The 111,113-nt window shown below is 65.7% G+C and carries 118 protein-coding genes, 3 tRNA genes, 1 other RNA gene and 1 pseudogene (1 of these 123 running past the window's edge); 67 read left to right on the top strand and 56 right to left on the bottom strand.

Features of this window, described 5'->3' with window-relative positions:
* The 5 genes in view from ACIA48_RS26525 to era are tightly spaced (at most 24 nt apart) and all read left to right on the top strand, a layout consistent with a single transcriptional unit that may run on beyond the window.
* Positions 1 to 206 carry the 3' end of a PhoH family protein gene (locus tag ACIA48_RS26525; protein ID WP_396738703.1) on the top strand. The gene continues 829 nt to the left of window position 1, outside the view, so 206 of the gene's 1,035 nt are visible here — the last part of the coding sequence; the start codon falls outside the window, past its left edge; the stop codon is at positions 204 to 206.
* 12 nt (positions 207 to 218) lie between these two features.
* On the top strand, positions 219 to 755 hold the full coding sequence (gene ybeY / locus ACIA48_RS26520) for an rRNA maturation RNase YbeY (RefSeq protein ID WP_396738702.1): 537 nt from the start codon (positions 219 to 221) through the stop codon (positions 753 to 755).
* Positions 752 to 2,041, top strand: a complete 1,290-nt coding sequence (locus ACIA48_RS26515) for a hemolysin family protein (RefSeq protein ID WP_396738700.1) — start codon at positions 752 to 754, stop codon at positions 2,039 to 2,041. Before ybeY ends, ACIA48_RS26515 begins: the two co-directional genes overlap by 4 nt.
* Positions 2,034 to 2,351 carry a cytidine deaminase gene (locus ACIA48_RS26510; protein ID WP_396738698.1) on the top strand — a complete coding sequence of 106 codons (318 nt, stop codon included), beginning with the start codon at positions 2,034 to 2,036 and terminating at the stop codon, positions 2,349 to 2,351. Before ACIA48_RS26515 ends, ACIA48_RS26510 begins: the two co-directional genes overlap by 8 nt.
* A 24-nt stretch (positions 2,352 to 2,375) precedes the next feature.
* Positions 2,376 to 3,278 (top strand): GTPase Era, encoded by a 903-nt coding sequence (era, locus tag ACIA48_RS26505; protein ID WP_396738696.1) that lies wholly within the window; start codon positions 2,376 to 2,378, stop codon positions 3,276 to 3,278.
* Between the two features lie 33 nt (positions 3,279 to 3,311).
* Here era and ACIA48_RS26500 read toward each other — a convergent pair whose 3' ends face one another.
* The 3 genes from ACIA48_RS26500 to ACIA48_RS26490 all read right to left on the bottom strand — a co-directional run bounded on the left by ACIA48_RS26500 (position 3,312) and on the right by ACIA48_RS26490 (position 5,812).
* Positions 3,312 to 3,641 (bottom strand): MmpS family transport accessory protein, encoded by a 330-nt coding sequence (locus ACIA48_RS26500; RefSeq protein ID WP_396738695.1) that lies wholly within the window; start codon positions 3,639 to 3,641, stop codon positions 3,312 to 3,314.
* Positions 3,642 to 3,761: 120 nt separating this feature from the next.
* A complete protein-coding gene (locus tag ACIA48_RS26495) occupies positions 3,762 to 4,310 on the bottom strand; it encodes a CAP domain-containing protein (protein ID WP_396738693.1) in 549 nt (182 codons plus the stop codon).
* A gap of 11 nt (positions 4,311 to 4,321) precedes the next feature.
* A complete protein-coding gene (locus tag ACIA48_RS26490) occupies positions 4,322 to 5,812 on the bottom strand; it encodes an amidase (protein WP_396738691.1) in 1,491 nt (496 codons plus the stop codon).
* A gap of 63 nt (positions 5,813 to 5,875) precedes the next feature.
* Here ACIA48_RS26490 and recO point away from each other — a divergent pair, with 63 nt between their 5' ends.
* The 3 genes from recO to ACIA48_RS26475 are packed head-to-tail and all read left to right on the top strand — an operon-like array spanning position 5,876 to position 8,005.
* Positions 5,876 to 6,727 (top strand): DNA repair protein RecO, encoded by an 852-nt coding sequence (gene recO, locus ACIA48_RS26485; protein ID WP_396738690.1) that lies wholly within the window; start codon positions 5,876 to 5,878, stop codon positions 6,725 to 6,727.
* Positions 6,666 to 7,559, top strand: a complete 894-nt coding sequence (locus ACIA48_RS26480) for a decaprenyl diphosphate synthase (RefSeq protein ID WP_396738688.1) — start codon at positions 6,666 to 6,668, stop codon at positions 7,557 to 7,559. The genes recO and ACIA48_RS26480 overlap by 62 nt, the downstream gene beginning before the upstream one ends.
* Before the next feature lie 23 nt (positions 7,560 to 7,582).
* Entirely contained in the window at positions 7,583 to 8,005 is a 423-nt protein-coding gene (locus ACIA48_RS26475; RefSeq protein ID WP_396738686.1) for a hypothetical protein, read from the top strand.
* Here the strand turns inward: ACIA48_RS26475 and ACIA48_RS26470 are convergent.
* Positions 7,997 to 8,401, bottom strand: a complete 405-nt coding sequence (locus ACIA48_RS26470) for a Fur family transcriptional regulator (protein ID WP_396738684.1) — start codon at positions 8,399 to 8,401, stop codon at positions 7,997 to 7,999. The genes ACIA48_RS26475 and ACIA48_RS26470 overlap by 9 nt on opposite strands.
* Positions 8,398 to 8,766 (bottom strand): ArsR/SmtB family transcription factor, encoded by a 369-nt coding sequence (locus ACIA48_RS26465; RefSeq protein WP_396738682.1) that lies wholly within the window; start codon positions 8,764 to 8,766, stop codon positions 8,398 to 8,400. The genes ACIA48_RS26470 and ACIA48_RS26465 overlap by 4 nt, the downstream gene beginning before the upstream one ends.
* Before the next feature lie 16 nt (positions 8,767 to 8,782).
* Between ACIA48_RS26465 and ACIA48_RS26460 the strand changes: the two genes are divergently transcribed.
* Both ACIA48_RS26460 and ACIA48_RS26455 read left to right on the top strand, forming a co-directional pair.
* Positions 8,783 to 10,219: a glycine--tRNA ligase gene (locus tag ACIA48_RS26460; RefSeq protein WP_396738680.1), complete on the top strand. Its 1,437-nt coding sequence runs from the start codon at positions 8,783 to 8,785 to the stop codon at positions 10,217 to 10,219.
* Between the two features lie 157 nt (positions 10,220 to 10,376).
* On the top strand, positions 10,377 to 11,264 hold the full coding sequence (locus tag ACIA48_RS26455; RefSeq protein ID WP_396738678.1) for a hypothetical protein: 888 nt from the start codon (positions 10,377 to 10,379) through the stop codon (positions 11,262 to 11,264).
* A gap of 70 nt (positions 11,265 to 11,334) precedes the next feature.
* Here ACIA48_RS26455 and ACIA48_RS26450 read toward each other — a convergent pair whose 3' ends face one another.
* Entirely contained in the window at positions 11,335 to 13,344 is a 2,010-nt protein-coding gene (locus ACIA48_RS26450) for a TPM domain-containing protein (RefSeq protein ID WP_396738676.1), read from the bottom strand.
* On the opposite strand from ACIA48_RS26450, the gene ACIA48_RS26445 reads away from it, so the two are divergent.
* From ACIA48_RS26445 to ACIA48_RS26435, 3 genes are all read left to right on the top strand, one after another.
* On the top strand, positions 13,343 to 14,647 hold the full coding sequence (locus ACIA48_RS26445; RefSeq protein ID WP_396738674.1) for a deoxyguanosinetriphosphate triphosphohydrolase: 1,305 nt from the start codon (positions 13,343 to 13,345) through the stop codon (positions 14,645 to 14,647). The two genes, ACIA48_RS26450 and ACIA48_RS26445, sit on opposite strands and share 2 nt — an antisense overlap.
* A gap of 4 nt (positions 14,648 to 14,651) precedes the next feature.
* Complete coding sequence (gene dnaG / locus ACIA48_RS26440) at positions 14,652 to 16,550, top strand: DNA primase (protein WP_396738673.1); 1,899 nt, start codon at positions 14,652 to 14,654, stop codon at positions 16,548 to 16,550.
* A gap of 66 nt (positions 16,551 to 16,616) precedes the next feature.
* Positions 16,617 to 16,928 carry a hypothetical protein gene (locus ACIA48_RS26435; RefSeq protein WP_396738671.1) on the top strand — a complete coding sequence of 104 codons (312 nt, stop codon included), beginning with the start codon at positions 16,617 to 16,619 and terminating at the stop codon, positions 16,926 to 16,928.
* Between the two features lie 3 nt (positions 16,929 to 16,931).
* On the opposite strand, the gene ACIA48_RS26430 is transcribed toward ACIA48_RS26435, so the two are convergent.
* Positions 16,932 to 17,186, bottom strand: a complete 255-nt coding sequence (locus ACIA48_RS26430) for a hypothetical protein (RefSeq protein ID WP_396738669.1) — start codon at positions 17,184 to 17,186, stop codon at positions 16,932 to 16,934.
* Between the two features lie 150 nt (positions 17,187 to 17,336).
* On the opposite strand from ACIA48_RS26430, the gene ACIA48_RS26425 reads away from it, so the two are divergent.
* Together ACIA48_RS26425 and ACIA48_RS26420 are read left to right on the top strand one after the other, a co-directional pair.
* Positions 17,337 to 17,409: transfer RNA gene (locus ACIA48_RS26425), tRNA-Asn, on the top strand.
* A 68-nt stretch (positions 17,410 to 17,477) separates the two neighbouring features.
* On the top strand, positions 17,478 to 17,651 hold the full coding sequence (locus ACIA48_RS26420) for a thiazole synthase (protein WP_396738667.1): 174 nt from the start codon (positions 17,478 to 17,480) through the stop codon (positions 17,649 to 17,651).
* A 73-nt stretch (positions 17,652 to 17,724) separates the two neighbouring features.
* Here ACIA48_RS26420 and ACIA48_RS26415 read toward each other — a convergent pair whose 3' ends face one another.
* Positions 17,725 to 18,567, bottom strand: a complete 843-nt coding sequence (locus ACIA48_RS26415; RefSeq protein ID WP_396738666.1) for a hypothetical protein — start codon at positions 18,565 to 18,567, stop codon at positions 17,725 to 17,727.
* Between the two features lie 128 nt (positions 18,568 to 18,695).
* Entirely contained in the window at positions 18,696 to 20,618 is a 1,923-nt protein-coding gene (locus ACIA48_RS26410; protein ID WP_396738664.1) for an acyl-CoA dehydrogenase, read from the bottom strand.
* Between the two features lie 101 nt (positions 20,619 to 20,719).
* On the opposite strand from ACIA48_RS26410, the gene ACIA48_RS26405 reads away from it, so the two are divergent.
* Positions 20,720 to 21,454 carry a VIT1/CCC1 transporter family protein gene (locus ACIA48_RS26405; protein ID WP_396738662.1) on the top strand — a complete coding sequence of 245 codons (735 nt, stop codon included), beginning with the start codon at positions 20,720 to 20,722 and terminating at the stop codon, positions 21,452 to 21,454.
* A complete protein-coding gene (locus ACIA48_RS26400; RefSeq protein ID WP_396738660.1) occupies positions 21,454 to 22,557 on the top strand; it encodes an esterase-like activity of phytase family protein in 1,104 nt (367 codons plus the stop codon). The genes ACIA48_RS26405 and ACIA48_RS26400 overlap by 1 nt, the downstream gene beginning before the upstream one ends.
* Here ACIA48_RS26400 and ACIA48_RS26395 read toward each other — a convergent pair.
* Together ACIA48_RS26395 and ACIA48_RS26390 are read right to left on the bottom strand one after the other, a co-directional pair.
* Complete coding sequence (locus ACIA48_RS26395; RefSeq protein ID WP_396738658.1) at positions 22,554 to 23,759, bottom strand: MFS transporter; 1,206 nt, start codon at positions 23,757 to 23,759, stop codon at positions 22,554 to 22,556. The genes ACIA48_RS26400 and ACIA48_RS26395 overlap by 4 nt on opposite strands.
* Before the next feature lie 29 nt (positions 23,760 to 23,788).
* Positions 23,789 to 24,226 (bottom strand): MarR family winged helix-turn-helix transcriptional regulator, encoded by a 438-nt coding sequence (locus tag ACIA48_RS26390; protein WP_396738656.1) that lies wholly within the window; start codon positions 24,224 to 24,226, stop codon positions 23,789 to 23,791.
* 109 nt (positions 24,227 to 24,335) lie between these two features.
* On the opposite strand from ACIA48_RS26390, the gene ACIA48_RS26385 reads away from it, so the two are divergent.
* From ACIA48_RS26385 to ACIA48_RS26360, 6 genes are all read left to right on the top strand, one after another.
* Positions 24,336 to 26,384 (top strand): ATP-binding cassette domain-containing protein, encoded by a 2,049-nt coding sequence (locus ACIA48_RS26385; RefSeq protein WP_396738654.1) that lies wholly within the window; start codon positions 24,336 to 24,338, stop codon positions 26,382 to 26,384.
* Entirely contained in the window at positions 26,381 to 27,229 is an 849-nt protein-coding gene (locus ACIA48_RS26380; RefSeq protein ID WP_396738652.1) for a CbiQ family ECF transporter T component, read from the top strand. The genes ACIA48_RS26385 and ACIA48_RS26380 overlap by 4 nt, the downstream gene beginning before the upstream one ends.
* A gap of 74 nt (positions 27,230 to 27,303) precedes the next feature.
* Positions 27,304 to 28,821, top strand: coding sequence for a TldD/PmbA family protein (locus ACIA48_RS26375; RefSeq protein ID WP_396738650.1), 1,518 nt, complete (start codon positions 27,304 to 27,306; stop codon positions 28,819 to 28,821).
* Between the two features lie 3 nt (positions 28,822 to 28,824).
* On the top strand, positions 28,825 to 30,201 hold the full coding sequence (locus ACIA48_RS26370; protein ID WP_396738648.1) for a metallopeptidase TldD-related protein: 1,377 nt from the start codon (positions 28,825 to 28,827) through the stop codon (positions 30,199 to 30,201).
* 7 nt (positions 30,202 to 30,208) lie between these two features.
* Complete coding sequence (locus ACIA48_RS26365; RefSeq protein WP_396738646.1) at positions 30,209 to 31,057, top strand: carboxymuconolactone decarboxylase family protein; 849 nt, start codon at positions 30,209 to 30,211, stop codon at positions 31,055 to 31,057.
* A gap of 30 nt (positions 31,058 to 31,087) precedes the next feature.
* Positions 31,088 to 31,161 (top strand) — tRNA-Ile (locus tag ACIA48_RS26360).
* A gap of 259 nt (positions 31,162 to 31,420) precedes the next feature.
* On the opposite strand, the gene ACIA48_RS26355 is transcribed toward ACIA48_RS26360, so the two are convergent.
* Positions 31,421 to 32,458, bottom strand: coding sequence for a hypothetical protein (locus ACIA48_RS26355; protein ID WP_396738644.1), 1,038 nt, complete (start codon positions 32,456 to 32,458; stop codon positions 31,421 to 31,423).
* Between the two features lie 596 nt (positions 32,459 to 33,054).
* Between ACIA48_RS26355 and ACIA48_RS26350 the strand changes: the two genes are divergently transcribed.
* Positions 33,055 to 33,675: an antibiotic biosynthesis monooxygenase family protein gene (locus ACIA48_RS26350; protein WP_396738642.1), complete on the top strand. Its 621-nt coding sequence runs from the start codon at positions 33,055 to 33,057 to the stop codon at positions 33,673 to 33,675.
* Between the two features lie 81 nt (positions 33,676 to 33,756).
* Here ACIA48_RS26350 and ACIA48_RS26345 read toward each other — a convergent pair whose 3' ends face one another.
* The 4 genes from ACIA48_RS26345 to ACIA48_RS26330 form a co-directional block, all read right to left on the bottom strand.
* Positions 33,757 to 34,134 (bottom strand): nuclear transport factor 2 family protein, encoded by a 378-nt coding sequence (locus tag ACIA48_RS26345; RefSeq protein WP_396738640.1) that lies wholly within the window; start codon positions 34,132 to 34,134, stop codon positions 33,757 to 33,759.
* A gap of 128 nt (positions 34,135 to 34,262) precedes the next feature.
* Positions 34,263 to 34,598 (bottom strand): DUF732 domain-containing protein, encoded by a 336-nt coding sequence (locus tag ACIA48_RS26340; protein WP_396738638.1) that lies wholly within the window; start codon positions 34,596 to 34,598, stop codon positions 34,263 to 34,265.
* Between the two features lie 137 nt (positions 34,599 to 34,735).
* Positions 34,736 to 35,380 (bottom strand): class I SAM-dependent methyltransferase, encoded by a 645-nt coding sequence (locus ACIA48_RS26335; RefSeq protein WP_396738637.1) that lies wholly within the window; start codon positions 35,378 to 35,380, stop codon positions 34,736 to 34,738.
* 27 nt (positions 35,381 to 35,407) lie between these two features.
* Positions 35,408 to 36,640 (bottom strand): MFS transporter, encoded by a 1,233-nt coding sequence (locus ACIA48_RS26330; RefSeq protein WP_396738636.1) that lies wholly within the window; start codon positions 36,638 to 36,640, stop codon positions 35,408 to 35,410.
* A gap of 160 nt (positions 36,641 to 36,800) precedes the next feature.
* Between ACIA48_RS26330 and ACIA48_RS26325 the strand changes: the two genes are divergently transcribed.
* From ACIA48_RS26325 to ACIA48_RS26315, 3 genes are read left to right on the top strand one after another with little or no spacing between them, the layout of a single operon-like run.
* Positions 36,801 to 38,186: a class I tRNA ligase family protein gene (locus tag ACIA48_RS26325; RefSeq protein WP_396738635.1), complete on the top strand. Its 1,386-nt coding sequence runs from the start codon at positions 36,801 to 36,803 to the stop codon at positions 38,184 to 38,186.
* Between the two features lie 42 nt (positions 38,187 to 38,228).
* Entirely contained in the window at positions 38,229 to 39,377 is a 1,149-nt protein-coding gene (locus tag ACIA48_RS26320) for a hypothetical protein (RefSeq protein WP_396738633.1), read from the top strand.
* A 32-nt stretch (positions 39,378 to 39,409) separates the two neighbouring features.
* The gene (locus tag ACIA48_RS26315; protein ID WP_396738631.1) at positions 39,410 to 40,102 is read left to right on the top strand and encodes an HAD family hydrolase; all 693 of its coding nucleotides are present in this window, start codon (positions 39,410 to 39,412) and stop codon (positions 40,100 to 40,102) included.
* Here the strand turns inward: ACIA48_RS26315 and ACIA48_RS26310 are convergent, their stop codons facing one another.
* Positions 40,103 to 41,008, bottom strand: a complete 906-nt coding sequence (locus tag ACIA48_RS26310) for a transglycosylase SLT domain-containing protein (RefSeq protein ID WP_396739499.1) — start codon at positions 41,006 to 41,008, stop codon at positions 40,103 to 40,105.
* Positions 41,009 to 41,113: 105 nt separating this feature from the next.
* Here ACIA48_RS26310 and ACIA48_RS26305 point away from each other — a divergent pair, with 105 nt between their 5' ends.
* Both ACIA48_RS26305 and ACIA48_RS26300 read left to right on the top strand, forming a co-directional pair.
* Entirely contained in the window at positions 41,114 to 41,425 is a 312-nt protein-coding gene (locus tag ACIA48_RS26305) for a hypothetical protein (protein WP_396738629.1), read from the top strand.
* Entirely contained in the window at positions 41,422 to 41,997 is a 576-nt protein-coding gene (locus ACIA48_RS26300; protein WP_396738627.1) for a carboxymuconolactone decarboxylase family protein, read from the top strand. Before ACIA48_RS26305 ends, ACIA48_RS26300 begins: the two co-directional genes overlap by 4 nt.
* A gap of 11 nt (positions 41,998 to 42,008) precedes the next feature.
* Here ACIA48_RS26300 and ACIA48_RS26295 read toward each other — a convergent pair whose 3' ends face one another.
* Positions 42,009 to 42,164, bottom strand: coding sequence for a hypothetical protein (locus tag ACIA48_RS26295; protein ID WP_014212640.1), 156 nt, complete (start codon positions 42,162 to 42,164; stop codon positions 42,009 to 42,011).
* Positions 42,165 to 42,304: 140 nt separating this feature from the next.
* Here ACIA48_RS26295 and ACIA48_RS26290 point away from each other — a divergent pair, with 140 nt between their 5' ends.
* Positions 42,305 to 43,585: an acyl-CoA dehydrogenase family protein gene (locus tag ACIA48_RS26290; RefSeq protein WP_396738625.1), complete on the top strand. Its 1,281-nt coding sequence runs from the start codon at positions 42,305 to 42,307 to the stop codon at positions 43,583 to 43,585.
* Between the two features lie 3 nt (positions 43,586 to 43,588).
* Here ACIA48_RS26290 and ACIA48_RS26285 read toward each other — a convergent pair whose 3' ends face one another.
* Both ACIA48_RS26285 and ACIA48_RS26280 read right to left on the bottom strand, forming a co-directional pair.
* Positions 43,589 to 44,329, bottom strand: a complete 741-nt coding sequence (locus tag ACIA48_RS26285; RefSeq protein WP_396738623.1) for a hypothetical protein — start codon at positions 44,327 to 44,329, stop codon at positions 43,589 to 43,591.
* A gap of 113 nt (positions 44,330 to 44,442) precedes the next feature.
* Positions 44,443 to 44,832, bottom strand: coding sequence for a nuclear transport factor 2 family protein (locus ACIA48_RS26280; protein WP_396738621.1), 390 nt, complete (start codon positions 44,830 to 44,832; stop codon positions 44,443 to 44,445).
* A 22-nt stretch (positions 44,833 to 44,854) separates the two neighbouring features.
* On the opposite strand from ACIA48_RS26280, the gene ACIA48_RS26275 reads away from it, so the two are divergent.
* Positions 44,855 to 45,046, top strand: coding sequence for a hypothetical protein (locus ACIA48_RS26275; RefSeq protein WP_396738619.1), 192 nt, complete (start codon positions 44,855 to 44,857; stop codon positions 45,044 to 45,046).
* 117 nt (positions 45,047 to 45,163) lie between these two features.
* Complete coding sequence (locus tag ACIA48_RS26270; protein WP_396738617.1) at positions 45,164 to 46,810, top strand: hypothetical protein; 1,647 nt, start codon at positions 45,164 to 45,166, stop codon at positions 46,808 to 46,810.
* A gap of 57 nt (positions 46,811 to 46,867) precedes the next feature.
* On the opposite strand, the gene ACIA48_RS26265 is transcribed toward ACIA48_RS26270, so the two are convergent.
* Positions 46,868 to 47,608 (bottom strand): SDR family NAD(P)-dependent oxidoreductase, encoded by a 741-nt coding sequence (locus tag ACIA48_RS26265; RefSeq protein WP_396738615.1) that lies wholly within the window; start codon positions 47,606 to 47,608, stop codon positions 46,868 to 46,870.
* Positions 47,609 to 47,745: 137 nt separating this feature from the next.
* On the opposite strand from ACIA48_RS26265, the gene ACIA48_RS26260 reads away from it, so the two are divergent.
* Positions 47,746 to 48,942: an MFS transporter gene (locus ACIA48_RS26260; protein WP_396738614.1), complete on the top strand. Its 1,197-nt coding sequence runs from the start codon at positions 47,746 to 47,748 to the stop codon at positions 48,940 to 48,942.
* On the opposite strand, the gene ACIA48_RS26255 is transcribed toward ACIA48_RS26260, so the two are convergent.
* Genes ACIA48_RS26255 through ACIA48_RS26240 form a run of 4 tightly spaced genes read right to left on the bottom strand, consistent with a single transcriptional unit; the run spans position 48,914 to position 53,908 of the window.
* Positions 48,914 to 50,545 carry a dipeptide ABC transporter ATP-binding protein gene (locus ACIA48_RS26255; protein ID WP_396738612.1) on the bottom strand — a complete coding sequence of 544 codons (1,632 nt, stop codon included), beginning with the start codon at positions 50,543 to 50,545 and terminating at the stop codon, positions 48,914 to 48,916. The two genes, ACIA48_RS26260 and ACIA48_RS26255, sit on opposite strands and share 29 nt — an antisense overlap.
* Positions 50,542 to 51,420, bottom strand: coding sequence for an ABC transporter permease (locus ACIA48_RS26250; protein ID WP_396738610.1), 879 nt, complete (start codon positions 51,418 to 51,420; stop codon positions 50,542 to 50,544). Before ACIA48_RS26250 ends, ACIA48_RS26255 begins: the two co-directional genes overlap by 4 nt.
* Complete coding sequence (locus ACIA48_RS26245; RefSeq protein ID WP_396738608.1) at positions 51,417 to 52,385, bottom strand: ABC transporter permease; 969 nt, start codon at positions 52,383 to 52,385, stop codon at positions 51,417 to 51,419. Before ACIA48_RS26245 ends, ACIA48_RS26250 begins: the two co-directional genes overlap by 4 nt.
* The gene (locus ACIA48_RS26240; RefSeq protein ID WP_396738607.1) at positions 52,382 to 53,908 is read right to left on the bottom strand and encodes an ABC transporter substrate-binding protein; all 1,527 of its coding nucleotides are present in this window, start codon (positions 53,906 to 53,908) and stop codon (positions 52,382 to 52,384) included. Before ACIA48_RS26240 ends, ACIA48_RS26245 begins: the two co-directional genes overlap by 4 nt.
* 135 nt (positions 53,909 to 54,043) lie before the next feature.
* On the opposite strand from ACIA48_RS26240, the gene ACIA48_RS26235 reads away from it, so the two are divergent.
* Together ACIA48_RS26235 and ACIA48_RS26230 are read left to right on the top strand one after the other, a co-directional pair.
* The gene (locus ACIA48_RS26235; RefSeq protein WP_396738606.1) at positions 54,044 to 54,583 is read left to right on the top strand and encodes a hypothetical protein; all 540 of its coding nucleotides are present in this window, start codon (positions 54,044 to 54,046) and stop codon (positions 54,581 to 54,583) included.
* 73 nt (positions 54,584 to 54,656) lie between these two features.
* Entirely contained in the window at positions 54,657 to 55,718 is a 1,062-nt protein-coding gene (locus ACIA48_RS26230) for a DUF4185 domain-containing protein (RefSeq protein ID WP_396739497.1), read from the top strand.
* Positions 55,719 to 55,720: 2 nt separating this feature from the next.
* Here the strand turns inward: ACIA48_RS26230 and ACIA48_RS26225 are convergent, their stop codons facing one another.
* Positions 55,721 to 56,476 carry a 3-oxoacyl-ACP reductase family protein gene (locus ACIA48_RS26225; RefSeq protein ID WP_396738605.1) on the bottom strand — a complete coding sequence of 252 codons (756 nt, stop codon included), beginning with the start codon at positions 56,474 to 56,476 and terminating at the stop codon, positions 55,721 to 55,723.
* Between the two features lie 164 nt (positions 56,477 to 56,640).
* Here ACIA48_RS26225 and ACIA48_RS26220 point away from each other — a divergent pair, with 164 nt between their 5' ends.
* From ACIA48_RS26220 to ACIA48_RS26210, 3 genes are all read left to right on the top strand, one after another.
* Positions 56,641 to 57,669: a dihydrodipicolinate reductase gene (locus ACIA48_RS26220; protein ID WP_396739495.1), complete on the top strand. Its 1,029-nt coding sequence runs from the start codon at positions 56,641 to 56,643 to the stop codon at positions 57,667 to 57,669.
* A 66-nt stretch (positions 57,670 to 57,735) separates the two neighbouring features.
* Positions 57,736 to 59,487: an Hsp70 family protein gene (locus ACIA48_RS26215; RefSeq protein WP_396738604.1), complete on the top strand. Its 1,752-nt coding sequence runs from the start codon at positions 57,736 to 57,738 to the stop codon at positions 59,485 to 59,487.
* 28 nt (positions 59,488 to 59,515) lie between these two features.
* Positions 59,516 to 61,258: an acyl-CoA dehydrogenase family protein gene (locus ACIA48_RS26210; RefSeq protein ID WP_396738602.1), complete on the top strand. Its 1,743-nt coding sequence runs from the start codon at positions 59,516 to 59,518 to the stop codon at positions 61,256 to 61,258.
* Here ACIA48_RS26210 and ACIA48_RS26205 read toward each other — a convergent pair.
* The gene (locus ACIA48_RS26205) at positions 61,240 to 61,554 is read right to left on the bottom strand and encodes a hypothetical protein (RefSeq protein ID WP_396738600.1); all 315 of its coding nucleotides are present in this window, start codon (positions 61,552 to 61,554) and stop codon (positions 61,240 to 61,242) included. The two genes, ACIA48_RS26210 and ACIA48_RS26205, sit on opposite strands and share 19 nt — an antisense overlap.
* Positions 61,551 to 62,180: a DJ-1/PfpI family protein gene (locus tag ACIA48_RS26200; protein WP_396738598.1), complete on the bottom strand. Its 630-nt coding sequence runs from the start codon at positions 62,178 to 62,180 to the stop codon at positions 61,551 to 61,553. Before ACIA48_RS26200 ends, ACIA48_RS26205 begins: the two co-directional genes overlap by 4 nt.
* Positions 62,181 to 62,271: 91 nt before the next feature.
* Here ACIA48_RS26200 and ACIA48_RS26195 point away from each other — a divergent pair, with 91 nt between their 5' ends.
* The gene (locus ACIA48_RS26195; RefSeq protein WP_396738596.1) at positions 62,272 to 63,234 is read left to right on the top strand and encodes a GlxA family transcriptional regulator; all 963 of its coding nucleotides are present in this window, start codon (positions 62,272 to 62,274) and stop codon (positions 63,232 to 63,234) included.
* A 3-nt stretch (positions 63,235 to 63,237) separates the two neighbouring features.
* Here ACIA48_RS26195 and ACIA48_RS26190 read toward each other — a convergent pair whose 3' ends face one another.
* Positions 63,238 to 64,323 carry an SAM-dependent methyltransferase gene (locus ACIA48_RS26190; protein WP_396738594.1) on the bottom strand — a complete coding sequence of 362 codons (1,086 nt, stop codon included), beginning with the start codon at positions 64,321 to 64,323 and terminating at the stop codon, positions 63,238 to 63,240.
* Positions 64,324 to 64,377: 54 nt separating this feature from the next.
* Positions 64,378 to 65,325 carry an SDR family oxidoreductase gene (locus ACIA48_RS26185; protein ID WP_396738593.1) on the bottom strand — a complete coding sequence of 316 codons (948 nt, stop codon included), beginning with the start codon at positions 65,323 to 65,325 and terminating at the stop codon, positions 64,378 to 64,380.
* A 92-nt stretch (positions 65,326 to 65,417) separates the two neighbouring features.
* Between ACIA48_RS26185 and ACIA48_RS26180 the strand changes: the two genes are divergently transcribed.
* Both ACIA48_RS26180 and ACIA48_RS26175 read left to right on the top strand, forming a co-directional pair.
* The gene (locus tag ACIA48_RS26180) at positions 65,418 to 66,089 is read left to right on the top strand and encodes a TetR/AcrR family transcriptional regulator (protein ID WP_396738591.1); all 672 of its coding nucleotides are present in this window, start codon (positions 65,418 to 65,420) and stop codon (positions 66,087 to 66,089) included.
* Between the two features lie 36 nt (positions 66,090 to 66,125).
* Positions 66,126 to 66,860: an SHOCT domain-containing protein gene (locus tag ACIA48_RS26175; protein ID WP_396738589.1), complete on the top strand. Its 735-nt coding sequence runs from the start codon at positions 66,126 to 66,128 to the stop codon at positions 66,858 to 66,860.
* Between the two features lie 3 nt (positions 66,861 to 66,863).
* On the opposite strand, the gene ACIA48_RS26170 is transcribed toward ACIA48_RS26175, so the two are convergent.
* Both ACIA48_RS26170 and ACIA48_RS26165 read right to left on the bottom strand, forming a co-directional pair.
* A complete protein-coding gene (locus tag ACIA48_RS26170) occupies positions 66,864 to 67,490 on the bottom strand; it encodes an MBL fold metallo-hydrolase (RefSeq protein WP_396738587.1) in 627 nt (208 codons plus the stop codon).
* Positions 67,487 to 68,572, bottom strand: a complete 1,086-nt coding sequence (locus ACIA48_RS26165) for an S-(hydroxymethyl)mycothiol dehydrogenase (protein WP_396738586.1) — start codon at positions 68,570 to 68,572, stop codon at positions 67,487 to 67,489. Before ACIA48_RS26165 ends, ACIA48_RS26170 begins: the two co-directional genes overlap by 4 nt.
* 145 nt (positions 68,573 to 68,717) lie before the next feature.
* Here ACIA48_RS26165 and ACIA48_RS26160 point away from each other — a divergent pair, with 145 nt between their 5' ends.
* From ACIA48_RS26160 to ACIA48_RS26140, 5 genes are all read left to right on the top strand, one after another.
* Positions 68,718 to 69,797, top strand: coding sequence for a class I SAM-dependent methyltransferase (locus ACIA48_RS26160; protein WP_396738584.1), 1,080 nt, complete (start codon positions 68,718 to 68,720; stop codon positions 69,795 to 69,797).
* Positions 69,794 to 70,735 (top strand): homocysteine S-methyltransferase family protein, encoded by a 942-nt coding sequence (locus ACIA48_RS26155; RefSeq protein ID WP_396738582.1) that lies wholly within the window; start codon positions 69,794 to 69,796, stop codon positions 70,733 to 70,735. Before ACIA48_RS26160 ends, ACIA48_RS26155 begins: the two co-directional genes overlap by 4 nt.
* 10 nt (positions 70,736 to 70,745) lie before the next feature.
* Positions 70,746 to 71,570 carry a serine hydrolase domain-containing protein gene (locus ACIA48_RS26150; protein ID WP_396738580.1) on the top strand — a complete coding sequence of 275 codons (825 nt, stop codon included), beginning with the start codon at positions 70,746 to 70,748 and terminating at the stop codon, positions 71,568 to 71,570.
* A gap of 116 nt (positions 71,571 to 71,686) precedes the next feature.
* Positions 71,687 to 72,199, top strand: coding sequence for a DUF3145 domain-containing protein (locus tag ACIA48_RS26145; protein WP_396738578.1), 513 nt, complete (start codon positions 71,687 to 71,689; stop codon positions 72,197 to 72,199).
* A 128-nt stretch (positions 72,200 to 72,327) separates the two neighbouring features.
* A complete protein-coding gene (locus ACIA48_RS26140) occupies positions 72,328 to 72,624 on the top strand; it encodes a DUF732 domain-containing protein (protein ID WP_396738576.1) in 297 nt (98 codons plus the stop codon).
* Between the two features lie 3 nt (positions 72,625 to 72,627).
* Here the strand turns inward: ACIA48_RS26140 and ACIA48_RS26135 are convergent, their stop codons facing one another.
* Positions 72,628 to 73,530: a diacylglycerol kinase gene (locus ACIA48_RS26135; protein WP_396738574.1), complete on the bottom strand. Its 903-nt coding sequence runs from the start codon at positions 73,528 to 73,530 to the stop codon at positions 72,628 to 72,630.
* Complete coding sequence (locus ACIA48_RS26130) at positions 73,530 to 75,110, bottom strand: FAD-binding oxidoreductase (RefSeq protein WP_396739494.1); 1,581 nt, start codon at positions 75,108 to 75,110, stop codon at positions 73,530 to 73,532. The genes ACIA48_RS26135 and ACIA48_RS26130 overlap by 1 nt, the downstream gene beginning before the upstream one ends.
* A 59-nt stretch (positions 75,111 to 75,169) precedes the next feature.
* Between ACIA48_RS26130 and ACIA48_RS26125 the strand changes: the two genes are divergently transcribed.
* Positions 75,170 to 75,751, top strand: a complete 582-nt coding sequence (locus ACIA48_RS26125; protein WP_396738572.1) for a TetR/AcrR family transcriptional regulator — start codon at positions 75,170 to 75,172, stop codon at positions 75,749 to 75,751.
* Positions 75,748 to 77,277 carry a glycerol-3-phosphate dehydrogenase/oxidase gene (locus ACIA48_RS26120; RefSeq protein WP_396738570.1) on the top strand — a complete coding sequence of 510 codons (1,530 nt, stop codon included), beginning with the start codon at positions 75,748 to 75,750 and terminating at the stop codon, positions 77,275 to 77,277. Before ACIA48_RS26125 ends, ACIA48_RS26120 begins: the two co-directional genes overlap by 4 nt.
* Positions 77,278 to 77,334: 57 nt before the next feature.
* Here the strand turns inward: ACIA48_RS26120 and ACIA48_RS26115 are convergent, their stop codons facing one another.
* The 7 genes from ACIA48_RS26115 to aceE all read right to left on the bottom strand — a co-directional run bounded on the left by ACIA48_RS26115 (position 77,335) and on the right by aceE (position 86,857).
* Positions 77,335 to 78,756, bottom strand: coding sequence for an acyl-CoA carboxylase subunit beta (locus ACIA48_RS26115; protein WP_396738568.1), 1,422 nt, complete (start codon positions 78,754 to 78,756; stop codon positions 77,335 to 77,337).
* 25 nt (positions 78,757 to 78,781) lie between these two features.
* On the bottom strand, positions 78,782 to 80,035 hold the full coding sequence (gene kasB, locus ACIA48_RS26110) for a 3-oxoacyl-ACP synthase KasB (RefSeq protein ID WP_396738566.1): 1,254 nt from the start codon (positions 80,033 to 80,035) through the stop codon (positions 78,782 to 78,784).
* A 27-nt stretch (positions 80,036 to 80,062) separates the two neighbouring features.
* Positions 80,063 to 81,313 (bottom strand): 3-oxoacyl-ACP synthase KasA, encoded by a 1,251-nt coding sequence (kasA, locus tag ACIA48_RS26105; protein ID WP_396738564.1) that lies wholly within the window; start codon positions 81,311 to 81,313, stop codon positions 80,063 to 80,065.
* Positions 81,310 to 81,612 carry a meromycolate extension acyl carrier protein AcpM gene (gene acpM / locus ACIA48_RS26100; RefSeq protein WP_396738563.1) on the bottom strand — a complete coding sequence of 101 codons (303 nt, stop codon included), beginning with the start codon at positions 81,610 to 81,612 and terminating at the stop codon, positions 81,310 to 81,312. Before acpM ends, kasA begins: the two co-directional genes overlap by 4 nt.
* Before the next feature lie 84 nt (positions 81,613 to 81,696).
* Entirely contained in the window at positions 81,697 to 82,605 is a 909-nt protein-coding gene (locus tag ACIA48_RS26095; RefSeq protein WP_396738561.1) for an ACP S-malonyltransferase, read from the bottom strand.
* 147 nt (positions 82,606 to 82,752) lie between these two features.
* Positions 82,753 to 84,018, bottom strand: a complete 1,266-nt coding sequence (locus tag ACIA48_RS26090; RefSeq protein WP_396738559.1) for a PucR family transcriptional regulator — start codon at positions 84,016 to 84,018, stop codon at positions 82,753 to 82,755.
* A gap of 49 nt (positions 84,019 to 84,067) precedes the next feature.
* On the bottom strand, positions 84,068 to 86,857 hold the full coding sequence (gene aceE, locus ACIA48_RS26085; protein WP_396738557.1) for a pyruvate dehydrogenase (acetyl-transferring), homodimeric type: 2,790 nt from the start codon (positions 86,855 to 86,857) through the stop codon (positions 84,068 to 84,070).
* Positions 86,858 to 87,055: 198 nt separating this feature from the next.
* Between aceE and ACIA48_RS26080 the strand changes: the two genes are divergently transcribed.
* The 7 genes from ACIA48_RS26080 (at position 87,056) to ACIA48_RS26050 (ending at position 90,950) form a co-directional block, all read left to right on the top strand.
* Complete coding sequence (locus ACIA48_RS26080) at positions 87,056 to 87,631, top strand: hypothetical protein (RefSeq protein ID WP_396738555.1); 576 nt, start codon at positions 87,056 to 87,058, stop codon at positions 87,629 to 87,631.
* Positions 87,632 to 87,736: 105 nt separating this feature from the next.
* The gene (locus ACIA48_RS26075) at positions 87,737 to 88,162 is read left to right on the top strand and encodes a DUF3052 domain-containing protein (protein ID WP_396738553.1); all 426 of its coding nucleotides are present in this window, start codon (positions 87,737 to 87,739) and stop codon (positions 88,160 to 88,162) included.
* Positions 88,159 to 88,623 (top strand): peroxiredoxin, encoded by a 465-nt coding sequence (locus ACIA48_RS26070; RefSeq protein WP_396738551.1) that lies wholly within the window; start codon positions 88,159 to 88,161, stop codon positions 88,621 to 88,623. Before ACIA48_RS26075 ends, ACIA48_RS26070 begins: the two co-directional genes overlap by 4 nt.
* Positions 88,624 to 88,667: 44 nt before the next feature.
* Positions 88,668 to 88,739, top strand: a tRNA-Val gene (locus ACIA48_RS26065).
* 45 nt (positions 88,740 to 88,784) lie between these two features.
* Complete coding sequence (locus ACIA48_RS26060; protein WP_396738549.1) at positions 88,785 to 89,438, top strand: nitroreductase family protein; 654 nt, start codon at positions 88,785 to 88,787, stop codon at positions 89,436 to 89,438.
* Between the two features lie 10 nt (positions 89,439 to 89,448).
* Positions 89,449 to 90,519: a DUF2855 family protein gene (locus ACIA48_RS26055; RefSeq protein ID WP_396738547.1), complete on the top strand. Its 1,071-nt coding sequence runs from the start codon at positions 89,449 to 89,451 to the stop codon at positions 90,517 to 90,519.
* A 17-nt stretch (positions 90,520 to 90,536) separates the two neighbouring features.
* Positions 90,537 to 90,950, top strand: a complete 414-nt coding sequence (locus ACIA48_RS26050; protein ID WP_396739492.1) for a hypothetical protein — start codon at positions 90,537 to 90,539, stop codon at positions 90,948 to 90,950.
* 78 nt (positions 90,951 to 91,028) lie between these two features.
* Here ACIA48_RS26050 and ACIA48_RS26045 read toward each other — a convergent pair whose 3' ends face one another.
* Entirely contained in the window at positions 91,029 to 91,424 is a 396-nt protein-coding gene (locus tag ACIA48_RS26045; protein WP_396738545.1) for a VOC family protein, read from the bottom strand.
* An 85-nt stretch (positions 91,425 to 91,509) separates the two neighbouring features.
* On the opposite strand from ACIA48_RS26045, the gene ACIA48_RS26040 reads away from it, so the two are divergent.
* Positions 91,510 to 92,481, top strand: coding sequence for a cobalamin biosynthesis protein (locus tag ACIA48_RS26040; RefSeq protein WP_396738544.1), 972 nt, complete (start codon positions 91,510 to 91,512; stop codon positions 92,479 to 92,481).
* On the opposite strand, the gene ACIA48_RS26035 is transcribed toward ACIA48_RS26040, so the two are convergent.
* The 3 genes from ACIA48_RS26035 to ACIA48_RS26025 are packed head-to-tail and all read right to left on the bottom strand — an operon-like array spanning position 92,435 to position 94,408.
* Entirely contained in the window at positions 92,435 to 93,262 is an 828-nt protein-coding gene (locus ACIA48_RS26035) for an SURF1 family protein (protein WP_396738542.1), read from the bottom strand. The two genes, ACIA48_RS26040 and ACIA48_RS26035, sit on opposite strands and share 47 nt — an antisense overlap.
* Complete coding sequence (locus tag ACIA48_RS26030) at positions 93,262 to 93,798, bottom strand: low molecular weight protein-tyrosine-phosphatase (protein WP_396738540.1); 537 nt, start codon at positions 93,796 to 93,798, stop codon at positions 93,262 to 93,264. The genes ACIA48_RS26035 and ACIA48_RS26030 overlap by 1 nt, the downstream gene beginning before the upstream one ends.
* A complete protein-coding gene (locus ACIA48_RS26025; protein WP_396738538.1) occupies positions 93,755 to 94,408 on the bottom strand; it encodes an HAD-IA family hydrolase in 654 nt (217 codons plus the stop codon). Before ACIA48_RS26025 ends, ACIA48_RS26030 begins: the two co-directional genes overlap by 44 nt.
* Positions 94,409 to 94,445: 37 nt before the next feature.
* Here ACIA48_RS26025 and cobC point away from each other — a divergent pair, with 37 nt between their 5' ends.
* The 6 genes from cobC to ACIA48_RS25995 are packed head-to-tail and all read left to right on the top strand — an operon-like array spanning position 94,446 to position 100,172.
* Positions 94,446 to 95,468: an Rv2231c family pyridoxal phosphate-dependent protein CobC gene (gene cobC / locus ACIA48_RS26020; RefSeq protein ID WP_396738536.1), complete on the top strand. Its 1,023-nt coding sequence runs from the start codon at positions 94,446 to 94,448 to the stop codon at positions 95,466 to 95,468.
* Positions 95,465 to 96,598 carry a Nif3-like dinuclear metal center hexameric protein gene (locus ACIA48_RS26015; protein ID WP_396738534.1) on the top strand — a complete coding sequence of 378 codons (1,134 nt, stop codon included), beginning with the start codon at positions 95,465 to 95,467 and terminating at the stop codon, positions 96,596 to 96,598. Before cobC ends, ACIA48_RS26015 begins: the two co-directional genes overlap by 4 nt.
* Positions 96,588 to 97,325 carry a zinc ribbon domain-containing protein gene (locus ACIA48_RS26010; protein ID WP_396738532.1) on the top strand — a complete coding sequence of 246 codons (738 nt, stop codon included), beginning with the start codon at positions 96,588 to 96,590 and terminating at the stop codon, positions 97,323 to 97,325. Before ACIA48_RS26015 ends, ACIA48_RS26010 begins: the two co-directional genes overlap by 11 nt.
* Positions 97,322 to 98,410, top strand: a complete 1,089-nt coding sequence (locus tag ACIA48_RS26005; protein ID WP_396738531.1) for a bifunctional RNase H/acid phosphatase — start codon at positions 97,322 to 97,324, stop codon at positions 98,408 to 98,410. Before ACIA48_RS26010 ends, ACIA48_RS26005 begins: the two co-directional genes overlap by 4 nt.
* A gap of 8 nt (positions 98,411 to 98,418) precedes the next feature.
* Positions 98,419 to 99,642, top strand: coding sequence for an FAD-dependent monooxygenase (locus tag ACIA48_RS26000; RefSeq protein ID WP_396738529.1), 1,224 nt, complete (start codon positions 98,419 to 98,421; stop codon positions 99,640 to 99,642).
* Between the two features lie 50 nt (positions 99,643 to 99,692).
* Complete coding sequence (locus ACIA48_RS25995; RefSeq protein WP_396738527.1) at positions 99,693 to 100,172, top strand: SRPBCC family protein; 480 nt, start codon at positions 99,693 to 99,695, stop codon at positions 100,170 to 100,172.
* An 8-nt stretch (positions 100,173 to 100,180) separates the two neighbouring features.
* Here ACIA48_RS25995 and ACIA48_RS25990 read toward each other — a convergent pair whose 3' ends face one another.
* Entirely contained in the window at positions 100,181 to 100,753 is a 573-nt protein-coding gene (locus ACIA48_RS25990; protein ID WP_396738525.1) for a helix-turn-helix domain-containing protein, read from the bottom strand.
* A 47-nt stretch (positions 100,754 to 100,800) separates the two neighbouring features.
* On the opposite strand from ACIA48_RS25990, the gene ACIA48_RS25985 reads away from it, so the two are divergent.
* Positions 100,801 to 101,757, top strand: a complete 957-nt coding sequence (locus tag ACIA48_RS25985) for an NAD(P)/FAD-dependent oxidoreductase (protein WP_396738523.1) — start codon at positions 100,801 to 100,803, stop codon at positions 101,755 to 101,757.
* A complete protein-coding gene (locus ACIA48_RS25980; RefSeq protein WP_396738522.1) occupies positions 101,744 to 102,370 on the top strand; it encodes a class I SAM-dependent methyltransferase in 627 nt (208 codons plus the stop codon). The genes ACIA48_RS25985 and ACIA48_RS25980 overlap by 14 nt, the downstream gene beginning before the upstream one ends.
* Here ACIA48_RS25980 and ACIA48_RS25975 read toward each other — a convergent pair.
* Genes ACIA48_RS25975 through ACIA48_RS25965 form a run of 3 tightly spaced genes read right to left on the bottom strand, consistent with a single transcriptional unit; the run spans position 102,330 to position 103,834 of the window.
* The gene (locus ACIA48_RS25975) at positions 102,330 to 102,614 is read right to left on the bottom strand and encodes an Ada metal-binding domain-containing protein (RefSeq protein ID WP_396738520.1); all 285 of its coding nucleotides are present in this window, start codon (positions 102,612 to 102,614) and stop codon (positions 102,330 to 102,332) included. The two genes, ACIA48_RS25980 and ACIA48_RS25975, sit on opposite strands and share 41 nt — an antisense overlap.
* A 3-nt stretch (positions 102,615 to 102,617) precedes the next feature.
* Entirely contained in the window at positions 102,618 to 103,322 is a 705-nt protein-coding gene (locus ACIA48_RS25970; RefSeq protein WP_396738518.1) for a 2OG-Fe(II) oxygenase, read from the bottom strand.
* The gene (locus tag ACIA48_RS25965; RefSeq protein ID WP_396738516.1) at positions 103,322 to 103,834 is read right to left on the bottom strand and encodes a methylated-DNA--[protein]-cysteine S-methyltransferase; all 513 of its coding nucleotides are present in this window, start codon (positions 103,832 to 103,834) and stop codon (positions 103,322 to 103,324) included. Before ACIA48_RS25965 ends, ACIA48_RS25970 begins: the two co-directional genes overlap by 1 nt.
* 124 nt (positions 103,835 to 103,958) lie before the next feature.
* Here ACIA48_RS25965 and ACIA48_RS25960 point away from each other — a divergent pair, with 124 nt between their 5' ends.
* The gene (locus tag ACIA48_RS25960; RefSeq protein WP_396738514.1) at positions 103,959 to 105,347 is read left to right on the top strand and encodes a 13E12 repeat family protein; all 1,389 of its coding nucleotides are present in this window, start codon (positions 103,959 to 103,961) and stop codon (positions 105,345 to 105,347) included.
* 16 nt (positions 105,348 to 105,363) lie between these two features.
* On the opposite strand, the gene ACIA48_RS25955 is transcribed toward ACIA48_RS25960, so the two are convergent.
* From ACIA48_RS25955 to ACIA48_RS25945, 3 genes are read right to left on the bottom strand one after another with little or no spacing between them, the layout of a single operon-like run.
* Positions 105,364 to 105,861, bottom strand: a complete 498-nt coding sequence (locus ACIA48_RS25955) for a methyltransferase family protein (protein WP_396738512.1) — start codon at positions 105,859 to 105,861, stop codon at positions 105,364 to 105,366.
* Positions 105,862 to 106,299, bottom strand: a complete 438-nt coding sequence (locus tag ACIA48_RS25950) for a VOC family protein (RefSeq protein ID WP_396738510.1) — start codon at positions 106,297 to 106,299, stop codon at positions 105,862 to 105,864. It lies immediately after the preceding gene.
* 10 nt (positions 106,300 to 106,309) lie between these two features.
* Entirely contained in the window at positions 106,310 to 106,765 is a 456-nt protein-coding gene (locus tag ACIA48_RS25945; RefSeq protein WP_396738508.1) for a helix-turn-helix transcriptional regulator, read from the bottom strand.
* A gap of 21 nt (positions 106,766 to 106,786) precedes the next feature.
* Here ACIA48_RS25945 and rnpB point away from each other — a divergent pair.
* Positions 106,787 to 107,185: RNase P RNA component class A (gene rnpB / locus ACIA48_RS25940), an RNA gene on the top strand.
* Positions 107,186 to 107,208: 23 nt separating this feature from the next.
* Here rnpB and ACIA48_RS25935 read toward each other — a convergent pair.
* Positions 107,209 to 107,868, bottom strand: coding sequence for a site-specific integrase (locus ACIA48_RS25935; protein WP_396738506.1), 660 nt, complete (start codon positions 107,866 to 107,868; stop codon positions 107,209 to 107,211).
* Between ACIA48_RS25935 and ACIA48_RS25930 the strand changes: the two genes are divergently transcribed.
* Positions 107,801 to 108,805, top strand: a complete 1,005-nt coding sequence (locus ACIA48_RS25930; RefSeq protein WP_396739545.1) for a hypothetical protein — start codon at positions 107,801 to 107,803, stop codon at positions 108,803 to 108,805. The two genes, ACIA48_RS25935 and ACIA48_RS25930, sit on opposite strands and share 68 nt — an antisense overlap.
* A gap of 214 nt (positions 108,806 to 109,019) precedes the next feature.
* Here ACIA48_RS25930 and ACIA48_RS25925 read toward each other — a convergent pair whose 3' ends face one another.
* The 3 genes and pseudogenes from ACIA48_RS25925 to ACIA48_RS25915 form a co-directional block, all read right to left on the bottom strand.
* The gene (locus tag ACIA48_RS25925; protein ID WP_396738505.1) at positions 109,020 to 109,565 is read right to left on the bottom strand and encodes a class I SAM-dependent methyltransferase; all 546 of its coding nucleotides are present in this window, start codon (positions 109,563 to 109,565) and stop codon (positions 109,020 to 109,022) included.
* Between the two features lie 592 nt (positions 109,566 to 110,157).
* Positions 110,158 to 110,697, bottom strand: a complete 540-nt coding sequence (locus ACIA48_RS25920; protein WP_396739490.1) for a hypothetical protein — start codon at positions 110,695 to 110,697, stop codon at positions 110,158 to 110,160.
* A 41-nt stretch (positions 110,698 to 110,738) separates the two neighbouring features.
* Positions 110,739 to 111,113 (bottom strand): annotated as a pseudogene (locus ACIA48_RS25915) (ATP-dependent DNA ligase); the annotation flags it as partial.

The following is a 111,113-nucleotide window of genomic DNA, read 5'->3' as shown; positions in this document are numbered from 1 at the left end:
TGCCCGGTGGCGCGTCGTCGGGACTACGCACGGCGATGCGGATTCTCGATGGCGTCGACGACATCCACTTTGCCGAACTCACCAGCGCCGATGTGGTGCGGCACCGTCTGGTGGCCGACATCGTCGACGCGTATGCGAAGTCTGAGGAGCCCGACTTGATGAACAGGGCGCAGCGACGTGCGTCCGGCGGTCGGCCACGGCGGTAACGGAATTAAACGATGAGTATTGAGGTGTCCAACGAATCGGGCATCGATGTTTCCGAAGAGGAACTGATCAGCATCGCCCGATTCGTCATCCGCAAGATGAAAGTGAACCCCGCCGCCGAACTTTCGATGGTTCTGCTCGACACGTCGGCGATGGCGGACCTGCACATGCGGTGGATGGACTTGCCCGGCCCCACCGACGTGATGAGCTTCCCGATGGACGAGCTCGAGCCGGGAGGACGGCCCGACGCGGCCGAACCCGGGCCGTCGATGCTCGGCGACATCGTGCTGTGCCCCCCGTTCGCCGCCGATCAGGCTGCCGCAGCGGGTCATTCACTCGGCCAGGAGCTGGCGTTGTTGACGGTGCACGGAGTGTTGCACCTGCTCGGGTACGACCATGCCGAACCCGACGAGGAGAAGGAGATGTTCGCGCTGCAGCGTCAATTGCTTGAAGAGTGGGTCGCCGACCAGGTCGAGGCTTACCACCAGGACCGCCAGTCCGAGAAGGACCGGCGCCTGCTGGACAAGTCCCAATTCTTCGACGAACCGTGAACAATTTTGGTCAGCTGATCGGCGCGATCGTATTGATCGGCGTGGCCGGTCTTTTCGCGGCGACCGATGCGGCGATCAGCACGGTATCGATGGCCCGCGTCGAGGAACTCGTGCGCGACGAGCGCCCCGGTGCGGTGCGGCTCGCAAGGGTGATGGCCGAGCGGCCGCGCTTCATCAACCTCTGTGTCCTGCTCCGAATTGCCTGCGAGGTCAGCGCGACGGTGCTTTTGGCAGCCTTCCTCGACGACTATCTTGGCGTGAGTTGGGGACTCGTCTCGGCGGCGGCGATCATGACGGTGGTCAGCTTCGTCGCGATCGGTGTCGGTCCGAGGACGGTCGGCCGGCAGAACGCCTACTCGATTTCGCTGTTGGCTGCGCTTCCGCTGCAAGCGATTTCGATCGTACTCACCCCTGTCAGCCGACTGCTGGTGTTGCTCGGTAATGCGCTGACACCGGGCCGCGGCTTCCGCAACGGACCGTTCGCCTCGGAGATCGAGCTGCGTGAGGTCGTTGACCTGGCGCAGCAGCGCGGCGTGGTGGCCGACGACGAGCGACGAATGATCCAATCGGTGTTCGAACTCGGCGACACCCCGGCCCGCGAGGTCATGGCGCCACGTACCGAGATGGTGTGGATCGAGGGCGACAAAACGGCGGGTCAGGCGACCTCGCTGGCGGTGCGCAGCGGGCATTCGCGCATCCCGGTGATCGGCGAGAACGTCGACGACATCATCGGGGTCGTCTACCTCAAAGACCTTGTCCAGCGGACGTATTACTCCAATAACGGCGGCCGCGACACCAAGGTGTCCGAGGTGATGCGGCCCGCGGTGTTCGTCCCGGACTCCAAACCGCTGGACGCGCTGTTGCGGGAGATGCAGCGCGACCGTGTCCACATGGTGTTGCTCGTCGACGAGTACGGTGCGACGGCTGGGCTGGTCACGATCGAAGATGTGCTCGAGGAGATCGTCGGTGAGATCGCCGACGAATACGACACCGACGAAGTCGCACCGGTGGAAGAACTGGGCGAGCGGCGGTACCGGGTGTCGGCGCGATTGCCGATCGAGGATCTCGGCGAGCTGTACGACATCGAGTTCGACGAGGACCTCGACGTCGACACGGTCGGCGGGCTGGTCGCATTCGAGCTGGGCCGTGTTCCGCTGCCGGGCGCCGAGGTGACATGGGACGGCCTGCGCCTGCTCGCCGAGGGCGGGCGGGATCATCGCGGACGCGTGCACATCGGCACCGTCCTCGTCAGCCCGAACGAGCAGCCGGAGAGTGACAATGAGTGAGCTGGACGCCGAGGACGCCAAGCTGGTGACGCTGGCGCGCGGCGCGATGGGCCGGGCTGAGGCATCGAGCGGCGCGGCGGTGCGCGACCTCGACGGGCGCACTTATGCGGGCGCGCCGGTGGCGTTGGACTCGCTGGGGCTGACGGCACTGCAGGCCGCCGTCGCGGCTGCCGTCTCCAGCGGTGCGGCCGGATTAGAGGCCGCTGTGCTGGTCGGTGGCACCGTCGACGACACCGGCGTGGCCGCGGTGCGCGAACTGTCGCCGGACGCCGTCGTCATCGTCACCGATAGGGCAGGCAACCCCGTATGAACGCCGAGTCAACGGATCTCTGCGATGAGTGACGAGTTTCGTTCGGGCTTCGTCTGTTTCGTCGGACGGCCCAACACCGGTAAGTCGACGCTGACCAACGCGCTGGTCGGTACCAAGGTCGCGATCACTGCGAATCAGCCGCAGACCACCCGGCACACGATCCGCGGCATCGTGCACCGCGAGAACTTTCAGATCATCCTGATCGATACTCCGGGCTTGCACCGGCCGCGCACGCTGCTGGGCCAGCGGCTCAACGATCTGGTTAAGGACACCTACTCCGAGGTCGACGTCATCGGGCTGTGCATCCCCGCCGACGAGCGAATCGGGCCGGGGGACCGCTGGATCCTCGAACAGATCCGCACGATCGCGCCCAGGACCACGCTGGTCGCGATCGTCACCAAGACCGACAAGGTTCCACGCGATCGCGTTGCGGCCCAACTGATCGCGGTGAGCGAGTTGCTGGGACCAGACGCCGAGATCGTCCCGGTGTCGGCGACCATCGGTGAGAACCTCGACGTGCTGACCGACGTGCTGGCCGCACAGCTGCCGCCGGGGCCCGCGTTCTACCCCGACGGCGAGCTCACCGACGAGCCAGAGGAAGTGCTGATGGCCGAGCTCATCCGCGAGGCCGCTCTGGAAGGCGTGCGCGACGAGCTGCCGCACTCACTGGCCGTCGTCATCGACGAGGTTGAGCAACGCGAAGGGCGTGACGACCTGATCGATGTCCACGCCATCCTCTACGTCGAGCGCGACAGCCAGAAGGGCATCGTGATCGGCAAGGGCGGCGCGAGGTTGCGTGAGGTCGGCACCGCGGCCCGCACACAGATCGAAAAGCTCTTGGGCACAAAGGTTTATCTCGACCTTCGGGTCAAGATAGCCAAGAACTGGCAGCGCGACCCCAAACAGCTAGGACGTCTCGGCTTCTGAGCGCTTGCGCGAAGAAGAATTCAGCACCGTTCGTTACAGGTAGGCGATGCAGTGCGCTGCGTCGCCCGGCGCCTGCTCGGCCACGACCGTACCGTCCAGGGTGATTCGGCACCCCTGGCTACCGGTCTTGGTGACCACGACGACCTGCAGCAGCGCCACATCCGGCCCAATCGACACCGTCTGCGTGAACGGCGCCGCGGTGTCCTCGGGGATCCGGCCGCCCGGATCGAGGTCGATCGAGTACACCGTGCCCGATCCGGTGACCTCGTAGAGGACGCTGCGTGACTGTGCGGACGCCGGTGCGATGCCGATGCTCGCCGACACCGCGGCCGCCGCGAAGGTCAGCGCGGCAGCCTTGGTCATGTTGATACCCACGAACCCTCCCGAAACAACGAAGATTTTTGCCACTTCAACGAAACCTGACGATAGCCTCAGGCCACATCCGAGTCAGTGGTTTGAATATATTCGCTGAAGGGCGATATTTCAGCCCGGCGCCCCTGCGCCCGGTTGTCCGAACGGCCTATTCGGTGACTGCACCGGAGGCGCGCCGTCACCCTTGCCGTAGACCGCGACCACGACGGTGCGATCGATCAGATTCGCCGACCACACACCGATGTCGACGTTGGCGCAATCCGACATGATCGCGTTGTAGTCGGGCCGGTGGTACCACTGGTTGATCAACTCGATGCCGCTGATGGCCAGCGCCGGATTGATGGCCGTCGTCTCGGATACCGGCCCCGCGTAGCCGGCGTTGCGCGCGCGATCGGCGACAGTCGAACCGTCAGAACCGATGTCGCCGTTGAGCGCGCGATTGTTGAGGACGTCGTTGGTGTGCCATTGCGCGGCCAACCGCAGCTTGGGGTTGATCTTGATGTCGGTGGTGCAGCCGGCCTGATGCTGCATCGTGTAGACGTTGGCCACCACCCCGTCGTTGAGCCGCTTGTTGTCAGCGCCCGCCGCCGGTGTCCCCATCACGCCGCCGACGGCAACCACCAGGGCCGGGAGTGAATATGCCCAGTTCCGCGCTGTCATGGGCGATGACATTACGCCACTTCGCCGGGCCTGATCTGCTCAATGGAATCGTCCTGCGGCCCGGTGGGCTCCGGATCCGGCGCCATCGACGGCGTCCACCATGCCTCCGGTTGCTTGTTGGCCCAGCCATTGATCGCTTCGAGCTCGGCGGCCAGCGAGATCAACAGCGGTTCGCTGTTGGCCGGGCCCATCAGTTGGACACCTATCGGGAGACCGGAGGACGTGAACCCCGCGGGCACGTTGATCGACGGCCAACCCAGAAGGTTCCATGGCCATGTGACCGGGCAGGCCCGAATCATGGTCCGATCAGTGGCCAGACCGCTGAGGGTGTCGTAGTCGTGCACCTTGGGCGGAGGTTGTGCGGTTGTCGGTGCCAGCACGACATCGACGAGGTTGAAGATCCATCCGATCCGGCGGTGCGACGCGGCTTCGCGGACACGGGCCTTGCGCAGGGCGTTCTGCGACAACATGAAGCCGGTGCGCATGTTGGCCCTTGTGCGCTTGTCGAGCGTGACGTCGTGGCCCAGGCGATCAGCCCAGTCCAGCAGTCCCGATGTCGACCGCGACAGGAAGCTCCACGACATGGCCAGGTTGTATCCGGGGTCGGCATCGACGATCGTGTGCCCGAGCTCTTCGAGTTGCGCCGCGGTGGCCTCCATCGCGGCCCGGATCTCGGGATGCAGCTTGGCCCGAAAGACCGTGTACGGGAACTTGGTGGACAGCGCGATGCGCAGCGTTCCCGGTGCCCGGCCGACATAGTCCGACACCTGAACTGGCGGTGGCTGGTGAAGGTCACCGGGAACATTGCCCGACGCCGCGTCGAGCACGATCGCCGCGTCGGTGACCGTGCGCGCCAGCACGCCGTTGACGGTGATGCCGTTGAACGCTTCCGGCAGTGGCCACGTCGAGATCCTGCCGCGCTGCGGCTTGATACCGACCAGATGCGTCCACGCTGCGGGGATTCGGACGCTGCCCGCCCCGTCGGATCCGATCGCCGCAGCCACCAGACCGGCTGCCACCGCGGCGGCGCTACCACCCGACGATCCGCCCGGCGTGTGCTCCCGCGACCACGGATTGCGGGTGTGCCCGAAGGCCGGTCCACTGGTGAACGGCCACTGACCCAGCTCGCAGGTGTTGGTCTTACCGACGATCACCGCGCCCGCGGCCTTCAGCCGTCGTACGACTTCGGAGTCTGCGCGCGCGGGCTCGATATTGCCCGCCGCCCCGAAGCTGGTGGGCACGCCCTTGACGTCGACGTCGTCCTTCACGGCGATGGGGATACCTAACAGCGGAAGATGTTCGCCCGCTGCACGTTTGCGGTCCGCTTCGGCGGCGTCGGCCAGCGCTTGGTGGGTCAGCACCACCCGGAATGCATTCAGCGCGGGCTGGCTTGCCGTGATCGCGTCCAAGGAACGGCGTACCAGGTAATCGGACGTGACGGAACCACTCGCCAGCTGGAAAAGCTGCTGAGTGAGCGTGGGGAAACGGGCGGGCTCGACCATCACCTACAAAAGTACCGGCGCTGCGTACCCGAACATGTCCGATCGCAATGGGAGACTGTTGTGATGCGGCTGTACCGGGATCGAGCGGTGGTGCTGCGTCAGCACAAGCTCGGTGAAGCCGACCGGATCGTCACCCTGCTGACCCGCGACCACGGGTTGGTGCGCGCAGTGGCCAAGGGGGTGCGGCGCACCCGCAGCAAGTTCGGCGCCCGGCTGGAGCCGTTCGCGCACATCGATGTTCAACTGCATCCCGGCCGCAATCTCGACATCGTCACCCAGGTGCAGGCCATCGATGCGTTCGCCACCGACATCGTCAGTGACTACGGTCGCTACACCTGTGCGTGCGCGGTCCTCGAGACAGCCGAACGGCTGGCAGGGGAGGAGCGGGCGCCGATGCCCGCACTGCACCGGCTGACCGTCGCCGCATTGCGGGCGGTCGCCGACGGCAGCAGGCCGCGGGAGCTCGTGCTGGATGCTTACCTGTTGCGCGCCATGGGAATCGCCGGATGGGCGCCGGCTCTGACCGAATGCGCCCGCTGCGCGACGCCGGGCCCGCATCGGGCGTTCCACGTCGGGGCTGGTGGCAGCGTGTGCGTGCATTGCCGGCCGTCGGGTTCGGTGACGCCGCCTCAGGCGGTGCTGGATCTGATGGCCGCACTGGTCGACGGGGACTGGGAGCACGCGCAGACGTCGACGTCGTCGCATCGCAGCCAGGCCAGTGGCCTGGTCGCCGCCCACCTGCAGTGGCACCTGGAACGTCAGCTGCGAACGTTGCCGCTGGTGGAGCGGATGTACCGGGTCGATCAGACAGTCGCTGACCTACGGGTGTCGCTGGTCGGGCAGGATATGGCGCATGGCGAGCACACGGGGCGGCAAGAAGACCGCGAAGTACCCACAGCTGCCCCCGGCGCCTGACGACTATCCGACGTTCCCCGACAAGTCGACCTGGCCCGTCGTCTTCCCAGAACTGACGCCGCGCAGCAACGGCAAGTTCGCCCGACCGCCGCAACACACGTCGAAGGCGGCCGCACCCGAGATCCCGGCGGGGCAGGTGCCCAACCACGTCGCCGTAGTGATGGACGGCAACGGGCGTTGGGCCACCCAACGCGGACTGCACCGCACCGAGGGCCACAAGATGGGTGAAGCGGTGCTCATCGACATCACCTGCGGAGCAATCGAAATCGGCATCAAGCACCTGACGGTGTACGCCTTCTCTACCGAGAACTGGAAACGCAGCACCGAAGAGGTGCGCTTCCTGATGGGGTTCAATCGCGAGGTGGTCCGTCGTCGCCGCGAGAACCTCAATGACATGGGCGTGCGGATGCGCTGGGTCGGGTCGCGGCCGCGCATGTGGCGCAGCGTCATCAAAGAGTTCGACATCGCCGAGCAGATGACGGTCGGCAACGACGTCATCACGATCAACTATTGCGTCAACTATGGCGGCCGCACCGAGATCGTCGAAGCGGCCCGCGAGCTGGCGCGGCAGGCGGCCGACGGAAAGATCAACCCGAGTCGGATCAGTGAGGCCACGTTCGCCAAGCACTTGCACCGTTCCGACATTCCCGACGTCGACCTGTTCATCCGTACATCGGGGGAGCAGCGGGCGAGCAACTTCCTGTTATGGCAGGCGGCCTACGCCGAGTACGTGTTTCAGGACAAGCTGTGGCCCGACTATGACCGCCGCGATCTGTGGGATGCGTGCGAGGAGTACGTGAACCGCAACCGCAGATTCGGCAGGGCCGAATGATGTCTCTGAGTGGTAGGGCCTAGATGTCTCTGCAGGATCGGCTGGCCGACGTCCTCGGCGAAGTCCTGGCTCTGAGCCGGGAAGAGGACGGCGCGATCACGGCGCATCACGACGGCACGATCGCGTCGTTGCGGGTGGTGGATATCGCCGACGGGCTCGAATTGGTGTCACTAACACAGATTTTGGCATGGGACCTGCCGCTGGACGCCAAACTGCGCGCGGCGGTGGCCGATCACGCGCACAACACGCTGCTGGGCACTGTGTCGCTGGCCGCCAAGAGCGGCCACAAGGAAGTCGCGGCCGGAGCTAAACGCAATTCCAAGAAGGCCGCGGATGTGTTGCTGCGCTACAACTTTCCCGCGGCGGGTCTGACCGATGACGCGTTGCGCACGCTCATTCTGATGGTGCTGGCCACGGGGGCCGACGTGCGCCGTGCGCTAATCTGACTGCGCAGTGCCCGCACACGCACCACAGAGGCCGAAGATCTCGATGGTGTGGCTGACATCTGAAAAGCCATGCTCGCGTGCGACTTCGGTGGCCCAGGTCTCGACCTGATCGCCTTGCACCTCGACGGTCGAGCCGCACGCCCGGCACACCAGATGGTGATGGTGATCGTCAGAGCAGCGCCGGTATACGGCCTCGCCCGTGTCGGTGCGCAACGCGTCGACGACGCCGGCAGCCGCCATCTGCTGCAGCGTGCGGTAGACGGTAGTGAGCCCGATACCCTCACCGCGCCTGCGTAATTCGTCGTGCAACTCTTGCGCGGACCGAAACTCGTCGAGCTTGTCGAGCAGTGCAGCGATCGCGGCGCGCTGGCGGGTGGAGCGGATTCCTGTCGTCACGCGTGGCCCTCCGCCGAGTGGGTCACGGCCGCGACGACGATGTCGGCGAGGTGGTGGTCGACGAGGCGGTACATCACCTCGCGGCCGGACCGTTCACCCGATACCACTCCGGCAGACTTAAGGATCCGCAGATGCTGGCTGACCAACGGCTGGGGGACCGCCAGCGCGTCGACGAGTTCGTGGACGCAGCGCGCCGACTCTCGCAGTTGCAGCACGATCGCGATTCGCACCGGCGCGGCCAGCGCCCGCAGCAGGTCGCCGGACGTGTCGAGCACCTCCCGAGGCGGCAGCTCCGGAAATGGCTCGCCGCTGTGGTCGTGCCCGTTCTCGACGGGATCATGAGCGAAAGTGGAAATCGTTTTCATTATGGCGCCAGAATACATGCGGACTTCCGCATGTCAATGCTGTGCGACCTTCTCGATAAGGTGTTACCCCGTGGCTTCCATCATCGACACCGTCGCCAACCTCGCCAAGCGTCGTGGACTCGTCTTCCAGGCCGGCGAGATCTACGGAGGAACCAAGTCGGCGTGGGACTACGGCCCGCTCGGGGTGGAACTCAAGGAAAACATCAAGCGGCAGTGGTGGCGCTCGGTCGTCACCGGACGCGACGACGTCGTCGGCCTTGACAGCGCGATCATCCTGCCGCGCGAGGTGTGGGTGGCCTCGGGACACGTCGAGGTTTTCAACGATCCGCTCGTCGAATGCCTGAACTGTCACAAGCGCCACCGCCAGGACCACATGCAGGAGGCGTACGCGGAGAAGAAGGGCGGCGAGCCGGACGACGTGCCGATGAGCGAGATCGTCTGCCCGGACTGCGGCACCAAGGGGCGATGGACCGAGCCGCGCGACTTCAACATGATGCTCAAGACCTACCTGGGTCCGATCGAGACCGAGGATGGCCTGCACTATCTGCGGCCGGAGACGGCGCAGGGCATCTTCGTCAACTTCGCGAACGTCGTGACGACGGCGCGTAAAAAGCCGCCCTTCGGCATCGGCCAGATCGGTAAGAGCTTCCGCAACGAGATCACCCCGGGCAACTTCATCTTCCGCACGCGCGAGTTCGAACAGATGGAGATGGAGTTCTTCGTCGAGCCCGACAGTGCGCCCGAATGGCACCAGTACTGGATCGACACCCGGCTGCAGTGGTACGTCGATCTCGGAATCGACCGCGACAACCTGCGGTTGTACGAGCATCCAAAGGACAAGCTGTCGCACTACAGCGACCGCACCGTCGACATCGAGTACAAGTTCGGCTTCCAAGGCAATCCGTGGGGTGAACTCGAGGGTGTGGCGAACCGCACGAACTTCGACTTATCCACGCATGCAAAGCATTCCGGTGTCGACCTGTCGTTCTACGACCAGGCTAGCGATATGCGGTACGTGCCTTATGTCATCGAACCCGCGGCCGGCCTGACCCGTTCGCTGATGGCGTTCCTGGTCGACGCGTATCACGAGGACGAGGCACCGAACGCCAAGGGCGGTGTGGACAAGCGCACGGTGCTGCGGCTCGATCCGCGGTTGGCGCCAGTGAAGGCCGCGGTGCTGCCGTTGTCGCGTAACGAGCAGCTGTCGCCGAAGGCGCGCGACCTTGCCGCCGAGCTCCGCAAGTCCTGGAACATCGAATTCGATGATGCCGGCGCGATCGGACGTCGTTATCGCCGCCAGGACGAGATCGGTACTCCGTTCTGCGTGACGGTCGACTTCGATTCGCTCGACGATCACGCTGTGACCATCCGCGAACGCGACGCCATGACGCAGGAGCGCGTCGCGCTCGACACCGTCAGCGACTACCTGGCGACGCGGTTGAAAGGCGCGTAAGTATTGCGCGAGCGTGCGTGTCTGAGGGCGACGCGCCGCGGATTTGCTCAACTTTGCGCACGCTCGCACCTCAGGGCTGATCCCGAACTGTCGGTCTATCCAGAGACGGGCGTCTAGCTGCTGAGGCACGTTCGCTAAAGACTTGACGATTTTCGTCATGACCGATGTTGTGGGGCAGCTCTTCGACGCTCAGGGCGATGTCGCGACGACGGCTCAGCTGCTCGCAATCCAGACGCGCAGTCAGCTCGATAAAAGGATCGCGAACGGGCAATTGCTAAGAGTTTGGCCCGGCATCTACAGCCGCTCTGAGCCGGACACCTCAATACGTCTGCGTGGGGTGGATCTACGAGCCGGCGAGCGGGTGGCGATCTGTCTTGGCACGGCGGCGGCCGCGTACGGATTCGACACCGAAGATGTCATCGACCTGCACGTCCTCAATCCGGAGGGGCATCAGCTGCGCAACAGCGACGGTCTCTTCGTGCATCGCCGCGAGGGTGCGCCGATCTGCGAGGTCGACGGACGGCTGGCGACGACGCCATCGTGGACTGCGATCGAGGTTGCGCGAAGCCTGGGTCGTGCACGTGCCCTTGCCACATTGGATGCGGCGTTACGAAGCCGGAGCTGCGACGCCCGCCAACTGTGTGACGCGGCAGCGCAGCAGGTTGGCAGGCGTGGAATCGTCATGATTCGCGAATTGATTCCGCTGGCCAGGCCGGAGGCCGAGTCTCCGATGGAGAGCGAGGCGCGGCTAGCGATGATCGATGGCGGAGTGCCGCCTGACGTGCTTCAGTACGAAATCGTCGATCGCAGTGGTCGAACATGGCGGCTCGACTTCGCTTGGCCCGATCGCAAGGTCGCGGTGGAGTATGACGGCTTCGATTGGCACAGTGACCCGGACGCGTTTCGCAAAGACCGTCAGAAGCGAGCCGCCCTTCAGGAGATGGGGTGGTCGCTGGTGTCGATCGTTTTCGATGATGTCAGGCATCGAACCCGGGACATGTTGCGGCGCATCGAAGTTGCATTGCAGCGCAGCCGGGCCACGTGAGCGTGCGTCGACTCGGCAACCAAAGCGGCGTGTCGCCCGCAGACACGCACGTTCGCGAGAGAACGTCAAGCTAGAAGCGGCCGCCGCCGCCGCTGTAGCTGCGTCCCGACGAGCGCGATGACCCGCCGAACGACGTCGACCGACCCATCCCGAGCCCGCCGCCGAAGCCGCCGCCGAAGCCGCCGCGCAGCGCGCCGCTGAGGATGTTGCCGATGATGATGCCGCCGATCACCCCGCCCATGTCCGAGCCGCTGCCACCCCCGCCCCAGCCCGACGTGTAGTGCCGCTGCGCTGCCGCGACGTCATTGCTCGCCAGCGTCTGTGCTTGTCCGGCCAGCATGTCGGCACCGTTGGCGTGCGCGATCGCCTCGCTGATGTTCGTCGGCCTCTTGTCCTGGGCCGCCTGAAGTTGGCGCACGGCTTCGGCGAGTCGGGTGCGCGCCTCGGGCCCGATGCTGCCGCGACGGGTGTCGATGAAGTCAGACACGCCCCGCACACGGGACTGCGCGGAGAACAGCGCCTGATCGAAAGCGCGGCTGAGGCGTTTGGCGGCCTCTTGTTCCTCGAGCACAGTCGCCAGCAGGCGATCCAGTTCGGCGTCAGCCTTGGTCAGGCGCGTGAATGCACCAAGCGGATCGGAGCCGCCGTTCTTCTGAGCGTCGGCGATTGCGGCCGCAGCTTGGTCCCGTGCCGCTGAGAGCTCACTTTGATAAGTGGTCTTGCCCTGCTGCAGCAGCCCGTTGGCCTGGTTCACGCCGTTCTGAATGTCGGCGATCGCCTCGGGGAGTGCTGCGACGGCGCGGTTGATGTCGACGCCGGCGCTGTCGATCGCGTCGAGCAGCGAACGCGCCTGCCCCAGCGATGATTCCGCAGCGCGGATCGCGTCGACCAAACCCATCTGCTGGCCGACCGGCCGGGCGACTAGATTGCGGGCGGTGCTGATGTTCCGGTCGGCGAAACCCAGACGCTCTCGTGCGGTCTGCACGTTGCCGGCGACCGAAGTGAGTGCGGCAGCGTCGAATTGGTTGTGCAGGGCAGCCAGCGCCTGCTCCGATGGGTCAAGACGGGCGGTGAGGTCGACCATCTGCTGGGTCATGGCGTCCAGCCGCGACGGCGCATTGATGACCAGATCACGAAGCTTGTCGAAAGCCTCCGACTGCGCCTCCAATTCCCGGTCGGCCTTCGCGGCAGCAACCACCACACGGGTAAGTAGGTCGCGGCGCTGCGCCGTTGTCTCGGGGACGGCGTCGTCGAGGATCTGGCGGACGTTGAACGCCTGCGCCAGTGTCGTCCTGGCATTGGTGACTGCACGGCTGAAGGGTTCAGTCTGTTCTGCACCGAATTCCTCGACCGCCAAAGACAATTCGCCGTCGCTGGTTCGTACCGCGTTGTCGACGTCGACCACCATCATCTTGGAGAGATCATCCAGCGCATCGATCGGGACGGAAGCCAGCGCCTGCGGGTCGGAGGGATCCACCCGCTTGGCCGCCGCGAATTCGGCTTCACGCCGCTTGCGGCGCCGACGCCGCGACCACACGACCAGCGCCAGCACGATCAGCGCCACAACCAACAGCGCGACGACCACGCCGACCCACGAGACCGCCGCGCCGGGTGTCGCCGCCGACGGTGTGAGTAGGCCGTCGGCCGCGGCCACCGCGGCACCGGCCCAGTCTCGCTGCCGCAGCTGTGGCTCGATCTCATTGCGCTGCAATGCGGTCGCCTCAGACTGGCTGGCCACAGTCGACGGCACGAGGAACGCGTATGACCGCTCGTCGGTGGCGACTGCCAGCAGTGCGTCGTAGTCGCCGAAGCTGCTGATCTGCATCGTGACGCGGGCCCAGCCGACCGGATCCTGGTTGAAATTGTCGACATAGACGACCCACAGCCGGACGCGCCGCTCGTTGTACAGGTTGTCCACCGCGCTCTCGACCTGCGCCAGCTGATCGGGCGACAGCACGCCCGACCTGTCGGTGACGTAGTCGGGCACGCGGAACGGTGGTTCGGCGGCGGCGGCCGGAGCGAGTACCAGGGCAGCGGACAGCACTGCGAGCACGACGCTGAGCAAGCGGGCGATGCGCATGCAGGTCAATCTAGTACTGGCAGACTGTGCGGCGGTGGCAGCGAATCAGGATCTCTACGACGAGTTCGACCGCGAGCGGCTGGTGGTCGAACCGCCCAAAGCTGCCGCGCTGCCCGGCGCCGGTACACAACACCGGACCCCGTTCGCTCGCGACCGCGCCCGAGTGCTGCACTGCGCCGCACTGCGCAGGCTGGCCGACAAGACGCAGGTCGTTGGTCCGCGGCAGGGCGAGACGCCGCGCACCCGGTTGACCCATTCGCTCGAGGTCGCCCAGATCGGCCGGGGGATGGCGATCGGGTTGGGCTGCGACGACGACCTGGTCGACCTGGCGGGCCTGGCGCATGACATCGGACATCCGCCGTACGGCCACAACGGCGAACGCGCGCTCGACGAGATCGCCAAACCGTTCGGCGGTTTCGAGGGCAACGCGCAGAACTTTCGGATTCTTACGAGGTTGGAACCCAAAGTTCTTGACGCCGAAGGCCGCAGCGCGGGGCTCAACCTCACCAGGGCGGCACTCGACGCGGTCACGAAGTACCCGTGGACCCGAGGTGATCGCGTCAAGTTCGGGTTCTACGAAGACGACGTCGTAGCGGCCGAATGGGTGCGCGATGGCGCTCCTGCCGAACGGCCGTGCCTGGAGGCTCAGGTGATGGACTGGGCCGACGACGTTGCCTACTCCGTACATGACGTCGAGGACGGTGTCATCTCCGGACGTATCGACCTGCGTGTGCTCGCCGACGCCGACGCGGCGGCAGCCCTGGCGCATCGGGGCGCCGAATCCTTTGCCGCGTTGACTCCGGACGATCTGCTGGCCGCCGCCGAACGGCTGTCGCAGGTGCCGGTTGTGGCGGCGGTGGGGAAGTACGACGGCACGCTCGCAGCCGCGGTGGCGCTCAAGCGGTTGACCAGCGAACTCGTGGGTCGATTCGCCAACGCGGCCATCAGTGAGACGAGGACCGTCGCCGGAGCCGGCCCGTTGCGGCGCTTCGACACGGACCTGGCGGTACCCACGGTGGCGCGCGCCGAGGTGGCGCTGCTCAAGACGCTGGCGCTGCAGTTCATCATGTCCGATCACGTCCATCTCGGGATCCAGGCCGATCAGCGGACCAGGATTCAGGAAGTCGCCCTTGCACTGTGGGCGCAGGCGCCGGGCAGCCTGGACCCGCAGTTCGCGGCCGATTTCACCGCCGCGGATGACGACGGCGCACGGTTGCGCGTCGTGGTCGACCAGATCGCGTCCTATACCGAAGGACGGCTGGAGAGAGTGCACGAAGCGCGGTCGCCCCGGCCTCTAGACTAATTCGGTGGCCGGCCGCATTCCCGATCGTGACATCGCGGCCATCCGTGAAAAAGTGCGCATCGAGGACGTCGTCGGCGACTACGTGCAGTTGCGCCGGGCGGGCGCCGACTCGTTGAAGGGCCTGTGCCCGTTCCATGACGAGAAGTCCCCGTCGTTTCATGTGCGGCCCAATCACGGGCACTTCCACTGTTTCGGCTGCGGCGAGGGTGGCGACGTCTACGCGTTCCTCCAGAAGATCGAGCATGTCAGCTTCGTCGAGGCAGTCGAATTGCTGGCCGACCGTGTGGGCTACACCGTCACCTACACCGGCGCCTCGTCGACGAACGTGCAGCGCGACCGCGGCAGCCGCAGCCGGCTGCTCGCGGCCAACGCCGCCGCCCAGGAGTTTTACGCCGAAGCGCTGAAGTCCGACGAGGCCGCGCCGGCGCGTGATTATCTGCTCAAGCGCAATTTCGACGCCGAAGCCGCGGCGAGGTTCGGCTGTGGCTTCGCCCCGTCGGGGTGGGAGACGTTGACAAAGCACTTGATGCGCAAGGGTTTTGAGTTCAAGGAGCTGGAAGCCGCTGGCCTGTCGCGGGAGGGGCGACGCGGTCCGATGGACCGTTTCCACCGCCGTCTGCTGTGGCCGATCCGCGCCAGCGGCGGGGAAGTGATCGGCTTCGGCGCGCGACGCATCTTCGACGACGACCAGATGGAAGCGAAGTACGTCAACACCCCGGAAACCGTGCTGTACAAGAAGTCGTCGGTGTTGTTCGGACTCGACCTGGCCAAACGCGACATCGCCAAGGGGCATCAGGCGGTCGTGGTGGAGGGCTACACCGACGTGATGGCGATGCACCTTTCCGGAGTGACGACGGCCGTCGCGTCGTGCGGTACCGCGTTCGGTGACGAACACCTGGCGATGCTGCGACGACTCATGATGGACGACAACTTCTTTCGCGGTGAGCTGATCTACGTCTTCGACGGCGACGCCGCGGGACAACAGGCCGCGATGAAGGCGTTCGACAGCGATCAGAACGTCGCGGGCAAGTCGTTTGTCGCCGTGGCCGACGACGGGATGGACCCGTGCGATCTTCGACTGAAGGCCGGCGACGGCGCGCTGCGTGATCTGGTGGCGCGGCGAGTGCCGATGCTCGAGTTCGCCATCCGCGGATTGCTGCCCGACAACAAGGAACTCGACGACAACCCGGAGGCGAGAGTCGACGGGCTCCGCCGCGCGGTGCCGATGGTGGCCCGGATCCGCGATGTGGCGTTGCGCGACGAATACGCGCGGCGGCTCGCCGGGTGGGTCGGCTGGGACGACGTGGCGCAGGTCGTGAACCGCGTCCGTGAGATCGCGACGGGGAAGCCGCAGGGCGGGCGCGCTGCCCGCCGCAGGCCGTCGCCCGAAGCGGCGGCCCAGGTGCGCCCGGATCCCGCGGACCCCACGCTGTGGCCGCAACGTGAAGCGCTGAAGTCGGCGCTGCAACACCCGGCGCTGGCCGGGCCGGTGTTCGACTCACTGACGGTGGAGAGCTTCACTCATCCCGGCTATGCCGCCGTCCGGACGGCGATCGCGGCGGCGGGCGGCGCATCGGCGGGGCAGTCGGGCGGGCAGTGGATAGACACGGTGCGCGGGCAGGCGGGTTCCGAGGCCGCCGCGGGCCTGGTCAACGAACTCGGCGTGGAAGCCATCAACGTCGACGACGACGACAAGATGCGGCGTTACATCGCCGGAGTGCTGGCCCGCTTACAGGAAGTGTGGGTCGGGCGGCAGATCGCCGAGGTCAAATCCAAGTTGCAGCGCATGTCTCCGGTCGAGCAGGGCGACGAGTACCACGCCCTCTTCGGAGACCTGGTCGCCATGGAGGCGTATCGCCGCAGCCTGCTGGAACAGGCCAGCGGCGATGACCTCACTGCGTGACGCGGCGTAACGCGATAGGGTAAGCGCGCGATCAACCGTCGGGGAACGGTTAAGAAAGGCTCACTCGTGACATCGACCAAAAACCAGGCACGTCGGCTCATCGCCGTAGGCGCGTTTGCGGTCGCCGCCGTCGCGGCGCCTTTCGCAGCATCGGCGCTGACCAGTGACGCCACTGACGCAGTTGCCCTGCCTCCGGGCTGCCTGGCGTGGTTCGGAAACGCGGAAGACGGTCACTGCCTTGGCTACTCCAATGGCAACGGGGCAAACGTCGGTACCCCGGAATTCGGATTCGAAGGAGGCAACGGTAACAGCGGACCGGGCTTCTCCACAGGACCCCTGATGCCGGGTCGCACCATCACCGATCCCTACGCGCCCTAGCTGTCAGCGCCCTCGGCCCTTCGGCACCGCGTCCGGTCCGATCACAGTCGTTCCGTCGTCGATCTCTGTCAGCGTGACCAACTGTGGGTCCGGCGATACTCGATCCGCAATCTTGCGACGTCCCGCATCGATCACCGCCTTGGCGGCTGGGCTCTCGGTGACGGCCTTGTAGGTCCCGGCGATCTGTTCATACCGGCGTCGGCCCGCCTTCGTGCCCAACACGTAGCCGACAGCCAATACGGCGACATACCGGATCACAAGACCCCTCCCGGACGACGGTGCGTTTCCCTTCCATCCTGCCTCACTTCCCTGGGTGCGCGTGGGGCGGAGGCGCATTGGCGGTGCGCCTGGGAGGTGCGCTAGAGTCATGCCTCGGCCCGCGCTGATGAAGACGTCGCGGGTGAGCCGTCCCCTGTAGCTCAACTGGCAGAGCATTCGGCTGTTAACCGAAGGGTTGCTGGTTCGAGTCCAGCCGGGGGAGCAAGGTCTATTTAGCGCGAGCGCGCCGCTCCAAGAACTCTCCAAGTCGCATGCACGAGCCTTGGGCGCATGTTGATACGACGCCCCTCAGCCTGGATCCTCGGGTCCGCCATGGCCGCAGCCATCGCCCATTCCATGTACGCCGAGCAGATCGCTCAGGCTTTCGCCGACGCCTTCGAACCCGACCTCGAAGCCTGGGAGCACATCCCGGTGGGTTACGCCACCGCGCAGCTGGCCGGGTGACGGTCCGCCGACACCAAAACGTCCTGAGGCTTCGCATTGCGAAGCCCCAGGACATCAGTGGCTAGTGAATGAACTACCAGCAGGCCTGGTGCCGGTCAGCCTGGAACAGATTGTCCGCGGCGCACGGTCCCGCATTGGCGGACACCAGGTCGCGAACCTGGTTGTACAAATCGACGGTCGCCTTGGTGGCCAGCTGCGCCGCGAGATCGAAGTTGTTGATCGGCGGGTTGGTGCCCGGAACCTGGATGATGCCGCGCGGGCTGTTCCAGGCGTCCTTGTTCAACGTGGAGTGGCACTCGACGAATCCCGGCGGCGGGCCGCCGGGGGGGCAGCCACCCAGCAGGTCATCGTGGTTGGCCTGAATGTCGAAGAATCCGGTGTGCAGGCCCGGAGGGAACGCCGCGGGATCGCATGTCGGCATCAGCGGAGGCGGCATCCGGTCGAGCTGGTTGATCGCGATGTTGTCCTCAACCCAGTTGGAGTGCGAGTAGAAGTCCTGGAGCGCATGCGCGAGCCCGCCGAAGGCCGCGCGGGCGGCGGGGCCGTCGACCAGATCGCTGCCGCCAGGGCCTGACGGCACGGCGCCAGAAAGGATGATCGGCGTGAAGAAGTTCCACGCCTCCTGCGTCCGGTTGCAGATCTCAGCGGGATTGTTGGCGCTGTCGATGTGGCGGAACTCATCGGCGAAGAACGCGTCGCTACCGACCGCGCCCGCGCCGGGTGGCGGGCCGACCAGGATCTGCGCGATCGCGGTCTGATCAACCCCGAGGGGCTGCAGCGCATCGCGGGTGACGCGCTCATGATTTTGAATCTGGAACGCCTGCGCAGGTGGCGCCAGGGCACCCACAACTGCGGCAGTTGCTGCGGCAGCCACCGCAACGGAGAGACCCATCTTGGGCCGGCTGAACGAGAACATCGATTACTCCCCTCAAGCCATGCAGGCCCCCTCGGACCCCGCACAAAATTCTCGCAGCGTTCTGCCAGGGCCGGTTCACTAATTTGCGAATTGTGACTTGCCACACGGACAGCTGGGGCTAGTGGTGCCTATGTGTCGATGATGTTTTCCGGATGCAGCATTTCGGCATAGCGAAGCTGCTCGGGTATGCCGAATCCGTCGACCAACAACTCGGCATGAGGCCGCAGATTGCGGCACCGCTCGTTGATACCGCGGGTGACGGCCTTGGCGCGTTCGGTCGACAGGAAGCGATGCTCCATGAACCACGCCCGGTCTTCCTCGATCACCGAGAGCGCGTATAGGTCGCACACCATGTTGAGAATTTCTCGCGCCTCCTCGTCCTCGCAGGAGTCGACGCCTGCGACGAACGCCTCGAGGATGATGCGTTCCATGTGCGCCCGAGCGGCGTGCAGCACATGGTCCTGCACCGAGTTGAATGCGTCGAATGCGCTCATCTCCTTCGACTTGCCCTGCAGCCGGCGGGCCACCGTCGCCAGGATGTACTCCTCGCGGTCCTCGAACATTTTGACCTGTGTACCGCGGTTGAAGAGACTGCCTTCCTCCTCGTTGTCCTGGCGGGTGTCGAGGATGGTCTGCATGATCGTCTCGGCCGCAGTGCGTTTGAGCACCCGCTCGCCGGCGAAGTTCGCGGCGAACCGCACCCACTCGACCGGGCTCATGCCCTTGATGTCGTCGGCGTAGGCGGTCAGCAGTTCCTTGGCGACGAGTTGGGTCAGCACGTGGTTGTCGCCCTCGAAGGTGGTGAACACGTCAGTGTCGGCCTTCAAGGCGATCAGCCGGTTCTCGGCCAGATAGCCTGCGCCGCCGCATGCTTCGCGCGCTTCCTGGATCGCGCGCGTCGCATGCCAGGTGTTCGCGGCTTTCAGTCCGGCTGCCCGCGACTCCAGCTCCCGCTGTTCCTCGCGGTCGGGATCGTCGGCCGTCTGCAGTTCGTGACACTTGGCGACTAGCTCGTTCTGCGCGAACTGCAATGCGTAGGACTTCGCGATCAACGGGAACAACCGGCGCTGGTGCACCAGATAGTCCATGATCAGCACCTCGTTGTCCTCCCCGGGTGCCTCGAACTGCCTGCGCTCCAATGCATATCGGGTCGCGATGTCGAGAGCGACCCGCGCGGCGGCACCTGCGCTTCCGCCCACCGTCACGCGCCCGCGGATCAGCGTGCCCAGCATCGTGAAGAAACGCCGGCCCGCGTTCTCGATCGGCGAGGAGTACGTCCCGTCCTCGGCCACGTCGGCGTACTTGTTGAGCAGGTTCTCCCGTGGGACGCGGACATGGTCGAACTGGATGCGTCCGTTGTCCACGCCGGGCAGGCCACCTTTGTAGTGGCAGTCACTGGTCGTCACGCCGGGCAGATCGTTGCCCTCGCTGTCGCGGATCGGCACAACGAAGCAGTGCACCCCGTGTCCCTCGCCGTCAGGGGTGATCAGCTGCGCGAAAACCGCGGCGACCCGGGCGGTTTCAGCGGCACCACCGATATAGTCCTTGCGCGAGGTGCGGGTGGGGGAGTCGATCACGAACTCCTGTGCCTCGGGATCGTAGGTCGCGGTGGTTTCCAGGGCCTGCACGTCGCTGCCGTGGCCGGTCTCGGTCATCGCGAAGCAGCCCAGCAGCTCGAGGTCGATGATCTTCTTGACGTACGCCTCATGGTGGCGCTCAGTGCCCAGGTTCTCGATTGCTCCGCCGAACAAACCCCACTGCACTCCCGCCTTGACCATCAGCGAGAGGTCCGACATGGCGAGCATCTCGATCTGGGTCACCGCCGCGCCGACGTCGCCGTTGCCACCGTGTTCCTTCTTGAACCCGTCCTCGGCGGCCCCGTGCGCGGCCATGATCTTCAGCTGTTCCCCGACCTTAGTGCGGGCGATGACGGTGTTCGGCGTGTAGTGCGGTTTGAAGACCTCGCCGGAAAGCTCCTCGCGCATCTTGTTCTTCACATCGCGCCAGCGACCGTCGAGAGCGTTGCGTAGATGGTCCGCAGTGGTGGTCATGACTCGACCGTAGCCGTTTGACGGCCCGGCGAAACTGTGATGTGGAAAACCTAGGCAAACCTTGCTAGACCAGCCGAAACAGGTGGCGTTGAATCGACGCCATGGCAAAGGCGGGTACGGGCGGACCGGCAGCACCGACGGGCGTGCCACACAGCGCCACGCACCGGCACTCGAATGTGACGGGCGGCTGGTTGCGCGCCGCGACCTTCGGCGCGATGGACGGCCTCGTCAGTAACACGGCCCTCATCGCCGGTGTCGCGGCCGCGGCCGACGCACACACCGTCCTGATCAGCGGTATCGCCGGCATGCTGGCGGGCGCGTTTTCGATGGCGCTGGGGGAGTACACCTCGGTGAAGACCTCCAACGAGCAGATCGACTCCGAGGTCCTCGTCGAAGAGCGCGCGTTCCGCAAGCATCCGCAGGCCGAGCGGAGCGAGCTGGTGGCGATGCTGATGGATATGGGAATGGAACGCGAGACCGCCGCCAGGGCGACCGACGAGATCCACCGCGACCAGAACCGCGCACTCAACTTTCACCTTGTCCAAGAACTCGGCATCGATCCCAGTGAGAAGCCGTCGCCGTGGGTCGCCGCCGGATCGTCGTTCGTGATGTTCACGATCGGTGCGATCATCCCGCTGATCCCGTATCTGCTCGGATTCGAATCGTTGTGGGGTGGATTGCTGTGCGGCGGCATCGGCCTGATGATCGCGGGCGGTCTAGCCGCACAGTTCACGAGGCGCCCCGTATGGTTTGCATCGTTGCGGCAGCTGGCATTCGGGGCGATCGCCATTGCCGCCACTTATGGCGTCGGCAGCCTCATCGATAAGCTCCTTTAGTGCCTATCCTTGCCCGCGGCGCGGCCGTGTGCTGCCTGTTGCTGCCGGTCTGCGGGGTCGCGACCGCAACGCCGTCCGGACCGACGTACGTCGGCCAGGTGGACATCGCGCGGGATACCACGTTCGCGGGAACTGTGGTCGGTGGCCTGTCGGGCATCAGTTACGACCCGGGCTCGCAGCTCTACTATGTCATCAGCGACGACAGGTCATCGAAGAATCCCGCTCGCTTCTACACTGCACGAATAGCGCTGTCGGATAACGGGATTGCTCAGGTCGAGTTCGTATCGACCCGCCCCTGGCTGGACACGGACGGTCAGCCGTTTCCGCCGCTCGACGCCAGCGCACGGCCGCCCGTGGTGCCGCCCGACCCCGAGGGCATCGCGTTCGACGCGCGGCGGCAGGTGCTGTACTGGTCCAGCGAGGGCGAACGCATCACCGACGACCCGAATGGCCCGGTTCTGCTCGACCCATGGGTGCGGATCGCCACGCTCGACGGCGGCTACATCGGCGAGTTCGCGCTGCCCCCGGTGCTGCGCATGTCGATGGACCCGAAGGGGCCTCGTCAGAACAACGGACTCGAAGGCCTCACCCTCAGCCCGAGTGGGCGATACCTGTGGGCGGGCATGGAAGGCCCCGGATACAACGACCGTGAATCGCCCACCGAAGCGGCGGGCGCGCTGACGCGGATCACCCGCTTCGATGTCGAATCACGTTCGGCGACAGCGCAGTACGCCTATCCGCTCGATCCGGCAACCGCTGGTCCGGGCAGCGACAACGGGTTGTCGGACCTGTTGGCGCTCGACGACGATAACTTCCTGGCGATCGAACGCGGCTTCGGCACCCACACTGCGGCACGCATCTATCGGGTCAGCGTCGGTGACGCCGAAGACGTGCTGGCGCGGTCGTCGCTCTCGGGAGTACCGGTGCGGACGATGCACAAGACGCTGCTCGTTGACCTGACGAGCGCGGTTGCGGCGCTGGACAACGTGGAGGGCCTCACGTTCGGGCCGACGCTTTCCGGCGGACGCCAGTCGCTGGTGCTGGTCAGCGACGACAATTTCTCGCCTAGCCAGATCACCCAGTTCCTGACGTTCGCGCTCTAGCTGTCGCTGCCGACGGTGATGGCCGTCGCCTCGCTGACGTCGTCGAGTTCCTCTTCGTCATCGATAGTCGTCAGATGGGAGCTACTGATCGCCAGGACACCGGCGGCAAGCAGTACTGCCGCCGCGCCGACCCAGTACGGCGCATGGACGTTGACCCGTTCACCGAGCACACCGGCCAGCCATGGCGCCAGTGCGGCACCGGAGAACCGCACGAAGCTGTAAGCCGCTGAGGCGACACCTCTTTCGATCGGTGCGGCCTTCATCACGGTCTCGGTGATCAACGTGTTGTTGATGCCGATGAACAACCCGGCAACCACCACACACGTCGCCAGCACGGTCTTATTGTCCGTGCCGAGGGCCATGAGCACCAGGGTCGCCGTCATGGCCAGCAGGTTCACCAGCAGCGTCGGCACCGTCCCGAAACGGTGTTGCAACCGCGGCGCGACGACCACCGACGTGAACGCCAACGCGACACCCCAGCCGAAGAAGATCAGACCGATCTCATGGGCGCTCATGTCGAGCGGGAACGGCGTGAACGCCAGCAATGTGAAGAAGCCGAAGTTGTACAGCAGCGCGGTGATTGCGACACCGAGCAGACCGCGGTGGCGAAGCGCCCGGAACGGGTCGGCCAGCGTCGTCGCGCGTTCGGCGGGTGGCGTCGACGGCAGCAGGAATGCGGTGACGACGACGGCGAACGCCATCAACGCCGACACCCCGAAGAACGGTCCGCGCCACGAGATCGACCCGAGCACACCGCCGACCAGTGGGCCGACCGCGATACCGACACCCAGCGCGGCTTCGTACAGGATGATCGCCTGCGCCACCGAGCCTCGCGCCGAGTTGACGATCGTCGCCAACGCCGTCGCGATGAACAGCGCATTACCCAGACCCCACAGCGCCCGCCAACCGACGATCTCGGTCACGGTCTCCGACATGCCGGCCAGGCCCGCGCCCGCGATGATCACCACAAGGCCGAGCAGCAGTGTGCGTTTCGGGCCGATGCGGCTGGCCACTACGCCGGTGATGAGCATCGCGACGCCCATCACCGCCATATAACTCGTGAACAACAACGACACCTGCGACGGCGATGCGTTCAGGTTGTCGGCGATCGGCTTGAGAATCGGGTCGACGAGGCCGATACCCATGAACGCGACGACGGACGCGAAGGCAACGGCCCAAACAGCTTTGGGTTGACGCCACATACGGGCGAATACTCCTTTTCGTATCGCGATTATTTGGCGGTGCTGGGGGAGGCGGCATCCGAGAGAAGCCCGCGCAACACACGCACCGCCTCACTGAGTGCCTGCCGGTCCGCGGCATCGAGACGCTCCAGATACGGATCGATGGCGGCTTCGCGGTCCACGCGCACCTGCCGCAACGTCTCGATTCCCTTGGACGTGATCTGGACCAGCACGGCCCGCGCATCGTCGGGGTCGACGCTGCGAGAGACGTAACCCCCGTCTTCGAGCCTGCGGACCTGGGTGGTCATCGTCGGCTGCGAGCAGTGATCGAGCACCGCAAGATCCGATATCCGGGTCGGCCCCTGGTCCTCGATCGTCGACAGCAGCCGCGCCTGCGCGAACGGCAGGGGTAGCCGTGCGCGCTGCGTGGCGAGTCGATTGATCCGGGCGACCACGTGCAACAGGTCGGCTCCGAGGGTCTGAGTCATGTCACCACTATTACATAGTTTGACTATGCAGTTCAAACCACGGCGAGACCGATTGCTGGTCGCAGTGAGGCGACGCCCGTTCTTAGAAATTGACTGGCAGAATCGTGCAATGGCCGTGACCGGGGATCTGGGCGTGACTCGCCGTTCCGGTGCGCTGAGCCCGGGCGAACTGGCCCAGGCATCGGTGATCGCGGCACTCTCAGCGGCGACAGCGATCATCGCCGTCGTCGTTCCCTTCGCCGCAGGCCTTTCGTTGCTCGGCACCGTCCCGATGGGTCTGCTGGCCTACCGTTACCGGCTGCGCGTGCTGCTCACCGCGACCGTGGCCGGCGCGATCATCGCGTTCCTGATCGCCGGCCTCGGCGGCTTCATGACCGTCGTCAACTGTGCCTACATCGGCGGGCTGACCGGCATCGTCAAGCGTCGAGGGCGCGGCACGACGACCGTTTTTCTCTGTTCACTCGTCGCCGGTGCGCTCTTCGGTGTCGTCGTCGTGACGGCCCTCGCGGTCCTGGCGCGGCTGCGACACCTGATCTTCGAATCGATGACTGCCAACGTCAGCGGGGTCGCCGCGATCATCGCGAGCGTCCCCAATATGGAGGGCCTGGCCGAACAGCTCAAGCGCGACTTCGCCACCGCCTTGGACTACTGGCCGATCTTGTTCTTCGCATCGTCGGTGTGGTCTATCGCGTTCGTCACACTCATCGGCTGGTGGGCGTTGTCGCGAGTGATGTCGCGACTGGTCACCATCCCTGATGTGCACAAGCTCGAGTCGTCGGCCGACACCGGAACGATCGCACCCGTGCCGACGCAGTTGCACGACGTCCGGTTCCGTTATCCGAATGCCGATCACGACGCGCTCGGCCCGGTGTCGCTGAATGTCGAACCGGGTGAGCACCTCGCGATCACCGGCGCCAACGGTTCGGGCAAGACCACTTTGATGCTGATGCTGGCCGGACGTGAACCGACTGCGGGCACCATCGACCGGCCCGGCGGTGTGGGGCTCGGCCGGCTCGGCGGTACGGCGGTGATCATGCAGCATCCCGAGAGTCAGGTGCTGGGCACCCGAGTCGCCGACGACGTGGTGTGGGGCCTGCCGCCAGGGAAGACCACCGATATTCCCAAGCTGCTCAGCGAGGTCGGGCTGGACGGATTGGCTGAGCGCGACACCGGCGGTCTGTCCGGCGGTGAGCTGCAGCGCCTCGCGGTCGCGGCGGCGCTGGCGCGCGAACCCTCTCTGCTGATCGCCGACGAGGTCACCAGCATGGTCGACCAAGACGGCCGCGGTGCGCTGATGTCGGTGTTGGCCGGGCTGACGAAACACCACGACATGTCGCTGGTGCACATCACCCACTACAACGACGAGGCCGATGCCGCCGACCGCGCCGTCAACCTGACCGGCAACGGTGGCGCCGCCGACAACACCGACATGGTGGAGACCGCCTCGGCGCCTGCGGCCACTGTGGCGGGGGATCACCCCGCCGACAAGCCGGTGCTCGAAGTCCGCGGCGTGAACCACGAATATGGCAGTGGAACACCTTGGGCTGCAATGGCTTTGCGTGATATCACCTTTACCGTCAACGAGGGCGACGGCTTGCTGATCCACGGGCTCAACGGGTCGGGCAAATCGACGCTGGCATGGATCATGGCGGGGCTCACCGTCCCAACCGGCGGCAACTGTCTGCTCGACGGGGAGCCGGTGTCCGATCAGGTTGGCGCCGTGGCCATCTCGTTCCAGGCCGCTCGCTTACAGCTGATGCGAGGTCGCGTCGATCTGGAGATCGCGTCGGCCGCCGGATTCTCACGGCGTGACCGTAAGCGGGTGGGCGAGGCGCTGGCCATGGTCGGCCTGGACAAGGCGCTGGCGAAGCGACGCATCGACCAGCTCAGCGGTGGCCAGATGCGCCGCGTGGTGCTGGCCGGGTTGTTGATGCGCAAGCCGCGTGCGCTGATCCTCGACGAACCGCTCGCCGGACTGGACGCGGCGAGTCAGCGCGGGCTGCTGAGACTCCTCGGTGAGCTGCGGCGCAACTCAGGACTGACCATCGTCATCATCTCCCACGACTTCTCGGGCCTCGAGGAAGTGTGTCCGCGCACTCTGCATCTGCACAACGGGGTGCTGGCCGCGACTCCGACGGCGGCGGGAGACAGATCGTGACCGCCCCGACCGCGAACAAGCGGCCGCGCCGGTCGGTCGTGCTGCTGCGCCCCGTTCCGGGTAACAGCGCCATCCATCGGCTGTGGGCGGGAACCAAGCTGCTCATGGTCGCGGCCATCGGTGTGTTGATGACCTTCTACCCGGGCTGGGTACCGATCGGCGCGGTTGCCGTACTGGTGCTCGTCGCCGCGCGGATCGCACGGATACCCCGGGGAGTGCTGCCTCCGATACCGGGCTGGCTTTGGATTCTGTTGTTCTTCGGCGGTCTCACAGCGACTTTCGCGGGTGGCAGCCCCGTCGTCGACTTGGGCTCGGTCGAGGTCGGGTTCGGCGGACTGTTCAACTTCCTGCGTATCACCGCGTTGTCGATCGTTCTGCTCGGCCTCGGCGCGATGGTGTCGTGGACGACGAACGTCGCCGAAATCGCGCCCGCCGTAGCCAAACTGGGGCGGCCGCTGAAGGCCTTGCGCATACCCGTCGACGAATGGGCGGTGGCGCTGGCGTTGGCGCTGCGGGCCTTCCCGATGCTGATCGACGAATTCCGTGTCCTCTACGCGGCGCGCAGGCTGCGGCCCAAGGGCGAGGCGGCCACCCGGCGAGGGCGCGTCCGCGCCGCAATGCTCGAGCTCGTCGACCTGCTCGCGGCGGCCGTCACCGTCTCTCTGCGGCGGGCCGATGAGATGGGCGACGCGATCACGGCTCGCGGCGGCGCAGGGCAGATTTCGGCACGTCCGTCGGGTCCGAAGGCTCTCGATTGGTGGGCGCTCACGATCGTGATCGTGGTGTGCGGGACGGCGCTCGCGCTGGAGCTCACGGTCCTGGGCACCAGCGCCGCCACGCGCTAGACACCCACTGCCGGCTAACTGAGACGTCGCTGCCGCCTGCATTGGCGTGTCGGGGCGGCTATTACGGTGGTGGCGTGACAGCGCAACGCCAAGTCGACCCCGACTTCCTCGCACTGCCGCGCCATGACCTGGCCGATGCGGCGTTGTCCGCGGCGATCGCCGCCGGAGCCAGCTACGCCGACCTGCGCGTACACGCGATCACGACAGAGCACATTCAGCTGCGCGACGGTGAGCTGGAAGCGGCCGTCGTAAACCGCGAGATCGGCCTGGCGGTGCGGGTCATCGTCGACGGCACCTGGGGCTTCGCCTCCCACGCCGAACTCCATCCCGGCACGGCCGCAGAGACGGCGCGCCGAGCCGTGCACGTCGCGGCGACGCTGGCGCCGTTGAACGCCGAGCGCATCGAACTGGCGCCCGAGCCGGTCTACTCGGATGTCAGCTGGGTGTCTGACTACCGCATCGACCCGTTCGGCATCGCTGCGGCGGACAAGGTCGCGGTGCTAGGTGAGTACTCCGGACGGCTGATGGCCGCCGACGGCGTCGACCACGTCTCGGCCGGGTTGCACGCGATGAAGGAGCAGACCTTCTACGCCGACACGTTCGGCTCGTCGATCACCCAGCAGCGCGTGCGGTTGATGCCGACGCTGGACGCCGTGACCGTGGATGCCGCGGCCGGGTCGTTCGAGACGATGCGCACGCTGGCGCCGCCGATGGCCCGGGGTTGGGAAGTCGTCGCGGGCGACGAGGTGTGGAATTGGTCCGACGAGCTGGCGCAGCTGCCGTCCCTGCTGGCCGAAAAGGCGAAGGCGCCCAGCGTTTTGGCGGGGCCGACGGACCTGGTGATCGACCCGACCAATCTGTGGTTGACGATCCACGAATCGATCGGGCACGCCACTGAGTACGATCGCGCGATCGGTTACGAGTCCGCATACGCGGGCACGTCTTTCGCGACGCCAGACAAGCTGGGCACCATGCGCTACGGATCGCCGGTGATGAATGTCACCGCCGACCGCACCGTCGAATACGGCTTGGCCAGTGTCGGTTACGACGATGACGGTGTGCAGGCCCAGAGCTGGGACCTGGTGCGCGACGGCATCTTTGTCGGCTATCAACTCGACCGGGTGTTCGCTCCTCGGCTGGGTGTTGCGCGGTCCAACGGCTGCTCGTACGCCGACTCGCCGCATCACGTACCGATCCAGCGGATGGCCAATGTGTCGCTGCAGCCCGGGACGGACGACTTGAGCACCGACGATCTCATTTCCCGCGTGCAGGACGGCATCTACATCGTCGGCGACAAATCGTGGTCGATCGACATGCAGCGCTACAACTTTCAGTTCACCGGGCAGCGGTTCTTCAGGATCCGCGACGGCCGCCTGGACGGTCAGCTGCGCGACGTCGCGTACCAGGCGACCACGACCGACTTCTGGGGATCGATGGAAGCCGTCGGCGGACCGTCGACGTGGCGCCTCGGCGGCGCGTTCAACTGTGGCAAGGCACAGCCGGGCCAGGTCGCGGCGGTCAGCCACGGCTGCCCGTCGGCGCTGTTCCGCGGGGTGAACGTACTCAATACGCGCGACGAGTCGGGGCGGTAGTCGGTGATCGGAGCACAGCAGGTAGTCGACCTTGCCCTGGCCGAGGCCAGTCGGCTGGGTAAGGCCGACGAGACTGTCGTCCTGGTGACCGACCGCGCGGACGCGTCGCTGCGGTGGGCGGGCAACTCGATGACCACCAACGGCGAATCGGTGAGTCGCAGCACTGCGGTGATATCGATTGTGCGACAAGGAAAGACCGCGCGGGTCGGGTCGGTGCGGTCCAGTGACGTAGACCCGTCGTCGATCGCCGGCCTGGTGGCGGCGTCGCAGCACACGGCGCTCTCAGCGCCCGACGCTCCGGACAGCGCGCCGCCGTTGCCCGCGGGTGACGCACCTCTTGATTGGGACGCCCCGGTGGCGGGCACCAGCGTGCAGGCGTTTCTCGACGTGGCAGGCAGCCTCGCGGCACGCGGGTTCAGCGGTACGGATCAGCTGTACGGGTTCGCCACGCACAAGGTCGAGACGACGTTCCTGGCCACCTCGACCGGGCAGCGGCGGCGTTTCACCCAGCCCACGGGCTCAGTGGAGATCAACGGCAAGCGTGACGAGGCCAGCGCATGGGTTGGCTTCAGCACGCCCGACTTCGGTGACGTGCCAACGGATTCGATGCTCGAGCGACTGTCGACTCGGCTGAGCTGGGCGAAGCGCAGCGTCGAATTGCCCGCCGGCCGGTACGAAACGATCATGCCGCCGTCGACAGTTGCGGACATGATGATCTATCTGTGGTGGACGATGGACGGCCGCGGCGCCGAGGAGGGCCGCACCGCACTGTCGGCTCCCGGCGGCGGGACGCGGGTGGGGGAGAAGCTCACCGATCTCCCGTTGACGCTGTATTCCGATCCCTTCGCCGAGGGGTTGGCGTGTACACCGTTCGTGACGGCGTCGGCGTCGTCGGAGCGCGCATCGGTGTTCGACAACGGGATGGATATCGGGCGCGCGGACTGGATCCGCGACGGCACGATCAGCACGTTGGCGTATCCGCGTGCGTCGGCCTCGGAGTTCGGCGCGCCGGTCGCGGTGCCCGCGGACAACCTGCTGATGACCGGCGGGACGGCCAGTCTGGCGGACATGATCGCGAGCACCGAGCGGGGTCTGCTGCTGACGACGCTGTGGTACATCCGCGAGGTCGACCCGGCGGTGCTGCTGCTGACGGGCCTGACCCGCGACGGCGTCTACCTCGTCGAAGACGGTGAGGTGACGGCCGCCGTCAACAATTTCCGCTTCAACGAGAGCCCGCTGGACCTGCTGCGGCGGGCCACCGAGGCCGGCGCCACCGACCGCACGCTGCCGCGGGAGTGGGGCGACTGGGTGACGCGGGTGACGATGCCGTCGCTGCGGATACCCGACTTCCACATGTCCTCGGTGAGTCAGGCGCAATAATCGGTCGATGAGCGACGAAAACCTGGCCGAGCGGATCGCCGCCCTGGTCGCGATGTCATCAGGGGACGGGCGCCTCGACACGCTGACGAGGCTGACGTGCGGCAGGGCGTTGTCGTTGCATCCGCTGCCGATGGAGATCGACCTGATCGACGGAGGCGCTGAGCACGAGCCGCTGGTGTGTACGTTCGCCGAACAGTTCGCGGTCGACGTATCGGGCATCACCGACAACCAGCGCAAGCTGCTGTCAACAGCGCTAGGTAACAACGTGTTTCGGACCGTTGTGATGATCTTCGTCGCGGACTTCGTCCCGCGGGTGTGGGCGGGGTTCGAGGCGTTGGGGCTGCGCAGGGCTGGCAACGGCGGTGACGTCGTCGAGTGGGATCACGACTCCGACCCGACGGACGCCCTGCTGAACGGGTTCCTGCCCGCAGTGGCGCGCCTGCGCGGGCTGGATCCGGTGACGACGGAGGTTGTGCGGCTGCGGGGGGCGGCGCAGCACAACTGCCGACTGTGCAAGTCGCGGCGGGAGACCAGTGCGCTGGATGCCGGCGGGTCGGAGCACCTGTACAGCGACATCGAGCAGTACGAGTCATCGGAGAAGTTGACCGATGCGCACAAGGCGGCGTTGCGGTTCGTCGACGCGATGATCTGGACGCCGTCGCAGATCACGTCCGAGATCGCCGCTGGGGTGCGACGGCATTTCTCGGAGGATCAGGCGTTCGAGTTGACGCTGGACATCATGCGCAACGCGGCCAACAAGATCATGGTGTCGCTGGGGGTTGACGCCCCACTGGTGACCGACGGCACCGAGCTGTTCTCGGTCGATGCCGACGGGCAGACGGTCTCTGCCGGTTAGGACATGCGAATATAGGTGCCGCATCAGCTGGGGGCGGTAGCTCAGTTGGTTAGAGCCGTGGACTCATAATCCATTGGTCGCGGGTTCGAGCCCCGCCCGCCCCACTTTCTTTGTGTATGACATCGGTGATGGTTGACGTTTTGACTTCGGCTGATGCGCGACAGTGTTTCGACTGATGCTTTACACCTATTCCGGTTGATCCTTGACACTCCCTAGATGAGGGAGTTGAGCGTCGCCTACAAGCGGTATGAAGCCGGTGGTCCTGAAGGGCTGAGCAGATTTGTGATTGCCACCCGACACCAGGACGGCCAGCGTGTTGGTGCTGCACTGCGCGCGGGTTCTTCCCCAAAACCACCGCTGCGGTCAATCCACCCGGGGAAAGCGTTTCCCGGCTCCTGCGTCAAGACGTAATTGCGACGCCCGCGCGCGCGCTTCGGCGGCTCGCCCGCGGGCTTCGGCGGCTTCTGCCTGCGCCCTTGCTTCCGCTGCGCGGGCTTGGGCTTCGGCGGCCTCAGCTTGCTTCTTCGCTTCGGCGGCGCGTGCTTCGGTATCGGCGGCTTCGGCTTGCGCCTGCAGGCAGGCACCCACCTCGGCGGCGCGGGCCCGGGCTTCGGCGGCTTCTGCCTGCGCCCAGGCTTCGGCGGCGCGTGCTTGTGCTTCGGCGGCTGCTGCTTGCTTTCTTGCTTCGGCGGCGCGGGCTTGGGCTTCGGCGGCTTCTGCTTGTGCCCACACCTCGGCGGCGCGTGCGTGGGCTTCGGCGGCTTCTGCCAGCTTCCTCGTCTCGGCGGCGCGTGCCTCAGTTTCGGCAGCTTCTGTCCGCGCCCGTGAGTAGGCCTTGGCTTCGGCGGCGTGGGTTTGGGCTTCGGTGACTCCCGCTTGCGCCTTGACCTCGGCAATCAAAGCTTCGGATTCGGCGGCTAGCGCTTCGGATTCGGCGGCTAGCGCTTGCGCTTCGATGGCTTTTGCCTGCGCTCGAGCCTCGGCGGCCAGCGCTTCGGCTTCAGCGACCAGCGCTTCGGAACTGGCGGCCAAGGCCTGGGCTTCGGTGGCTTCTGCCCGCGCTCGCGTCTCGGCGGCCTGCGCTTCGGCTTCGGCAGCTTCTCTGCGCGCACGCTCTTCCAAGTCCCGCTGCGGCGGATCCGGTGGGGCTTGCGCCCACCCTCGGTCGCCGCGTCCTGCGCTGCGCCCTTTCTCGTGGCGACCCGCGACCTGCCTACGGTGCTCACCCAATCTCTGCTGGTCAGCCAGGAGTTCGATGAGGACTAGAGCCAATGCGGCCAGAAGCAGCAGCGGCACGAAGAGCGATGGGCGTGTGGCCACCCCGGCGAAGCCGACTACAGCCAGCGGCACCGCGACTAGCATGGCGAGCGACGGATACCGCTCGCCTAATCGGACGATCACGTGCGCACCATCCATGAACTGAGATCCGGCCAAGTATCGGCCGTCCTGGAAGACCTCACGTTTCCATCCCTCCGCAGAGATGTTGGCCTTCGTATTGTGACGGACGACACGGCGGCAGGATAGATCTAACACACGTTTAATCGGCGGGAAGGCCGCGTACGACCAATCGGACGAGCCAACGCCATCGCCGAGCGGATCACGGCGAGGGTCGATCTAGCCCTCCGCGGGCCGGGACAATCAAGCGCACGGCACACGCCATCCAAATAGCAAACACTTGCTCGCGGCGCCGCTCGCGTTCGGGCGTTTCGGCCCCGACTTCACCCCGAATCGGCGGCTACACCGATTGACGGACTCTTCATCTTTACGGGCACACACAGAGAGCAGACAGCGGGCGTCGATATGCTGCCCGAGCGACCCGCGCCCGCCGACAGCGACTGCGGCTGCGGCTGCGACAAGTTCAGTCGTGGTGTGGTGCATCGCGACGTGAGTATCGGTCTTGTTCCGATGACACCTTGCCGCACACTGCCCGACGGAGGACGATAAATCCCGACGGCAGCGCCGTCGAGACGCTGCCCCGTCATCAGAGGAGGCAGATTGTGTATGCGCGAACGACCACCCTTCAATCGAACACTGGGTCAATCGACGTCGGCATTGCCAATGTCCGTGACAACGTGATGTCCGAACTCGAGGGCATCGACGGTTATATCGGTCTTTCGCTGTTGATCGACCGGTCATCGGGCCGCTGCATCGTCACCACCGCCTGGGAGACCGAAGAGGCGATGCGCGCCAGCAACGAGGCGGTACGGGAAATTCGTCAACGCGCCGCAGAGCAGTTCGGCGGCGAACCGGACATCGCGGAATGGGAAATCGCGGTCCTACACCGTGACCATGAGTCCCGCGAGGGCGCCTGCGTCCGCGCCACCTGGGTCAAGGTAGAGCCCGACCAGATCGAGCGGGGCATCGATATCTTCAAGATGGGGGTACTGCCGGCGTTGAACGACCACGAAGGGCTCTGCAGCGTAAGCCTGTTGGTCGACAGAGCAACGGGACGCGGAGTGTCCTCGGTGGCCTACGACAGCGTCGAAGCACTGCAGCACAACATGAGCAAGATCGAGGAACTGAGGTCTGCAAGTACGCGGGAAGCCTCCGCAGAGGTCCTCGACGAATGCAACTTCGAGTTGGCGATCGCCCATCTGCACGTTCCCGAGATGGCCTGACCGGCCGCCGTTATTTCCTCTCGCTCACGAAAGGAACATCGGAAAGTAGAGAGATCCCAACACAGCGGGTGACAATCCGCTTCAATACGTCTCGAACGCAGGCAACTCGTTCCAGCTGGGCCACGTCGTCTCCCAGACGCGGGTGATCCGGCCGTCCTCGAAGGCGGCGATGAGCACTACTTCGATACGCGTAGGAGTCTCGTCGGGGCGGCTCGTAGTGATCCAGACCCGGCCGGCGACCTTGTCCTCCGTCTCGACCCACGCCTCTTCGTCGTACTCAACGGCGTAACTGATCTCTGTGCCGTACACGGTGCGGTGACTCGCTACGAACTCGTCGAAGTTCTGCGCCACCCCATTCGAGTACATCACGAACGACGGATCGTAGAACCGGTCCGCGGCCCTGATGTCCTTGGCGACCACCATCTCCTCGAACATCTTGCGCAACACAGCGACACTCATAGCCACAGTCTCCGGGACGAGGTGGCGCTCACGGTGTATTTCGCGCCGCGAGTGCCGCAGCCACGCCCGCGTGCTCGTCGACCCAGATCGTCGCGGGACTGGCGCGATAGTGGTGCCGGTGTGCGCGTTCAGGCGAATAGCGAGTCGTTGTGCTTGGGGCAGAACGCGGCGACCGCTGAACTTCCTATGCCGTCTGCCTCCTTTTCCGTGAAAATCCCCTTGGCAACGATACTTTCGACCGCGGACAGATACGACGTATGCCCGGGAGATCTGTCCAGCGCCGCGCAAACCATCCGGCCTTCGGCGACGACTTCGTCAAAGGAAACACGGCCCTGATAGTTGACCCCGTTCCCGCTGAGCGCCTTCGAGAACCAGTCCTCGGGAGTTGGTTCGGCGAGAGCCACCGGGCTGAGGGTAAGAGCCACGGCGGTGAACGATACCGCGAACATTACAACAGGCCTCATGGGTCGCCTCCTTCGCAGAGAAGGCAGACGATACTCCCGCACGTCGCGCTGCGGTTCAGTTCTGCCGGGTCAACGGCAGGATGGGGTGTTACCGCTCAAACTACTTCTACACGCAACGTTTTCGCGCCCAGCCTACGTCACGAAACCGCGGTCAGGATGATGCTGGCCGCATACCGCGCCGGCACATATCCGAGGTAGCGCCAGCTGACACCCAAGTCGCCGAGCTCGATGAGGGCCCGCATCTCGTGCTCGTAGTACCGGTCGTAGTTGAACAGCTCGTCGAACACGATGACGGTTCCGGCGGTGAGGCGTTCGCGGATCGCCGAGAAGACGGTCGCGGTTGAACTGTAGAGATCACAATCGATGTGGGCGAACGCCACCTGGCCCGGGTGGGTCTCGACGAAGCCGGGCACTGTGTCCTCGAACCAGCCGTCGATGAGCTCGACATTGCCGGGAACTTCCGACGGGCGACCGGTGAACGCGCCCTTCGACCAAGTCTCGTCGTCTGACACGACCCACTCCTCGGGCAGTCCCTCGAAGCTGTCGAATCCATACAGAGGTGCGTCGGCTGCCGCGGCACACTCTGCGAGCGTCGCGGTGGATGTCCCGATGCTGACACCGAATTCGAGCCAGAGGCCGGGGATCTGGACGTGCGTGGTGGCCTCACGCAGGTGCTGTGCCCTGGCGAGATCGCTGGGTTCGGCCTCGAACGGCTTGGACGCCAGGAGCCGCGCAACCTCGTCGCGCGCGGCGGACTGCAGAAATGTAGTGGTGGTCATCATGATGTTCTTTCCTTTCCAATTTGGTTGTTACTTGGGTTCTTCGGTCTGCAGATGACGCGCCAGCGGGATGCACAGCGCGGCACCGAGCAGTCCGACGACAACTGTGGTGGTGGCGACCATGTGGGGCCCGCCGTTTTCGAGGCTTGCCGCGGCCAACAGCGGCGACACGATCCATGCGACCGGCAGCGTGGTGGCCCATACACCGTGGTACATGCCACGTCGCTCCGGTGGCGCGATCCGGTGGACGACGCCGACGCCGACAACGAACCAGGCTGTCTCGCCGAGCGCTACCCCGAAGCCCGCCGCGCTGAAACCCGTTGTGGTGGTGGCAAATGCGGCGATTGCCATACACGCCGTCGTCCACAGCGTCGCGGCCGCCAAGATGTCCAGTCTCGGACGAATCGCGATTCGCTCACTCAGCCACGGTGTAATCACGGGCGTCAGCAGGACAACTCCGAGTGCGTTCGCCACCTGTGCCCAGCCGAACGCGTCTGGGCCGAGGCCGTGCAACCGCATCACCATCGGTATGTCGGCGAAAAGGGCGGTCATCACCGTCAACGTCGCCACGCTGGAGAGGTAGAGCAGGACAAGGCGCCTGTCGGCGAACGCCTGCCGGTAGCCCGTCATTGCAGCGGCCGGCGTCGTGCTAAGCGATTCGCGGGGCAGGCACGACAGCGCCAGCGCGGCGAAGGTCGCACACGCGGCCGCATGCACCAGGAATAGTGCCGGCACACCGATCCGAATCGCCAACAGCCCGCCGAGCGCACCGGTGATGGCTCCGCCACCGTTGACCACCCATCCATAGCGGAAGGCGTCGATTCTTGCCCGCTGTGCGCTATCCGGGATCAGCTCGGTGATCGCAGCACTGATGATCGGGCGCGGTGCATCGAACAGGAGGCCGAACACCACGGCACCGCCGACCAACATCGGCACGCTGTGCGACACGGCCAGCGCGCACAGCACCGCGGCCGCACCGACCATCGCCGTCATCAACGTCAGACGTCCGCCGATGCGGTCGACCAGCGAGCCACAGATCAGTAGGCCTAGCACCCAGCCAGCACCGCACGCCGCCAACACGAGGCTGACGACCGTGGGGCCGTGCCCACGATCGGCGACGAAGTAGCTCATGAAGGGATAGGCGAATCCCAACGCGCGCACCAGAAAGCTGCCGACGAGCAGCAGCCAGATCTGCGGCGGGCAGTCGGCGAAGCCAGAGCGACCAACGCGGGGCGGTGCCTGGTCCCTCGCCGTAGATGTCATGGGGAAAACGTATGTGGGCGTGGAACAAGCGGATATCCGCTGATCGGCCGTCGCAGCGGGGAGGCCACTTGTCCGCCGATTGGGGGACAGCGGTTTCACCAGGCCGGTGGGCCGATCGACCTATGCCAACGTGTCGTCGGCGTTCATAGTGTTCTGCCTTATGACTGAACAGCACACCGACGTGATCTTCACGCCGCCACCGACTCCCAACGGTGGCCTACACGTCGGACATGTATCGGGACCGTATCTGCGCGCAGACCTGAATCGACGGCTGCTCGGTGCGGTCGGTAGCCATGCGGCGCACGTGTCGCACATCGACAACTACCAGACCTATGTGGCCAGGAAAGCCAGTCAGCTCGGTCAGGAGACGCTGCAGTTCCGCGACGAGATGACCGCATTGATCCGGTCCGACTTCCAAGGCTTCGGAATACGTTTCGACCAGGTCATCGACAACACCACCGATGACTACCGCGCCTACCTCGACACGGGTCTTGCCGAACTGTTCGGCAGCGACCGAGCCCTTCGGCAGCCGGAGTTCGTCGCTGCCGACACCTGGCAGGGGGCCGTCGAAGCATTCGCCTCCGGAACCTGCCCCACCTGTCTGCAGCGTGCCTTCCTCAACGTATGCGAGAACTGTGGCAACCCGATGGACCTCACACGCGTCATCGGCCCTGTCGAGGAGTCCACCGGCTCCGGCGAATTCGTCGAGGTCGACGACTCGCCGCTGCCGACGGTGCTGATGATCGACGGCGACGACGTTTTGTGGCTGCAGAGTCGGCACCGTGAGATCGGCTTGGACAATCCGGCTTTGGTTCGGTTCATCGACGAGCTGGAACCCGGTCGCGTCGCGCTGACCTTCCGCAGCGAGTACGGATACACGGTCGCGCCAGGCAGGGTGATCAACCCGTGGTTCGAGATCTTCTTCGCGCATTGCTATGCGCTGGGACAGCTCATGGGTCTGCCGACCGACATCAGTTTCGATCAGCTCAAGAGAGAGCTGTCGACGGCTGGGTGCCGGCCGCGGGTCACCTGCTACTTCGGATTCGACAACAGCTACTACTACGCCGTGTTGTTCCCGCTGCTCGCGCGGATCCTCGATGTTCCCGAGATGATGCCAGTCACGCTGAAGGCCAACAGGTTTCTTCGCATCGGGGGCAGCAAGGTGTCCTCGAGCAGGGGCAACGTAATCTGGGCGCACGACCTGGCGTCGCGCCATTCGGCAATGTCCCTTCGGGGCGCTTTGGCGACGGTGTCACCGGAGGTGGCCGAGCTGGACTTCCGAGAGGAAATGCTGGAGGAGCAATCGTCGTGGCCGGCTCCGTCTGACTCGGCGTGTTCCATGTTCGAGCATCCGGCCACACTGACCGGCAAGACCTTTCGTTCGAATCTCGAACGGATCGCCTCTCCCGAGAGGTTCTCTATCGCATTGATTCTCAACAGGATCGGCAATGCGGTGAAATTCGCCGAATCCGTCCATGCGTCCGACGCTGAGCGCGTCGAACTGTTGGGGATGGTCGCCCATCTACGGGCCGTCCTAGAGATCTAGTCACCCCCAAATCAACTTTCCTCAACGTTCGAAAGGATCATCATGAAAACACTGGTCAACCCACCCAAGCTGCTGCTGATCGGCATCGGCGACGTCACCATCAGGCTCGCGCATCTTCTCGCCACGAACGACCAGCCGGTCGACATCGTCATGGCGGGTCGTTCGCTGGAGAGGGCCACCCGCTTCGCCAACCTCACCAAGCTGGCGGCGTCGAACCTCGGCCACTATCGCAACGTCGAAGCGCTTGCGGTGGACCTCGCTGATATTGACCGCACCGCGGCGGAGATCCGTCGCATCCAGCCCGACCTCATTTTCATGGGTGCCTCCGTCCAGGCCGCGCGCGCGATCATGGACACCGCGCCAGAAACCTTCAAAGAGCTGGATCAGGCGCAACTCGGACCATGGCTGCCGATGCACCTCGCATTGAATTACGAACTCATGCAGGCGGTCCGCCTTGCCGAGTCCCACGCGGTCGTCGTCAACGCCGCCTACCCGGATGCGGTCGGCCCGGCCCTGGCCACCATAGGTCTGGCTCCGCACATCGGTATCGGCAACATCGCCAACGTCGTCCCCGGCATCACGTGGGCTGCGGCGCAGGAACTGGACACCCACCCCAGTGAGATCGACATCAACCTGATTTGCCATCACTACTTCAGCCATCACGTGCACCGCTTCGGCGAAGCACACGGGATTCCCTACGGGCTGACCGTATTCCGAGATGGCGAAGAGCAGTTCGTCGATCACGACACGGTCTTCGCCCGGCTCGCGGCTACCCTGCGGCGCCAGGGCGGTAAGGACGGACAGCAGGTCACCGCGACGTCGGCGGCGCGTACGGTCTTGGCATTGCTCGGTAGCGATGTGCGTCAACTGCATTCGCCGGCACCGGGCGGCCTGCCCGGTGGATACCCGCTGCGGGTGTCGCGCGAGCGCATCGATCTGGTGCTGCCCGAGGGCCTTTCGTCGAGCGACGCCGAAGACATCAACCGTCGCTCGCAGATTCTCGACGGAATCGAGCGGATTTCGCCCGACGGCACAATCGTTTTCGCTGGCGAGCAGATGTCGATCCTCAACGACCTTCTGGGCTACCACTGCGAGAAGCTGCACGTCACCGATGCGCGGCAGGCGGCGACCGAGCTCAGGGCGAAGTACGAGCGGTACCTCGAGCACATCGGCTCCCCGCAGCTCGTCTGAACAACAACGACTACTGGAATTCAGGTAAAGACATGAACGACCATTTTGATGCTGCCGTCCTCTTCGATCTGGACGGTACCCTCGTCGACTCCCAAGGGGCGGAAACGCTTGCGATGCAATGCTTCACCAGACAACTGGGAGGCACGATCCTAGCGACGGACATCGCCGACCTGGTCGCAGGTCGGCGCATGCAGGAAGCGATCGACATGCTGTGCGCGCGCATCGGCGTCGACCCACCCGCGGACGCATTGCTTCGCGTGCGCCAGCTCGCCGAGTACTTTCTGGAAAGACGTCTGCGCTGCATTCCCGGCGTCGGCGCTGCGCTCCGCCAGATCGATCACCCGAAATTCGTGGTGTCGAACTCGCCGGTCGACATGATCAACGACCGACTGTCACGTACCAAGCTGTTGCATCACTTTCCCGCAGCGCACTTTTCTGCGTACGAGTACCAAACCTGGAAGCCCGCTCCCGACCTGTACCTGGCCGCGATTCACGACCTCGGCCTCGACCCGGATGCGGCAATCGCGGTCGAAGACAGCAGGGTCGGCGTGCAGGCCGCCGTCGAGGCGGGGCTCCGGGTCTACTGGTATCAGCCGAGCTTTCACGGGGCGAACTGCTGGGTGGGCCGGGTGCGCATGTTCGGCCAGATGTCGGCGCTACCAGCGATGCTCGTCGAGGATCTGCCGCTCACAGCCCGCCGACAGCGTTCCTTGATGGTCGTTTAGCTACTGGGGATGGTCGGCAAGGTACGTCTGGACCGGGATCGGTGTCGTCGACATGTAGCCGATTGGCAGCAGGACGTCACCGGAGGTGGTGCGGTAGTAGACCTCCCAGCGGTAGTACCCGGCGAACGCGCCAGGGTCGGCCGCCAACACTCCGGCATAGTCGTGAACCGCACGCACGTATCGATCCGAGTTGTTGTACCGGAAGATGGCGTTGTCGGGATCGCCGGCGAAGTTGTTGGCGGCGAGGTAACGCCCCGCGGCCATGATGCTGTCCCGAAGTGAATGGATGTCACCGCCGTCGCCGTAGGCCTCGAAGGTGGAGGGAAGAAACTGCATCGGGCCTTGCGCACCGGCCGTGCTGGTGCCTTCGATGCTGCCGAAGCGGGTCTCGATGAGATGGACCGCGGCCAGATAGTTCCAGGGGACGCCGGTCGCCGCCTCGGCTTCGCGATAGTGGCCCATCAACACGTCTGCCGGAGCGGGCGGGACGATCCGCCACGCAGGCACGGTGTCTTTCACTTCGGTCATCGGGTACAGCTGACGGCGGGCGTCGACGTTGAGGTCGTAGGTCGACCCGAGCTCCGGTGGAATTCGAGGGCGGATGACCGGATCCCAGTCGGGAGTACGCCCGATCGCCCGATACGCCGCCTGTTGGCGACGCGCCGCGGCGGTGAGCGCCGGTTCCGGCGTCGACGGGTCGCGCAGCGCTCGCTCGTCGGCGATCAGCTCGTCGGCCAGCTGCACTGGATCGGACGAGATCACCGGTTGCGCGCCGACGGGTGCCGCAGGCGGTCCCGGGGAGGTCGGCTGGTCCATCGTCTGTGCGGGGACGCTATCGGGTGCGGACGTCGGGGCAGGTGACGGCTCCGACGGGGTGTTCTGTGTACAGCCTGCGAGGACGCACATGGCGGCGGCAAAGCTGAGCAACGCGCGTAGATGGTGTCCGCTCACCGTGTGAGTCTGTCGTATCGGTTCGTCCTCGGATCGGAAATTCCTGACAGACTGCTAATGATGACCGATATCTCCCGGCTGCACCGCGAGCTCGTCGCCCGCGTCCTCGGTGGTGGCGGGACAGCATCAGCGGAGTTGCGCCGCGCCGCCTTTGAGGCTGCAGGTCTGGACGAGCCGTTGCACACCCTGGTCGACAAGGTGTGTCACCACGCCCAGCGGGTCAGCGACGACGACATCGCCGCCGCGCGCGCCGCAGGGCTGAGCGAGGACCAGATCTACGAGGTCGTCGTGTGCGCCGCGATCGGGCAGGCGGACCGCCAGTACAGCGATGCCCTCGTGGCGTTGGCCGCCGCCACCGGGGGAGCGAAATGAGGCTGCGAATCCTGGACCACGGCCACCGCCTGCCGACGAAAGCCCTGCTCAGCGTCATCCGGGTGGTCAGCGGGCATCCGGTGGTCGACGCCGTCAAGCTGGCGTTTTACCGTCCCGACTTCTATGGTGCCGGGGCCCTCACCCACGAGGCGATGCGCGGGCCGTCGGAGTGGTCGGTCGGCGACCGGGAGCTGATGGCCGCGTTCGTCGCGCAGACCGTCGAGAGCCCGTTCTGCATCGCCGCGCACTCAGCCACATCGACCCTGTGGTTCGGCGATGCCGCGAAAGTCAGTGCCACGCTTGCGGATCTGGACACGGCGCCGATCGAGGAGCCGATGCGGGCCACGCTCCGGATGCTGGGCAAGGTTGCTTCGGAGCAGACAGTAGATGCTGACGACATGAGGGCCGTGCTGGCCGCCGGTGTCACTCCGGCACAGATCGAAGACGCCCTGGCCGTCAGCCTGGTCTTCGGCATCACCGCCCGGCTGGCGAATGCGTTCGACTTCGATCTGGCGACGCCGGCCGCCATGAATGCCGGCGCCAAGCACCTCCTTCGTCGCGGATATCGGTAAGCGCTGCTGCGCTAAAACCAGACTTTTCGGCCGCCGACCGGGCGGCCGACCGCGCCGAGAATCCACAGCACGACACCGACCACGATGAGGATCGCGCCGATGGTGTAGAGGATCGAAAGGCTGGTGAAATAGCCGATCAACAGCAGGATGATGCCGAGGATAATCATGGTCAAACTCTTCTCTTGTGGTAACGCGATGGATCCTGGGGACACCTGACTTGCCGGTTCTGACGCATCCGAAACATTTGCGAATCGGGCCCGTGACACACTGACCTCGGCGCCACCGGACAGCCGTCGAGGAGATGTGAATGGCTTGGGATTTCAGCACCGAACCGGAGTTTCAGCGCAAGCTCGACTGGGTCAAGCAATTCTGTGAGGAGAAGGTCGAACCGCTCGACCACGTCTTTCCGCACGCGGTGCGCCTGCCTGATCCCGCGGTGAAAGCCTATGTGCGCGAACTGCAACAAGAAGTCAAGGACCAGGGCCTGTGGGCGATCTTCCTCGACGAGGAACTCGGCGGCCCCGGTTTCGGTCAGCTGAAGCTCGGATTGCTCAACGAGGTCATCGGGCGTTATGCCGGAGCGCCGCACATGTTCGGTGCCTCCGCGCCCGACACGGGCAACATGGAGATGCTCGCCGCCTACGGGACCGACGAACAGAAGGAGCGGTGGCTCAAACCGCTGCTCAATCAGGACATCTTCTCGGCCTACTCGATGACCGAACCGCAGGGCGGCAGCGACCCCAACCTGTTTCGGACCACCGCCGTCCGCTACGGCGACGAATGGGTCATCAACGGCGAGAAGTGGTTCACCTCAGCCGGCCGCGTGGCCGACATCCTGTTCGTGATGTGCACCAACGGTATGTTCGTCGTGCCCCGCGAGACGCCCGGCGTGGAGATCATGCCCGAGCCCCGCAACCACAACCACATCATCTACCGCGATGTGCGCGTGCCGCTGGACCACCTGCTCGGACCCGAAGACGGCGCAAAGACGTTGGCGCAGAGGCGTCTTGGCGGCGGCCGCATCCACCACGCAATGCGCACGATCGCCCAGTGCAACCTCGCGTTCGACATGATGTGCGAGCGGGCGTTGTCCCGTGAGTCGCACGGCAAGCTCATCTCCGACCACCAGATGGTGCAGGAGAAGATCGCCGAGTCCTACGCGATGATCAAGATGCTGCGGCTGTTCGTCCTCGAGACGGCGTGGAAGATCGACAACACCTCCACTCAAGAGGCGCGCACCGAGATCGCCGCCGTGAAGTTCACGATGGCCAAGACGCTGCGCGAGGTGTCGTTCAACGCGCTCCACATCCTCGGATCGCTGGGCACCACCGACCTCACCCCGATCCAGGCCATGTACGCGGCCGCGCCCACGATGGGCATCGCCGACGGCGTGGACGAGGTGCACAAGGCGACCGTCGCCCGCCGCGTGCTGGGCGGGTACACCCGTCACGAAGGCAACTTCCCGACCGAGTTCCTGCCCTACAAGCGGGAAGAGGCGCGCAAGAAGATGCAACCGCTGCTGGACGCGCGTCCGGAACTGGCCGCCGCGGCCGAGGCCTACCAGAAGTACCTGGGCCGCCGTCGCTGACGCCTAACCGCCGGTTCGGACGTTGAACGGTAACCGCGCCGTTCCCAACTGGTTCAGCGATCCGTCGGCGTTCATCGCGTACGCCGCGACGCCGCCCTCGCCGTCAATCATCGACGGATCGAGCGTTAGGCGATAGCGCAGCGTGACGGTCTTGCCCTTCGGGAATTCCTGGACGTTCTCGTATCCGCCCATGAAATCCGTGCCCGTGCCCGCGGCCGGGTGTTCCAGCGGAATCCAGCTGCCGGTGGCCGGATCGAAGTAGTCGATGGTGCCTTTCGCGATAGGGATGCCTTCGGGGACGCAACTGCAATTCTCCAGCACCACAACGACACCCACCGACGGATATGAGACCGGCGAGGCGTTGCACAGGCTCACCTCGAATTCGACCGGCGCCGCGCCGGGAGTGACGGTGCCCGACGGGATGCCGCTGACCGAGACGTCGATCTGGTCGGTCTCAGACACCGCATCGTAGATTTCGACAGTCGGCACGGGCCTGTCCGCCGGGTTGACGGCGCAATCACTGGCCGGTGTCGCCGTCGGCGCGCTCGTGGCGGTCGGCGACGCCTGAGGTGCCGTCGTGGCCGGCGCGGTCACGGTGGTCGTGACCGTTGCCGTCGCAGGCGTATTGGACGTGGTTGTGCCGTCGCCGGTATCGGTCGTACTCGTCGAGCACGCGGCGAGCGAGAACGCGGCGGCGAGTGCGGCCGTCGCGAACAAGGCGCGTGTGGGTGGTTTCGCTGTCATCGCGTGTCCTTGTGTCTGCTTGGCGTGCCGCGCGCAGGACTGCACGCGGTCGTTGCGACAAGTGAATATCGGCGCAGCGCCTACCGATCCCAATTTCGGCAGGCTGCGCAGGACTACCGCGCGAGGGCACCGACGAGAAGTTGCGTATCTGGCTGGATGGTCTCTTCGGCCAGCTTTCCCCACCTGATGCGGGCGAATTGCACGGCGCGATAGACCAACTCGCCGTCCTGCGTGGCGTTGTAACGGGTCGCGACCCTGGTGGACCATGGGCCGCCCTGCACGATCACGTCCTCGGGTTCGAAACGCAGGCGCGGGAAGCGTACGAACAGGGCACGCAGCCAGGCGCGTAGCGCTTCGGGCCCGCGAAGGTCCACCGCCAGCTCGTGATCGCCGAGGAACACGAAATGCACGTCGTCGGTGAGCGGCAGATCGTCGACCCGATGATCGGACAGGCGCTGCCACCCGGCCTGCGCCGCCCTACGCACGAGACTTCGATAGATCATGGGAGAACCGTAGGGTGAAGTCATGCGGATCGCCATCATCGTGCTGGGACTTCTCGTCGCCTTCTTCGGGATCGTGTTCACTCTGCAGGGCTTCGGCGTCATCGTGAGTGACAGTCCGATGACAAACACCACCACCTGGTCGATCCTCGGACCGATCATCGCGATCATCGGTATCGCGCTGGCTGTCTCCGCTGCCCGCCGTCGCCGTCCCTAGGGTTTCTTCGGTCTGTGTGTAACACCTCGGTGGGGCTAGCGATGAACCATCTGAGGCTGGAGCATCGACCGCTCCCGGTCCAGGCAAATCGTCGGGGGAATGAAGGAGTCGATAAACGTGGGTGCACCCCTCGAATTTTGCTCGAAGCGGGGCGTCGTCGCTGTTCTGGCGACCGGCGTCGTGATTTCGTTGACTGCGCTGACCGGGGGAATGGCCCCGGCGATCGCCGCGCCTGGCGACGACAGCGGGGCGACCACCACCGTGGTTGCCCCAGCACCTGAGGTTTCGGCGCCCGAGCCCGTCGAGGTGGCCCCGCAGGCCCCCGCCGAGGCGCCGGCGCCGGTGGTGCCGCAAGTCCCGCAGACCCAGGCACCGCAGACCCAGGAAGCTCCCGCGCCCGCCGAGGTCGAGTCGACGCCTGAGCCGCAGGCCCCGGTGGAAGCACCCTCGCCCACGGTTGCTCCGCCGGTCACGACTGTCGCGCCGGCCGAGCCGAGCGAGGCTGACGTCACGACGGCCTCGCAGGCCCCCATCACGCCCGCGCCGGGCACCTCAACGCCCGAATCGTCGTCCGAGGCCACTACGGCGGCTGAGTCGCCTGCCTCGTCGACCACGGCCACCACCGCGAGCGAGTCGGCGTCCACGCCGTCATCGGAGGCCCAGGAATCGGGCACGGAAACCAGCGCAACGACGTCGACTTCGGAGCCCAGTGGCACCGAAACCTCGACGAGTGAGTCGGCCGAAGCGACCGAGTCCGAGACGAGCGGCAACGAGTCCGAGACACCGACGGTGTCCATCTCGCAGACCGCCAAGGACATCGAGACCGTCGAGCCCCAGCAGCTCGACGCTCCCGCCGAGGACGTCCAACTCGCGAGCAAGACGGCGCCGGTCGACGAGAAGATTCCTGCCGCGGCACCCGAGCCGGAGCTCGCGTCGTTCTCGAACGAGATCTCGACGAGCTTGAAGCTCCCGGGCCTCGACGTGAACACGAGCGCGACAACGAACTTCGCCATCGACCCGCCGGTCGAACTGGTCAGCCCGGTGCGGCAGTGGCGCCCGGACTGGGTGCAGTACGACGAGTACTACCGACCGATCATCCTCAACCCGTACCGGCAGCCGGTTCGCATCGTCTACATGTACGAGATGACGCCGCGGATCATGGTGGTTCCGCCGCTGGGCCGGATGATGTTCGAGGCGGCGCAGTACGCGGCGTACAGCTTCACCGCGGCGCTGCTGGCCCCGGTCGTCGCCGCGGCGAACGTCGCGCAGACGCTCACCAACATTGCGGTGGGGAGCTTCTTCGGTGGCGGCTACTACCCAGGTGTCGGGATGCCTCCGCCACCGCCCCCGCCGCCGGTGATGCGGTACGACAACGTGCCCGTGTTCGTGAACTACTCGAACGCACGGTACGAGCCGTTCCGTGTCAACCGCATCGTCGATGTCGGCGATGACCCGCAGTTCGGTGAGCGCAAGGTGCTACTCGACGGTGTGACGCCGGCGTGGGGCGTCTGGAACCAGTCATCTAGTGGTGAACGGCAATTCGAGGTGCACCGGACCCAGCAGTTCCCGGGTCTCGAAGCGCCCGCCGAGGGTCCGCTGCCGGGTGACTACCGCCTGCGGCTGGCGTCCGACGACACGTCGACGGGCGGCCTGTCCGGCCGGGACATCTTCCTGATGGTGTCGGCCGGTGTCATCGGCACGCTGGGCTTCGGCGCGATCGGATTGGCCTGGTTCCTCGGCCGTCGCCGCAACCAAGGGATCTAGAGTCCGCTCGCTGACCCGGTGCCCTCGCACCGGGTCAGCTTGCGTGAGGGCGCCGGTTCAGCCGGCGCCCTTTCCGTTGTCGATCCGGTACACCGCACCGTGGATCGCGGCGGCGTCGTCACTGGCGAGGAATGCAATCGCCTTCGCGACGTCCGACGGTTCCATGAACCCGCGCGGGGATGCGATGCGCATGATCAGGTCCCAGTCGGCGTTCTCGGGTGCGGTGAACTCGGTCGCCTGCGGAGTCGGCATGCCACCGGGGCAGAGCGCGTTGACCCGGATACTCGACTTGGTGAACTCGACGGCCAGCGCGCGGGTGAGCCCGACCAGTCCGTGCTTGGCCGCGCAGTAGCCCGCCGAATAGACCTCGCCCTCCACACCCGCGATGGAGGTGACGTTGACGATGTTGCCGCTGCTCTCCAGGAGGTGGGGCAGCGCGGCGCGGCAGAGGTAGAAGGGGCCGTTGAGGTTCACCGCGAGATCGAGGTCCCACTCTTCGTCGGTCATCGTGGTCGTGTGGCGCATCTGGTGGAAGCCCGCGACGTTGACCAGCACGTCGAGCCGGCCGAACTCCGCGACGGTTTGGGCGACAGCGTCCTTGCACGCATCGGCCGATGAGATGTCGACCGAGGCGTACTTGCCGCCGGGCACCGTCTCGAACACCGACGCCATCTCGTCGGCCCGGCGAGCGATTCCGAAGACCTTCGCGCCCCGCTCCGCGAAAACCTGCGCCACGACGGCGCCCAATCCTGACGAGACGCCGGTGATCAATGCGACCTTGCCGCTGAGCTGAGTCATGATCGACACCTTCTCATGGCTCACGAGCACGGCGGATCGGGGAGCGGCTCCGAGCGGTACGGCGCTGGCCTACACCCTGACTGTCGTGTCGGTTTCTCGCCAGCGTTCTCGTTGCCGTCCTCCCTACCGTTGCGCATGTGAAATCCGAATCAGCTGCAGTGCCTACCACCTCGCTCACGGCATTCACCGTATGGTTCATGGCCGTTGCCGCGGCTTTGGGAACCGCGAGCATGTACCCGCTGCAGCCCGCCGTGAGCCCGATAGCCGATGCCCTGCACGCCTCGCTGCCAGCGGTCGGAGCCTCATTGGCATGGGGACCAGTTGGTTATCTGTTGGGGCTGGCGTTGCTGGTACCACTCATCGACCAATATCGGCCTCGACGCGTGCTCAGCATCCAGTTCGCAGCATTGGGTGCCGCCCTTGCTCTCAACGCTGCGGTCACCACTTTGTGGGGGTTTGCAATTCTCGCGGTCGTTGTCGGTGCAGGGTCAGCCGTAGGCGCTCAACTGAGTTCGGCAGCCGGCCGCCTCGCCGATCAACGCCGGCGAGCAACCGTTCTGGGTATCGTCACCGCGGGGATTTCAGCAGGCATAATCATCGGCCGTATCCTCGGGGGATATCTCGCTGACCAAATCGGTTGGCGGCCAATGCTGATCGTATTCGCCACCGCCTGCTTCATCATCGCGTCGGTAACCCGCTACGTCCTCCCTGACGTCTCGGCGAGCTCGACGACGGGTTACCTCGAGACGCTTCGTGGACTTCCAGGGCTTTACCGGAAACACGCCGTGCTGCGATTGGCCGGATGCCGAGGTGCGCTGTGGTTCTTCGCATTCTGCGCGTTGTGGGCTGGTCTTGCCGTCGCACTATCGCTGCCGCCGTACTCGTACTCTCCAGAGCGTATCGGCGGCTATGCGATAGCGGGCCTGTCAGGGATCTTCGCCACACGAATCGCTGGTCACTGGACGGACCGCGTCGGCGCTCGACCGGTCGTCCTGGCGGGACTGGTGGTGGCTGCAGCGGCCGCCTTGGCGCTGGCGGCACTACTGCCGATCACGCCGCTTGCATTCGCATGCCTCGCATTGTTCGACGCGGGACTTTTCGCCGCGCAGGTCGCCAACCAATCGACAGTCCTGGCGATCAATCCATCCGCGCCAGCCCAGTTCAATAGCGCATACATGGTCGTGTATTTCATTGGCGGCAGCCTCGGAACTGCGTGCGGCGCGGCCGCCGCAAGCGCCACTGGATGGCCCATGACTGCGATCGCTGCCGCCGCCACCATCTGTGGGGCCGCCGTCCTCACCGCTGTCACCCGCAGCCTGGCTCGACACTGCTGAAAGGTCGCTCCGGAGGAACAGCAGCGAGCAGCTTGCGGGTGTAGTCATGTTCGGGGGAAGCGAACAAGTCGGCGGCAGGACGGTACTCGACCGCCGCACCGTCGCGCATGACCAGCACGTCGTGGCTAACCTGCTGAACCACCGCGAGATCGTGGGCGATGAACAAATACGTCAGGCCCATATCGCGCTGCAATGTCGCGAGCAGATCGAGCACCCGCGCCTGTACCGAAACATCCAGCGACGCAGTGGCTTCGTCGAGGATGAGTAACTCGGGCTCGCCCGCCAGCGCACGCGCGATGCTCACCCGTTGGCGCTCACCGCCCGACAGTTCGTGCGGGTATCGGGACGCGAACGTCGTTGGCAGCCCGACGATTTCGAGCAACTCGTCAACCCGCGAACGACGCGCGCCCTTGCCGTCCACCACTCGGTGCACCCGCAGCGGCTCCTCGATCGCCGTACCGACCAGGCCACGAGGATTGAGTGTCGAGAAGGGATCCTGGAAGACCAGACTGATTCGCCTGCGAAGCGCCTTCTCCGCGGATCTCCGGACCCCGAAGACGTCGGCATCTACCAGCTTCGCCGAGCCCGCATCGGGAATGACGAGGCCCGCGAGGGCGGCGGCCACCGTCGACTTACCGGAACCCGATTCACCGACGAGGCCGAGAGTCGTGCCGCGCCTTATCTGAAACGACAGGCCCTTCACCGCATGGACGACCGACGTTCCTACCGGTGTGCTCACGTTGAAACGTACGTCGAGGCCGTCGACGTCGAGCAATGTCTCTGCGTCGGACGGGGGCGTCGGGGGACCTTCGGCGCCGACGACCGGGCGAGCCTGCAGCAGTTCGCGGGTGTACGGGTGCCGTGGGCGATCGAACACATCGAGAACCGGCGCCTGCTCGACGGCATGGCCGTCCTGCAGGACCGTGACGTCGTCGGCGATCTGGCCGATCACGCCGAGGTCGTGGCTGATCCACACCACGGCGGTGCCGAAGTCGCGCTGCAGATTCCGGACGAGTTCGACGATCTGGGCCTGTGTCGTGACGTCCAGCGCCGTGGTCGGTTCGTCGGCGACCAACAGTTCCGGGTCGCAGGCCATCGCGATGGCAACCATCACGCGCTGCTTCTGTCCACCCGACAGCTGGTGCGGGTAGGCATGGAGACGTGTTTCGGGGTCGGGGAGCCCAACGGCCTCCAGCAGTTCGAACGCGCGGTCGCGCGCCTGTCGACGCGTCATACGACGATGCGTCTCAAGCGATTCAGTGATCTGCCGTTCGATAGTGAGCAGGGGATTGAGCGACGTCCCGGGATCCTGGAAAACGAAGCCGATCCGGCCGCCGTGCACGCTGCGCAACACCCGGTCGGACGCGCCGGTGAGCTGGACGTCATCTGGTTCGCCGGCGAGGGTGCTCGTTCCGGACACCGACGCGCCCGGTGCGTCCAACAGACCGGTCGCCGCCAGCACCGACATCGTCTTGCCCGATCCGGACTCGCCGACGATGCCGAGCGTCTGTTCGGGCGCCACGTCAAACGAGATGCCGTGCACGATCTCGCGCTTGCCGATGCGCACCCGCAGATCGCGCACACTCAGCGCCGGGCACTTCACTGCTTTCTCCGGGCTTCGATCATGGTGCGCTGCTTGGGATCCAGTACATCGCGCAGGCCGTCGCCCACCAGGTTGAACGCCAGCACAGTCACCAAGATGGTGGCGCCGGGAAAGACCGCCATCCACCACGCCATCGTCACGAAGCCCTGCGAGTCGAAGATCATCCGGCCCAGCGACGGCTGCGGTGGCTGGATCCCAAGCCCCAGGAACGACAGCGCCGCCTCGGACAGGATCGCGAACGCCAGCGACACCGACGTCTGCACCACCAGTGGTCCGGCGATGTTCGGCACGATGTGCCTGCCGAGGATGTAGAGATGGCCGGTGCCCATGCTGCGCGACACCGAAACATACGGTTCGACACGCACACTCAGCGTGCTCGCACGAGCGACGCGGGCGAAGATCGGCGTGTAGACGATGCCGATCGCCAAAATCGTGGTCGTTGTCCCGGGCCCGAGGATCGCGACCACCGCGAGCGCCAACAGCAGCACCGGGAACGCGAACATGACGTCGACGACCCGCATGAAGATCGTGTCCAGCCAGCCGCCGCGGTAGCCGGAGACGACGCCGATCGTCACGCCGACGACAACGGCGAACGCCACGCTGATGACCGCCACCCGCAGCGATGCCTGCGTCGCAACGAGCACGCGAGAGAACACGTCGCGGCCCAGCTCGTCGGTGCCGAACCAGTGCGCGTGGCTGGGACCCTGCAGCGCGTCCGGCACGTTGACGTCGTTGACCCCAAACGGCGCAATCCAATTTGCGGTCAGCGCGACGATCGCGATGACGACGAGGATCGCCCCGCTGACGACCGTGACGGGGTTGCTCAGCAGCAGGCGCCACGACGACACTCGGGTATTCGTTTCGGCGGTGGTCATGACAGCCGGATCCTCGGGTCGACGATCGCGTACAGGGCATCCACGATCAGGTTGATGAGCAGGAACAGCGCGGCGATCAGCAACACGGCGCCCTGGATCACGGGATAATCCCTTGTCGCCACGGCGTTGTAAACGAGACGGCCGAGACCCGGCCACGCGAACACCACCTCGACGACGATGACGCCGCCGAGGATCGTCGCGAGCTGGATACCAGTGATCGTGAGCACCGGGATGAGCGCATTGCGCACGGTGTGGCGGAACGTCACCACCCGTGGCGACAGCCCCTTCGAGCGTGCGGTGCGGACGTAACCCATCGAGGCGACCTCGAGCACCGCCGAGCGCACATACCGCGTCATGATCGCCCCCGCGACGACCCCCACCGTCAGCGCGGGCAGGACGACGTGGCGCAACCAGCCACCCGGATTGTCCAGCAGCGGTTGATAACCCGACGTCGGAAGCCAGCCGAGCGTCGTCGCGAAAAGTGCGATCAGCAGGATGCCCATCCAGAAGTCCGGCACCGAAACCCCGAACTGGCTGGCGACCCGGATGAGTGCATCGCTGATGCGGCCCTCGTGCAGTGCCGACCAAATGCCGGCAGGCAGTGCGATCAGCAACGCGATGACGATGCCGACCACGGCCAGCGACACCGTCGCGGGCAGTCGCTCCAGCAGGATCACCGTCACCGGATCGCCGTTGCGGAAACTGACGCCGAGGTCTCCGGTCAGCGCGTTGCCGATATAGCTGACGAACTGCTCGACGATGGGCTTGTCCAGACCGCTAGCCGACCGCAACGCCTCGTACGCCTCTGGGCTGTAGCGCGTGCCCAACGCGATGCGCACGGGATCTCCGGGCACGAGGTGCACCAACGCGAATACGACGACGAGGACGCCCAGCATCACGACCGCCGAGTACGCCAGGCGTCGCGCCAAGAAGCGCGCAATTGGATGAGTCACCAAGCGGGTCACTGTGTCTGGCCTTGGTCGAGTTCGACACCGCGGAACCGGACCGCGCCGTCGCGACGCGATTCGAAGCCGGAGACAGCGGTGCTCCACGCTTGGATCACCGATGGGTTGTAAAGGTAGATGTAGCTCACCTCGTCGGCGATCCGGGTCGCCGCGCGGGCGTACACCTCGCCCCGCGCTTCACGATTCGTCTCGACCCGTCCCGCGTCGAGGAGTTGGTCGACCTCCGGATCGGAAAACTTCTGCGCGTTGCTCGTGCCGCCGGTGTGGTGCTGCGCGTAGTAGAAGTCGTCGGGATCGATGTTGCCGAGCCAGCCCATCATGAGCATGTCGAAGTTGCCGGTGTTCTGTTCGTCCAGCCAGGTGGCGAAATCGACCGTACGGATGTTCACCGTGATGCCAAGTGGTGCAATGTTATCCGCGATGACCTGGGCGGCCGTCACCGTCTCCGGGTACTCGCTGGTCACCAGCATGTCGAGATCGGTGTCCGTGATCCCGGCCTCCTGCAGGAGGCTTGTGGCCTTGTCGACGTCGTAGTCGTACCGGTGGTAGTCGGTGTACCACGGATTGCCTTTGGGGATCGCGAGCTGGTTCGCCGCGGCGGTCCCGTAACTCGTGGCCGCGACGATCGCGTTGCGGTCGATGCTGTACGCGATGGCCTGCCGCACCCGCACGTCGTTCCACGGTTCACGCGCCTCGTTGAGCGCGAGATACCAATAGTCGTTGCTCGCGGTGACCGCCAGGTTCAGCGTGTCGTCGTCGCGCAGTTGCGCCACTCGCTGCGGCGGGATCGAGTCCGTCCAGTCGACTTCACCGGCCTGCAGCGCCGACAGCGCCGTCGTCGGCTCCGAGATGAAGCGGAACGTCACACCCGAGACCTTGGGCGGCCCACCCCAGTACGACGGGTTCGCCGTGAGGGTGATGGAATCGCCGCTTTTTTGCCCGCTGAACGAGAAGGGGCCCGTGCCGATCGGATGTGTGGCGATCTGACCGCTTTCCACATTGCGGCGTTGCACGATTGCCATGCCCTTGAACCCACCAATGTTCGTCAGCAGGTTCGGCGTCGGCTGTTTGAGACGGATGACGACGGTCTTCGGGTCGGGTGCGCTGACATCGACAACGGCGCTGAACTTGTCGACGTTCGTCAGCTGCTCGTCGATGATGCGGCGGAATGAGTACACGACGTCGTCGGCGCTGAACGGGCTCCCGTCGTGAAACGCGACACCCGGCCGCAGCCGGAAGGTCCAGCTGAGCTGGTCAGGGCTGACGGTCCACGACTCGGCCAGTGCGGGTCGCATCTCGAGGTCGGCATCGGGTTCGACGAGTGTGTCGAAGACGTTCTCGAGGACCTCGAAGGAGAAGTAGGCGCTGGTCTTGTGCGGGTCGAGCTGGTCGGGTTCGCCCGCGATCGCGGCGATGAGGTTGCCCGACGACTCGCCGCCGAGGTCGACGCGCTGGCCGGTCGAGCACGCAGTCGGACCGCACAACAGGGCGACGACAGCGACCAATGCCGCCAGTCGTCTCATCGCCATCACCCCGAACGCATCTACCCGCTGCGCGCGGGACTTGAAACGCCGGGCGTGGTCAAAGGGGTGACGGACCAGCCTGTGCACTGGAATACTGCACGGGATTCAACGTCTGTTGCCGAAGGGGTGCACATCGTGAGGTTCATCCAGGGGCTTGTCGTGGCCCTCCTCGGGATTGCCACCGCACTCGGAGTCGCTGGACCGGCGGATGCGCAGGGCCCGGCCGCCAGGGCGCCGGGTACGCCGGAAGGCGTCTATGACGTCAACATCGACGGGCAGGCGCAGACCACATGGGAGATCTGGCCGATTTGCGTGCCGACCGTCGGCGACCTGCGTGAGCCCCTGCTGTTGCCGGTCGCGTGCACGCTGAAGGTGGGACCGTCCAATATGGCCGGCCGGGATGCGCGCATGGTCGACGGCATGTGGCAGATGGTCTACAACGACAACACGGGTCGGACCTGTCCCGATGGCAGCAAGGCCCCGCAGCAGACGATCTTCCGCTTCGACGGGTATTCGTTGACCGGCGAGATGAAGGTCATAACCGGCGATGAGTGCGGCACTGAGCCCGCGATGGTCGTTGCGCCGCTCACCATGAAGTTCAACCGGCCGCTGGGGATACCCGTCACCCAGTACCCGCTGCAGTGTGAGCCGGGTGGCCTGCGCCGCTGCTTCTGAGTTGCCTGGCGACTCCTCGATCGGACGGCAGGCGGGCCAAGGTCTCGGAGCCCGCCGGCGGGCGGCAGTTCCACTGCTCAACGGGAAGGTCGTCGACCTGACCGGTCCCGGGCTCACCGAGCGCTGGGGCGTCACGTGCACCGATCTCGGGGCGTCGGTCCTGGCACCCAACGGAAAGCTGGTGTCCGTATTCGGTGACACCTTCTCCGGTCACAAGGTCGGCGAGGGCGACTGGCGCTCACCCGTCGTGCTGATCGGAACCGGCGACGCCGACCACGAAATCGTGTACGAACGGGCGGGCGGTGCTGACCCTGACTACGCCCGTCAGCTGTGGCACTACCTGCATGACGATGCGTCCACTGGTTGGAGCCGTAGCGGCATCAGCACCGTGATCCCTTCCGATCTGCTGCGCGTCGACGACTCGATCTATCTGCACGTCATCGTCAACCGCGGCTTCGGCACCGTCGTCTGGACCGAGATCTGGCGTTCCGACGACTGCGGGATCTCGTGGGCGAACATGGGGAGCGAGGCGACGTTTCCCGCCGCGCTGCACGGCGGTCATGCGCAGTGCTGGTCGTGGGACTTCGACCCCGACGACGGCTGGGTTTATGTGGTGGCGACGGGTTTTCAGCGCGACAAGGGCATCATCCTGATGCGCGTGCGGCCCGAGAACATCGGGGAGCGTTCGCGATATGCGAGTTGGGGCTTCGCACGCGGACATTGGGGTTGGGGCAACGTGGCCACGCCGATCACCCCGCCCCGCGAGAAGTGGGGAGAGCTGACGTTCCGGCGGATGGCGCGGGGCAAGTGGATCCTCGGCGGGTTTCTCGCGTCGGAGTACGCGCTGGGCTACCGGGTCGTCGAATCGCCGGTTGCCAATATGCATACGACGCCGCTGCAGACGCCGGTGCTCGGCTCCGAGTGGCACGGGGAGAACCATATGAAGAATCACGTCGCGCAGCTGTACGGCGGTTACGTGCTGCCCGCTTCGCGGTTCGACATCGAAGGCGGTGTGGGACTGGTGGTCTCGCAGTGGAACACCACGCAGGGCTGGCCGTATCGGGCGATGCAGTTCAAGGCCGCGCTGCGAGATACGACGAGGACGGCGGACCCGTCGGATCCGATCAATCTGTAGGGCTAGACGGTGAACCCGCCGTCGACGTTCCAGTGCGCACCGGTGATGTATCCGGTGTCGGGCCCCGCCAGATAGCTGACCACGCCGGCGATGTCACTGGGCTGACCGTAGCGGCCGCCGGCCATGACTTTCTTTGCCATTTCGGCGAATTCGCCTTGGTCGGGGTTCATGTCGGTGTTGACGGGGCCGGGCTGGATGTTGTTGACGGTGATGCCGCTCGGGCCGAGGTCGCGCGCCAGGCCACGGGTCAATCCCGCGACGGCGGCCTTCGTCATCGCGTATACGGCCAGGCCGGGTCCCGGCACCTTGTCGGCGTTGATGCTGCCGATGTTGATGATGCGTCCGCCCTCGCGGAGGTGCGCGAGCGCAGCTTGGATCGCGACGAATACGCCGCGGATGTTGATGGCGACGATCTTCTCGAACTGGTCTGCCGGGAAGGTCGCGGCGTCGCCCAAGATCGCGATGCCGGCGTTGTTGACGAGGATGTCGAGGCCGCCGAGCTTCGCGACGGTTTCCTCGACTGAGCGGGTGACTTGTTCGGGGTCGGCGGCGTCGGCCTGGATCGCGACGACCGTCGCGCCGTCGGCGGCGACTTCACCGGCCAGCTTCTCGGCCTCGGCTTGAGAGGCGCCGTAAGTGAATGCGACGGCGGCTCCGTCGGCGGCCAGCCGTCGCACGATCTCCGCACCGATGCCGCGGGAGGCTCCGGTGACCAGTGCCCGTCGTCCTGCGAGTGGCTTACCGCTTGCTGATGTCATGGCGGTGATAATGCCGCAGCCGCGAGAAACATTCCCGTTGTCGATCAACCCCGGCCTAATGTGGTGCCCGAGATGGGGGCCGAGCGAAAGGTAATGGTTACCGCGTGACTGTTGACTCTGAGAAGAAGCGGATCGTCATCTTCGGCACTGGCTTCGTCGGCCAGATGGTGATCCCCGAGGTCGTCAAACACCCGCTGTTCGACCTGGTGGGCGTCGGCGTGAGCAACCCCGACAAAGTCGGCCGCGACGTCGGGGAGATCTGCGGTCTCGACGCGACCCTGGGAATCACGGCCACCGACGACATCGACGCGCTGATCGCGCTCAAACCCGATGCCCTGGTGCACTACGGACCCACCGCCGCGCACGCCGAGGAAAACATCAACCTCATCACCCGGTTCCTGCGTGCGGGCATCGACGTCTGCTCGACCTCCATGACGCCCTGGGTCTGGCCGACCATGCACCTCAACCCGCCGAACTGGATCGAACCCATCACCGAGGCCTGTGAGCTTGGCGAGGCGTCCTGCTTCACCACCGGTATCGACCCCGGCTTCGCCAACGACCTGTTCCCCATGACGCTGATGGGGCTGTGCTCGGAGGTCCGCACCGTCCGCGCGTCCGAACTTCTCGACTACACCAACTACACCGGCGACTACGAGCGTGAGATGGGCATCGGCAGGCCGCCGGAGAAGAAGGCCATGCTCGAGACTCCGGACATTCTGGTCTTTGCCTGGGGCGGAACGGTTCCGATGATCGCGCACGCGGCGGGGATCATGCTCGACGAGATCACCACGACCTACGACAAGTGGGTCACCCCCAACGAGCGCAAGTCCGCCAAGGGCGTCATCCCGGCGGGCCACGTCGCCGCCGTGCGGTTCACGATCAACGGCCTCTACAAAGGCGAAACCCGCATCCAGCTCGAACACGTCAACCGGATCGGCGACGACGCCGCACCCGACTGGCCGACCGGCAACCAGAACGACGTGTACCGCGTCGACATCGAGGGCACGCCGAGCATCTTCCAGGAGACCGCGTTCAGGTTCACCGACGGTTCGGGGCGCGATGCGGCGGCCGCCGGCTGCCTTGCCACCGGTCTGCGCGCGCTCAACGCTGTGCCCGCCGTCAACGACCTGTCCCCGGGCTGGGTCACCGCGCTCGATCTACCACTGATTCCCGGGGTCGGGACCATCCGCTGAGTAACGTTTTCGCCGTCCGATCAGATTGACATCTCCGGACAACAATGAAGATCGAGACGGGGAGACATGTCTGACGGGCTAGGGCTGTCGGTAGGGGCCACCCGCCTGACCGCGGTCGTCGTAGGCCGAGCGGCGCTGTCGCGCTCCTCGGTGCTGACGCGCTTTCCCCACCGACCGCCCGAGGTAGGGGTGCCCAGCGAGAATCCCAATCTCAACGAGCGCGGACTGATCCTCACCGACTTCGTCGACCGGGTCGGTGACCCGGTCGGCATCGTCGCGGCGGACGGGTCCACCCACCTCGCCGACGGCGTGCTCGCCGACGCGCTGCGTGCGCTGCTGTTCACGATGACGGGCGGCAGGCCACCGGCCGACCCGGTCGGGGTCACGTACCCCGCGCACTGGCGTCCGGCGGCCGTCGAGGGCCTACGCAGCGCGCTGGCCGGTGTGCCGGAGTTCAGCTCCGCGCCGCTCGTGTCCGACGCCACCGCCGCCGTCACCGCCCTGCAGGCCGACCCGGGCGTACCGACGCGGGGCATCATCGCGCTGTGCGACTTCGGCGGCACGGGTACAAGCATCACCCTGCTCGATGCCGACGCCGGCTATGCGCCGCTGGCCCCGACCGTTCGCCACACCGATCTCTCCGGCGATCTCGTCGACCAGGCCTTGCTCACCCACGTGATCAACGATCTGTCCACCGCCGGAAGCATCGACCTGTCCGGCACGTCGGCGATCGGCTCGCTCACCCGCCTACGGGCGGAGTGCCGCAACGCCAAGGAGCGACTGTCCACCGCGAGTGTCACCTCGTTGATGGCCGACGTCCCGGGACACCGCGGCGAGGTGCGAGTGACTCGCACCGAACTCGATGACGCGATCCGGCAACCGGTCGCCGACTTCGCGGGCGTGCTACAGGAAACGTTGGAGCGCAACGGTGTTCGCGAGCTGGCCGCGGTAGCTTCCGTCGGTGGCGGAGCACGTATCCCGATCATCACCACGACGTTGTCCGACCGCTTCCGGGTGCCGGTCATCACCAACGGTCAGCCCGACCTGACGGCGGCGATCGGCGGTGGGCTGACCGCCGTACGCGGAACCGTCGAGGATGGTCAGACAGCCATGGCCGCTGCCGCCGCAGCGGCGGCGCCCGCCACCGAGATGGCTCCCGAAGTGGTCCCGCTTGCCGACGAGATGGCACCGTCGGGCGGAGCGCTGGCATGGTCGGACGCCAACGACCTTCCGGAAGTTGCGCCCACCGATCACTACGACTACGACTCGCCCGCTGACTCGCCGGCCGATGCCGCCGACGTCCGGCCGCAGATCCAGTTCCAGTCGGACCCGCATGACGACGAGCGCTCCGCGAAAGCGCTGCCCTGGTACCGCCGGCCGGAGATCGCGATGGGGGCGGGCGTGCTCGCGGTGCTGGCCGCCCTGGCCGCGGCCGTCATCTTCGTGATGCGCAGCGGCGACACCCCGCCGGAGACGGCGTCGACCACGGCTCCCGCACAGCCCTCGACGACGAGCGCGGAGGCGCCGCCACCACCGGCGGAAACGGAGGCCCCGCCGCAGGAAACCGTCATGCAACAGGCGCCGCCGCCGCCGGTGACCGAGACGGTGACCGCGTCCCCGACCGAACCGCCACCCCCGCCGCCGACCACCGAAGCGCCGTCGCCGACCACTGAAGCGCCACCGCCGCCGCCGACGACGACGCAGCCGCCGCCGAGCACGCCGCCGCCGCCACCGACCATCCCAACGCTGCCGTACGAGACAATTCCCGGTCTGCCGTTCGTGCCGAACCCGATCCAGCCGCCGCAACCGGCACCGTAGGTTCGCCGGCAGTTCTAGGCTGGCCGCCATGACGACCGACGGCCTGCTTTTCGACCCCAACACCTACGATCCGCCGCAGTTCGATGCCGAAACGCGCAGGCTGTTGCGTGCGACCATCGACTGGTTCGAGGGTCAGGGCAAGAAGCGCATCCTCGACGACGATCTGGCCGCGCAATGGCCGGGCGACTTCGTCGACTTCGTCAAGCGCGAGAAGCTGTTCGCGACGTTCCTGACGCCGTCGGAGTTCGCCGCAGGCAACCCGGACAAGCGCTGGGACGCGGCGCGCAACGCCGCCCTCTCGGAAATCCTCGGGTTTTACGGCCTGACGTACTGGTACACGGAGCAGGTCACCATCCTCGGGCTGGGACCCATTTGGCAGAGCGAAAACAAGGATGCCAAGCTGCGGGCCGCCGACGACCTCGAGGGCGGCGAAGTGATGGCCTTCGGGTTGTCCGAACGTTCACGTGGCGCCGACGTCTACAACACCGACATGGTGCTGACGCCGGCGAGCGAGGAGGACCGCGCCAACGGGATCCTGTACCGGGCGACGGGGGAGAAGTACTACATCGGCAACGGCAACGTCGCGAGCATGGTGTCAGTGTTCGGCCGGCGCGGGGATGTGGAGGGCCAGGACTCTTATGTGTGGTTCGTCGCCGACAGCAGGCACGACGACTACCACCTGATCGACAACGTCGTACACATGCAGATCTACGTCAGCACCTTCCGGCTGGAGAACTATCCGGTGCGGGAAGAGGACATTCTGCACACCGGCGTGGAAGCCTTTGCCGCGGCGCTGAATACAGTAAACGTCGGCAAATTCAACCTGTGCTCCTGCTCCATCGGCATGTCAGAGCACGCGTTCTACGAAGCAATCACCCACGCGCAGAACCGCATCCTCTATGGCAACCCCGTCACCGAATTCACCCATGTACGAACCAACTTCGTCGACGCGTACTCTCGTCTGATCGCGATGAAGCTGTTCAGCCAGCGCTCCGTTGACTACTTCCGCGCTGCGAGCCTCGACGACCGGCGCTATCTTCTGTTCAACCCCATGACCAAGGCCAAGGTCACGATGGAGGGCGAAACCGTGCTGCGGGCACTGCACGATGTGATCGCCGCCAAGGGTTATGAGAAGAACACGATGTTCCGCGAAGTCGCGCAATTCATCGGCACCCTGCCGCGGCTGGAGGGCACGGTGCATGTGAACGTCGGCCTGGTGCTCAAGTTCATGCCGAACTACATGTTGAATCCCAAGGAATATCCGGCAATTCCGATGCGCAACGATGCCGCGGACGACACGTTCTTCTGGAACCAGGGGCCGACGCGAGGTGCGGGCAAGGTGCAGTTCGCGGACTGGACACCGGTGTACGAGGAGCATGCCGGCATTCCGAACGTCGCGGTGTTCTACGAGCAGGCCAAGGCGTTTCGGGATTTCCTCCTCACCGCTGCGCCCGACGCCGACCAGCAGCAGGACCTGGACTTCCTGCTCAACGTCGGACACTTGTTCTCGTTGATCGTGTACGGGCAGCTGATCCTCGAGCAGGCGGCGCTGACCGGACTCGACGCCGACATGCTGGACCAGATCTTCGACTTCCAGATCCGCGACTTCAATACGTATGCCGTTGCGCTGCACGGTAAGCCGACCGCAACGACAGCGCAGCAGGACTGGGCGCTGGGTGCGATCCGCAAGCCCGTGCCCGACGCGGAACGGTTCCACCGGATCTGGGAGCGGGTGAAGGCCTACGACGGCGCCTACGAGATGGCGCCCTGACGGCGGCGCACACCCGTCACCGCCGAACCCGGCAGCCGACCCGCGCGGGAATGGCCGGCGAGTCGGTCGCCGTCGACGGTGACGTCGAAGTCGAGGTTCAGCCGCATCGGTTTTCGTACTGACTGACGCCACGTAATCCGTTGTCCGTCAACCACGATGCCCTGTAGCGGAACCGTCTCGTCCCTTCCGGTCGCCGTACCCGTGAGGATGCCATCAGCGTCAGTGAACGTGTAGACGACGGCCATCGATCCGATCGGCGTCTTGATCGTGACGTCCCAGTCTCCTGTGATGCTCATTGCGTCCACACCGTGCCTCGTCGTTCGTAGGCGAAAAGTTCTTCGACCGCGAGAGCGACCTTCGCGCCGTAGGTGCGGTCGAGCAGGTGCAGGGCCAGGTCCAGACCGGAGGTGACCGCGCCAGACGTCACGAGGTCGCCGTCGTCGACGACACGTGCGTTCACGACCGTCACGCCCGTGGCCTCGAGCAGGCCCACGCCGAGGTGGTGGGTGACCGCGTTGCGGCCCTCCAGCAGGCCACCCATCGCCAGCGCGAGGGAACCGCCGCAGACGGTGGCAACGGTGACGTCGGGATTCTCCATCGCCTTGCGCAGCAGCGGGATGGCCGCGGATTCGGCGAAGCGCGCGAGCAGGACGGGGATGGTGTCAACCTCGTCGGGATCGCCGTCGATCGGTCCCGACGCACCGGGCACCACGATGAAGCCAGGTTTGGACGGGTCGAGTTGGGCGGTGGCATGCAGGACCATGCCGAGGGTCCCGCTGATCACGTCTCTGGGGCCCTCGGCCGACACTAGTTCGACCTGGAGATCACCACCCGCGACGTCACTCCCGGCGGCGAGCACCTCGAAGGGTGCAGTGGCATCGAGCGGATCGAATCCGTCGAACAACACGATTTGTGCGTACACACCCTGATCGTCGGGGTACCACGGCCAGCACGATAGTGGCCAGATCGCCACATATCGCCAAAATATTGCCACCACACGCTATGGTGCCTGTATGCACGTCGTCGCTGTCTTGGCACTGCCCGACACCATCGCATTCGACCTGGCGACGCCGGTGGAGGCGTTTGGCCGCGTCCAGTTGCCCTCTGGCGCACCGGGATACCACGTCCTGGCGTGCGGGTCGCAACCCGAGGTCACCGCAGGGCCGTTTCGTATCGTCACCGACCACGGTCTCGAAGCGCTGGCCGCCGCCGACACCATCGTCATTCCCGGGCGCAACGACGCCACTGCCGACACCCCGGATGACGTGCTCGCGGCGCTGAAGGCCGCGCATGCCCGGGGCGTGCGAATCGCGTCGATTTGCTCAGGTGCCTTCACCCTGGCCGCCACCGGACTGCTGGACGGGAAGCGCGCGACGACACATTGGATCGCCGCCGACTTCTTCCGCGAGGGCTTTCCTGACGTCGATCTTGATCCTGACGTCCTCTATGTCGACGAGGGACAGATCCTGACATCGGCGGGTGCGTCGGCCGGTTTGGACCTGTGCCTGCACATAATCGCCCGTGACTACGGAGCGGCGGTGGCGGCCGACGCGGCTCGGCTCGCCGTCGCGCCCCTGCATCGCAGCGGGGGGCAGGCACAGTTCATCCTCCGAAATCAGGCCGCTGTCAAGCACATTGCCGAGCGCACCGAACTCGACGGTGTGCTGGCGTGGATCGAACAGGAAGCGCATCGCGACGTGACGTTGCACGATATCGCGGCTCGTGCCTCGGTGAGTGTGCGCACCCTGAACCGGCGCTTCCAGGCGGAGACGGGGCAGACGCCAATGCAATGGCTGACGGGAGTGCGGGTCCGGCATGCCCAGCAGCTGCTCGAAAGCACTGCCTACGGTGTCGAAAGGATCGGCCGCGAGGTCGGATTCACCTCTGCGGCCAACTTCCGCGAACAATTCCGGCGGCTGACCGGAGTAGCACCGCTGAACTACCGCAACACGTTTCGTGAGCGGATGGCAGGGTGATCGCTACTTCGATTGCCTCTTGACCAGCACCACATTGGCCATCGGGATCTGCGTCTGTTCCGGCGCTGCGGCCAACCGGCTGGCGACGCCCTCCTCGAGCTGATCGAAGAACGTCCCTCTTCGCGGGTCGGCGTGGCCCCCTTCGAGCGCGCCGGCGAAGGTGGGAAAAGCCGCTGCCCGGCAGAAGCCCGCCCACTGTGCACCGAAAGCCTTGGCGTCCTTGTCGATTTGATACTGCTTGAAGAAGCGGTCCTCGGCGTTGAACAGATCGAGCTGCTCGATCTCGAGATTCTCGAAGCGCCCGGACGGCGCGAAGCACGCGCGGAAGTCGGTGGCGCTTCGCCCGGCGATCGGGAGGGCCATCCGGTGCTTCTCGTCCTCGGTGATCACCCCGGCCGCGGCGAGTTCGGTGACAGTGTCGTACATGCTGTCCATCAGCGGGTTGTACCCGAATGCGCCCGACTCGTCGACACCGGGCGTCATCACCACCATCCGTCCTCCGGGCGCTAGCTCCCTGCCGCGAAATGCGACGAACTCATGCCAGTCGTGTGCGGCCTGACGTGCGTACTCGGCCTTGACTCGTTCGTCGCTGCTGTACGCGACGTGGATGTGGTCGGGGATCGGCGCGGGCGCGCGCCTGAGCCACTGAATCGCCCACGAACTCCAGCCCAGGTTGACACTGTTGGACGGCACGATTTGCGCGTAGAACGAGCGGCCCACAGCCGATGCGAACGTGGCCTTATCTTTTCCCAGGTAACTGTCCGGGTCCTCGGCGAGTGTCTTGAACATGGCGGTGAAGTCGTTATCGGGCAAGTCGGTGTGCACGACAAGGATTGAATGGTCGTGCCGGGTTCGCTTGCGCAGCATGGCGATTGCCGCACCCATCGGCAACAGGGAGTTGTGACCGTTGGAAGCTCCGTAGTCGGCGATCACGATCGGCTGCGGCTGCTTGGGGAGCGGCACAGCCTCGGCCGCCTTTTCGAAAATCGCTATGGCCGCCGGGAGCCCGGCGGCCTGCAGGCGGGAACTGGCCGTATACGAACCGCTGTCCATCGGCTCAGGTCGCACGACGATGCTGGACTCAGGCATCGCGACCTCCCGGACATGTGGGGCAACTACTCCTCACCCACGACGGTAGCGCCCTTATACGGGATAGGTTACCGAAGTAAGCCGCTCCGAGATCTCCCAAAGCCGGCGTCCGTCGGCCTCGTTGCTTGCTCGCGGAAGGATCTTGGCGCCGGTGACGCCGCCGCCGGCGAGCTCGAGGATTCCCCGCGGTCCGTAGAACGCGCCGCCTTTCGCTTCGGGGGCGGTCGCGCCGTACAACGCGGGCAGAATGCCCTCGTCGATCTCCTGCCACATGAACGGCGCCGCCGAGCGGCTGACGCGGTAGAAGCGCTCGAGCAGGGTCGGATTGGCCTGGCCGTGCGAGGGGCCGCTCAGCTGCAGGTTCGTCTTGCACAAACCCGGATGCGCCGCCGTCGACAGGATGCCCCAGCCTGCCTTCCGGCTTCTGCGGTCCAACTCGATCGCGAACATCAGGTTCGCCGACTTCGACTGCGCGTAGGCCGCGGTGGCGTTGTAGCGGTTCTCCCACTGCAGATCGTCGAAGTGAATGCCGCCCAAGCGTGCTGCGGAACTACTCAACGACGTCACCCGCGGACTGTCGGCGGCGCGCAGCAGCGGCAGCAGATGTCCGGTCAGCGCGAAGTGTCCCAGATGATTACAGCCGAACTGCAATTCGAATCCGTCGGCGGTGGTCTCCCGCTGCGGCGGCTGCATGATGCCGGCGTTGTTGATCAGGAGGTCGATCGGACGTCCCTCGGCGTTGAGTTCGTCGCCGAGGGCCTTCACGCTGGCCAGCGACGACAGGTCGAGTGCTTTGATCGTGAGCTTGGCGTCCGGAACCGTCGCCCGAATCTGCTCGATCGCGGACTCACCCTTCGCGCGATTGCGGATGGCCATGATGACGTCGGCGCCCGCGGCGGACAACCGGGTCGCGATACCGAGACCCAGGCCCGAGTTGGCGCCGGTGACAACCGCGAGCTTTCCGGACTGATCGGGGACCGTCACTGCACCTTCACGGACCATGGGTATCTCCTCTGAGTCGGATGGATATCCGAACAGTAACGGACCGCCGGTCTGATAACAAGAGCCCGTTGGTCTGATAATGTGAACGTCTTGTGACGTCCTTTCAGCGCGCACGACGGCCCGAGCAGATGGCGGCCCGGCGGCTGGCGATCATGAATGTCGCGCGAGAAATGCTCGCCGAGAAGAGCGTCGGTGACATCAGTTTGCGTGAACTCTCGGATCGGGTCGGGCTCGCCAAGTCGAATGTGTTGCGGTACTTCGACAGCCGCGAAGCGATCTTCCTCGAAGTACTCGACGAGGAGTTCGCGAGGTGGCTCAGCGACATCGAAGACGGTCTTGGTCGGCCGCGTGCCAGAAAACGGGCCTACGCCAACGAGATACGGGTTGCGACCGTGATCGCGGACTCGGTGATGGCGCGTCCTCTTCTTGGCGAGCTGCTCGGATCGATGGCCTCGGTGCTGGAACGCAACATCTCGCATGGTTTCGCCCGCGACTTCAAGGCCAGGGCGATGGGGCGGATCGGTGCGTTGGCGGAACTGGTGCACCGCCATCTGCCCTGGCTGCCTGAGGAGTTCGTGGCTTTCTTCGCCGAAGGATCGTTGATGTTGACAGCGGGCGCGTATCCGTTCTCGGTGCCCACCGAGCCTGTTCGCGCCGCGATTGCAGATATTGGACTTCCGGATCCTGGGCAGCGATTCAGCGAAGGACTGCGATTGGGCCTGCGGACATGGCTGATTGGCGCGGCGGCACAGACCGAGGCATAAAAGACATACGGACGAAGTCGTGACACACTTTCGGCCATGAGGCTGGCGCCGCGGATCGCGATCGTGGTTTCCATACTCACGATGATCGCGGCGGTCTTGGGCTTCGTCGCGTCGCTCGTGCTGAACACCTTCGTGCTCGACGAGTACGACGCCTACGGCGAAGTCGCGATCCCGGGGTCCACCACTTTGGAGCTTCCCGCGGGCGAAATGACCGTGAGTTTCCATACGGTCGTCACGGGCAGGCCGACGAGCGGATTCCCGATTCCGGCCCTCGAATTCGGTATCACGCCCACCGCGGGGCTCCCGGATCCGACCGTCACCGAAGACATCGGTGGCACGACAACGGTCAACAGCGATGTGCGCGTACGTGTCTGGACCGTTCAAATTCCGAAAGCCGGCACCTACGAGGTTGAGGCCAAGGGGTCCGTCGACGGGTACATCACCCCGCATTTGGCGTTCGGTCGTGACGGTTCACACAGCTGGCTGCTGTGGCTGTTCGGCGGACTCTTCGTGCTCAGCCTCGCCGAGCTCTTCGCGTCGCTGATCTGGTCGGCCCGTAGAGCCAAGAAGGCGAGACCGCTGCAACCGGACGAGGTGTCGACCGACACGCCGACCTGGAGTGCCGGGCCCGCGTCGGCGGCGAGCTTCACACCGACCGATCAGGGTGTGCGGCTGGAACAGATCCGACAGTTGGCCGCGCTGAGGGACTCCGGGGCACTGACCGAGGACGAGTACGCGGCCGAGAAGCGCCGCATTCTCGACGGGGACTAGCTGTCAGCTGCCGCGTTTGACCCAGTCGTCGTAGTTGACGAGTTCGTCGCCGATGGTGGTGGTGTCGCCGTGCCCGGTGTAGACGACGGTGTCGTCGGGTAGCTTGCCGAGCCGGCCGGAGATCGAGGACAAGATCGTGGGAAAGTCCGAATATGACCGGCCGGTGGCACCCGGACCGCCCTGGAACAGGGTGTCGCCACTGAAGACCGCATTCAACGCCGGCGCATGCCAGCACACCGAACCCGGTGAATGTCCGGGAGTGTGCAGGGCATGCAGCTCGATGCCGCCGACAGTGAGCGTCTCACCGTCACTGACGGTGCGGAAGTCCTTGTCGGGATGCGTCATTCGCCATAGCACATCGTCAGCTGGATGCAGCAGCACCGGTGCGTCGAGCGCTTCGGAGAGCTCGGGCGCAACGGTGATGTGGTCGTTGTGGCCGTGGGTGCACACGACCGCGACGACGTTGCGGCCGCCGACGGCCATGACGATCGGTCCGGCGTCGTGGGCGGCGTCGAAGACGATGACATCGTTGTCGTCGCCCACGAGCCAGATGTTGTTGTCGACTTCCCAGGAGCCGCCGTCGAGTTCGAAGGTGCCGTGGGTCACGACCCGGGTGATGTTGTCGCTCACAGGATCACCACCGAGCGCAGGACCTGCCCGGCGTGCATCTTGTGGAAGGCATCCTCGATGTCGTCCAGGCCGATGCGTTCGGAGACGAACTTCTCCAACGGCAACCGGCCCTGCAAATACAGGCTGATCAGCGTGGGGAAGTCGCGCTCGGGCAGACAATCGCCATACCAACTGGACTTCAGGGCACCGCCGCGGGAGAAGAAGTCGATCAGCGGCATCTCCAACGTCATATCCGGAGTCGGAACACCGACCAGCACAACGGTTCCGGCCAGATCGCGCGCGTAGAACGCCTGCTTCCAGGTTTCGGGACGCCCGACGGCGTCGATCACCACATCTGCGCCGAATCCGTCAGTGAGGTCCTGGATGGTTTCCACCGCGTCGAGCTCTGTGGCGTTGATGGTGTGGGTGGCGCCGAACCCGCGCGCCCAGTCCAGCTTCGTGTTGTCGGTGTCCACGGCGATGATCCTGCGCGCACCCACCAGGGCGGCACCGGCGATGGCGGCATCACCGACCCCGCCGCACCCGATGACCGCGACGGTGTCGTCACGGTTGACCGCCCCGGTGTTGATCGCCGCGCCGATGCCGGCCATCACGCCGCAGCCGAGCAGGCCGGCGACTGCGGGATCGGCGGCCGGGTCGACCTTCGTGCACTGCCCTTCGTGGACCAGTGTCTTGTCGGCGAACGCGCCGATGCCCAACGCCGGGGTCAGCGGGGTGCCATCGGTCAGGGTCATGGGCTGCTCGGCATTGAACGTGTCGAAGCACAGGTGCGGGCGGCCGCGTTTGCAGGCCCGGCACTGTCCACACACCGCACGCCAGTTCAGGATCACGAAGTCGCCGGGCTCCACATTGGTGACTCCGGCGCCGACCGATTCCACCGTGCCCGCGGCTTCATGGCCGAGCAGGAACGGGAACTCGTCGTTGATCCCGCCCTCGCGATACGTCAGATCGGTATGACACACCCCGCACGCGATGATGTCGACGACGACCTCGCCGAGACCCGGATCAGGAATGACCACCTCCACCACCTCAACCGGCTCACCCTTCTTCCGCGAAATCACACCCCGCACCGTCTGTGTCATGGGGATAACATAACGCCCTCAATTAATTCGCGCCCGAAGGGGCAATTGAACCTCCCGTGCCGGCGAAACGTTGTACGACATTGACATGGACACCGGCGGCGGCATTAGGGCGACCTGCTGCTGACCGCGCAAATCGAGGAGCCAGATGACCACCATCGATGAACCACCGATCACTGACACCACTGAGGAATTCGCCGAGCGCGTCGCGGGTTCGATCGACAGCGCCAGCCTGGCCATCCTGTTGTCCATTGGGCACCAGACCAAACTGTTCGATACGCTCGCCGAACTTCCGCCGGCGACCAGCGCGCAGATCGCCGACGCCGCCGGGCTCAATGAACGCTACGTACGGGAATGGCTCGGCGGCATGGTGTCTGGTCGCGTGGTCGAATTCGACCCGGCCGCGCAGACGTATGTGCTTCCGCGGCATCGCGCGGCGGTCCTGACACGGGCGGCGGGTCCTGACAATTTGGCCCGTGTCGCCCAGTTCGTCGCGCTGCTGGGCGAGGTGGAACAGCAGATTCTCGGCTGCTTCGAGCGTGGCGGCGGATTGCCGTACACCGCATATCCGCGCTTTCACACGCTGATGGCCGAGATGAGCGGTGAGGTGTTCGACGCCGCACTGGTCGACGGCATCCTGCCGATGGCCGACGGCCTCCCCGAACTGCTACGCGCAGGTGCAGACGTAGCCGACATCGGTACCGGCAGTGGACATGCCATCAATGTGATGGCGAAGGCGTTCCCGGCGAGCCGGTTCACCGGTATCGACTTCTCCGACGAGGGCCTGTCCGCCGGCCGGGCCGAAGCGCAGCGGCTGGGTCTGACGAATGCATCGTTTCTCGCCAAGGATGTGGCCGCGCTCGATATGAGCGAAACCTACGACGTCGTCACGGTTTTCGACGCGATTCACGATCAGGCTCACCCCGCGCAGGTACTCGACAACATCTACCGTGCCCTGCGTCCGGGCGGCTTGTTGTTGATGGTCGACATCAAGGCGTCGACTCAGCTCGAAGACAACGTCGGCGTGCCGTTCACGACCTACATGTACACCGTCTCTACGATGCACTGCATGAGTGTGTCGCTGGGTCTGGACGGTGACGGGCTGGGCACCTGTTGGGGCCGTCAGCTGGCGACGTCGATGCTCGCCGACGCCGGCTTCGCGGACGTCACGGTCCGCGAGATCGAATCCGACGCCTTCAACTACTACTACATCGCGCGCAAATCATGAGCCGGCGCGCGAGTCTTCCTCAGCTGGGCGGCGGCTTGTTCGTGACCGACGGTGGACTCGAAACCGAACTGGTCTTCCACGACGGTAGGGATCTGCCGGCCTTTGCGGCGTTTCCGCTGCTCGACAGTCCGGACACCCGGGACCGGTTGCGCCGGTACTACGACGGATATCTGGCCATCGCGCGCAGGCATGGCGCCGGCTTCGTCGTCGAAACACCAACGTGGCGAGCGAATCCCGACTGGGCCGCGCAACTCGGGTACTCGCCCGAGCGGCTCGACGCCGTCAACAGGGCGGCGGTGGAACTCGCCGAGGAGGTCCGCGCATCTGCGTCGGCCGCGGGCCTCACCGCGGTGGTGAGCGGCTGTGTGGGTCCGCGCGGCGACGGCTACGACCCGCGCGACGCAATGTCGGCCGAGGACGCCGAGCGCTATCACGCGGTTCAGATCGGTACGTTCGCAGATACGACGGCCGACCAGGTCACCGCGGTCACTATGACCAACGCCGAGGAGGGCATCGGTGTCGTGCGGGCCGCCACCGCTGCGGGCATTCCCGCGGTGGTGTCGTTCACCGTCGAGACCGACGGCAGGCTGCCGACAGGGCAGCCTCTGCACGAGGCGATCGAACAGGTCGACGCCGAAACCAGTGGCGGCGCAGCGTACTTCATGGTCAACTGCGCGCATCCGACGCATTTCGCGGATGCGCTCGGTCATGACGGAGGGTGGCGGTCGCGGATCGGTGGGCTGCGCGCGAACGCGTCGTCGAAGAGTCACGCCGAACTCGACGAGTCCACCGAGCTCGACGAGGGCGATCCTGACGACCTCGGTGCCCGGCATGCCGCCCTGCGGAACCGGTTGCCCGCGGTGACGGTGCTCGGCGGGTGCTGCGGCACCGACGCGCGCCATGTGGCGGCGATCTGCGCGGCGTGGAGCGCCCAATAGGCTGCTGTGTGTGGCAGCGCTTGATGCGATCGACGAGTGGCCGGTCCCGACCGTCGCTGCGGCGGTAGTCGGACCGTCCGCGATTCTGGCTCAACACGGCGACATCCGGCACCGCTTCAAGCTGGCATCGGTGACCAAGCCGTTGGTGGCCCGGGCCGCGCACATCGCAGTGGAGGAGGGCGCGGTCGAACTCGACACCGAAGCGGGTCCGCCAGGCTCTACGGTGCGTCATCTGCTCGCGCACACGTCGGGGTACTCGATGCACTCGGCGGACCTGATGGCCGAGCCCGGCAAACGCCGGGTCTACTCGAACTACGGCTTCGGGGTGCTCGCCGAGACGATCGAGCGGGCAGCGGACATCGAGTTCGCGCGATACCTGACCGAGGCGGTGTGCGAACCGCTCGGCATGACGGACACGACGCTGGCGGGCGGGGCCGAGGCCGCCGGATACGGCGTCACATCGACGGTCGCCGATCTCGTCGCCTTCGCCGGCGACCTGCTGCGACCGTCGACGGTATCCGAGCAGATGCACGCCGAGGCCACCCACGTGCAGTTTCCCGGTGTGGCGGGGGTGCTGCCCGGGTTCGGGACGCAGCGGCCCAACGACTGGGGACTGGGCTTCGAGATCAGAAACGGGAAGTCGCCGCACTGGACGGGGTTGGTCAATTCGGATGCCACCTACGGGCATTTTGGCCAGTCAGGGACGTTTTTGTGGGTGGATCCGCAGGCCGATCTGGCGCTCGTGGCGCTCACGGACCGCGATTTCGGCGACTGGGCCTATTCGCGCTGGCCGGAACTATCTGATGCCATCCTGAGAGAATTCGGCGCAGACTAGCGCAACAGCTGCCTCACAGGGCACAATAGACACGCACGACACATACATTTGCAAATAATTCGGTCCCGCCAGGTCGCTTGGGGAAGACGTCCCTCGTGGAGCCGAAGGAGCAGCAAATGCGTGCAGCGAACCAATTCGCCGACGCGGCGACTGGCGTGGTGTACATCCATGCTTCTCCCGCGGCGGTAGCCCCTCATGTCGAGTGGGCGCTGTCGTCGACTCTTTCGGCGAGAGCAAACCTCAAGTGGACGCCGCAACCCGCCATGCCCGGCCAACTGCGCGCGGTCACCAATTGGATCGGCCCGGTGGGCACCGGAGCGGCACTGGCGAACGCACTGCGGTCGTGGTCGGTGCTGCGCTTCGAAGTCACCGAGGATCCCAGCGCGGGCGTCGACGGTCACCGCTGGTGCCACACCCCGCAACTGGGCATGTGGAGCGGCGCGATGAGCGCCAACGGCGATGTCATGGTCGGCGAGATGCGACTGCGGACGTTGATGCAATCCGGAGCGGACATGCTGGCCGCCGAACTCGATTCGGTGCTCGGCACGGCCTGGGATGAGGCGCTGGAGCCCTATCGCGATGGCGGCGACGCCGCCGAGGTCAGCTGGCTGGCGCGCGGAGTCGGTTAGCCGACGACATTCAGCCCGAGTCGGGTAGCTGACGCGAGCCCGATGAAGTTCATTCGAAAAGTTGGCTGATTCGCGCCGTTGGCGCCAAATTTGAGGTGAGATTGTCGGCAACTCCCCAGGAGGCGACAATGATCACGATCCGCGTACTCACCGCAGCGACCTTCGCTGCCGGCGCATTGCTCACCGCTCAAACCGCATCGGCATCACCCGCGACCGACGCTCTGTTCGGCGCTCTCGACGGGCTCGGGTTGCCGATATCGGGACCCGCGGTGATCACGGCCGGCAACCTCGCCTGTGACCAGTCCACCAGCGGCCTCGCCCGCGATCTGATCGCTTCGCGGATCTCCAGCGAGTTCGGCTTGGACCCGGGGCAGGCGAACCAGTTCGTCGGGATCAGCCTCGCGGTCTACTGTCCGCTGCGGTAGTCCCTACGAAGCCGGCGTGAGAATCTTCAGCGCACCCGGCACCGCGGACACTTCGACCGGAAGCGGGCAGGCGTACTCACCGTCGGCGTACGCGTTGATGCCTGGCGAGTCGACCGTGATGGTGCGCGCCCGCTCGGTGCGGACCTCGTCGAGGTCGACGTGCGTGCCCTTGAAGACAGTGGGGAACAGGCGGATCAGCTTCGTGCGCGACGCCGACGACACCATCGTGACGTCCAGCAGGCCGTCGGTGGGGTCGGCTTTCGGGCAGATCAGCATGCCGCCGCCGTAGCTCTTGGTGTTGCCGAAGGCGGCCAGCGTCAACTCGGTGTCCAGTTCCCGCCCGTCGAACGTCAGGCTGAACGGCAGCAGGCGCAACTTGGACAGCTCGGCGACCATCGCGACGTTATAGCGCATGCGGCCGTGCGGCCACCGCATCCGGTTGGTCCTGTCGGTCACCAGCGAGTCGAAGCCCGCGGCCATCACGGTGCCGAACGACTTCTCGGTGCCGTCCATGCTCTTGATGCGACCCAGGTCGATGGTCTTGACGACGCCGTCGACGATGACGTCGGCCGCCGCCTCGGGATCCTTTGCCGGAATACCGAATTCGCGCGCGTGGTCATTGCCTGTACCCGACGGGATGATGCCCAGCGGGATATCGGTCTGGGCGAGCACCTGAAGCGCCAGCGAGACGATGCCGTCACCGCCGACGACGACCAACGCATCCATCCCACGCTCGAGTGCGCCCTCGACGAGTCGTCGCGCGTGCTCGGCGTCGGTGCCTGCGATGGCGACCACGTCGATGCCGCGTTTGTGCAACCGCGCGACCGCGCGTTCGGCGGCGTGGGGCGCGGTGCCGTGGCCCGATGCCGGATTCGTCAGCATCGTGACGCGGTTGAAGTCCGTCATCAAGGAATCAGCTTGCCAGGGTTGAGGATTCCTGCCGGATCGAGGGTGGCTTTGACCGCCCGCAGCACCTCGACGCCGAGATCGCCGACCTCGTCGCGCATCCACGGACGATGGTCGGCACCGACCGCATGGTGGTGCGTGATGGTCGCACCCGTGCGCATCATCGCCTCCGACGCGGCGGTCTTCGCCTTGTGCCACTGCTCAATCGGATTGCCGCGCTGTCCGGCGACGACGGTGAAGTACAACGAGGCGCCGGTCGGATACACATGCGAAATGTGGCACAGCACCAGTGCCGGTGTACCCGATTCGCCGAGAGATTTCGTCAGCGCCTCGGTGACCGCCGCCTTGAGTGCGGGCACGTTCGACCAATTCGTCGCGGTCTCCAGCGTCTCGCACAGGGCACCGGCCGACAGCAGCGAGTCACGGAGGTAGGGCGCGTTGAACCGGCCGTGCTCCCATGCGAGGGCGGGGGCTTCGCCGAGCGACGTGCCGCCGGCCGCCTGCAACACCGCGCGCGTTTCCGCATGGCGACTCTCGACGTGAGCCGCGGTGCCCTCGAACGCCGTGATCGCCAGGCAGCCGCCGGTGATCTGCTCTTCGCCGATGCTCTCGGTGGTGGCCAGGTTCACACCGGTCTCAGCCTCGTCGGACAACCGGATGACCGTTGGCCCGGCGCCGGTCTGCACGACGGCCCGAAGCGCGTCGGCTCCCGTCGCGAAGTCCGGGAACGACCACGCCTCATAGCTGGTCGCCGCGGGGACGGGGTGCACCTTGACCCGCACGCGGGTGATGATCCCGAAGACGCCCTCCGAGCCGATCATCAGCTGGCGCAGGTCGGGGCCGGCGGCCGACTCCGGGGCCCGACCGAGATCGAGCACGCCCGCCGGGGTGACCGTGCGCAGCCCGCGCACCATGTCGTTGAAGCGGCCGTAACCCGCCGAATCCTGGCCCGACGACCGTGTCGCGGCGAACCCGCCGATGGTTGCGAACTGGAAACTCTGCGGGAAGTGGCCGAGAGAGTAGCCCCGTTCGCCGAGTAGACGTTCGGCCTCCGGCCCGGTGAGCCCGGCGCCGAGTTCGGCCTCGCCGGAGGTCTCGTCGAGCGAATGAAGTTCCGTGAGGCGGCGCAGATCCAGCGAGATGACCGCGCCGAAGTCTCCGCGGATCGGGTCGAGGCCACCGACGACACTCGTTCCGCCGCCGAACGGGACGATCGCGATCCCGTGATCGGAGCAGTACCGCAGAACCGCGGCGATCTCGTCGTCGGTTTCCGGCAGCAGCACGGCGTCCGGCGCGTCCTGAACGCCGGAGTCCTTGCGGCGCAACAGGTCCAGGGTCGACTTGCCGCCGGCGCGCAGAAGCCGGCCCTGGTCGTCGACGCGGCAGTAATCGGCTCCCACGATCGCTTCGAGCCCGTCGCGGTCGGTGTCGGAGAGCGCCGACGGGCGAAGGGTGACGTCTTCGGCCTCGAGGTCCGGTGTGGCGGCACCATCGACGCCGAGCGCCTGCTTCAAAAGGGCCCGTATCCCGTCGGACAGCGGTTTGGCCGCCGCAGGGTCGCCCCACGCGTTCCACTTCATCGGGGGGAGCAATGCGGTCTGTTGGTCATCCGGACGGGTCATGCATTACAGTATTACACATGCTGTCAATCAGTAACGATGTGCCGCAGACGATCGGAGACCGGATCCTCGCCGCGGCGGGCGAGTGCGTGTTGGCCTTCGGGGTGGACCGGGTGACGTTGGCCGAGATCGCGCGCCGCGCCGGGGTCAGCAGGCCCACCGTCTATCGGCGCTGGCCGGACACCCAATCGGTGTTGGCCGCGCTGCTGACCTCGCGGGTCATCGGCGTGCTCGACGCCGTGCCGAGCCAGCAGGTTGGCCGCGAGCCGCTTGTCGAGCGCATCGTGACGGTCGCCGAACTACTGCGTCGTGACGACGTCGTCATGTCGGTGCTGCGCAGCGCCCCTGATCTGGCGATGATCTACATCGCCGAGCGGCTGGGCACGAGCCAACAGGTCCTGCTCGACGCGGTCGCCGCCGACATCAAGCTCGCGCAGGAGGAAGGCAGCGTGCGTCCCGGCGATCCCCGGCAACTCGCCGCGATGTGCCTGCTGATCACCCAGTCGGCGATCCAGTCCGGACAGATCGTCGCGCCGATCCTCGATGCCGACGCTTTGGCCACCGAGCTCGCGCACTCATTGAACGGATACCTGAAACCGTGACCACCTCAACAGCACTCAACGACGGCCGGCGTACGTCGGAACTTGCGTCCCTGGCCGACGGCGGCACCGTCGATGTCCTCGTTATCGGTGGCGGCATCACCGGTGTCGGCATCGCGCTGGACGCTGCGACGCGCGGACTCAGCGTCGCGCTGGTGGAGAAGCACGACCTGGCTTTCGGCACGAGCCGGTGGAGCAGCAAGCTGGTGCACGGCGGTCTGCGATACCTCGCGACGGGCAATGTCGGCATCGCCCGGCGCAGTGCGGTCGAACGCGGAATCCTGATGACACGCAACGCCCCTCACCTCGTCAAGGCCATGCCCCAATTGGTGCCCCTGCTGCCATCGATGAACGCTACGTCGCGGGCGCTGGTGCGCGTCGGTTTCGCCGCCGGCGACGGGCTGCGCATGCTTGCGGGCACTTCGTCGTCGACGCTGCCGCGGTCCAGGCGCATCGATGCACACCGCGCCGTCGAACTCGCGCCGACGGTGCGGCGCGACGGCTTGGATGGCGCCCTGCTCGCGTACGACGGTCAGCTGATCGACGACGCGCGCCTGGTCACCGCGGTGGCCCGCACCGCCGCCCAGCACGGCGCCAAGATCCTCACGCGCGTCGCAGCTTCGAATGCGACGGGCACCTCGGTGACGCTGACCGATCAGCGTTCCGGGGAGTCGTTCCAGGTGTCGGCGCGCGCGGTCGTCAACGCCAGCGGTGTGTGGGCAGGTGAGGTGGATCCATCGGTCCGCCTGCGCCCCAGCCGCGGAACGCACCTCGTGTTCGACGCCGCGGCGTTCGGGAATCCAGTTGCTGCCCTGACAATTCCGATTCCCGGCGAGATCAACCGCTTCGTGTTCGCGATGCCCGAACAGTTGGGTCGCGTGTACCTGGGGCTCACCGACGAGGATGCGCCAGGCCCGATACCTGACGTGCCGCAACCGACTGCCGAGGAGACCAAGTTCCTTCTGGAAACGGTCAACACCGCGTTGGACGTCGCACTCAGCCCGGACGACGTGATCGGTGCTTACGCGGGGCTGCGACCGCTGATCGACACCGGTGGGGGACATACGGCGGACGTGTCGCGCGACCATCGGGTCGTCGAATCGCCGTCCGGTGTGTTCAGTGTCATCGGGGGCAAGCTGACCGAATACCGCTTCATGGCGGAAGATGTTCTCGATCGCGCGGTTGCGCTGCGAGGTTTGACGGCCGCCGGGTGTCGTACCCGGAACCTGCCGTTGGTGGGTGCACCATCGAATCCCGTTGCGACACTGCGTTCACCGGCCGAACTGCCCGGCTCGTTGGTGGCACGTTACGGGGCGGAAGCGCCCAATGTGATCGCCGCCGCCGGTTGCGAACGGCCGACGGAACCGGTGGCCGATGGGATCGATGTCATTCGGGCTGAATTCGAGTACGCGGCGACGCACGAAGGTGCATTGACCGCCGACGACATCCTGGACCGCCGCACTCGCATCGGACTTGTCGCCGCAGATCGCGACCGGGTAGTCGACGTCGCCGAAGAATTCGTGAAGTAGCGATTTCGGTGTACGCAGTCGCGCTCAGCGCGACCCCAGCTACACCGAAATCGCAGACTACAGCGGGATGTTCTTGTGCCTACCGCGGCGCGCGGGCGCCTCGGCCAGTGCCTGCGTCAGCTTGCTGCGGGTGTGCGACGGGTCGATCTTCTCGTCGACCACGCCGATCTCGATGGCCGAATCCACGCCACCGGCGATCCGCTCGTGTTCGGCGGCCAGCTCCTCGTGCAGCGCCTCGCGCTCGTCGTCGGACGCAGCGGCCAGCTTCTTCTTGTGCAGAATGCCGACCGCGGCCTTGGCGCCCATCACAGCGACCTCGGCGTCGGGCCACGCAAACACCTTGGTGGCGTTCAGTGATCGCGAGTTCATCGCGATGTAGGCGCCGCCGTAGATCTTGCGGGTGACCAGCGTGACGCGCGGCACCGAGGACTCACCGAACGCGTGCAGCAGCTTCGCGCCGCGACGCACGACGCCGCCCCACTCCTGGTCCACACCGGGCAGGTAGCCGGGAACGTCAACGATCACGACGAGCGGGATACCGAAGGCGTCGCACAGCCGCACGAAACGTGCTGACTTCTCGGCGCTTTCGGAGTTCAGGCAGCCGCCGAGACGCAGCGGATTGTTCGCAATCACACCGACGGTGCGCCCGGCCAGCCGGCCCAGACCCACAACGATGGACGGCGCCCACTTGCCCTGGAACTCCTCGAACGGCACACCTTCGTCCAGCAGCGCCTCGACGAGCGGGTGCACATCGTAAGCGCGGCGCGCGGACTCCGGAAGCAGCGCGTGTAGGTCACTGTCGCCCGCCTCGGCCTTGGTGCGGTCGAAATGGCCCTGCTGGCAGAACAATCCGACCAGCCGGCGGCCACGCTCGTACGCGTCGACCTCGTCGTCGGCGACGATGTGGCACACGCCGGACTTCTTGTGATGGGCATCAGGACCGCCGAGAGACACCATGTCGACGTCCTCGCCGGTGACGCTGCGCACCACGTCGGGGCCGGTGACGAACACCTTGCTGTCCGGGGCCATGACGATGACGTCGGTCAGCGCCGGTCCGTACGCGGCGCCGCCCGCGGCGAAGCCCACGACGATCGAGATCTGCGGGATGTAGCCAGATGCGCGAATCATGGCCTCGAAGACCAGTCCGACTGCGTGCAGGGCTTTGACGCCCTCAGCCAACCGCGCGCCGCCGGAGTGCCAGATGCCGACGATCGGGCTCTGCTCCTCGATGGCGGTGTCGTAGGCGTTGACGATGTGGGCGCAGCCTTCGACACCCATCGCGCCGCCCATCACGGTGCCGTCGGTGCAGAACGCGATCGTGCGCACACCGTTGACGGTCCCGGACGCGGCCAGCACGCCGGAGCGGTCGCGCTCGTGCAGCAGTTCGATGGTGTTGTCGTCGAAGAAAGTCCTCAGGCGCAGCAGCGGATCGCGTGGATCGAGCGATTCGCCTACGGCCTCTGGGGCCATGATGGTCATCAATCCTCCTGTAACGGCGGGGTCGTCAGTACTTGCCGAACGCGAGCGCGACGTTGTGCCCACCGAATCCGAACGAGTTATTGATCGCGTATTGATAATTGCCGGGTCGCGGCGAACCCGCGACGACGTCGAGGTCGATCTCCGGGTCCAGGTTCTTCAGGTTGAGCGTTGGCGGGACGACCCCGTTCTTCAACGCCAACACGGTGAGAATGGACTCGACGGCGCCGACTGCGCCGACCGAGTGGCCGAGTGCCCCCTTCGGGGCGTAGACCGCGGCCCGGTGAGTGCCCAATGCGTTGTCGATCGCCTTGCCCTCGGCCACGTCGCCCACAGAGGTGCCGGTGGCATGTGCATTGACGTGGTCGATGTCTGTGGGGGACAGGCCCGCGAGCTGAATGGCACGCGTCATCGCGTGACCGGCCTGCTCTCCGTTGGGATCTGGCGCCACGATGTGGTAGCCGTCCGAGGTGATGCTCGCGCCCATCAGCCGTGCGTGGATAGTGGCGCCGCGGGCCTTTGCATGTTCCTCGGTTTCGATCACCAAAAGCGCGCCGCCCTCACCGAAGACAAATCCGTTGCGGTCCTTGTCAAATGGGCGACAGGCACCGGGGGGATCGTCGTTGGTGGTCGACAACACGATGCGCATCTGGGCGAAGCCGGCGATCGGCACCGCCTCGATCTTGGTTTCGACGCCACCGCATATCGCGACGTCGGCTTCGCCGAGCACGATCTGCCGCCACGCCTGCGCGATACCTTCAGAACCCGAGGCGCAGGCCGAGATCGGGGTGCTCACCCCTGCCCTCGCCCTGCGTTCGAGCCCGACCGCGGCGGCCGCCGCGTTCGGCATGTACATCTGCACGGCCAATGGCGAAACGGCCTTGAGGCCCTTCGCGCGGAGGTCTTCGTAGGCGTACAGAAGCTGCTCACTGGAACCCATGCCGGTGCCGATCGACACCATCAGTCGACGGGGATCGACCTCGGGTGACCCGGCGTGTTCCCACACACGCCGGCCCAACACCGTCGACATCTTCTGCAGGTAGGACAACCGACGCTTTTCGACCCGCGTCAGTTCATCCTCGAAATCCTCCAGCAGGTGGCCACCGATGCGAACCGGCAGGTCGTACTGCTCGACGAACGGATCGTCGAGCAGACGAATCCCACTCTGGCCGTCCAGCAGTCGCTGCCACGTGGTGTCCGCATCGGTCGCCAAGGCGGTCGTCATCGCAAATCCGGTGACGACTACATTGGGGAAACCGTTCCCCGTAGAAAGGGAGGTCAACGCTTCCTTCCTAGTTCCTTCCGTAACTCAGTAACGCCCAAAGGTCAGGGCCACATTGTGTCCGCCGAAGCCGAACGAGTTGTTGATGGCGTACTGGTATTCGCCATATCGTGGCTCGCCCGCAACGACATCGAGATCGATCTCGGGGTCCGGCGTCTCATAATTCAGTGTCGGTGGGATCACGCCGTCGCGCAGCGCGAGCACCGTCAAGATCGACTCCAGGGCCCCGACCGCTCCGATGGAGTGGCCGAGCGCCGACTTCGGTGCGTACACCGCCGCGTGCTCCACTCCGGCCACGCGGATGGCGTTGGCCTCGGCGGTGTCGCCGATCGGGGTGGCGGTGGCGTGCGCATTGACGTGGCTGATGTCCTTGGCGTCCAGGCCTGCGGTCTCCATCGCACGCTTCATCGCGTGTCCGGCGCGCAGACCATCGGCGGCAGGCGCGACCATGTGGAACGCATCCGACGTGATGCCCGCACCCATCAACCGGGCCAGCGGCTTGGCGCCGCGAGCCTTGGCGTGCTCCTCGGTCTCGATGACCATGAGCGCACCGGCCTCGCCGAACACGAATCCGTCGCGGTTCTTGTCGAACGGCTTGGACGCGCCCTCGGGATCGTCGTTGTTGGTCGACATCGCGCGCATCATCGAGAACGCCGCGATCGGCAACGCCTCGATACCGCCTTCGACGCCGCCGCAGACGGCGATGTCCGCGTCACCCATGACGATCTGACGCCATGCGTGGGCGATGCCCTCCGAACCCGACGAACAGGCCGACACCGGGGTGATGACGCCGGCACGGGCGCCGAGCTCGAGCCCGACCACCGCTGCAGCACCATTGGGCATGATCATCTGAACGGCGAGCGGCGACACCTTGCGGGGGCCGCCCTCGTTCATCGCGTCGTAGGTCTCGACGATCTTCTCGCCGCCGCCGAGACCGGTGCCGATGACAACCGAGAACCGGTCCGGGTCGACCTCGGGCTTACCCGCGGTCTCCCACAGCTGGTTGCCCAGGTACTTGGCCATACGCTGGACATACGACATGCGCCGCAGTTCCAGCCGTGTCATCAGTGGGTCAAGGGGTTCCTTGAGGTGTCCGCCGATACGCACGGGCAGATCCCACTTGGTGACGAACTCGTCCTCGAGGACGTGGATGCCGCTCTCGCCTGCCAGCAGGCCCTTCCACGTGCTCTCGATGTCCGGCGCGATAGAAGTCGTCGCCGTGACGGCGGTCACCACAACACTGGGGAAACCGCCGTTAGCAGTGGAAGGTTTGGTCACTTGTCGCCCGAGCCCATCTGAGCACGGATCGCCGCAGCAGCCTCGGGGTTCTCTTCCTCGAGCTTCTGGATGTACGCGACGACGTCACCAACGGTGCGCAGGCCCGCGAGGTCCTCGTCGGGGATCTTTACGCCGTACTTGTCCTCGGTCTGCACAGCGATCTCGACCATCGACAGCGAGTCGATGTCCAGGTCGTCGACGAAGGACTTCTCCGGGGTGACCTCGGAGGGCTCGATGCCGGTGACCTCTTCGATGATCTCGGCGATGCCGGCGATGATTTCGTCCTGGGTGGTTGCCACGATGGCTCCTTCTAATTGGTTGTTACTGCCAACTGGTGTTGGTATGTGGTTGTTGTCTCCCGGCGGGCCGGGAGGCATTCCCCGTCAGAGCTCGGCGAGCCCGTCAAGGTCAGCGGGGGATTTGACGGCGTGCGTCGGTACCCCCCGAAGTTCGCGTTTGGCGATCCCCGTCAGAGCCCCAGCAGGCGGGAACTCGACAAGCGCCGTCACATTCTGCTGACGCATGGTTTCGGTACATAAATCCCAACGCACCGGCTTCGTCATCTGGTTCACCAGCTTGGCCATTGCGTCGGCGGCCGAGGCGACGGGCTGTCCGTCGGCGTTTGACAAGAGCGTCGCCGTCGGCTCCGACGTCGTTACACCCGCTGCGGCGGCCGCGTACCCCTCGGCTGCGGTCGCCATGAAATGGGTGTGGAACGCACCCGCGGTGGCGAGTTTGCGCACCCGTGCCTTCTCCGGCGGATCCTCCGCGAGCTTGTCGAGCGCGGCAACGCTGCCCGCCGCGACGATCTGACCGGCCGCGTTGCGGTTGGCGGGCACCAGGTCGAGCGCCTCGAGACGGGCCAACACCTCGGCCTCGTCGCCGCCGAGCACCGCAGACATGCCGGTCGGCTCCAGCGCGCAGGCCTTGGCCATCTCGGCGCCGCGGGTCGCGGCCAACTTGACCGCGTCGTCCGCGGAGATCACGCCGGCGATCGCATACGCCGCGATCTCACCGACCGAGTGGCCGGCGACGACGGTGTTCGTGCCGTCCACCACGCCGCGACGGGTCAGTTCCTCGTGGGCGAGCAGGGTGGCGGCCACGACCAGTGGCTGGGTGACGGCGGTGTCGGTGATTTCCTCGGCGGTCGCCGTGGTTCCGAGCGTGACCAGGTCCAGACCGCTGATCTGCGACCAGGCTGACAGGCGGTCAGCCGCACCCGGCAGCTCTAGCCATGAGGCGAGCATGCCGGGAGTTTGAGAGCCCTGTCCGGGCGCAAGCAACGCGAGCACTGTTTAAGAGAACACTGTGAAACTGCATTTGCGCGGTGTAAGAGATTATGAACCTCGTCTTAAGTTTTTGTAGGGAATCCACAAAAGCGCATGTGATGCGACCCCATCGATACCGGTCTGCGACCTAATCGCCCGTCTGATCTTGGACTACGTCGCCGGGGTGACCTCCGTCACCCGTGTTCCACCTGCGTTTCGTGTGTTGGCTAGGTGTGTTTGCCGACTGAGTCGGCCCAGGCTGGCGGCGACACGGAGGACATAAGCGTCGCGCGGGACCGTCGGATCGCGGCCGGTGAAGTCCGCGATCCGTTTGAGCCGGTAGCGCACGGTATTTGGATGAACGAACAATTTGCGTGCGCAGGCCTCAATCGCGCCGCCCGAATCCAGGTAGGCGTCAAGGGTCTCGGCCAGCGCCGGATCCGCGTCACCCAACGGCCGCATCACCTCAACCTCCAGCGCGGTGATCGCGGACGTATCGCCCAGCAGCGCCCGCTCGGGCAGCAATTCACGGGCTGCCACCGGCCGGGGCGCACCGGTCCAGCCGGCGACCGCGTTCATTCCGGCGATCGCCTCGGTGGCGCTGCGATGCGCGGCCGCCAAGGTGGTTGCGGTCGGGCCGATCACCACGGGCCCCTCGGCGAACACCTTCATCAGATCGGTGAGAAAGCGGTCTGTCGCCGATAGCGCGCCCGACACGATCGCCACCAGCCAGGTGCCGTGGACGTCGGACAGCGCGGCACGGCCGTGGCTGCGGGCGATCTCGTGGACGTCCTCGCCGGCGATGTCGTTGCGATCCGGATGCGGCAGACCCACGATGACGGTGGCCGCGGCGGTGGCATCCCAGTTCAAGGCGGCGGCCTGCGACTGCAGCTCGGGTCCGGTGTCCCCGCGCACGACGGCGTCGACGACGTTGGCCTCCATCCGGGTGTCCCACGCGCCACGGGCCTCGGCCTGGTCGGCGTAGGCGGTGGCGGCGGCGAACGCGAGATCCCGGCTGTAGCGCAGGATTCCGGCCGTCAGCGCGGCCAACTGTTCGTCGGAGCGGGCCAGCAGCGGCACCACTTCTTCGCAGTACTCCATGGTGACGCGAACCATTTCGACCGACTGCCGCAGCGCTATCTTGCGACGCAGATCCTGCGGCACTACCTCGAAGGCCTGGGCGGTGTAGCTGACGTTGCTCTGCGGATTGCGCATCCACTCGACGAAGTTGACCACCGCGGCCTGCACCACCAGCTGCACGCTGGCGCGCTGTGACGCCTCGAGATCAGCGAAGAACGGCAGCCGCTGTTCCAGTGCCCGGACGGCCTCGGTGGCCAGCCGGCCCGAGTACTGCTTCAGCCGCCGCAACACAACGTCGGGCACAGTTTCGAGCACCTCGACCGTCGACTTCGGCGGAACGAACCGATTGTCGGCCATTCATAAAGGCTACGGCATCAAACTGGAGGAAACCTCCAAGCGCAATGTGTTAAGCCACGCCCGGATCCGACGTCTGCTCAGGTGCGGCGAGGACGTCGTCGATCTGATACTTGTTCGCCGCGTCGACGGCGACCGACTGATCGATGTTGCCGTCGCGCGCCAGACCCTCCAGCACCGCGACCGCGATGGACTCGGCATCGGTGTTGTAGTACCGCCGCGCCGCAGGCCGCGTGTCGGAGAAGCCGAAGCCGTCGGTCCCCAGCGTGACGTAGGTGCCGGGCACCCACGGCCGGATCTGCTCGGGCACCCCGCGCATCCAGTCCGACACCGCGATCACCGGTCCGGTCGCGTCGGCCAGCGCCGTCGTGACGAACGGCGTACCGGCTTCCTTCTCGGGGTGGCGCAGCCGCTGCTTCTCGATCTGCACGCCGTCGCGATTGAGCTCGTTCCAGCTCGTCACCGACCACACATCGGCGGCGACGTCCCATTCGTCGGCGAGCAGCTCCGCGGCGCGCAGGGCCTCGGGCATCGCCACACCGGACGCCAGGATCTGAGCGGTGTGGGTTCGTTTCTCCGGCGCGGGCTTGTAGCGGTAGATGCCGCGCAGCAGCGCATCGACGTCGAGGCCCTCGGGTTCGGGCGGTTGCGCATACGGCTCGTTGTAGATCGTGATGTAGAAGTACACGTTCTCCGCGTCCTCGCCGTACATCCGCGCGAGCCCGCTCTCCACGATGTAGGCGATCTCGTAGGCGAACGCCGGGTCGTAGGCCACCACCGCCGGGTTGGACGCGGCGAGCAGCAGTGAATGCCCGTCGGCGTGCTGCAGGCCCTCGCCGACAAGGGTGGTGCGCCCTGCCGTCGCGCCGAGCACGAATCCGCGCGCCATCTGATCGGCCGCGGCCCAGAAGCCGTCGCCGGTGCGCTGGAAGCCGAACATCGAATAAAAGATGTAGAGCGGGATCATCGGCTCGTTGTGCGTGGAGTACGACGTGCCCACCGCGGTGAAGGATGCCGTCGACCCGGCCTCGTTGATGCCCTCGTGCAGGATCTGGCCAACTTCACTTTCCTTGTACGCCAACATCAACTCGGCATCCACGGAGGTGTACAGCTGCCCGTTGCGGTTATAGATCTTCAGGCTCGGGAACCACGAGTCCATGCCGAACGTGCGCGCTTCGTCGGGGATGATCGGGACGATCCGCTTCCCAATCTCCTTGTCGCGCAACAGTTCCTTGAACGTGCGGACCGTCGCCATGGTGGTGGCGACCTCCTGGTTGCCCGAGCCCTTCTTCAGCGCCTTGTAGGTGTCGCGCGCCGGCAGGGGCAGGGCCTTGGTGTGGGTGCGGCGCTCGGGCAGAAATCCACCCAGCGCCCGTCGCCGCTCGAGCATGTAGCGGATCTCGGGAGCCTCGGGCCCGGGGTGGTAGTAGGGCGGAAGGTAGGGGTTTTCCTCGAGCTGTTCATCGCTGACCGGGATGCGTTGCGCGTCACGGAAATACTTGAGGTCGGCCAGCGCTAGCTTTTTCATCTGGTGGGTGGCGTTGCGGCCCTGGAAGTGCGCACCCAGCGAGTACCCCTTGATGGTCTTGGCCAGGATGACCGTGGGCTGGCCCTTGTGATCGATGGCGGCGCGGTAGGCGGCGTACACCTTGCGGTAGTCGTGGCCGCCGCGCTTGAGGTTCCAGATCTCGCCGTCTGACATCTTCTCGACGAGCTGCTTGGTCCGCGGATCGCGACCGAAGAAATGGTCGCGTACATAGGCGCCGTCGTTGGCCTTGTAGGTCTGGTAGTCGCCGTCAGGCGTGGTGTTCATCAGGTTCACCAACGCGCCGTCGCGGTCGGCGTGCAGCAGGGTGTCCCACTCGCGGCCCCAGACCACCTTGATGACGTTCCAGCCGGCGCCGCGGAAAAAGGACTCCAGCTCCTGGATGATCTTGCCGTTACCGCGAACCGGCCCGTCGAGGCGCTGCAGGTTGCAGTTGATGACGTAGGTGAGGTTGTCCAGGCCTTCGTTGGCCGCCACCTGGATCAGGCCGCGGGATTCGGGCTCGTCCATCTCGCCGTCACCGAGGAACGCCCACACATGCTGGTCGGAGGTGTCCTTGATGCCGCGATCGTGCAGGTAGTGGTTGAACCGAGCCTGATAGATCGCGTTCATCGGGCCCAACCCCATGGACACGGTCGGGAACTCCCAGAAGTCCGGCATCAGGCGCGGATGTGGATATGACGGCAGACCGCCACCGGGGTGGCTGTGTTCCTGCCGGAAACCGTCGAGGTCGTCGGCGGTCAACCGGCCCTCGAGGAACGCGCGCGCATAGATGCCGGGCGACGCATGGCCCTGAATGAAGACCTGGTCGCCACCGCCGGGGTGCGCCTTGCCGCGGAAGAAGTGGTTGAACCCGACCTCATAGAGCGCGGCGGAGGACGCATACGTGGAAATATGCCCTCCCACACCGACTCCCGGGCGCTGTGCGCGGTGGACCATGATCGCGGCGTTCCACCGGATCCAGGTCCGGTACCGGCGTTCGACGTCCTCGTCGCCGGGGAACCACGGCTCCAGCTCGGTTGGGATGGTGTTCACATAGTCGGTGGACGTCAGCGCGGGGATGGCCACCCGCTGTTCGCCGGCGCGCTCCAGCAACCGCAGCATCAGGTAACGGGCGCGGGCGGGACCGGACCGCTCGAGCAGGTTGTCGAAGGACTCCAGCCATTCGCCGGTTTCCTCGGTGTCGATGTCGGGCAGATACGACGCGACACCCTCGCGGATCACCCGAACGCGGTCGGGTTCGGCTGCACTGCTGGAGTTTTGGGCCAGGTCCTGGCGCGCGAACTCGGTGGTCAACTTCTGCTCCTTGTTAGGCGCTATACGTGCTGTGGTGACCGGCGCGGATGTTTTCCGCAGCGTCTCACCTGTCGTCACTGTGCACTCTTTCGTGCCCAGTCCCTCCATCCTTCTCCAATCCTGCATGACACGCACCGGTGGGGTGCGGGACTGAAATGAACCCGCGATTGCGGATCGGACCCGGTAACGTCTGCGGCTGTGGTGACCGGTTGGCTGTTTCCGAGACGCCTGCGGATCGCCGCTCTCGCGGTCGGCAGTACGGCTGCCGCGGCGATGATCATCGTGGGCTGCAGCAGTGTCACGCAGGGCACCGCGTCGGTCGATACCGCGGACGCCCCTGTGTACAAGGCGTCGGTGTCGGCGTCCGTGGCGGAGTCCGCGGCCAGTTCGAGCGCGCGCGAATCCGAGCGGCAGGCATCGCTCACCCAGGAAGCAGTGCACACCTCGTGCGAGTCGCTGAGCACCAGCAGTGTGGACGCGATCACCGCCGTCAACGCTTACGTCGACGCCTTCAACCAGAGCGCGGCCGATGCCGACGCGAAGTCGCGCCCGGCGATCGATTCGCTGAACCACAGCGCTGACCTGGTCGCCCGCAGCGTGTCGGAGCCGCTGCCACAGGACCTCAAGGACTCGATGAATGGTTGGGTCGACGCTGCAAGGGGGGTGGCGGTGGCGATTGCGGGCAACTATGGACCCGATGAATTCAATGCTGCGATCACCCGGCTCAACGATGCGAAGACCACAGCGCTGAATCGCTGCGATGCGGCATATTGATTAAGTTCGGCGCAACCTTGCCGCCGGTGAGTTGCTAGAGCACCCCGGCGTGCGACGATAGGGCTGGACGCACATCGCGCCGAGCTGGCTGAAGGAGGACCGACGGTGGTCGCGGCGGAGGACGCCCCGAGCTACGCCCTCAGACTGGGCATCCAAAAAGATCAGGTTGTGCAGGAGTTGGGCTGGGACGAGGACGTCGACGACGACATCCGGGCCGACATCGAGGACGCGTGCGGCGGTGAGCTGCTCGACGAAGACGCCGACGAGGTCATCGACGTCGTGCTGCTGTGGTGGCGCGATGACGACGGCGACCTCGTCGATCGGCTGATGGACGCCATCACTCCCTTGGCCGACGACGGCGTCATCTGGGTCGTCACCCCCAAAACGGGCAAGCCCGGACACGTGCAGCCCGCCGAGATCGCCGAGTCGGCGCCGACGGCGGGGCTGATGCAGACCTCGTCGGCGAACCTGGGCGGCTGGATCGCCAGCCGGCTGGTGCAGCCGAAATCGAAAGCGGCCGGCCGACGGTGATCGACGTCGGGACCGAGGCGCCGGACTTCACCCTGAAGGACCAGAACGGTCAGACCGTCACGTTGAGCGACTTTCGGGGCGCCAAAGACGTGTTGCTGGTGTTTTTTCCGCTGGCGTTCACCGGGATCTGTCAGGGTGAGCTCGACGAAATCCGTGACCACCTGCCGAATTACGAGAACGAGGACACCGCGACGCTGGCGATCTCGGTGGGGCCGCCGCCGACGCACAAGGTCTGGTCGACCGAAAGCGGCTTCCTCTTCCCGGTCCTGTCCGACTTCTGGCCGCACGGTGCTGTGGCGCAGGCCTACGGCGTGTTCAACGATGACGCCGGATTCGCCAATCGCGGGACGTTTGTCGTGGACCGGACAGGCATCGTCCGGTTCGCGGAGATGAAGCAGCCGGGGGAGCCACGCGATCAGGCGGTGTGGACGGACGCGCTGGCAGCGCTTCGGTCGGCCTGACGGATTTCGTATCTGACCTCGTCAGCGTGTAATTTGCCCTGCGAGGGCGCGTAGCTCAGTGGTAGAGCTCTGGTTTTACACACCAGCGGTCGGCGGTTCGATACCGTCCGCGCCCACCCTTGCCTCTTGACCCAGGCGCTCATCGTGCTGGGATCAATAGCATGACGCAACAAGAATCCTTGACCATGTCGCTCGAAGACGCGATGCGCACTCAGCGAGCGATCCGGCGGATCAAACCCGACCCGGTCGACGACGCGCTGGTGCTCCACATCCTCGAGCTGGCCATGAAGGCGCCGACGGGCTCGAATGCGCAGAACTGGGAGTTCATCGTCGTCAAGGACCGCGAGGTCGTCGCGAAACTCGGCCGCCTGAATCGCACGGCCATCAATTTCGGCGGCGAGATGTACAAGCGCATGCTCGGAAACCGCATGGACGAGAAGATGCTTCGCAACGAGAAGGCCGTGCGGTGGCAGGCCGATCACTTCGACGAGATTCCTGTCGTGATCGTCGCGTGCCTCAAAGGTGTCGTGCCGCCGTGGCCGCCGGTCGCGGTGACCAGTGCCTACGGCTCCATCTATCCCGCCGTGCAGAACCTTCTGCTGGCCGCACGCGCCGCCGGCCTTGGTGCGGCGCTGATCACCATCCCGCTGTGGAGCAAGCTGCTGGCCAGGCGCGTTCTCGGCCTGCCGTGGAACGTCACCCCGTGCGCGGTGATCCCGATGGGCTGGCCCATCGGCAAGTACGGGCCCACGACGCGTCGTCCTGTCGGAGAACTGGTTTCGCTCGACCGGTATGGCAATCGCGCGTTCATGTAAAGCTGGGCCCGTGGACTTCGAGCTGAATCGCAAGGACCTACACGACACCCGCATCGTCAACGGCGACCCGCCATCGTTGACCGATGGCGAGGCGCTGCTTCGCGTCGAAGCCTTCGGGTTGACCGCCAACAACATCACGTATGCCGTGTTCGGTGACGCGATGAACTATTGGGGCTTCTTCCCGGCATCGGACCCGGGATGGGGGAAGCTGAACGTCTGGGGTTACGCCCACGTCGAGGAGTCTCGCAATTCTGGTCTGCAGCAAGGCATGCGGGTCTACGGCTACCTGCCGTGCGCCAGCCACTTGGTGGTGGTTCCGTCGCGCATCAACGAGAAGGGCTTCTTCGACGCCGCGCCGAACCGGGCGGATCTGCCGTCGGCATATCAGGGCTACCGCGACATCAACACCGACCCCGTGTACTCCGCCGACCGCGAGGCCGAACACATTCTGTTCTTCCCGCTGTTCTTCACGTCGTTCCTCATCGACGATTTCCTCGCCGACGAGGACTTCTTCGGTGCGGAAACGATTGTCATCTCCAGTGCGTCGTCGAAGACCGCCATCATCGCGGCGTACCTGCTCGCCAAGCGGGACGGCGTCAAGGTCGTCGGGCTGACTTCCGCGGGCAACCGAGAGTTCGTCGAGGGACTCAGCATCTACGACTCGGTGTGCCTATACGGCTCGATATCTGAGCTCCCTGGGGAGCGCGCGGTGTATGTCGATATCTCCGGTGACGGCGGGGTGCGCGCCGACGTGCACGCCCATTACGGCGACCGCCTGGCCCACAGCTCGACGGTCGGAGCGACGCACTGGACCGAAATGGCTCCGGGGACAGGCGAACTCGCCGGACCGCGTCCAGTGCTCTTCTTTGCGCCGGACCGCATCGCCAAGCGCGGCAACGACTGGGGGACCGCAGAACTCGACCGCAAGGTCGCCGAATCCTGGGCGCCGTTCGCGCAATGGGCCGCGGGCTGGCTACGCGTCGAGCAGATCTCGACCGAGGACGAGATCCAGCGGGCCTATCTCGATCTGCTCGACGGTAAGGTTGATCCGGCGTCGGGCATCGTCGTCAACCTCGACTAGGCGTGCAGGAGGACCACATTCATACGTCCACTGCAACGCGGATCGTCTGCGTCGCACTACGTTTGTCGCTCGCGACCGCTTTCCTTTCCGCGGTAGCCGACCGATTCGGATGGTGGGCGCCGGTCGGGCAAGGCAGTTGGGGAAGCATGGACGCCTTCGCTGACTTCACTCACCAGTTGGTGCCATTTGCTTCGGGATGGCTGTTGACCGTCATCGTGTTGGCAGTAACCGTCACCGAAATCGTCCTGGGTGTCTTACTTCTGACCGGCTGGCAGCCAAAGCTTGTCGGTGCCGCATCGTGTGTGGTGCTAATAGTGTTCGGGTCCGCGATGGCTGTTTCGCTCGGCTTGGCATCACCGCTGAGCTACAGCGTCTTCACCGCGGCGAGCGCAGCCGCGGCCTACGCGCTGCTCGCGAATTCAGCTTCTTGATCGCGGCCGTCACACCGTCGTGCTCGTGCACCGCTCGCAGGACATCGTCTTCGCGGCATATTGCACTACTCGATTCGATTAGCCCGGGAGCGCGAAGAACTCCAGCGCGATGCCGTCGGGATCGCGGAAGCTCAGCCCTGACCCGTAGCTCTCGTCGACGATGCCGCTGTGTTCGACGCCGAGCTCGTCGAGTCTGTTGACCCAGCGTTCGAGCTCGGCGCGGTCAGCGCAACCGAAACCGACATGGTCGAGCCCGACACGGAACTCGGTGAACCGTTCGTCGGGAGCTGCCTGGTCGTGCTGATGGATGCCGAACAGCGTGCCGTTGTCGAACGCCCAGACGAGATGGTGGTAACCGGCGTCCGTGTGCTCGTCGATCACCGGCTCCGACTCGAGCAGGGCGCGGTACCAGGGTCCGCTGACCTCGAGGTCGCGCACGGTCACCGCCACGTGGTTGAGCGCTGGGAAAGGCATCGTCAACTCCTCGCTGTTGTTTGCCCGTGGTCTCTAACGCCAGACCAGCCGGATTCACTACATCAGCTTGTGAGACGCTGCCGGGGTGTTTTCGCCACGCCGACGCGGCCGCGCTGTCGGAATCGCCGTGGGGTGGCTGGTCGACCTGCTGTTCGGCGATCCCCGACGTGGTCATCCTGTCGCGCTGTTCGGCCGTGGGGCAGCCGCTTTCGAGCGGTTGAGCTATGCCGACACCCGTATCGCCGGCGTCGTGCACACTGCCGCTCTGCTCGGCGCGCTGGCCGTGGCGGGCATCGTCATCGAGCGTGCGACCGGGCGCACGCGGCGGGGGACTGCGGCCGGCACGGCGGCGGCGACGTTCGTCGCGCTGGGCGGCACATCGCTCGCCCGCACCGGTAATCAGATGGCCGAACATCTCGCGGCAGGCAACGTCGACGCGGCTCGTGCTCTGCTGCCGTCGCTGTGCGGACGCGATCCGGCGGTCCTCGACGCCGACGGTCTGGCCCGAGCGGCGCTGGAGTCGGTCGCGGAGAACACTTCCGACGCACAGGTCGCCCCCATTCTGTGGGGCGCGGTCGGCGGGGTTCCGGCCATTCTTGTGTACCGGGGCGCCAACACCCTGGACGCGATGATCGGCCACCGCACGCCGCACTACATCCGATTCGGCTGGGCCGCAGCCCGTTTGGACGATGCTGCCAACTACGTCGCCGCCCGCGCGACCGCCGTCATGGTCATGGTGTGCGCACCGGTGGTCGGGGGGTCACCCGTGGGCGCGTGGCAGGCGTGGCGCCGCGACGCGGCGCGTCATCCCAGCCCCAACGCCGGTGTCGTGGAGGCCGCCTTCGCCGGCGCGCTGGGAGTGCGACTGGGCGGTCCGACCCAGTACACCCATGAACTCGAGATCCGCCCGACGCTCGGTGACGGCCCGCCGCCGCAGATCGCCGACCTCAGCCGGGCTGTGCGCTTGTCGCGTGCGGTTCAGGTGTCGGCTGCGCTGACCGCGGTGATTCTCAGCGGCGCTTGCCGTAACGATCGGCGAGTTTCGCCTCCGTCGTGACCGGCGCGTCGGGTGTGGCGCCCGCCGCCTCCTTGGCGGCCTTGTCCCGTCGGCGCTGAAGGATCTCGGCGCGCACGAAGTAGCCGAGTCCGATCGGCGCGATGATGCCGAAGGCGATCCACTGAATGCCGTACGACAGGAACGGGCCGGCATCGAGGTTGGGCAGTCCCATGACGCCCAGACCGCCGGGCTGATCCTCAACCAACTGCAGGTACGACCCGGCAAGTGGCACGCCGGTGAGCGTGGAGATCTGCCCGATGTTGATCGAATACACCTGCTGCGCGCCGTCCTGGCGGAACGGCTCCTTGTCCCGTACGAGGCCTTCGGAATCCCGCAATCGGGCGGTGACGGTCACCGTTCCGCTCGGTGGAGCGGGGATCGGCGGGACCTTGGAGCCGCCCTCGGGGCGCACGTAACCGCGGTTGACGAGCACCGTCGGCCCAGCGTCGACCGCGAAGGGCACGAGCACCTCGAACGCGGGTTCGCCCTCGATCGACCGCAGACGCGCCAGCACCTGGGCGTCGGGTAAGTACTTCCCGGTGGCGGTGACGCGGCGCCACTGATCATCGGGCGCCGACGAATCCTGTTGCGGCAAAAGCGTTGTCACCGGCACCGGATCGGCGGTCACGGAGTGCGAGATCTGGTTGTTCTCCCGCGAAGTCTTGGTGTTCTTGCCGAGCTGCCACGGCGCCAGCACGGTGAAGCACAGGTACGCGAATGCGATCACCACTGCCGCCAGCGCCAGCCACGACGGCCGCAGCAGAAACGCCCAGCGCTTCATCAGCTCGCGATTCCCCGACCGGTGAGCTGCTCGTCGACCCACTGATGCAGGCCGGGCAGGGACGCGTCGATCACCGTGAAGACATCCTCGAAGTCGTTGTGATCGCCGTAGTAGGGATCCTCGACATCCAGCGCATGAGCGCCCGACCGCGGATCGAACGACCGCAGCATCCGGACCCTGTCCGCCTCGACGCCCATATCCGTCAGTATCCGCAGATGGTTGCGGCCCAGCGCGATGACGAGGTCGGCGGCCAGATGGTCGTCGTCGATCTGCGCCGCCCGGTGGGCCGAGGGATAGCCGTGCTCGCGGAGCACGTGGCTGGCCCGCCGGTCCGCGGGCTCGCCCGCATGCCAGCCTCCGGTGCCGGCGCTCGTCACTCGAACCGCACCGGCCAGGCCGCGCTCGCTGATCTGGTGCGCGAACATTTTCTCCGCCATCGGTGAGCGGCAGATGTTGCCCGAGCAGATGAAGGTGATGTGGAGCGGGGCTGACTCAGACACCGAGCACCTCCCGCAGCTCGGCCACCGTCGCGACATGGGTGTGTGGAACGGCCGCGTCGGGACCGTCGAAGTCCGAGCCGCCATATCCCCAGCCGACCACCACGGTATCGATGCCGTGCTCGGCGGCGCCCTCGACGTCATGGGACCGGTCACCGACCATCAGGATTCGGTCCGGCAAGGGCTCCAACTGGGCCAGCGCGTGCTTGACGACCTCGGATTTCGTCGCACGTAAGCCGTCGACACTAGCGCCCGCGATGACCTCGAAGTGCCCGTCGAGGCCGAAATGGTCGAGAATCCGAACCGCCGTCGGTTCGGCCTTGGAGGTGGCGACCGCCAGCCGGATCCCGGCTGCCCGCAGGTCGCCGAGCAGCGCGGGGATGCCGTCGAATGTGCGGTTCATTGCCCAGCCGCGGGCCAGGTAGTCCTCCCGGTAGGCGGCGATCGCGGCGTCGGCCTGCTCGCCGAGGCCCATCTTCCGCAGCGTGTGGTGCATTGGCGGGCCCACGATCATTCCGGCCAGATCACCCTCGGGGACTACGGCACCGATTGAACCCAGCGCGTGGCAGAAGCTGGCCACGATGCCCTGCGCCGAATCGGTCAGGGTGCCGTCGAGGTCGAAGATCACCAATTGGGGGCGGGCCGTCACGAACTCATTGTCCCCGACGGCCAACTAGTGTCGTGATGTGGCAAGCCAATCCCGCCCGGGAGCGCGCTATCACGGCGACCAGGCTGCAGGTCCGGGCATGCTGGACTTCGCCGTCAACGTCCGCGCCGACTCTCCGCCGTCATGGCTGGTCGATCGGCTCACCGCCCGGATGGCGGACCTCGGCAGGTACCCCAGCGTCGCCGATGAGCAGCGCGCTGCGGCCGCCGTCGCCGCACGGCACGGCCGCGATGCCGCCGAGGTGGCCCTGCTCGCCGGGGGAGCCGAAGGCTTCGCACTGCTGCCGGCCCTGCAGCCACGGTCCGCGGCGCTGATCGCGCCGTCTTTCACCGAACCCGAGGCGGTCCTGGCCGCGGCCGGTGTGCCGTTCCAGCACGTCGTACTCGCCCCGCCTTACCACCTCGATACCGCCTCCGTGCCCGACGACGCCGACCTCGTCATCGTCGGAAATCCGACCAACCCGACGTCGGTGCTGCATTCCCGTGAGCAGATCGCTGCGCTGCGCAGACCGGGCCGCATCGTCGTCGTCGACGAGGCGTTCGCGGACTCAGTGCCCGGTGAGGCGGAGTCACTGGCGGCCGTGTCGCTGCCGGACGTAGTGGTGCTGCGCAGCCTCACCAAGACGTGGGCGCTGGCCGGCCTGCGGGTGGGCTATGCGCTCGGTCCCGCCGACCTGCTGGATCGCATGACTGCGCGTCGTCCGCACTGGCCGTTGGGCACACTGCAGCTCGAGGCGATCGACGCCTGCAGCGCTCCGCGCGCCGTGGCCGACGCCGAGCGCGGCGCACAACGCCTGAGCCGCCTGCGCGCCGAGATGGTCGACGGGCTGACTAGCATCGGCGTAGATGTCGTCGATGGATGTGCGCCCTTTGTCCTCTTCGCCGTCGAGGATGCCGAACTGATGCGAAAGCACCTCGACGGCAAGGGCATTGCGGTGCGCCGGTGCGACACCTTCATCGGACTGGACGGCCAGTTCCTGCGCGCTGCTGTGCGGCCTGAGTGGCCGGTGCTGGTCGAGGCGATGGCGGAGGTGATCCGGTGAGCGTGCGGCTGTCCGACGTTATCGACGTTCTCGAGGCGGCCTATCCGCCGGCCTTGGCGCTGGACTGGGATTCGGTGGGCCTGGTCTGCGGTGACCCATCGGAGTCCGTCGAGACCGTAACGGTCGCCGTCGATGCCACCGCCGCCGTGGTCGCCGAGGTGCCCGACGGGGGACTGCTGCTCGCGCACCATCCGCTGCTGTTGCGCGGGGTCGACACCGTTGCCGCCGATACAGCCAAAGGTGCGCTGCTGCACCAGATGATCCGTACCGGACGGGCCCTGTTCACCGCACACACCAACGCCGACGCGGCCTCGCCGGGAGTGTCCGATGCGCTGGCCGACGCACTGGGTCTTACCGTCGAAGAGGTCCTCGCTCCCATCCAGACGGGGAAGGGTCTGGACAAGTGGGTGGTGTTCGTGCCCGCCGAAAACGCCGACGCCGTAAGGGAAGCGATGTTCGGCGGGGGAGCCGGACATATCGGTGACTACTCTCACTGCAGCTGGAGCGCGACGGGTATCGGTCAATTCCTGCCGCACGACGGCGCCACTCCGGCCATAGGCACCGTCGGGACGGTCGAGCGGGTGCCCGAGGAACGCGTGGAGATGATTGCACCGTCGCGAGTGCGCGGGCATGTGCTGGCGGCGATGCGTACGGCGCACCCGTACGAGGAGCCCGCGTTCGACGTCTTCGAACTGGCGCCCCTGCCGGGTGATGTCGGGTTGGGCCGGGTCGGAGCGCTGGCGCGGCCGGAGCCGTTGTCGGCCTTCGTCTCGCGGGTTCATGACGCACTTCCCGGTACGTCGTGGGGTATCCGCGCCTCTGGCGATCCCGAGGCGACGGTGTCGCGCGTGGCCGTTTGCGGCGGCGCGGGCGATTCGCTGCTCGACGCCGTCGCTGGCGCCGAGGTGCAGGTCTATGTGACCGCGGACCTTCGGCACCATCCCGCCGACGAGCACCGGCGGGCCTCCGAGGTGGCGCTCGTCGACGTCGCCCACTGGGCCAGCGAGTACCCGTGGTGCATACAGGCAGCCGACCTACTCCGAGGCCATTTCGGTGACGCGTTACCCGTGCGGGTGTCAGCGGTTCGTACTGACCCCTGGAACGTCGAGAGAACGAGGCATGAAAGCTGAAGTAATCCAACAACGTTCGTTGCTCGAGCTGGCCGAGCTGGACGCCGAGCGGAGCCGCATCGAGCACCGCGCGGGCAATCTGGCCGAGTCGCAGCGACTCGAGACCATCCAGGCGACGCACCGCGAGGCCAATGACCGGCTGGCTGCTCTGCAGATCGCGCTGGACGATCTGAACGAGCAGGTCGGCAAGTTCGAAGGCGAGATCGACGGCGTCCGCCAGCGTGAGGATCGCGATCGCAAGCTCCTGGACTCGGGGGCCACCGATGCCAAGCATCTCACCGAGTTACAACACGAACTGGAGACGCTGGAGCGAAGGCAGGCGTCGCTGGAGGACTCGCTGCTGGAGATCATGGAGCGCCGCGAGGAACTTCAAGGTGAGCAGACCGCCGAGCTGACGAAGATTGACGAGTTGCAGAAGGACCTCGGCGAGGCGCAGCGTGCGTGTGACGAGGCGCGTAGCGAACTCGACCGCCAACGTGACCAATCCCTTTTGCGGCGTGACGAACTCGTCGCCGGCCTGGACGCTGATCTGGTGGCGCTGTACGAGCGTCAGCGGACCCGCGGCGGTGCGGGGGCGGGTCTGCTGCAGGGCGGCCGGTGCGGCGCCTGCCGCATCGAGATCGACCGCGGAGAACTTGCCAGAATCTCGGCCGCCGACGACGACGAAGTGCTGCGCTGTCCCGAGTGCGGAGCGATTCTGTTGCGGGTCAGGGGGTCCGGCGCGTGAAGGTTGTCGTTGAAGCCGACGGGGGGTCGCGCGGCAACCCGGGTCCGGCTGGATACGGCGCGGTGGTGTGGACGGCGGATCACAGAACCGTGCTCGCCGAACGCAAACAGGCGATCGGTCGTGCCACCAACAACGTCGCCGAGTACAGCGGGCTGATCGCCGGCCTGGAGGAGGCCGCGAACCTGGGCGCCTCCGAGGTCGAGGTGAACATGGACTCCAAGCTGGTGGTGGAACAGATGTCGGGGCGCTGGAAGGTCAAGCATCCGGACATGGTGCCGCTGCATCAGCAGGCGACTTCGCTGTCCACGCGATTCGACCACGTCATCTATACCTGGGTTCCGCGAGCGAAAAACAGCCACGCCGACCGGTTGGCCAACGAAGCGATGGATGCGGCGGCCGAACTGGAAACGTCGGCCCCGGACGCCAAGACAGAGCAGCGCACCAATCCCGCCGGCTGGACCGGCGCGCGCGGTGCGCCGACCCAGTTCCTGCTGCTGCGCCACGGGCAGACCGAATTGTCGGTGGAACGCAGATATTCGGGCCGCGGTAACCCGGCGCTGACAGAGCTCGGTCGTCGGCAGGCCGATGCGGCCGCGCAGTTCATTGGTGAAAAGGGCGGTGTCGCGGCCGTCATCACCTCGCCGCTGCAGCGCGCGTACGACACCGCGGAGGCGGCGGCCAAGGCGCTCGGTCTCGACGTCAACGTCGACGCCGATCTGATCGAGACGGACTTCGGCGGCTGGGAGGGGCTGACGTTCGCCGAAGCGGCCGAACGGGATCCGGAACTGCACCGGCGCTGGCTGCGCAAGACCAGCGTGGCGCCTCCCGAAGGCGAGAGCTTCGACGCCGCGGCAGAGCGGGTGGGCAGGGCGCGGGCCCGGATCATTTCCGAGCATCCGGGCGAGACCGTGCTGGTCGTGTCACACGTGACACCGATCAAGACACTGCTGCGCATGGCCCTGGATGCGGGCCCGAGCATCCTCTACCGACTACATCTGGACCTGGCCTCGCTGTCGGTCGCCGAGTTCTATCCCGACGGCGCTGCTTCGGTGCGACTGGTCAATCAAACGTCGTATCTGGCGTAGGAGGCCCGGTGCGTGTCCTTGTCTCGGGGGCGAGCATTGCGGGTCCGACGCTGGCCTATTGGTTGTGCCGCAACGGCTTCAGCGTCGCGGTCGTTGAGCGGTCACCGGCGCTGCGCAAGGCCGGCGGGCATGCCGTCGACCTCTTCAAGCCCGCGATGGACATCGCCGAGAAGATCGGTGTGATCGACGCGGTCGAGGCGAAGGCGACCGGGACCGAGATCATCGAGGCGTACCGTGAGGGCAGCGACCGCCGCTACGTGATCGAGATCGGGCGGCTGATGAGCGCGGTATCGGATCGTCACGTCGAGATCATGCGCGACGACCTTTCGCAGATCCTGTATGACGCCTGCCCGGATGAGGTCGATTTCCGCTTCGGTGACTCGATCACCCAGATCGCCCAGGACGACGTCGGTGTCGAGGTGAAGTTCGAAAGCGGGGCGTCGGAGCGCTTTGATCTGGTGATCGGCGCGGATGGTTTGCATTCCAACGTGCGGCGGCTGGTATTCGGTCCGGAGTCCGACTTCGCCACCTGGATCGGGGCGTACCTGGCTGTCGCCAGCGTCCCGAACTATCAGGAGCTGCAAGATCGGATGGTGGTGACCACGGGTGTCGACCGGATGGCGGGCCTGTACAGCGCCGCACAGATGGACGACGCGCGGGCGGTCTTCATGTTCCGGCCACCGCAGGAACTTGACTACGACTACCGGGACATCGCCGGCCAGAAGCTGTTGCTGCGCAAAGTGTTCGACGGGCTTGGCCCACGTGTTACCCGGTTGCTCGACGAGGCGGATCGCGCCGACGCCTTCTATCTGGATTCGATCACCCAGCTGCGCATGGACAGCTGGTCGCGAGGCAGGGTGAGCCTCGTCGGCGATGCGGGTTATTGCCCGGGTCCGGCGGTCGGGGGTAGCACCAGCCTCGCGATGGTCGGCGCGTACGTGCTGGCCGGCGAATTGGCTGCGGCTGACGGCGACTACACGCGTGCGTTTGCCGCGTACGAGGAGGCGATGCGCGACTATGTGCTGCGCAGCCGCGAGTTCGCGATGGGTGCCGCAAAGCGGCTGTTGCCGAGTAAGCCATGGGGCGTTTGGGCTTTCATCGGGGCGGGGCTTTTGGTGGGTCACCTCCCGGTCGCCGTGACGCGCGCGCTGACCAAGGCGACCCCGCGCACTGTGCGGTTACACGACTCGGCGACCATCAAGGATTATTGGAGCGAGTCCACGTCAGGGTGAGGTGCTGCCGGTAGCGATGAGTTTTCGAGTCGTCGAAGGTCGGTACGGGCATGACTGACGAGACAATGAAATCGACGTGCGTGGTAGATGCGCCGGCCGAAGCCGTGTTCGATGTGTTGGCCGACCCGACCACACATCATGCGATCGACGGAACCGGCTGGGTGCGGGAGTCGCTAGACGGCGAGCGACTGACCGAAGTCGGCCAGGTCTTCCGGATGGCGATGTACCACTCGAACTACGGCGGTATGCATTACGAGATCGCCAACCGAATCGAGGCTTTCGAGCCGCCACACGTGATCGCATGGCTGCCGGGCCAAGCCACCGACGACGGCAACCTCGAGTTCGGTGGCTGGATCTGGCGCTACGACCTCAAGCCGCTCGCCGACCACCGGACGGAGGTCACTCTCACCTACGACTGGTCGGCGGTGCCGCAGGCCATTCGCGAAGAAATCGAGTTTCCGCCATTCGATCGGCAGCACCTCGACAATTCGCTCAAGCACCTCGCCGAGCTGGCTCAAAATCGGATGTAGATCGGCAATCAACCGTGCAGGTGCAGCCGTTCGCCGTGCACGCCGAAGATCGTGATCGCCTCCGCGGGTCCGTCGACCACCCCGAACCAATGTGGTGTCCAGGTCGAAAACTCCACGGCTTCACCGGGTTTGACGGTGAAATCGCGCTCTCCGAGAATCAGTCGCACCTGCCCCGACAACACGTACATCCACTCCTGGCCTTCATGGACCGGTAGCTCGGGTGGCGGCGTGCGACGACGGGCACTGATCCGGATCTTGTACGCGTGCAACCCGCCCGCGGCCTGCCTGGTCAGCGGCCAGTAGGTGATCCCGTGGCTGGTGTGCGAGTTCGCCCGCACCCGCGGATCTTCCGCCTCGGGCGCGCGTAGCAGTTCGTCGGTGCTCACCGAGAGTGCGGCGGCCAGGCGCGGGAGGTGGTCGAGTGCGAGCCGTCGCTTGCCGGACTCGAGGCGGCTCAGCGTCGACACGTCGATGCTCGATCGGCCCGCGACTTCTTCGAGCGTGAGGCCGCGCTGCATTCGCAGATCGCGCAGGCGCTTGCGCACCCGCAGATCGACGCTCTCTTCACTATTTGCCTGCATGGCAAGAAAGCTTGGCACTATTGGCATGGTGCCTGCAAGGTGGAGTCATGGACAACATGTGGGACTGCATCATCGTCGGAGGCGGCGCCGCCGGCCTGAGCGCGGCACTGGTGCTTGGACGGGCGCGCCGCCGCACCCTTCTGGTCGACGCCGGACAGCAGAGCAATCTGGCTGCCCACGGCATCGGTGGCTTACTCGGGCATGACGGCCGCAGTCCGGCCGAACTCTACGAGGCCGGACGCCGCGAGCTGTCGGCCTATCCCAGCGTGGAGGTGCGAATGGGTGAAGTCGAGACCGGCGACCAGTCGGATGACGGGTTCGTGCTGCAGCTGGCCGACGGCACGCTCGAGCGGACGCGACGGGTACTGCTGGCCACCGGCATGGAATACCGCCCACCCGAGCTGCCCGGCCTCGCGCAGCTGTGGGGTGGTTCGGCATTCCACTGCCCGTTCTGTCACGGCTGGGAGATGCGCGACCAGCCGCTGGCCGTACTTTCACGTGGACAGCGCGCGGTGCATTCGGCGCTGCTACTGCGCGGATGGAGCGACGACATCGTCGTGCTGACGGACGGACCCGACGAGTTGGAGGACGACGACCGCGCCCGACTGACCGATGCGAACATCACCATCGATGAGCGACGTGTGGCCGAACTCGCCTCCGACAACGGCGAATTGAGCGCCGTCGTATTCGCCGACGGAACCCGGCTGCCGCGCAAGGGTGTGCTCGTCGGCACCACGCTGCATCAGCGTTCGACGCTGGCCGATCAGTTGGGCGCCGATTCCGCGGAGCCGACTCCGGTCGCGGAAAACCCGATCGCGGTGGACAGCTTCTACCGGACGACGGCATCCGGAGTGTTCGCCGCGGGCGACCTCAGTGTGCAGATGCCACAGGTGGCCGCTGCGATCGCGAGCGGTTCCCATGCTGCCGCCGCAGTAGTGCAGAGTTTGATGGCCGACGAATTTGGTCTGGCCATGCCTGAAGGGAGACGACGTGTCAACGCCTGACGCCAAAGAACACTGGGAGCAGCACTACGGCGAACGCGACCGGGTGTGGAGCGGACGGGTCAATGTCCGCCTCGCCGAAGTGGTTCCCGGACTGCCGGTCGGTCGAGCGCTCGACCTCGGATGCGGCGAGGGAGCGGACTCGGTGTGGCTGGCGGAGCGTGGCTGGGACGTCGTCGCAGTGGACATCGCCGATACCGCACTACAGCGGGCGCGTTCGGCAGCCGAGGCTCGCGGTCTGCTGGACCGGATCGATTTCCAGCAACACGACCTGTCGGAGACTTTTCCGGTCGGCGAATTCGACTTGGTGAGTGCCCACTTCTTTCATTCGAAGCTGCCGCTGGACCGCACCCGCATATTTCTGCGAGCAGCTGAGGCACTGAGCCCGGGCGGCACGCTGCTTATCGTGGACCACAGCGCGCCTCCGCCGGGGGACTCGAAGCTAGACGAGCACCGCCACATGTTCCTGAGTCCGGAGGAAGTCGTCGCGGCGCTGGGCCTGCCGGACGCGGAATGGGAGCCGGCGGAGACGAAAGTGGTCGAGCGAGAGGTGACCTGGCCCGACCGTGAGCCCTTCATCTGGCATGACAACGTGATCCTGCTGCGGCGGCGCTGACTTTCCACTGGCGGTATCGGTTCGGCAGGCACCGCGCACACGGCCGGTACCCCGCCGCGACGGCGCTCGCTTCGTCGGCGAAGAACACTCGCTGTCTGACGTAGCCGCCCCTGGCGATGGCGCGCCGAGCCGATGGGCAGTCGAGTCGGCCGTAGATTCGGGTCGCACGGTGGCCGCCGAGTGCGCCCGGCTGCGCGGACACGTACGGTGTGCCATCTGCGCCGATCAGCCTGTATCGCAGCATATTTCACGCCGCATCGTGGAACACCAGGCCGAGCGTGTACCGCTCACCGGAGCGGACCGCCGACACGCCGTGCCGTACCGGGGACGCCGACCAGCCACGCGCAGATTGCACCGGCCGCTCACGCGTGGTGAACACGAAACCGTGCCCGCGTGGCAGCAGGGTTGACGTGCCACGCGACTGGGCACGGGGACGCTGTTCAACGAGCAGGAACTCACCTCCGGTGTGGTCGACGTTCGGCTCGCTCAGGTTGATGACGACTTGCAACGGAAAGATCAACTCGCCGTACAGGTCTCGGTGCAGCGCATTCCAGTCACCCGCACCGTACTTGAGCAGAATCGCCGTCGATTTCGTCTGGCCCGCTGCATGGCACATGCCGAGCCATTCATCGAGGGTGTCCGGCCACGGCGTCGGCCGACCCAGCCTGGTCCACCAGTCGCGCGCGATCGGGAGCAGGCGGGGGTACAGCGCCTGCTTCAGCGCCTCGATCGGCTCGGGATAGGGCTGGCGAAAGTATCGGTACTCACCCTCGCCGAAGCGGTATCTGCGCATGTCGACGGTCGAGCGGAACATGTGGTCGTCGGGGTAGAGACGCTTGATCGACCTGGTCTCGGCATCGGTGAGCAGTCTGGGCAACAGCGCTCCTCCGAAGTCGTTGAGCTCAGTGGTGATTGCGTCCCACTCGCCTGAGTCGACACGCTCCTGATGCATCAGAACAGCCTCGCGGCTTTGACATCCGCGGGTTCCTCGAGTTCGAGCAGGAACTGTTTGCGCTTCAGGCCGCCCGCGTAGCCGGTGAGTTGACCGTTGCTCCCGACCACACGGTGGCACGGGATCACGATGCACAGCGGATTGCGGCCGACGGCTTGGCCGACCTCTTGCGCCGTCGTCCCGTCTGCCAGCGCAGCGGCTAGTTCTCCGTAGGTGACGGTGCCGCCGTAGGGGATGGCCATCAGCAAGTTCCAGACGCGACGCTGTCGCTCATCACCATGCGGGCTGAAAGGGACATCGAAGTCGGCGCGGTCTCCGGCGAGGTAAGCCGTCAACTGGGCGCTTGTTTCGGTGAGCACCGCATCGGATTGCACGTCGACCTGCGGGCCGAAGGCGGAGTGTTCCGGCCGGTGCCAGTGATGCGGGAAGTAGACGCCGGTGAGCGTGCTGCCGTCGGTGACCAAGGTGAGCTCGCCCAGTTGGCTGCCGATGAGGCAGTGTCGGGTGTTCATACCTAGCAGACGGTGAGTGTCGCCGGGATGTGAGATCGGGGCGAGTTATCCCCAATCGGGGTTTTATCCACAGACGGTTTTGAGCTGCTTGTTTGACATCGGCAGCCTGGCTAGCCTCGAAACTATGTTCGATTCTGACGGCCCTCTGCTCGCTACGATGCGTGATGCGCAGCGCGAGGAACGGTCGGCAGCTGCGCGCAAGATGATCGCGGCGGGACGGTTGTTCCTCCAGCGTCGAGCTGCGCTGGGCGGCGAACATGACAGCTGGTGTGTCGATGACTGGGATGTCATTGCGGCCGAGGTCGCCGCGGAACTCGGGGTCAGCCGTGGGCGGGCGTCGTCCTGGATGGACCACGGACACGTCCTCATCGAGCGGCTACCCGCGCTGGCCGAGGAGTTCGTGGCCGGGGAGATCGATTTCCGCATCATCAGGATCGTCGGCTTTCGCACCGCGCTGCTCACCGATGAGCAGGCAATCGCGGCGATCGACGAGATGCTCGCCTACAAGACACCCAGCTGGAACACGCTGTCCGATAAGCGGGTGGCTGAGTTGGTGGACTGGATGGTGCTTGATCTGGATCCCGATGCGCTGCGGGTGGCCAAACAACGTGACGACGACCGCCATGTCGAGGTGACGGCTGATCATTCCGGAATGGCCGAGATCTCGGGCAGAGTGCGCGCGACCGATGGTGCAGCGTTCAATCTGAAGCTCGATGAGTTGGCCGCCACCGTGTGCCGCGATGATCCGCGCACGAAGAGGCAGCGTCGTGCCGATGCGTTAATGGCACTGGTGAGCGGCGCGGCGGGGATGGCATGCCTGTGTGAATCGACGTGTTGTCCTGCCGCGGGTAACGGCTCCACGTCTCCGCCGGTCGTCATCCATGTGATCGCCGAGACCACCACCATTGAAGGGCGCGGCACGAAGTCGGGGTTTGTCCCCGGTTATGGTCCGCTGCCGCCGGCCATGGTGCGTGAAGTCGCGAAGGCCGCACAGCTGAAGCCGGTGCGCGTACCGAACGATGCAGTGAAGGAGCCGCAGTACCGGCCATCGGCCGCGCTCGCACTGTTTGTGCGCAGTCGGGATTTGACTTGTCGCTGGATGGGCTGCGACAAACCGGCGTGGCAGGCGGATATCGACCACACCGTGCCCTATCCGCTGGGGCCGACGCATCCGTCGAACAACAGTTGCTTCTGTCGGTTTCACCACCTGCTCAAGACATTTCACTGTGGGCCAGGTGGATGGAAGGTAAATCAACTCGCCGACGGCACGATGGTCTTCACTTCACCGAGTGGCCGGGTCCACACCACAGAACCGTTGGGAGCGATGCTGTTTCCTGTCCTCGCCGCGCCCACAGTGGACCTGGTGTTAGGCGACGAGCCTCCGCCCGGCCCGAACCGTGGTTTGGCTATGCCGAAGCGAAAACGCACCCGCGCCCAAGACCGCGCCCACCGAATTGAATGGGAACGCGGCGTCAACCGGGCCCGGTATAGAGCTATCCCACCGCCCTTTTAGGTTGACGTCTGCGTCCTCAGACACCAGGCCGCCACGGAGTCAGTCGCGGAGTCCACGCGGGAACGTTGCGGCGGTACTCCTCGTACTGCCCGCGGTAGGTGCGCACCAGCGTGGGTTCCTCGTACCAGTGCACGAACGAGGCGGTGGCAAGCCATCCGATCACCGCATAGACCACCAACCACAGGCTGTCGAACAGCAGCGCCTGGCCCAGGATCGCGGTCAGTAGGCCGACGTACATGGGGTTGCGGACGAAGCGGTTGAATCCCGTGACGACAAGCCGTTCGGTCGGCGCGACTGGCATCGGTGTTCCGCCAGCTCTCGCGAACTGGATGAAGGCGTGAACGGGCGGGATCAAGCCGGCCACCACGAACACCGCCCCCAGCGCCAAACGCAGCGGTGGGCTGGACTCGGGGATCTCCCATCGGGTGATCAGCCACGGGCCCAGCCCGACGAATGTTCCCGGCGCTACGACGAAGAACGCCGCCGAACCGAGCGCTGCGGTCGAGGTTCGCACCTAGACAGTATTGGCGGGCGGCGGCGCTAATTGGGTGAGTCGCACACTGTTTCCCGACGGATCGCGGAATCCGGAGTCGATGCCGTACGGCATCTCATGCGGCGGTTCGGTGAATTCGACACCGCGAGCCGTCATGTCGTCGTAGTCGGACTGGATGTCCTCAGTGGTGAGAAAGACAGTGCCGGCGAAGCCCTTCGCGGTGAGCTCCTGTACCTGCTTACGCGTGATTTCGTCCATCACCGGCTCGCCGGGAACCGCCATCAGCACGATCGACACGTCGTCCTGACCGGGCGGGCCTACCGTCAGCCAGCGGAAAGTGTTGTCCAGATCGGGCAATGAAACATCTTGGCGCACTTCCATTCCGACGTTCTCGGTCCAGAATTTCAATGCGACGTCTTGGTCGTGAACCCACAGGTGGGCGCTGGCAACTTTGATCATGAGAATGACGCTACGGCCGGTCGCCGCCGCCCGTCTTCTCCCCGTGTGCTGTCTTGCGAACGCGGCTGTCGGCGGGCGGGCGTGTGTCGCGCGCGAGGATGCAACTGGGCACCCGCGCGTAGATCGCCGCCGGTGGCATGCTGGCCCGGTACGCCGCCGGCGGCATGCCGTACACCCGCGAGAACGTGGTGGTGAAAGACCCCACGCTCTGTAATCCGACCATCACGCAGATATCGGCCACCGAGCGGTCGGTGTGGCGCAGCAGCGATGCCGCGCGTTCCAGACGCCTGGTCTGCAAATAAGCCCGGGGTGACTCGCCGAACGTCCGCGTGAACATACGGCTGAAGTGGGCCCGCGACAGTCCCGCCGCGGCGGCGAGGTCGTCGACGGTGATGGGGTCGGCATAGCGTGCGTCGACCAGATCCTTGGCCCGCAGCAGATAACGGGCCGGTGGAACCTGCGACATGAGCTAAGTTTATTGCGCGGATGAGTTGGCTGGGCGGCCGCGGATCATCGTCAGATGGTTCGAGGAAAGTCCGGACTTCGCAGAGCAGGGTGATTGCTAACAGCAATCCGAGGTGACTCGCGGGACAGTGCCACAGAAAACAGACCGCCGCCCTAGAGGCGGTAAGGGTGAAACGGTGCGGTAAGAGCGCACCAGCATTCCGGGTGACCGGAGTGGCTAGGCAAACCCCACCCGAAGCAAGGCCAAGAAGGCCGCACCTGGTGCGGCCGCGCAGACGTTCGAGGGCTGCTCGCCCGAGTCTGCGGGTAGGCCGCTCGAGGCACCCGGCAACGGTGTGTCCAGATGGATGGTCGCCGCCTCACCGCCGTGATCACTCGCGGCGGTGCGGAACAGAATCCGGCTTACAGGCCAACTCATCCCGCAAACTGCTTTGACCTCCTTGTTCAGCTCAAAGAGCCTGTTTCCGTCCGCAGTGCGTCCGCAGTAGATCCGAGCACCGAGTCGATGGCGTCCCGCGTCCGGTCATCGGAATCCGGCCATCGGTGCGAATAGGTGTCCAGCGTCTCGACCGCGCTGGCGTGACCGAGACGCGCCTGCACCGTCTTCACGCTTTCACCGTGCCGGATCAGCAGCGAGGCGTAGTAGTGGCGCAGCGCGTGCAAGCCGGTCCCGGTCGGGATTTTCGCCGCCGCGACTGCGGGACGCCATATGTGGCCGAACGCCTGCCTGGTGATCGGCTTGCCCGACAGTGTGAACACCAGCCCGTCCGGCGCGGCGGGGAACGCCGCCAGGTGCGCCGCCAGCGCGTCCACGACGACCTGGGGAAGCGGGATGTTCCGGTTGCTCGCCGATGTTTTGGGCGGGCCGAATGTCGGTACCTCCCCCTGCAACGTGACGAGTTGGCGGTCCACTGTGAGACTGCGCTCAAGGAATCGCACGCGGTCGACGGTCAATCCGAAGCACTCGCCTTGGCGCATACCCGTCCCCGCCGCGAGCGTGACGTACACGAACGCACATCGGCCGGGGCAGGACTCGGTGGCAGAGCAGGCGTACCTGGCGTGGCAAAAACAGCAAGCCCCCGGATACCAAGGGCTGCGCGACATTCTGTATGACTCGATAGAAGCGCCGCCCGGTACGGACATCCTGACGGAGGAGGGGCGTCGCGCCGGGCTACGGGCGGCGTACATGGACGCCCCGTGGAACGACATCGCCCGCAAGTCCGCCGAAATGGCTGACGCCCGTACACCTGTCGCGGACCAAATCCGCTTCTACCTCAACGGGTTGGCGACGGAAGAAGATGCGTGGGTTGAGCCTGCGAAGTTTGATGCGCTCGCTGAACCGAAGACAATCAACGACGGTGACCGGATTGCGATGTTCCTCGACTGCTCCAAGAGTGGTGACGCGACAGCGTTGGTGGCGTGCCGGCTTGAGGACATGTACGTGTTCCTACCCTTCGGTGATTCGATATGGGAGAGGCCGCACGGGATGCCGTCGAAGCAGCAGTGGCTGGCGCCGCGCGAAGAAGTCGACGCGAAAGTGCGGGCAGCGTTGGCGAAGTGGGATGTGGTGTGGTTTGGTGTCGACCCCTCACCCGCAGAAGACGACACCATGGAGGCGCTCTATTGGGGCCACGTGATCGACGGTTGGCACCGCGACTATCGCAACAAGCTCCAATTGTGGGCCGCCCCGGGCGAAGTGCGCGGCAACAGTGTGCTCTTTGATCTGCGGCTCTCACATTTCGGTGGGGCGCAACGCAATCAACAATTCACAGAGGCCGCCGAAATGGTCGCCCAGTGGATCGATGAAGAAGGGTTAGCCGGTCCGTTGCGCCACGATGGGCACCCACACCTGCGGACCCACACCCACAACGCCCGCCGCCGGCCCAACCAGTGGGGTGTCACGCTCGGGAAAGTCACTCGTGACTCCAAACAGCACGTCGACCTCGCGGTGTGCATGGTGGGCGCCATCATGGGCGCCCGCATCGCACTCAACAGTGGGAAATTGAAAAAAAGAAAAACCGGCAAAGCGGTCTTCATATGAGACACGAGACCGCAGCGATTGAATGAGCCTCAATCCGCCTTCGTGTCTCGGCACGTCACATGACGATGTCCTCGCTTGGCTACTAGTGAGGGCGGCTCTTCTTTATCAGCGCAGAGCCAGCCACAGGGAGAACACCAACAAGCTTCCCAGCGCAGCGGTGATCACTACGACCGCGATGAGGGTGAACACCACCCATTCGCGCCATGTCCAGTTGTCAAGACGCATCAACATCGGCAACCCCCAGGTAGCGGCCACGCACCCATGCCCGCAACCCTGGCGGTTTCAATTCCTCCACCCTCCGGCCGCCCTGCACTAACTCTTCCTGCTTCACCCAACCCGCATCCACAGCCTCACCCCAGGCCCGGACGGGGCCTTGCCCGTACTTTGCCCACGGCACCATGTCATCGAAAACCACGATGGTTTCCTCGGTGCTGACGAGCCGCATGTTCGCCAGGTCGGCTTTGGCGCCCGCGTAGGAGTGGTCGCCGTCGATGAACACCACCCCGAACTTCACGTCAGGGTGCTGTTCGGCGTATTGAGGGACGGTCGTGCGAGAGTCGCCACATATCAACGAATGTCGGCCGGGATACTTCCGGTCGATGAGGCGTTTCGCCATCCGCGCTGACCGGTGTCGGCATAGATCGAACGACACAACCTCAACTCCGGGATTGTTGAGCATCGCCACCGCCGAATATCCGGCGTTGAACCCGATCTCACCCACCCTCTGCGCTCCTTGCGTCACCTCGGCGAGATATCCCATCTGCGCCACCGAACTAGAGCCCTCCACGGGGAAGCTGGCCCTCAACAACAACCCACCAAAAGTTTGCAGCCGCAAACGCCGCATCTCATCCGACCGGCTCGCTACACGAAAAATTCCCACCCCTATTTCCCCCTTGTTAACGATTTGTCTCCCCTCCGTTGACCCCTTTGCCCATCAACGGATGGCGCAAACCTGGCTTCGGGCAAGTCATTTGAGATGCATCGGTAGCGCATCGAACTGGCTTCGTTTCCCGGCTAGATCAGTGCGTACCGCGAGGTCGTGCGTTTCGACTTAGTGGGTGCGCGGTCGGGGGCGCCGCTTTAGGTGGTAGCTGCGCGCTAGCTTGCTGACGATGTCAGCGCGCAGCCCACGCCGCGCCGTTCGCGTAGCGCAGTTGCGAACGGCCGAGCACTATCGGTCACGAATGCGGCCATCTGCGTACCCGTTCAGCACACATCGCGGCGTAAAACGTTGCGAGCGAAAGTACCTCCCGGGAAATGGCATCCCCAGTCGCGAGAGCCTCGAGTGGGTATGCAATGACAGCAGACGATCAGCGGTGCGTGAACCATTGGGTCGGACGCCAACCGTTCAATTAAGCCGGAATGACGACTGCCATGAGGTCTTGCATGTCTGCTCTAAGCCCCTTCCACGAAGGGTGCCGACGGAATCCCCGGTATTCGCGGTACTCAACGTCGCCAACTAGTTCTGGATGAACCCACGAGGCGTTCGGAGCGATGTCCGCGGGCACGCGGCCGAAAGGGGATCCGCTGCACTGCAGTGGAATTAAAGCCGCTATGAGTCGTAGCCGTGCGAGAGCGGAGAGGCCGGCTCCGACCACTCCGCAAAACTTTAACTGCCCCGCGGGTGTAAAGGCGCCAACAAGAAGCGCGCCCACGGTATTGCGGTTCACGCCCATGCCCGGCAGCCATCCGCCGATGACAAATGATGCTCGCTGCCGGTGACAGGTCTTGACCCAGTCCCGTGAACGCACACCGGGTGTATAGATGCTGTCGAGGTGTTTGCTGACTATGCCTTCGAATCCGAGTTCGGCTGAGGCTTCGAGCACTGTGGTCGGGTCGGTGTTGGTCCAGTTGGCCGGAACGCGAACGGTGCGCCCGTAGCCATCGGCCAGGTTTGTCAGGCGGCGGCGTCTCGTCGTGTACGGCCTGTGGGTCAGATCGCGGCCGCCACCTCGAGGAGGTCGAACACGTAGAAACGGACGGGGACCTGGCGTAGTAGTTCGGCGGTGGGGCGGCGGTTCTGGGGCCAGCGTCGTTGTAAGCGGCTGAACGAGGGGACACCGGATTCGTCTAGGGCGACGATTTCACCGTCCAAGATCACGCGGCGGCCACCGGTGGCAAGTGCCGTACTGATTTCTGGAAAGGTGCGGGTGATGTCGGCTCCGTTGCGGCTCCACAACTTCACAGTGCCGCCATCAACCACGGCCATGCCGCGTCTAGTTGACTGAACTTCGGCGAGCCTTCCGGTGGGGTGGGTGCGGCGGGCGGAGGATCCGGTTATGGGCGAGCTGGGTCGAGTGGAGTCAGC

This window comes from Mycobacterium sp. NPDC051804, from assembly GCF_044452905.1.
Taxonomy (GTDB): domain Bacteria; phylum Actinomycetota; class Actinomycetes; order Mycobacteriales; family Mycobacteriaceae; genus Mycobacterium.
This window is presented reverse-complemented; position numbering and strand designations above follow the sequence as displayed.

Bases quoted from the DNA above. Each gene is read 5' to 3' on its own strand.
- ybeY (WP_396738702.1), top strand. From the start codon at position 219: ATGAGTATTGAGGTGTCCAACGAATCGGGCATCGATGTTTCCGAAGAG.
- ACIA48_RS26510 (WP_396738698.1), top strand. From the start codon at position 2,034: ATGAGTGAGCTGGACGCCGAGGACGCCAAGCTGGTGACGCTGGCGCGC.
- era (WP_396738696.1), top strand. From the start codon at position 2,376: ATGAGTGACGAGTTTCGTTCGGGCTTCGTCTGTTTCGTCGGACGGCCC.
- ACIA48_RS26500 (WP_396738695.1), bottom strand. From the start codon at position 3,641: ATGACCAAGGCTGCCGCGCTGACCTTCGCGGCGGCCGCGGTGTCGGCG.
- ACIA48_RS26495 (WP_396738693.1), bottom strand. From the start codon at position 4,310: ATGACAGCGCGGAACTGGGCATATTCACTCCCGGCCCTGGTGGTTGCC.
- ACIA48_RS26490 (WP_396738691.1), bottom strand. From the start codon at position 5,812: ATGGTCGAGCCCGCCCGTTTCCCCACGCTCACTCAGCAGCTTTTCCAG.
- recO (WP_396738690.1), top strand. From the start codon at position 5,876: ATGCGGCTGTACCGGGATCGAGCGGTGGTGCTGCGTCAGCACAAGCTC.
- ACIA48_RS26480 (WP_396738688.1), top strand. From the start codon at position 6,666: ATGGCGAGCACACGGGGCGGCAAGAAGACCGCGAAGTACCCACAGCTG.
- ACIA48_RS26475 (WP_396738686.1), top strand. From the start codon at position 7,583: ATGTCTCTGCAGGATCGGCTGGCCGACGTCCTCGGCGAAGTCCTGGCT.
- ACIA48_RS26465 (WP_396738682.1), bottom strand. From the start codon at position 8,766: ATGAAAACGATTTCCACTTTCGCTCATGATCCCGTCGAGAACGGGCAC.
- ACIA48_RS26460 (WP_396738680.1), top strand. From the start codon at position 8,783: ATGCGGACTTCCGCATGTCAATGCTGTGCGACCTTCTCGATAAGGTGT.
- ACIA48_RS26455 (WP_396738678.1), top strand. From the start codon at position 10,377: ATGACCGATGTTGTGGGGCAGCTCTTCGACGCTCAGGGCGATGTCGCG.
- ACIA48_RS26445 (WP_396738674.1), top strand. From the start codon at position 13,343: ATGCAGGTCAATCTAGTACTGGCAGACTGTGCGGCGGTGGCAGCGAAT.
- ACIA48_RS26450 (WP_396738676.1), bottom strand. From the start codon at position 13,344: ATGCGCATCGCCCGCTTGCTCAGCGTCGTGCTCGCAGTGCTGTCCGCT.
- ACIA48_RS26420 (WP_396738667.1), top strand. From the start codon at position 17,478: ATGTTGATACGACGCCCCTCAGCCTGGATCCTCGGGTCCGCCATGGCC.
- ACIA48_RS26415 (WP_396738666.1), bottom strand. From the start codon at position 18,567: ATGTTCTCGTTCAGCCGGCCCAAGATGGGTCTCTCCGTTGCGGTGGCT.
- ACIA48_RS26410 (WP_396738664.1), bottom strand. From the start codon at position 20,618: ATGACCACCACTGCGGACCATCTACGCAACGCTCTCGACGGTCGCTGG.
- ACIA48_RS26405 (WP_396738662.1), top strand. From the start codon at position 20,720: ATGGCAAAGGCGGGTACGGGCGGACCGGCAGCACCGACGGGCGTGCCA.
- ACIA48_RS26395 (WP_396738658.1), bottom strand. From the start codon at position 23,759: ATGTGGCGTCAACCCAAAGCTGTTTGGGCCGTTGCCTTCGCGTCCGTC.
- ACIA48_RS26390 (WP_396738656.1), bottom strand. From the start codon at position 24,226: ATGACTCAGACCCTCGGAGCCGACCTGTTGCACGTGGTCGCCCGGATC.
- ACIA48_RS26385 (WP_396738654.1), top strand. From the start codon at position 24,336: ATGGCCGTGACCGGGGATCTGGGCGTGACTCGCCGTTCCGGTGCGCTG.
- ACIA48_RS26365 (WP_396738646.1), top strand. From the start codon at position 30,209: ATGAGCGACGAAAACCTGGCCGAGCGGATCGCCGCCCTGGTCGCGATG.
- ACIA48_RS26345 (WP_396738640.1), bottom strand. From the start codon at position 34,134: ATGAGTGTCGCTGTGTTGCGCAAGATGTTCGAGGAGATGGTGGTCGCC.
- ACIA48_RS26340 (WP_396738638.1), bottom strand. From the start codon at position 34,598: ATGAGGCCTGTTGTAATGTTCGCGGTATCGTTCACCGCCGTGGCTCTT.
- ACIA48_RS26335 (WP_396738637.1), bottom strand. From the start codon at position 35,380: ATGATGACCACCACTACATTTCTGCAGTCCGCCGCGCGCGACGAGGTT.
- ACIA48_RS26330 (WP_396738636.1), bottom strand. From the start codon at position 36,640: ATGACATCTACGGCGAGGGACCAGGCACCGCCCCGCGTTGGTCGCTCT.
- ACIA48_RS26325 (WP_396738635.1), top strand. From the start codon at position 36,801: ATGACTGAACAGCACACCGACGTGATCTTCACGCCGCCACCGACTCCC.
- ACIA48_RS26320 (WP_396738633.1), top strand. From the start codon at position 38,229: ATGAAAACACTGGTCAACCCACCCAAGCTGCTGCTGATCGGCATCGGC.
- ACIA48_RS26315 (WP_396738631.1), top strand. From the start codon at position 39,410: ATGAACGACCATTTTGATGCTGCCGTCCTCTTCGATCTGGACGGTACC.
- ACIA48_RS26310 (WP_396739499.1), bottom strand. From the start codon at position 41,008: ATGTGCGTCCTCGCAGGCTGTACACAGAACACCCCGTCGGAGCCGTCA.
- ACIA48_RS26305 (WP_396738629.1), top strand. From the start codon at position 41,114: ATGACCGATATCTCCCGGCTGCACCGCGAGCTCGTCGCCCGCGTCCTC.
- ACIA48_RS26300 (WP_396738627.1), top strand. From the start codon at position 41,422: ATGAGGCTGCGAATCCTGGACCACGGCCACCGCCTGCCGACGAAAGCC.
- ACIA48_RS26295 (WP_014212640.1), bottom strand. From the start codon at position 42,164: ATGATTATCCTCGGCATCATCCTGCTGTTGATCGGCTATTTCACCAGC.
- ACIA48_RS26290 (WP_396738625.1), top strand. From the start codon at position 42,305: ATGGCTTGGGATTTCAGCACCGAACCGGAGTTTCAGCGCAAGCTCGAC.
- ACIA48_RS26285 (WP_396738623.1), bottom strand. From the start codon at position 44,329: ATGACAGCGAAACCACCCACACGCGCCTTGTTCGCGACGGCCGCACTC.
- ACIA48_RS26280 (WP_396738621.1), bottom strand. From the start codon at position 44,832: ATGATCTATCGAAGTCTCGTGCGTAGGGCGGCGCAGGCCGGGTGGCAG.
- ACIA48_RS26275 (WP_396738619.1), top strand. From the start codon at position 44,855: ATGCGGATCGCCATCATCGTGCTGGGACTTCTCGTCGCCTTCTTCGGG.
- ACIA48_RS26265 (WP_396738615.1), bottom strand. From the start codon at position 47,608: ATGACTCAGCTCAGCGGCAAGGTCGCATTGATCACCGGCGTCTCGTCA.
- ACIA48_RS26250 (WP_396738610.1), bottom strand. From the start codon at position 51,420: ATGACCACCGCCGAAACGAATACCCGAGTGTCGTCGTGGCGCCTGCTG.
- ACIA48_RS26240 (WP_396738607.1), bottom strand. From the start codon at position 53,908: ATGAGACGACTGGCGGCATTGGTCGCTGTCGTCGCCCTGTTGTGCGGT.
- ACIA48_RS26225 (WP_396738605.1), bottom strand. From the start codon at position 56,476: ATGACATCAGCAAGCGGTAAGCCACTCGCAGGACGACGGGCACTGGTC.
- ACIA48_RS26220 (WP_396739495.1), top strand. From the start codon at position 56,641: ATGGTGATCCCCGAGGTCGTCAAACACCCGCTGTTCGACCTGGTGGGC.
- ACIA48_RS26215 (WP_396738604.1), top strand. From the start codon at position 57,736: ATGTCTGACGGGCTAGGGCTGTCGGTAGGGGCCACCCGCCTGACCGCG.
- ACIA48_RS26210 (WP_396738602.1), top strand. From the start codon at position 59,516: ATGACGACCGACGGCCTGCTTTTCGACCCCAACACCTACGATCCGCCG.
- ACIA48_RS26205 (WP_396738600.1), bottom strand. From the start codon at position 61,554: ATGAGCATCACAGGAGACTGGGACGTCACGATCAAGACGCCGATCGGA.
- ACIA48_RS26195 (WP_396738596.1), top strand. From the start codon at position 62,272: ATGCACGTCGTCGCTGTCTTGGCACTGCCCGACACCATCGCATTCGAC.
- ACIA48_RS26190 (WP_396738594.1), bottom strand. From the start codon at position 64,323: ATGCCTGAGTCCAGCATCGTCGTGCGACCTGAGCCGATGGACAGCGGT.
- ACIA48_RS26185 (WP_396738593.1), bottom strand. From the start codon at position 65,325: ATGGTCCGTGAAGGTGCAGTGACGGTCCCCGATCAGTCCGGAAAGCTC.
- ACIA48_RS26175 (WP_396738589.1), top strand. From the start codon at position 66,126: ATGAGGCTGGCGCCGCGGATCGCGATCGTGGTTTCCATACTCACGATG.
- ACIA48_RS26165 (WP_396738586.1), bottom strand. From the start codon at position 68,572: ATGACACAGACGGTGCGGGGTGTGATTTCGCGGAAGAAGGGTGAGCCG.
- ACIA48_RS26160 (WP_396738584.1), top strand. From the start codon at position 68,718: ATGACCACCATCGATGAACCACCGATCACTGACACCACTGAGGAATTC.
- ACIA48_RS26155 (WP_396738582.1), top strand. From the start codon at position 69,794: ATGAGCCGGCGCGCGAGTCTTCCTCAGCTGGGCGGCGGCTTGTTCGTG.
- ACIA48_RS26145 (WP_396738578.1), top strand. From the start codon at position 71,687: ATGCGTGCAGCGAACCAATTCGCCGACGCGGCGACTGGCGTGGTGTAC.
- ACIA48_RS26140 (WP_396738576.1), top strand. From the start codon at position 72,328: ATGATCACGATCCGCGTACTCACCGCAGCGACCTTCGCTGCCGGCGCA.
- ACIA48_RS26135 (WP_396738574.1), bottom strand. From the start codon at position 73,530: ATGACGGACTTCAACCGCGTCACGATGCTGACGAATCCGGCATCGGGC.
- ACIA48_RS26130 (WP_396739494.1), bottom strand. From the start codon at position 75,110: ATGAAGTGGAACGCGTGGGGCGACCCTGCGGCGGCCAAACCGCTGTCC.
- ACIA48_RS26125 (WP_396738572.1), top strand. From the start codon at position 75,170: ATGCTGTCAATCAGTAACGATGTGCCGCAGACGATCGGAGACCGGATC.
- ACIA48_RS26115 (WP_396738568.1), bottom strand. From the start codon at position 78,756: ATGACCATCATGGCCCCAGAGGCCGTAGGCGAATCGCTCGATCCACGC.
- ACIA48_RS26090 (WP_396738559.1), bottom strand. From the start codon at position 84,018: ATGGCCGACAATCGGTTCGTTCCGCCGAAGTCGACGGTCGAGGTGCTC.
- ACIA48_RS26060 (WP_396738549.1), top strand. From the start codon at position 88,785: ATGACGCAACAAGAATCCTTGACCATGTCGCTCGAAGACGCGATGCGC.
- ACIA48_RS26045 (WP_396738545.1), bottom strand. From the start codon at position 91,424: ATGCCTTTCCCAGCGCTCAACCACGTGGCGGTGACCGTGCGCGACCTC.
- ACIA48_RS26035 (WP_396738542.1), bottom strand. From the start codon at position 93,262: ATGAAGCGCTGGGCGTTTCTGCTGCGGCCGTCGTGGCTGGCGCTGGCG.
- ACIA48_RS26030 (WP_396738540.1), bottom strand. From the start codon at position 93,798: ATGTCGCGACGGTGGCCGAGCTGCGGGAGGTGCTCGGTGTCTGAGTCA.
- ACIA48_RS26010 (WP_396738532.1), top strand. From the start codon at position 96,588: ATGAAAGCTGAAGTAATCCAACAACGTTCGTTGCTCGAGCTGGCCGAG.
- ACIA48_RS25995 (WP_396738527.1), top strand. From the start codon at position 99,693: ATGACTGACGAGACAATGAAATCGACGTGCGTGGTAGATGCGCCGGCC.
- ACIA48_RS25990 (WP_396738525.1), bottom strand. From the start codon at position 100,753: ATGCAGGCAAATAGTGAAGAGAGCGTCGATCTGCGGGTGCGCAAGCGC.
- ACIA48_RS25985 (WP_396738523.1), top strand. From the start codon at position 100,801: ATGGACAACATGTGGGACTGCATCATCGTCGGAGGCGGCGCCGCCGGC.
- ACIA48_RS25975 (WP_396738520.1), bottom strand. From the start codon at position 102,614: ATGCTGCGATACAGGCTGATCGGCGCAGATGGCACACCGTACGTGTCC.
- ACIA48_RS25970 (WP_396738518.1), bottom strand. From the start codon at position 103,322: ATGCATCAGGAGCGTGTCGACTCAGGCGAGTGGGACGCAATCACCACT.
- ACIA48_RS25965 (WP_396738516.1), bottom strand. From the start codon at position 103,834: ATGAACACCCGACACTGCCTCATCGGCAGCCAACTGGGCGAGCTCACC.
- ACIA48_RS25960 (WP_396738514.1), top strand. From the start codon at position 103,959: ATGTTCGATTCTGACGGCCCTCTGCTCGCTACGATGCGTGATGCGCAG.
- ACIA48_RS25950 (WP_396738510.1), bottom strand. From the start codon at position 106,299: ATGATCAAAGTTGCCAGCGCCCACCTGTGGGTTCACGACCAAGACGTC.
- ACIA48_RS25945 (WP_396738508.1), bottom strand. From the start codon at position 106,765: ATGTCGCAGGTTCCACCGGCCCGTTATCTGCTGCGGGCCAAGGATCTG.
- ACIA48_RS25935 (WP_396738506.1), bottom strand. From the start codon at position 107,868: ATGTCGCGCAGCCCTTGGTATCCGGGGGCTTGCTGTTTTTGCCACGCC.
- ACIA48_RS25925 (WP_396738505.1), bottom strand. From the start codon at position 109,565: ATGGGATATCTCGCCGAGGTGACGCAAGGAGCGCAGAGGGTGGGTGAG.